The sequence below is a fragment of the Ramlibacter sp. G4-7 genome (assembly GCF_057784995.1).
This window is the reverse complement of record NZ_JBYNTT010000013.1, coordinates 1-109,818: the sequence shown is the minus strand read 5'-3', so window position 1 is coordinate 109,818 and position 109,818 is coordinate 1. Positions and strand designations below refer to the sequence as shown.

The window sequence follows — 109,818 nt, the reverse complement described above, 5'->3', positions numbered from 1 at the left end:
GGCGCTGCGGCTCCTCAAAAAGGATGGCTTCGTGCTGGACGCTCCCGGCCGGGGCCTGCTGGTCGCGCCGCTGGACACGGTGGCCATCCGCAACATCTACCAGGTGCGCGGTGCCCTGGACGCCCTGGCCGCGCGCCTGGCCGCGCAACGCCGCTACCGCATCGCCCCCGAGGTGCTGCAGGCCGGCCGTGACGCCGCGCGTGGCAGCAACGTGGCCGAGATGATCGACGCCGACCTGGCCTTCCACCGCGCCATCTACGAGGCGGCGGGCAATCCCCTCATCGGCGAAAGCGCCCAGCTGCACTGGCGACACCTCAAACGCGTGATGGGCGCCGTGCTGCAGGAGACGGGCCAGCGCGAGTCGGTCTGGGACGAGCACCAGGCGATCGCCGATGCGATCGCGGCCGGCGACGGCGAGCGCGCCGCCCGCCTGATCGAAACCCACAGCCTGCAGGCCAGCCGCGCCCTCGCGGAGCGGCTGGAGCAGGTCCTGCACGCCGCCACCCCCACACCCGACCCCAGGAGACAGACGTGAGACTCACTCCCCAGCAGCTCGAACAGTTCGACCGCGACGGCTACCTGTTCTTCCCCAGCCTGTTCACGCCGCAAGAGACGAAGACGCTGAACGACGCGGTGCCGGCGCTCTACGCCCGCCGCGAAGCGTTCAACGTGCGCGAGAAGGACAGCGACGCGGTGCGCACCAATTTCGCGGCGCACATGGTCAGCGAGCCGTTCGCCAGGCTGGCGCGCCACCCGCGCATGGTCGACCCGGTGGTGGACCTCTTCGGCGAAGAGGTCTACATGCACCAGTTCAAGATCAACGGCAAGATGGCCTTCGAGGGCGACGTCTGGCAGTGGCACCAGGACTACGGCACCTGGCTGAACGACGACATGATGCCGACCGAGCGCGCCATGAACGTGGCGATCTTCCTGGACGACGTCAACGAGTTCAACGGCCCGCTGATGTTCATCCCGGGCAGCCACAAGAAAGGCGTGGTCGAGGCGAAGCACGACCTCACGACCACGAGCTATCCCCTGTGGACCGTCGACCACGAGCTGATCGCCAAGCTGGTGGACCGCGCCGGTGGCAAGAACGGCGGCATCGTCAGCCCCAAGGGACCCGCCGGCTCCATGATCCTGTTCCACAGCTGCCTGGTGCACGCATCCAGCAGCAACCTGTCGCCGTGGAACCGCGTGAGCGTGTACCTGAGCCTGTGCGCCGTCTCGAACCACATCCGCCGCTTCAAGCGGCCGGAATACATCGCGCACCGCGACTTCACGCCCATCTCCACGCTGCCGGACGACTGCCTGCTCAAGCCCTACCCCGTGGAGACGCCGTGGAGGAACGGCATGCCGGCCAGCGCGCTGGCCACCTCCTCCGAACCGTTCGAGCAACTGAAGAAGGCAGCCTGACGATGTCCCTGTACGCAAAACTGCAGCAGCGCGCAGCCGAAAACAAGCCGATCCGCGTGGCGCTGATCGGCGCCGGCAAGTTCGGCTCCATGTACCTGGCCCAGGTGCCCCGCACGCCCGGCGTGCACCTGGCGGGCATCGCGGATCTCTCCCCCGACAACGCGAAGGCCAACCTCGCGCGCGTGGGCTGGAAGGCGGAGCGCGCGCAGGCGGCATCGCTGGACGAGGCGCTCAGGACCGGCGCCACGTACGTGGGAACCGACTGGCAGGCGCTCGTCCGACACCCGGCCATCGACGTCGTCGTCGAATGCACCGGCCACCCGATCGCGGCGGTCGACCACTGCCTGGAGGCCTTCGCCCACGGCAAGCACGTGGTGAACGTGACGGTGGAAGCCGACGCCTTCTGCGGCCCGCTGCTCGCGCAGAAGGCGGCCGAAGCCGGCGTCGTCTACTCGCTTGCCTTCGGCGACCAGCCGGCGCTGATCTGCGACCTGGTCGACTGGGCGCGGACCTGCGGCTTCCCGGTGGTGGCTGCGGGCCGCGGCCACAAGTGGCTGCCGCACTTCTGCGAATCCACGCCCGAGACCGTGTGGGGAAACTATGGCCTCACGCCCGAGCAGGCCAGCCGCGGCGGCCTGAACCCGAAGATGTTCAACAGCTTCCTGGACGGCTCCAAGCCGTCGATCGAGAGCACCGCGGTGGCCAACGCCACGGGACTCACCGTTCCGAGCAACGGCCTGCTCTACCCGCCCGCGAGCGTCGAGGACATCCCCTTCGTCACGCGTCCGAAGAGCGAAGGGGGCGTGCTGGAACGCAAGGGCATGGTCGAAGTGATCTCCTCGCTCGAAGCCGACGGGCGCAAGATCCCCTACGACATCCGCATGGGCGTGTGGGTGACGGTGGAAGCGGAGACGGAGTACGTGAAGAACTGCTTCGAGGAATACAACGCCCACACGGACCCGAGCGGCCGCTACTTCACCCTGTACAAGCGCTGGCACCTGATCGGACTGGAGGTGGGCATGTCGGTGGCCAGCGTCGCGCTGCGCGGCGAAGCCACGGGCGTGGCGACCTGCTGGAACGCCGACGTCGTCGCCACCGCCAAGCGCGACCTGCAGCCCGGCGAGGTCCTGGACGGCGAAGGCGGCTATACGGTGTGGGGCAAGCTGATGCCGGCCGACGCGTCGGTGCGCATGGGCGGGCTGCCGCTGGGCCTGGCCCACGACGTGAAGCTGGTGCGGCCGGTGAAGAAAGGCCAGAGCCTCAGCTGGGCCGACGTCGCCATGGACACCACCACGCATGCCTACAAGATCCGCCGCGAGCTGGAATCGCGCTTCGCCGCGCCGCAGTTGAGAGTCGCCTGACCAGTGCGACCGCGCCGGGTCGCCGTGATCGGCGATTTCGCGCGCCGGCGAAATCCCGTGCCCGGCTTTTGCTACAATCACAGCGTTGTGGGGGGGTAGCTCAGCTGGGAGAGCGTCGCGTTCGCAATGCGAAGGTCGGGAGTTCGATCCTCCTCCTCTCCACCACAACCCAACCTGGTTTTCGAAGTGGGCTCTTAGCTCAGTTGGTAGAGCAGCGGACTCTTAATCCGTAGGTCGAGTGTTCGAGTCACTCAGGGCCCACCACTTCACCCCCGTCATGGTTCGTGCGGCTGCTAGGAAAAATGCAGCGCCGCTGCCGCGATTGCGGGTCAGTGACAGTCTGGTGACAATCTCTCGACATCCACGAACCACCTAAGGCACGTCCCGTTGTCCGGGCTCCCTTGCGGCTACGGAATCAGAAGCAGTGAGCCCAGCGCCCGCCCCTGCTCCATGTCGGCATGCGCCAGCGCGGCATCTTCGAGCGGGTAGGTCCCGCTGACCTCCACTTTCAGTGCGCCGCTGCGCACCAGCGCAAAGAGTTCGTTGCAGGCCGCGGTGCGCGTTTCCGGCGTGTTGGCGTAGAAGCCGAATCCTGGGCGATGCAGCGCCAGGCAACCCTTTTGCGCCAGCAACATCAGGTTGAACGGGGGCACGTTGCCGGACGCATTGCCGTAGTTCACCACGGCGCCGAAAGACCGCACCAGGTCGAACGAGGGCAGGAAGGTATCCTTGCCGACGCCGTCGAATACGGCCGCCACGCCCTCGGGCGCAAGCTTTTTCGTTGCCGCGACGAAGTCTTCCTGCCGGTACAGGATGGTGTGTTCGCAGCCGTGCGCGCGTGCGAACGCCGCCTTGGCTTCCGAGCCGACCGTGCCGATGACGGTGGCTCCGAGATGCCGGCACCACTGCGCGAGCAGGCTGCCCACTCCACTGGCCGCGGCATGCACCAGCACCTTGTCGCTACGCCGGGGCGTATAGCAGCGGCGGATGACCACTGCCGCGGTCAGGCCCTTCAGCAGCATGGCGGCGGCCTGCTGGTCGGAGATGTCGTCGGGCAGCTTGACCAGGCAAGATGCGGGCAGGTTGCGCTGCTGCGCATATGCTCCCGTGTCGACGAAGAACAGTCCGCCGGTGCCGGCGTAGCCAACGCGATCCCCGGGCGCAAAGTCATTGACTTTCGCCCCGACACTTTCCACCACCCCGGCGGCCTCGTTGCCCAGGATCACGGGGAACTGCGGCCCGTTGCCCAGGTAGAACCCGCCATTGCGGACGTTGATATCGGAGAAGTTCAGGCCGATCGCCGTGTGACGCACCCGCACCTGCAGCGGGCCGGGCGGCGGGAGCTCGAAGTGGATCAGCTCCAGCACTTCGGGGCCGCCGTTGCGGTGGATGGCGATCGCTTTCATGTCAGACGGGCTCCACGCGCAGTGGCAGGGTGTCCAGGGTGCGCAAGGTGTTCACCGGTCGCCAGGTCGGCTCGCCATCGAGCGTGATGCTGCGCGCGCGGCGCGCCAGCGCGCCCAGCAGGCACTCCGCTTCCAGGCGGGCAATCATCTGGCCGATGCAGGCGTGCGCGCCGTGGCCGAAAGCTATGTGCTGGCCTGCGGCCTGGCGCCGAAGGTCGAAGCGGTCGGCGTCCGACCACTTGCGGTTGTCGCGGTTGGCAGCCCCCATGAACGCCGCCACCTTGGTGTCCGGCCGCAGCGCGATCCCGCCCAGCTCGGCGCCGTCCCGCGTGGTGCGGAACATCACCTGCACCGGCGATTCGTAGCGGATCGCCTCCTCGAAGGCGTTGCGCGCCAATGCCGGATCGGCCCGCAGCAGCTCCCATTGCGCGGGGTCGCGCGCCAGTGCCAGCAGTGCGCTACCGATGCCGCTGATGGTTGTGTCCATGCCGCCACGCAGGAAAGACCGTGTGAGGTTGGCCGCATAGCCAGCGGGCAGCGCACCCGAATCCTCGGCCTGGTGGATCAGCTCGCCGAACCCGCCCGGCAGCATCGCTTTGCGCTGCATGCTGTCTTCGTACCACTGCATGTAGGGCTGCGCGCGCTGCACGGCCGCTTGCGTCAATGCGTTGTTCGGACCGATCGCGTTGAAGTTCATGTCGCCGATCGCCTGCGCGTTCTCGCGCGGAATCACGATTCCCACCGCCGGTGGGAAGACCGACAACACGAAGGCCTCGGAGGCATCCCGCATGCCGTCGAATCTGCCTCGGGCCACCAGCGCCTCCACCATCACCTCGGCGCGCTGCTGGAACTTCTCGCGCCACTGCCGCACGATCAGCGGCGAGAGGATTTTCTGCAAGGCCGCGCGCACCGCCGTGTGCTCGGGAGGGTCGCTCTCCAGGATCACGCTGGCTGGCCGCCAGTTGCCCGGCTGGCGGATGTCCGCCAGCCCCGCGCCGCCCGTGTTGGTGAAGCTTTGCCACTGCGACAGCACTGCGCTGGTCTCCGCGTGACCGCCGGTCGCGTAGATGCCATAGCGTTCCAGCCAGGCGACCGGACCCGCATCGCGCAGCTTGCGGAAGAAGGGATACGGATCGCGCAGCGTCTGCACCGAGAACGGGTCGTCGTCGAGCACGGGCGCATGCGGCTGCGGGCGGGGGTCCGTCATGTTTTTCCTGGGATGGGAGGCGTATGCCGAGTGTGCGCGGGAGCGTCGCGGGTGAAGGTCCCCTGTGGGGGGGACAGTCACGGCCGCATCCGTCCCCCGCAGCGGGACATACTCCTCGCGTTTCGCCGACGATCATGGCTCACTCTCTACGAGGAGGTGCTCTCGATGCAATGCCTGGTCCCGCACGAACCCGTTGCTATGCAATGCAAAACGTCGTGATCCTCGGCGCCGGACATGCCGGCTTCCAGTGTGCGGCCGCACTGCGCCAGCAGGGCTTCACCGGCGACGTCTGCCTCGTGTCGGACGAGCCGCGGCTGCCGTACCAGCGTCCACCCCTGTCCAAGGGCTACCTGCTCGGCAAGACGCTGGCGACGGACCTTGCTTTCCGGCCCGAGGCCTTCTTTGGCGAGCACCGACTGCGGATCGTCAACGGCACTGCCGAAAGCATCGACCGCAGCGCCCAGCGTCTCGTGCTGCGCAGCGGCGAGTCCCTGCCGTACGACCACCTCGTGATCGCCACCGGGTCCCGCCCACGCACGCTACCGGTGCCGGGTGCCGAGCTGGCGGGGGTGCTCCCGTTGCAAACGCTGGCTGACGCGGACCGGCTGCGATCCGCGCTTGCCGGCTGCACGAACATCGTTGTCGTTGGCGCGGGCTTCATCGGCCTCGAATTCGCTGCATCTGCCCGCTCCATGGGACACGCGGTCACCGTCGTGGACATTGCCGACCGCCCGATGGCGCGGGTGATCTCTCCCGAGTGCGCGCAGGTGTTTGCCGAAGCGCACCGCGCACAGGGCACGCGCCTGCTGCTGCAAACCGGCGTCGAGCGCCTGGAGGGCAGCGGCAAGGTGTCCGCGGTGGTCACCAGCAGCGGGGAACGCATCCCCGCGGATCTCCTGCTGGTGGGCATCGGTGCCGCACCGCGCATGGAACTGGCCGCGCGGGCCGGGCTGGCGGTCGACAACGGGATCGTCGTCGACACGACCCTGGCAACGGCCGATGCGCACGTGTCTGCGATCGGAGACGTCGCATCGTTTCCGGCCCGCGACGGGAGCCAGCGGATCCGCCTGGAATCGGTACAGAACGCCACGGACCAGGCGCGATCGCTCGCCGCCCGCCTTTGCGGCAAGGACCTGCAGCCTTACCAGGCCGTGCCCTGGTTCTGGAGCGACCAGGGCGACCTCAAGCTGCAGATCGCCGGCCTGCGCGGCAGCGACGACCAGCGCGCGGTGATCGGTGACCTGGTCGCCAGGAGCTTCTCGGTCCTTTGCATCTCCGCTGGCGTGCTGCGTGCGGTCGAGTCGGTCAATCGCCCCGCAGACCACATGCTGGCGCGCAGGCTCCTCGCCAAGGGGACGAGCGTCACGCCGGAGCAGGCGAGTCAGCCCGGCTTCACGCTCAAGATGCTCTGAACGCGGGCAGTGGAAAGGTCTTGATCACGGCGCTGTCGTCCTCGCTGCCGAGGCCTGCGGCCGATGCGGCGGCGAACATCTGATAGGCCGTGGAGGCAAGCGGCGTCGGGAACACGGCGTCGCGCGCCGTGTCGAGCACCAGCGCCAGGTCCTTGACGAAGATGTCGAGCGCCGTTTCCCTGGCGAAGCGGCGGTTCACCATCCGATCGCCCCGGTCCGCGAACGCCCAGGAGTTTCCCGCGCCACTGCAGATGGCCTCGTGCAGCAACTCGGGGTCCACGCCCTGGCGCATTCCCAGCGCTACCGCTTCGGCGGCCGCGGCGATGTGCACGCCCACCAGCAACTGGTTGATGACCTTCACCTTCGAGCCTAGTCCGTGCAGCGGGCCGAAGCGAAAGACGCGCGACGAGATCGCGGTGAGGATGTCCTCGCAAGCCTCATAGGCCATCGGCGGTCCGGAAGTCAGCAGGGTCAAAGTGCCTTCGGACGCGCCCTTCACGCCGCCGGTGACTGGCGCGTCCAGCAGCAGCAGGCCGGTCGCGGCCAAGCGCTCACCCAGCTTTTCGACAAAGCCGGGTGCCGCCGTGGCCGAGGCAATCACCAGGCCGCCAGGACGCATCGCGGCCGCGCAACCATCCGGCCCGAACAGGACCTCCTCCACCTGCTGCGCGTTCACCACCAGCAGGAGGACGACGTTGCAGGCTTCTCCAACCCCCCTGGCTGTCCCACAGGCGCGTCCACCCTCGTCCGCGAACGCGGAGCGGGCTTCCGCACGAACGTCGCTGCCGTACACCTCGAAGCTGGCGCGCTGGAGGCTGCGCGCCACCCCCAGGCCCATGGCGCCGAGCCCGATGACACCGACGCGGCGCGGCGCTGTCACGCCTGCAACTCTCCGCGCTCGAGCAGTTGCTGCCGGATGTCCTTCTTGGTGATCTTGCCGTAGCCCGATCGCGGGAGTGCGTCCCAGAAGAACACATGGTGCGGCCAGCGGTAGCGTGCGCAGCGACCTTCCAGGTGGGCCAGCAGGGTGTCGCAATCCAGTTGCGCGCCTTCGCGCCGGACCACGACGGCAACACCGACCTCGCCCCACTTGCGGTCGGGGACGCCCAGCACCGCAACCTCGGCCACCGCCGGATGCGTCAGCAGGACTTCCTCCACCTCACGGGGATACACGTTCGAGCCGCCCGAGATGTACATGTCGGACTCGCGGCCCGTGATGTACAGCAGGCCGCGTTCGTCCAGCTTCCCGAGGTCGCCGGTATGGAACCAGCCGCCGCGCAGCGCCTTGTCGGTGGCATCCGCGTTGGCGTGGTAGCCGGAAAAAACGGCGGGGCCGCGGCAGCAGATCTCGCCGACCTCGCCCGTGGTGACCGGCTGGAGATCCGGGTCCAGGATGGCCACTTCCATGCCGGTGCGCGGCCGCCCGCAGGACCCGATGTTCGCGTCCGGGTCTGCGTCGTCCGCCGAATGCATGTGGGTGGGCAGTACCGTGATGCTGCCGGTGACTTCGCCCAGGCCGAAGTACTGCACCAGCACCTTGCCGAGCTTCTGCAGCGCCAGCTTCTGGTCCGCGCGGTACATGGGTGCACCGGCATAGATCATGAAGCGCAGGCTGGAATGGTCGTGGCGATCGACCGCGGGGTGCTCGACCAGCATCTTGACGATGGTCGGCACGGTGAACAGGTTGCTGACGCGATGCTTCTCCACCAGTTGCCAGAACACCTCCGGGTCGAGCTTCTCGGACGGCAGCAGCACCGTGGGGGCACCGCGCGCCACGTTCAGCAGCGCGTGGATGCCGGCGCCATGCGACAGCGGCGCCACTGCGATCGAGCAGTCGCGCTCCGTCGTGCCGGGGATCAGGTCAGCGAGGTGGTTTGCTACGACGAACGACATCTGCCCGTGCGTCAGCACGCCGGCCTTCGGGCGCCCGGTGGTGCCGGAGGTATAGAAGAACCACAGCGGGTCGTCGTACCCCACCGTCTCGTACTCGCCCTCGGCGCCGCGATGCTCCTGCACCAGGTCTTCATAGGAATGCTCGCCGGGCCGCGGCTGCCCGATGGCGATGACGTGCTTCAAGGCCGGCGAGGCGGCACGCACCGCATCGGTATGACCGGCAAACGTGTCCTCCACGATCATGGCCGCAGCGCCGCTGGACGCGGCGAGGTAGGCGACCTCTGGCGGCGTCAGGCGGAAATTGGTGGGAACCCAGACGCACCCAAGGCGGAACGCGATCCAGCAGCTCTCGAACATCGGCAGGTTGTTGCGCGACTGGACCAGGATGCGGTCTCCCTTGCGCAGGCCGAGTTTTCGAAGGGCCGCCGTCATCGCGGAGACGCGCCGCTCCATCTCCCCCCAGGTCCAGGCCTGGTCGCCGCGGATCAGCGCGGGCCGGTCCGGGAACAGGCGCGCTGTCTGCGTGAGCAGCGCGCCCAGGTTCATTACCTGCGCAGCATTCATTCGGCCTCCAGGATGCTCAGGTAGCTGGCGACCGCGGAGCCACCCATGTTGAAGACGGCACCGAGTTTCGCGCCGTCCACCTGCATGCCGCCGGCCGTGCCCGACAGCTGCATGGCGGCCATCACGTGCTGCGACACGCCCGTGGCACCGATCGGGTGGCCCTTGGACTTCAGCCCGCCGGAGGGGTTGACCGGCAGCTTGCCGTCCTTGCGCGTGATGCCGTCCAGGATCACGCGCGCGCCCTGGCCATGCGGCGCGAGCCCCATCGCTTCGTATTCCAGCATCTCGGCGATAGTGAAGCAGTCGTGGGTTTCCACGAAGGACAGGTCCGCGAGCTGCGTGTCCGCCGCGGCCAGGCCCCGTTGCCACGCCAGCGCCGCACCTTCAAACCGGGTGGGATCGCGGCGGGACATCGGGAGGAAGTCGTTGACCTGCGTGCGCGAGCGCCAGCGCACGGGCGCTACTTTCGCCCCGGGCAGCGGTTCCGTCGAAAGCACCAGCGCGGCGGCACCGTCGGAGACGAGCGAGCAGTCGGAGCGCTTCAGCGGGCCGGACACGAAGGGGTTCTTCTCCGACGGCGTCCGGCAGAAATCGAAACCGAAATCCCGACGCATGTGCGCATACGGGTTGTGCATGCCGTTGCTGTGGTTCTTCGCGGAGATCGCAGCCAGCGCATCGGACTGGTCGCCGAAGCGCTCGAAGTAGCGGGTGGCGATGCCCCCGAAGATGCCGGCGAAGCCTGCCGGGTCCGTGCCCTCCTCCTTCACGTACGAGCACTTGATCAACGTGGCGGCAACTTGCGGGGTGGTGAGTTCGTTCATCTTCTCCATGCCGATCACCAGCGTGCGCTTCATGCGCCCGGCCGCCATCGCGTCCAGGGCGGCCCAGATCGCAGCGGAGCCGGTGGCGCAGGCATTCTCGGTGCGCACGGCTGGCGTATGGCGGAACTCCGGCATCGCGACCGCCGGCAACGAGGCGGTGAAGTCCTGGCCGACGAAGCCGGCATTGAAGTGACCGAGGAAGATGCCGTCGATGTCCTTCGGCTCGAGCCCGGCGCTGTCCAGCGCCGGCTGCACCGCATCGCGGATCATCTGTTCCAGGTCCAGCTTGTCCAGTTTGCCGAAGGGCGTGTGGCCCCAGCCGACGATGTATGCGTTACTCATGGGATTTCCTTGTAGGATGGAGTGGAAAGTGTCAGGGGGCGAGAGGCTGCGTCATCAGCGGCCGGCCATGCCGCTGCACCAGCGTGAGTGCGATCAAACCGGTGGCGCCGACCAGCGCACCGGTGGTGAGGGATAGCACGGCGGCACTGCCGCTGCGGAACATGATCCCCATCCAGGTGCCGCACAGGAAGGCGGCCGCTGCGAAGATGAATCCGCCCAGGGCCGAGGCGGCTCCTGCCTGGAGGGGGAACGGCGTGGCCATGCCGACGTGCCCGCAGGGCTGGTGGATCCCATAGGCCAGCAGCGACAGCCACAGGCCCGCCGTCAGCGTGACCGCGGTATGCGCGTTGGCGAACTGGGGGAAGACGAACAGCGCGGAGGCGGCCAGCGACAGGTAGCCGGCGCGCCGTACGGAAGTGACGATGCCGTGGCTTGCGATCCAGCGCCGGCACAGGATGGTGCCCAGCAGGTAGGTTACCGATGCGCCGCCGATGATGGCGCCGAAGGCAACGCGCGACAGCCCATAGGTTTCGATGAACAGGTAGGCCGAGCTCGAGAAGAAGCCGAAATTGGCTGCGTACCCGCAGGAGTTCAGCAGGGTCCAAGACCGGAAGGCCGGGTTCCGTGCGATACGGGCGTAACCCGCGAAGAGTGGCCCGAGCTCCAGTGCATCGGGCTTGAGTGCGCGCGCCGTTTCGGGGATGCGCAGCAGCACCAGCAGCAGACCGGCCAGCCCGAACAGGCCCATGGCGAACAGCGTCGAGCGCCAGCCGAACACCTGCGCCAGCAGCGCGCCGGCCATCGGGACCAGCATGGTCATGCACGCCAGCATGGACATGGCGACCGTCATCACGTGGGTGCCATGCTGTTGTTCGAACAGGTCGCGCACGATCGCGCGGCCGCAGACCATGCAAGCGGCGATTCCCAGGCCTTGCGCCGCCCTCGCCGCGACCAGCACCTCGATGCTGGGTGCGAGCGCCCCGAGCAGCGCGCCGCCCGCATACAGCGTGAAGCCGGTGAGCAGGACACGCCGGCGGCCGAAGCGGTCCGACGCCGGCCCCCAGAGCAACTGGCTGACGCCGAAGCTGAACACCACCACGGCCAGCGTCAGCTGCACCAGGCTCACCGGTGCGTGGTACTCGTTGCGGATCGCGGGCAGCGCGGCCAAGTACAGGTCGGTGGCCAATGGCTGCACCGCCGTGGCCAGGGTCACGGTCAGGACGACGAGTGCCGGCCCCATGGCCGCCCGGGGGTTCAAGGCTCGAGCAGCTTGCGCTGGGTGAGCCAGCCGCGGATCATGGCCGTGGCCTCCTTCAGCAATTCGGGCTGGCCCGCGTAGTAGTGGGTGGCCCCCTTGATCACGCGGAAGGTCTTGTCGGGCGAGGCGGCGGCATCGAACAGCATCTGCGGATGCTTCTGCGGCACCGCATCGTCGGCGCTGTTCTCGATCACCAGCAGCGGTGCGCGCATGCGCCTGGCGCTTTCGAGGCCGTTGCCGCAGGAGTCGTCCAGGGACCATTGCGAGAGCCAGGAACGGAGCGTCGTGAAACGGGCCAGCCCCACGGGACCGGTGTTCACGGTTTCGGGGTTGCCCATGTAGCACCAGCGCGGCTTGCGGTCATTGGGATCGAGCGCGGGATCGAGAAAGCGCGGGTCCGCCAGCGTGCGATGCACGATGAAGGGCCGCTCCATCTCGCCCGTGTTGCGCTCCTTAAGCTCCGCGAGCTTCGCCTTCGCCCAGGCGGTGATGCGCCGCATGCGAGCCAGCTGGGCCGCCCGGTAGCGCGCCACGTACTGCGGTGAATACGGCGGCTGATTGGGGTTGCGCGGATCGTAGATGTCGAGTTCTACATCGCGGTCGTCGGGATTGGCTTCATCGCGCACCGACGGGTCGATCGCATCGGCGAGCAGGTGGGCACGCGACAGGTGGGCCGCCTGGTAGATCACCGCGTCGGCGGGAATCAGGCGGGCGCCCTTTACGTTCACCGGGTCGCCCGCCGGCGCGTGGGTGATGCTCGGATTCTCGGCTTCCGCCTGGTAGCTCACGGCCAGTGCGCCGCCACCGCTCCAGCCGACCAGCACCACGTACTTGTAGCCCCAGACTTCCTTGGCATGCCGGATGTACGCACCCAGGTCCAGCAGCACCTTCTCCATGATCAGCGCGGTGTCGTTGCGCTGGTAGCGGCTGCCGGCGCACAGCACGTGCGCGCCTGTGGCCGCCATCGCACGCGGCACGGGCAACAGCTGCAGTGTCGATGCCGGATGCATGAACACCATCAGCGTATCGGAAGCATGGCCTTGCGGGCGGAAGCGGATGCCTTCCAGGTTCACTGCGCCCTGGTTGCCGGAGAAACCGTAGGTCTCGGTGAAGGCGCCACGCTCCTCGTACTGGAGGTGCACCCATTCGGTCTGGACTTCGAAGGCTTGCGTCATGCGCCGACTCTACGAGGGCAGGCCTGCGCAGGCAGTCCCCCGGGAGGGGACAGACACCCCCGGAGCCGTGGCGGACAGTCACGGCTGCAAGGACGAAGCCAACTCCCGAACCACCATGACCCACGCCACCTACATCTGCACCGACGGCTCGCGCCGTGACGTCGACGTCGCCGTCGGCACCAACCTCATGCGCGCCGCCTGTGACGGCGGCATCGAGGGGATCGTCGGCGATTGCGGCGGCTCCATGAGCTGCGCCACCTGCCATGTGTTCGTCGAAGACGGATTTGCCGAGCTGCTGGGCGCCATGGAGTCGAACGAAGACCAGATCCTCGACTACACGGCCGCGGGACGCCAGCCGAACAGCCGCCTGGCTTGCCAGATCGTCATGAGCCAGGCGCTCTCTGGGATCGTGGTCCGCGTCGCCGACCCGCAGGTGTGAGCACCATGGCTGCCCCCTCCTCCTGGCTCCAGCTGGAAGACAAGGTCTGCGTCGTCACCGGCGCGGCCGGCGGCATCGGCGCCGAGATCGCCCGGGAACTGGCGGTAGTCGGCGCGAAGGTCGCCGTACTCGATCGCCACGAGCAGGGCGCGCAGGCCACGGCAGCGGCCATCGCCGAAAGCGGCGGCCGCACCATCGCGGTCCGCTGCGACATCACGGACAAGGCAGACGTGGACGCTGCCGCCGAGCGCGTGCAGCGCGAACTCGGCCGTTGCGACGTGCTGGTGAACAACGCAGCCACGATCTACGCCGAAGCGCTGATGAAGATCGAGCTGACGAAGTGGAACCAGCTCATGGCGGTGAACCTCAACGGCTTCCTGCTGTGCGCACAGGCCTTCGGCCGTCAGATGATCGTTGCCCGCGGCGGCAGCATGGTCCACGTGGCGTCGATCTCCGGCCGCGTGCCGCAGCCGTACAGCGGCCCGTACAGCGTGAGCAAGGCGGGCGTGAAGATGCTGTCGCAACTGCTGGCGGTGGAACTCGGCGAGCACAACATCCGCAGCAACGTGGTGAGCCCCGCCATGGTCCGCACGCCCCTGACAGAGGGCATCTACAAGGACCCCGCTGTGCTGAAAAAGCGCGAATCCATCGTGCCGGCCCACCGCATCAGCGGGCCCAAGGACATCGCAGAAGTCGTGGCATACCTCGCCAGCCCACGCTCCGGCTACGTCAACGGCCAGGACATCCTGGTCGACGGCGGCCTCAGCACGGCTTGGCTGACGCTGATCCCGCGGCCCGGCTTCGAGAAGCAGGACGCGGATCGCGCATGACCGCGTTCCGGCGCAGTGGCTTGGTTGCGCTCGCGACAGTCCACTTCGGCAGCAGCGCCATGATGCGCGTGTGCGACCCGATGCTGCCTGCCCTGGCCAAGAGCTTCGGCGTCACTACCGGGCGTGCCGCACTCACCGTCTCCGCCTATGCGGTGGCCTACGGCTTGCTGCAACTCCTCTTCGGCCCGCTGGGCGACCGCTACGGCAAGCGCCGGGTGATCGGTTTCGCGGCGCTGGGCTGCGTGGTGGGCAACCTGCTCGCTCTGTTTGCCGTGGGACTGGAGATGCTGGTGGTCGCACGCTTCCTGGCCGGCGCGGCGGCGGCCGGCATCATCGCGCTGGTCCTCGCCTGGGTGGGAGACACCGTTGCCTACGAAGACCGGCAAGCGGTGCTCGCACGTTTCCTCACGCTGTCGCTGGCCGGCATGATCGCCGGACAATGGTTCTCGGGCTTCCTCACCGAGGTGGCCGGCTGGCGCACCGTGTTCGCGCTGCTGGCCGTGCTGTTCCTCGCCGGCGGACTGGGCATCGTGCTGAATCGCGATGTGCGCTCCGAGCCGGTTCGGCCGCCCTCGCGGCACGGCCATTGGCGCGACCTGCGCAGCGTGGTCGCCGTGCCCTGGGCGCGCTGGATGCTCGCAATCGTCATGGTCGAAGGGGCCTTCGCGTTCAGCGGCCTGGCCTTCCTGCCGGCCTTCCTCGTCAAGGAGTTTGGGTTGGGATTGTCGGCGGCGGCCGCCGTCGTCGCGCTGTACGGAGTGGGCGGCTTTTTCTATGCATTCGCGGCACGCCACCTGCTCGCGCGCCTGGGTGAAAGCGGGATCGTTCTGGCCGGCGGCCTCGCGCTCGGGCTGGGCTGGCTGGCCCTGTGCGTGGCGCAGCATTGGACCGTGGCGGTTCCGGCCTGCCTGGTCGCGGGGCTCGGCTTCTATATGCTGCACGGCACCCTGCAGACCCACGCCACGCAAATGGTCCCGACGCTGCGGGGCACCTCGGTCAGCCTGTTTGCCTCGGCCATGTTCCTAGGGATCTCCGCCGGCGTCGCCGTGGCTTCAGGCGTGGTCGACCGCTTCGGCACACGTCCGGTGTTCGGCACGTGCGCCTTTGTCCTGCTCGCGCTGGGTGGCGTGCTGTCCTTCAGCCTGCGCCAGCGCGCGGCCGCTGCGCAGGCTCCTGGACCGCTTACGCGTCCGGCAGCCACTCCTCGAGCGTGACTTCGAAGGTCATGCAGATCGGATTGCTGCCGGCCACGAACGGGCCGCCGTGGACGTTCCCCTCCGTGTCGGCGACCACGCCCGTCAGCGCGGCTCGCATGGATCCGTCGGCGACGGAACGCACCTCGCCTGCCAAGCTGACGATCTCCACCGCGGGGCCCGTCACCCTCAGATAGCGCCCGTCGGGCGTGCGAAGACAGGCGTCGACGAGGCTTCCGAGTGCTCCCCGAACGAAAGCGTTGCGGAAGCCCTGGGCGAGGCACAGCTTCTCCACGCCCAGCACCAGGTCCTCGTTTGGCGCTATGCGCGCGTAGGCGACGCGCCCCATGCTGCCGGTTTCCGTGATGCGGCTTTCAGACATGGTGGACCTTCGCATGCGGCTGCAACAAGGGAATGTTGGTTTCGGGGTCGAAGGCGACGCGGAGTTCGAAGCCCTCTAGGGAAGTGACCAGCACCGGGATGGTCTCCGGTCCGACGAAGGACTGGTGCGGCACGATGTGCCCCCCCTTCACTTGCCCGGACTCGGTGCGCAAGGCTGCGTGGCAATGCACCAGTGGCTCGCCGCGGGCGTCCTTCCCCACCGTCGCATTGCCGAAGATCAGGGTGCACCGCCCGGCCTTGATCGGGTGGGTGTAGGCGATCACCGCCTGGCCCGAAGGATCCGGCGGCGCGACGCAGAACTGGAGTTCGCTGAAGACACCCCCGAGAATGGTGGTGGAGGCGCTGCGCACGCCGATGGCGGCCAGTGGCCGCACGAGCGCTTCGAACAGGCTGAGGCCCGGCTGCAGGGCCAGCCGGATGTGGCGCGCCCGCGGGGCCTGGCGGCTGTGGATGCGAACAGGGGCGGACGTGCCCGGGTGAATCAACATCCGCGGTCGCGGAAACTCGGTCGATACGCTGGAGGCCATGATGGCGGTCTCTTTCCTTGCAGTGAGGTCCGGGTGGGACCGGTCGAGGGCCAGGTCGGCGGGTAAGCCGGCGCGGCCCGGTAAAAGGGAAAAGGCGCGAGGGTGAGACGGGGTACTAGGCGGCAGCTTGCTCCTGCAAGCGGCCCAGGTTCGCGCGGACGGCGCCCTGTTCGGGCTCCAGCAGGTTGACCTCACTGCGTTGGAACAGGGTCGTTCCGAGGCTCTTGCGCTGGGCCACGAACTGCTCGTGCAGCCCGCAGTGCGAAGCGATCATCTTCTGCCCCGCATGCCAGGTCTCGGCATCCGGCCACGCATGCAGCAGCACCGTCTTGAGCATACCGGCGCCCGCTGCCATGTCGAACACGCCGAGCGTGCGGGCCCCGGCTTCACGCAGCAGCGGGAGCCAGGTGCCCTTGAGGAATTCCACGTTTGCGGCTACCTGCCCCGGCGCAATCTCCTGCTGCACCAGTTCGTGCAGGCCACCGACATGCGTGTCCGCATCCTGCGCCCCGACCGGCCACGCCGCGTTCGGCTTCAGGAAGAACAGGTCGTGCCGCTGCACCATCTCGTGCCCGGCATTCGTTTCGCTGCGGATGCGCCACCAGTCCGCATCCTGGTAGAAGCCGGCCCAGGTCGCCTCGCGATGGGCGTAGTCGCGATAAGCCAGCAGGTACACGAAGCGCGGCGCATCAGGGCCGGCCAGCGCGCTCCAGCGCCCCACGCAGTTGACACCGTGCCTGGCGAACAGCGCGGGCAGGTGCTGCCCGAAACGGGAGTGCACGTCGGCCATGCGGCCGGGCGCGACGGAGTACAGGCGCAGTTCGTAGATCATGGCGACATCATCGCGGGAAGCGGCCGATGGTCTTGTCCCTAGCCAGGGGGGCATACGGCCGCCGCCCGGATTCCTAAGCTCCCGTGATGAAAGCCATCGTTTCCACGCCCAACGGCGCCCAGCTCGCCGACATCGCCGCGCCGCGGCCCAAGGCCAACGAGATTCTCGTGCGCGTCAAGGCCGCGAGCCTGAACCGCGCCGACCTCGCCGGCCTTGCCGCGAAGGACGGCACGGTGATCGGGATGGAGTGGGCCGGCGAAGTCGTGGAGGTCGGAAGCGAGGCGGGCGACCATCGACCGGGTGATCGCGTGATGTGCACCGGAACCGGCGCCTACGCGGAGTACGCGGTCACGGACGGGGGCCGCGCCTGCAAGGTCCCCGACGCGTCGCTGCCGTACGAGCAGGCCACCGTCCTCACTCTCGCGCTGCAGGCGATGCACGACGCGGTCGTTACGCACGGGCGGCTGGAGCGAGGCCAGGACGTGCTGATCCACGGTGCGAGCTCCGGCGTCGGCCTCATGGGCCTGCAGATCGCCCGCCTGCTGGGCGCGCGCACCGTGATCGGCACCTCGACCAACGCGGCGCGCCGCGCCCGGCTGGCGGAGTTCGGCGCGGACCTGGCGCTCGACCCGTCGCAGGCCGGCTGGGTCCAGCAGGTGCTGGACACCACCGGCGGCAAGGGAGTGGAGGTGATCGTCGACCAGGTCACCGGCAGGCAGTTCAGCCAGACAATGCAGTGCGCCGCGCTCGCTGGACGCATCGTCAACCTGGGGCGCCTCGGCGGTGCCGGCGGCGAATTCGACTTCCAACTGCATGCGCTGCGCCGCCTCACCTACATCGGGGTCACGTTCCGCACCCGCTCGGTCCAGGAGATCCGGGTGCTGAACGCACGCATGCTCGACGACCTGGGCTCGGCCATCGCCGAGGGGCGCTTGCGACTGCCGATCGACCGGGTGTTCCCGCTCGCCGAGGCGGCGGCCGCACTCGCGCGCATGGGTGCCAACGAGCATTTCGGCAAGATCGTCCTGGCCGTCTGAGAAGGAGCAAGTGATGCCGAAGGTCACCATCGTCTGCTACAGCAGCACCGGCAACACCTGGGCCATCGCGCAAGCGGTGGAGAAAGGCGCGCGCGAAGCGGGTGCACAGACGCGCCTGCGCAGGGTGCGCGAGCTCGCCGGGCCCGAAGCAATCGCGGCCAAGCCGGCCTGGGGCGCGCATCTCGAAGCCATCCGGGACGTGCCCGAGGCGACGCTGGATGACCTGGACTGGGCCGACGGTTTCGTCTTCGGCACGCCGACCCGCTTCGGCCTGCCTTCGGCACAACTGAAGCAGTTCATGGACACAGCGGGCCCGCTGTGGGCGCAGGGCAAGCTGCAGGACAAGGCGGCCGCGGCGTTTACCGGCGCGGGCAACGCGCACGGCGGCCAGGAGTCCACGCTGCTGGCCCTGCACAACGCGTTCTACCACTGGGGTTCGATCATCGTGCCGGTCGGCTACACCGACAAGCTGCTCTACGCCGCGGGCGGCAACCCTTATGGCGTGAGCTACAGCGACCCGCGCGGCCAGCCGATGCCGCCGGAGAAGCTCTCGGCCGCGCGCTACCAGGGCGCGCGCGTGGCAAAGTTTGCGGGGCTGCTGGCAGCGGGGCGCGGCTGAGGACGCGCATGCTAGGCTCGCGACCCTCCACGAAGCAGGCAGCGGGGGAATCCTGAATGACAGGCGAGCGGGTCGAAGAAAACGGCGATGAGGAGAGCGGCGGCGTCCAGGCCGTCGACACGGCGCTCAGGGTGCTGTCCGCGCTGGTCGAGATGGGACCACCGCTGATGCTCAAGACGGTCGCCGAGCGCGCCGACATGCCGCCGCCCAAGGCGCACCGCTACCTCGTGAGTTTCTGCCGGGGCGGCCTCGCCGAACGCGACCCGATTTCCGGCGGCTACCGTCTCGGCCCGCTGGCCGTGCGGCTGGGCCTCGCGGCGTTGCGGCACCTGCACGTTGTCAACGTGGGCGCCCAGGCGCTCGGTGAACTGCGCGACCAGGTCAGCTACACCGTCGGCCTGGCCGTATGGGGCGCGGCCGGGCCGACCTTCGTTCGGTTCGAGGAAACCAACGAGGCACTGATCATCAGCGGCCGCCCGGGGTCCGTGATGCCCGTGCTGTCGTCCTCGACCGGTCGGGTCTTCGGCGCCTACCTGCCCCGCAGCGTCACCGAGCCGCTGCTGCGCCGCGAGCTAGCGGGCAAGCCCCATCCCGGCGCCAGCCCTTCCAGCGCTCCACGCATGTCCAAGCAGGAGATGGAGGCGCTGTTCCAGCGCGTTCGCGATCAAGGCATGGCGCAGGTGAAAGGCGACCTGAATCCGGGCCTGCACGGCCTGTCGGCGCCGGTGTTCGACCACGCGGGCGCCATTGCCGGGGTGATCACCGTGATGGGCCCTGCAGGAGTCATCGACGTATCGCTCGACGGACCGGTCGCGGACGCCTTGCGCGCAAAGGCGCGCGAGGTCTCCCAGCGGATGGGTTCGCCCTGAGGAAAGTCCTGCCCGCCGAGCTTCCTTCCGGGTTTTCCCTATGCGGTCGGGAATTACGAAAAGCGTAATCTGATTACGTTAACAGGAACCGACAGGATGCCTTGAGCGCCTGCGCAGTCCCGCCCCATAAGGGAATCAGGAGACAACGATGACGATGATGACCGTTCGCGAGAACGCGGCCCGCACCACCCCGCAGGACGCCGCCCTCGCCGCCTTGGTGGACTCCATCGGCGAAGACCGTTTCGGCCCCGCCCTTGCGCGCTTCCTCAACGAGCTGTGTGGCGCCGACCACTTCGCCGCATTCCGCATCGGCGGCGAGGAACTGCGCGAAGTGGCAGCCTGCTGCGTGGAGCCCGAGCGCACCGCGCGCGACCGCGTGGAGAGCTACGTGAAGCAAGGCTGGTGGAAGCGCGACCCCGCAATGACAGAGGCGCAGCGCTGCCTGGCGGCGCCGCGCCCGAGCATCATCCATGTCGATTTCAGCGACGACGGCTACACCGCCATGCGGCCCAGTGTGTACCCGCACGTACGCGACCGCCTGCTCCTGTGCGGCCATGGGCCCAATGCGGACTTCGGGCTGAGCATCCTGCGGGCCGACCCGCACGCGCCGTTCGCCGGCGACGCCATCGACAAGGTGGCCCGCTCCGCCGAACTGCTGGTGAGCCTGCTGGGCAAGCACGCCGATGTCCGCCAGTCACGTCCCAACGTGGCGGAGGCCCTGACCGGGCTGGCCGAAATCGAGAGCTGCATCGTCGCCACCAGCGACCTGCCCCGGCGCGAGGCCGAGGTCAGCGCCCGCATCCTGTACGGGCTGTCTTCGGTGGGCATCGCGCTGGACCTCTCGGTCAGCGAGGAGACCGTGAAGACCTATCGCAAGCGCGCCTACCAGCGGCTTGGGATCGGCAGCGAGCGAGAACTCCTCACGTGGTACCTGGCGCGGTGGAGCCGCTGGCGCGGCCATCGCTTCGACCTCGCCTCGTCCGGCGCGGTGCACTGAAAAGCGTCCCCTCGAAGGGGACTGACCGCCGGCCGCCGCGGTGCGCCAATGGAAGCATGCTTACACGGCAGCCATGCAGTACCCCGCCCTCACCCTGATCCACGAGGAGCACGAGGCCCTGGCGTCCGTGCTCCGGGCGCTGCGCCATGCAGTGGACAGCGCCCGCAAGGCCGCCGCGCTGCCGGACTTTGAATTCCTGCGCGCGATGCTGTTCTACATGGACGAAATGCCGGCCCGCCTGCACCACGCGGTCGAGGAGGAGATGCTGTTCCCGCGCATCCGGGAGCGGTGTCCCCCCCTGCGGCCCGTGCTCGACCGGCTGGAAGCCGAGCACGCCCGCGGTGAAAGCACCGTGCGGACGCTGGAGCGCGCGCTCACCGGCTGGGAAATGCTGGGCGAAGGGCGGCGTGAAGCATTCGAACTCCAGCTGGGCGCCTATGTGCAGGGCTACCTCGGCCACATGGAGGTGGAGGAAAACTACGTGCTGCCCGTGGCCCAGGACTACCTCTCGGAGGCGGACTGGGCCGAACTGAATGCCGCCTGCACCCGCCAGCGCGCGGCGCTGAGCGAAACCACGCTGCAGACCCATCGCGCACTCCTGCAACGCATCGTCTCCCACAACCCCACTCCTCCTGCACCATGCAAGACATCGAAGTGCCCGTCCTGATCGTGGGCGGCGGCGGCTGCGGCCTCGCGTCGTCGCTGTTCCTGTCGCGGCAAGGCATCCGCAACCTGCTGATCGAACGCCACCCCGCCCCGGGGCGCCTGCCGAAGGCGCGCTATGTCAGCCAGCGCACCATGGAGCTGCTGCGCCAGTTCGGCGCTGCCGACGACGTGTACCGCCGCTCCATGCCGCTCAAGCACATCTCGCACATCCGCTGGTGCACCTCGCTCGCCGGCGATGGCGATCTGGACCGCCGCACCTTCTACCGCATCGAGTCCTTCGGCGGCGGTTCGCTGACGCACTACGCCCAGCACAGCCCGTGCGAGTCGACGCTGTTTCCGCAGGTCCGCATGGAGCCGCTGCTGCGCGAACTGGCGACGGCGGAAGACAAGGGCCAGGTTCTCTACAACCACCAGCTGATGTCCTTCGAGCAGGACGAGGCCGGTGTCACGGCCGTGGTGCGCGACCGCGCAAGCGAGCAGGACTTTCGCGTCAGGGCGCGCTACGTGATCGGAGCCGACGGCGGCAAGACGGTCGGCCCCGCACTTGGCGCCAAGGTGGAAGGCCAGACCGATCTCGCGCACATGGTGACGGTCTACTTCCGCGCCGACCTGTCGCAGTACTGGGACGACGATTATTCAATGACGACGTGGTTCGTGAATCCCGAAGGGGGCTCCTGGGCGAGCGGCGTCCTCGGGCAGCTCGGTCCGACGAAGTTCGGCCGTGATTCGGAAGAGTGGATGTTTCACTTCAGCTTCCGTCCCGACGATCCTTCGCGCTTCGAGGAGGCCTCGCTGCTGCCGCGCATGCGCGAACTGCTGAAGATCCCGGACCTCACGCCGGACATCATCGGCATCGGCCACTGGACAGTCGAAGGGGTGCTGGTGGACCGCTATCGCTGGGGCCGCGTGCTGCTGGCCGGCGATGCGGCGCACCGCCATCCGCCGACCACGGGGCTGGGCCTCAACTCCGCCATCCAGGACGCGCACAACCTCACCTGGAAGCTCGCTGCGGTCATCAAGGGACAGGCGCACGACAGCGTGCTCGATAGCTACGAGGCCGAGCGGCGCCCGGTGGCAGCCAGCAACATCCAGTGGGCGTTGATGACGTTCCAGAACCACCAGCTCACCGATGCCGGCATTGGCCTGGTCCGCGGCAACGCGGAACTGAGCCAGGCCAACTTTCGCCGCTATTTCGCGGACAATCAGGAAGGCCGCACCCGGCGCGCGCGGCTGGCACAGATCATGGAAGTGCAGCGCATGGAATGGCAGGCGCACGACATCGAACTGGGTTACCACTACGACCTCGGTGCCGTCATGGCGGACGGCACGCCGACCCCCGAACGCGACCCGCTGGGCCAGACCTATGTGCCGACCACGCGGCCGGGGCATCGGCTGCCCCATGCCTGGCTGGAACGTGATGGCAAGCAGCTCTCGACCCTGGACCTCGTCAAGCCAGGCAGCTTCGTGCTCATCACCGGGAAGCGCGGCTCCGGCTGGTCCGAGGCCGCCGCCGCGGTGGCGCGCTCCAGCGGGGTGCCCCTCGAGGTCGTCGAGATCTCCGACGACTCCCCCGTGCGCGACACCGACCGCAACTGGCGGCACCTGCGCGCGGTCTCGGCGGACGGCGCGATCCTGGTGCGGCCGGACCAGCACGTGGGCTGGCGCTCGATCGGCCCGGCCAAGGACCCCCAGGCCGTGCTCGCCGCCGCCTTCGCGAAGATCCTGCAGCGCGAGATCGCCTGACCAGCAACATCCGGAGCCCATGATGCAAAGACGCAGCCTTCTTTCCCTGCTTGCCGGTGCGGCGCTCGCGCCGGCGGCTTTCCCGCAAGCATCCTGGCCCAGCCAGCCGATCCGCCTGGTGGTCCCCTACCCGGCCGGCGGTGGCACCGACTTCTTCGCGCGCGTGGTGGCGCCGGGCATGGGGGAGGCGCTCGGCCAGACGGTGATCGTCGAGAACCGGCCAGGAGCCAGCGGCATCATCGGCGCCACGGCCGTGGCCAGGCAACTGCCGCCGGACGGCCACACCTTCCTGCTCGGCGACATGACGACGTACGCCGTCAATCCGAGCATGTTCGAGAAACTCTCGTACGACCCGCTAAAGGACCTGGCCCCCGTGACGATGACGGCCAAGTTCGACTTCCTGCTGGTGGTGAACCCGCAGGTGCTGCCGGTGAACAACCTCCAGGAACTCGTGGCGATCGCGCAGAAGACACCGGCCGGCCTGAGTTACGCCTCGCCGAGTGTGGGCACCACCCACCACCTTGCGACCGAGCTGCTCGCGCGCCAGACCGGCATGAAGCTGGTGGCCATCACCTATAAGGGCGGCGGCCCCGCGGTGCAGGACTTGCTGGGAGGCCAGATAGGCATGATGTTCCTTGACCGCGCATCGGCACGGCCCCACATCGAGTCCGGCAAGCTGCGGCCCATCGCCGCGGCAGGGTCCAAGCGCATCGCTGCGTACCCGAACGTCGCGACCCTCTCAGAACAGGGGGTGCGAGGATTCGATGTCGAAGGTTGGCAGGGCTTCACCGTCCGCGCCGGCACCCCTGATTCCGTGGTGAGGGCACTCAACGCTGCCTACCTGAAGTCAATCGCGCCGGCCGAGATCCGGCGGCAGCTGAACGAAGCCGGGATCGACCCGGTCGGCAGCACACCCGAACAGTTCACCGCCTACATGGTGAGCGAGACGGCGAAGTGGCGCGCCGTCATCAAGGAACGCGGGATCAAGGCGGAATGAAAAAAGCGGCCGCCGGCCGCTTTTTTGGTTCATCACCGCGCGTTGCATCGGAGTCGCCGACTGCTCACTGGGCCGTCACGAAGGACCCGTTCTTCACCTGCAGGATGGCGGCCCCGTAGCTGGGCTGGCGCACCGTGTCCAGCGTCCACTGGCCGCCACCGATCACCACCGGAACCTTGCTGGATTTCGCCAGCTGCGCGCGGATCTTCTCGCGGTCCGGATTCGGTCCCGCGTTGCGAATCGCCTGGATGCCGATCAGCGCGGTGCTGTAGCCCATCGCAGCCCTGTTGTCTGGGACCACGCCATAACGCGCCTTGTATGCGTTGATGAAGGCCGTGTTCACCGGATTCGGGCTGGTCACCGCATAGTCGGCGACCACGTAGGCGTTTTCGACGGCCTTGCCGCCGGCCTTGATGAAGCCTTGTGACGCCAGCGAGGCGGGGCCCATGAAGCGGGTCTTCGGATCGACGCCGGCCTGCAGCAATTGCATGAAGAAGTTGGCAGACAGTTCCGCGGGCGCCGCGATGAAGACCGCGTCGCCGCCCATCGCCGCGATCTTGGTGGCCAGCGGCAAGAAGTTGGAATCGGACGCCTGGATGCCCTCCTCGCCGACGATCTGCGCACCGGCGGCCTTCATGGCGTCGCGCATGGCATTCTTCTGCGCGATGTAGCCCTCGTTGCCCTGGTCGAAGACGACGATCGCCTTCTTCACGGCGAGCTTGTCCACCGCGTACCGGCCCAGCCGGCCGGTGGTCTGGGTGGCTTGAGCGCCGACCTTGAAGGACCAGGGGCCGGCATCCAGGATTTCCGCGGAGGAGGAGGTGCTGACCATCGGGATCTGCAGCGCGTTGGAAACGGGCGCGCCGGACACTGCCTCCACGCTGGTCGTGGGACCGAGCAGGAGGACCGCCTTGTCCCGCCGCGCGAACTGGTTGATCAGGCTGATCGTCTGCGCCTTGTCACCGGCAGTGTCGCCCTCGACGACGCGGATCTTCGCGCCACCGGGAAGCCCCTGCTTGTTGGCCTCCTCGATCGCAAGGCGCATCGCGTTCTGGATGGGCACGCCGCCGAAGGCATACACCCCGGTGGTGGCGTTGAACACGCCGACCGTGATCTCGTTGCCCTGCGCAAAGGCCGTGCCGGCCCAGCCCATGGCGAAAGATGCGGCGGTAGCCAACAGCCACTGCCTGCGCGAAAGGTTCATCGAATGTCTCCTGGATTAAGGGGTCAGGCAATCAGCCCGGCGCGGCCGAAGTAGTGGTCGGCGATGACGGGGTCTTCAGCCAGCTCGCTGGCCAAGCCGGCGTGGACTACGCGGCCCTGCTCCAGCACCGCGGCGCGGTGCGCGGTCTGCAGCGCCAGGCGCGCGTTCTGTTCGACCAGCAGGATCGTCAGGCCCTCCTGATTCAACCGCTTGAGCGCGCGGAACACGTCCTTGATCACCACGGGTGCGAGTCCGAGACTGGGCTCGTCGAGCAGCAGCACCTTGGGGCGGCCCATCAGTGCGCGGCCGATCGCCAGCATCTGCTGCTGGCCCCCCGACAAGGAACCAGATGCCTGGTTGCGGCGGTCCTTGAGCACGGGGAAAAGCGCATGCACGCGATCGAGATCAGCGGCATCGCTGCCGCGCGTGCCCGCGGCCTGGCGCCCCAGCTCGAGGTTTTCGGCCACGGTCAGCGGGGCGATCACGCGCCGGCCTTCCGGCACCTGGATGATGCCGGCGCGCGAGCGCTTGTGGGCCGGCATGCGCGCCAGCGACTGCCCTTCGAACAGGATCTCGCCGGTCGCCGGAACGATTCCGGACAGCGCGTTCATGAGGCTGGACTTGCCGGCGCCGTTCGGGCCGATGACGGTGAAGATCTCGCCCTTGCGCACCGTCAGGCTCACGCCGCGCAGCGCCTGGATGCCACGGTAGTGGACGTCGACGTTTCGGATATCAAGCACGGCTTCAGGCTCCCAGGTAGGCTTCGACCACGACCGGATCGCGGCCCACCACGTCGGGCTCGCCCTGCGCAATGAGGCGGCCGGAGGCCAGGACGTACAGCCGCGAGCACAGGGACATCACGAAGCGCATGTTGTGTTCGATCAGCAGCACGGCGACACCGCTGGCCGCGACGGCGCGGAAGATGCCGGCCAGGCTCTCCGCTTCGGCGTCGTTCATGCCCGCCACGGGTTCGTCAAGCAACAGGACGCGGGGGTTGGTGGCCAGGGCGCGCATCATCTCGATGCGGCGCTGGTGGCCGTAAGACAGGCCGCCGGCGCGGTGCTCCGCGAATTGCGCCATGTCGAAGCGTTCGATCAGTTCCATCGCCTGCACCTTCAGCCGCGCGGTTTCGGCGCGGGCCGAAGGCAGCCCGAGGAAATTGGCCCAGAACCCGGTGCGCTCGTGCCGGTGGAATCCGGCCAGCACGTTGTCCAGCACGCTGGCGTCCGGCACCAGCCGGATGTTCTGGAAGGTGCGGGCCACGCCGGCGCGGGCCAGCTCAGGCGCTTCGGTGCGCGACACGTCCGCTCCATCGAGCAAGACGCGTCCCGAGGTCAGGTGCAGCATGCCGGTGATCAGGTTGACCACCGTGGTCTTGCCCGCGCCGTTGGGGCCGATCAAGCCGGTGATCTGGCCGGCCGGCACCTGCAGACTGACCCCGTCCACCGCCGGCACGCCGCCGAAGTGGCGGGCCACGTTTTCGAGCACCAGCGCGGTCATGACTGCACTCCTGCGGGGGTGACCGCGATCGAGGCGGCCGGCGCCTCCGGAGAAGAAGGATTGGAAGGCGCCGGGCGCGACCGCCCCGCGCGCCGCAGCCGGCCGTCGCGCCAGCGGGCAATCAGGGTGTCGGCGACCCCCCGCGGCAGGTAGACGATCACGACCATGAGCAGGATGCCCTGGACGACATTGCGGTAGTCGGCGAAGACGCGGAAGACCTCCGGCAGCGAAGTCAGCACCACGGCGCCGACAAGCGCGCCCCACACTGTGGTGCGGCCGCCCAGGACCACCATCGCCAGGGCCATCACCAGCAGGTTGAACCCATAATCCCCCGGAGTGACCGCGTAGCTGCTCAATGCGTGCAGGCCACCGGCCAGGCCGGCCAGCGCCCCGGAAAGCACGAAGGCGACGCGCTGGTAATGCGGCACCGAGATGCCCAGCGACACCGCGACGGTCTCGTCCTCGCGGATCACGTCAAGCGCGCGGCCCAGGCTGAAGCGCCCCATGAGCACCATCAGCCAGGTGACCACCGCGACGATGGCCAGCAGCGAGAGCGTGCCCACCGCGTGCGGGATCCCGTTGATGCCGAGCGCGCCATTGGTCAGGCTGACCCAGTTCTGCGTGGCCGACAGCACGATCTGCACGAAGGCCAGCGTCGCCACGGCCTGGAACACGCCGCGCAGGCGCGACAGCGGCAGCGCCAGCAAGGCGCTCGCCCCGGTGCCGATCAGGGTGCCCGCGACCAGCGCCAGGGCGGGCGGCCAGCCCGCCTTGGTGATCAGCAATGCGGTGCCGTAAGAGCCCAGGGCGCAGAAGCCCGCGCTTCCAAGCGAGAACACGCCGGCGCGCAGCACCACGTACTGGCTCATCGCGAGCAGCGAATACACCAGGATGTGGTCGAACAGGGACTGGTAGGTGTAGAAGAAGTTGATCATGCGCGCTGCACCCGCATTGCCGCGGTGGACTGGCCGAACAGCCCGGTCGGACGAACGATGATGGCGACGAACAGCGCCAGGAAGACGATCGCTTCGGCGACGCCGGAGGAGATGTACGCCACCGCGAGTGTCTGGATGAGGCCGATCGCCAGGCCGGCGACCAGCGCACCCGGGATGCTGCCCAGGCCACCCAGGATGATGATCACGAACGCGCGCAGCAGCAGCGGCTCGCCCATGGCGAAGTGGACGGAATTGAACACCAGGCCGATCAGCACGCCGGCCATTCCGGCCAGCGCGCCGGAGATGAAGAAGACCTGCATGTTCACCGGCCCGGGATTGATTCCCAGCAGGCGGGAGGTCTGCTCCGAATGGGCCACGGCGCGGATGCGCTGGCCGAAGCCGGTGCGGTAAAGCGACCAGACCAGGCCGAACACCATGGCGATCACCAGGCCGATGATCACCAGCTGCAGCAGCTGAATGCGCAGGCCGAACACGTTGTACACCACCACGGGGAAGGCGTCGAAGGGGAAGCGCATCACGGCGGTGTTGGAAACCTTCTGCGCGATGGCCAGCAGGACCAGGTCCGCGCCGATCGACGAGACGATGGCCGAGAACTCCGGCGCCCCCCGCCGCCGCAAGGGCCGGAAGGCGAACAAGTCCAGGAGCACGGAAATGAGGCCTCCCGCGACGATGCCGACCAGCAGCGCGACGTAGATCGGCGCATCGAGGACGGTCACGGCATACAAGCCCGCGAAGGCCCCCCACATGAAGACGGACCCGTGGGCCATGTTCATCACATGGTTCACGCCGAAGAGCAGCGTGAAACCAAGGGCGAAGAGCGCATAGACGCTGCCCACCACGATGCCGTTGAGGATCTGTTGCATCAGCATGCCGGCAGGATAGGAAAAGGGCTCCCGCGGGTATGTCCCCTTCGGGGGGGATGGGGTTTTCACCAGCGATTGCTGCCGTACCGCAGGGGTCCCGCCGAAGGGGGACAGACCTGCGCGCGTGACCGGACTAGTCTGCAGCACCTCCGGCACCATGCCGGGCAGGAGTTGCCTTGCGGCCGCTGTCCACCGAAGCTTCCTCGCACGCGCACGGGCCGGTGACGCCCGCCAGCGGCAGCTTCGACCCGTTCGAGCCCGGCTATGTGCTGGATCCCTATCCGGCGCTGGCCGAACTGCGCGCCGCCGAGCCGGTGTTCTTTTCGCCCGCCATCGGGTCCTGGGTGGTGACACGCTTCGAGACCGTGAAGGCGGTGCTGCGGGACACGCGCCGCTTCTCCGCGAAGATCGCCTCGGATCCCTTGCAGCCCTTGTGCCCGCACGCCCGCGGCATCATCGCGGACGCCGGATTCAACGTGCCGCCGCTTCTGGTCAACAACGACCCGCCCACGCACACGCACTACCGCGCCTTCTTCGGCACCCCGCTGACGCGCGAGCGGCTGCAGGCGCTCAAGCCTTTCGCGCAGCGCACCGTCGACGCCTACCTCGACCGGCTCGTTGCGGGCCCGCGTCCCACCGACCTGGTCGCCGGCCTCACCTGGGACGTGCCGGCGCTGGTGCTGTTCCAGCTGCTCGGCGTGCCGGGCGAGGACGTGGCCCGCGTGAAGGAGTGGGCCGCGAGCCGCGTGGTGCTGACATGGGGCCGGCCCACCGAGGAGGAACAGGTGGCGCTCTCCAAGGGTGCCGTCGCCTACTACCGCTACGCGCACGAGCTCGTGCAAAGCAAGGCGCGGGACTTGCAGGACGACTACCTGAGCGACCTGGTGCGCCAGCGCAATGGCGACGACGCGCAGGCGACGCTGCACGAGATCGGCGCGATTGCCTTCAACCTGCTCTTCGCGGGGCACGAGACCACCTCGAGCGCGGCCGCCAACCTGTTCAAGGCCGTGCTGCAGGACCGCCCGCTGTGGCGCGCCATCTGTGCCGGCGAGCAGCTCCTCGGCCCGGTGGTGGAGGAGTCGCTTCGCGTGGACCCACCGGTGCAGGCTTGGCGCCGGCAGGCGCTGGAAGAAGTCGTGCTCGATGGCGTCACGATTCCGGCCGGCGGCCGGCTGCTGCTGGAATTTGCGGCGGCTAACCACGATCCCCAGCAATTCCCCGAACCCGACGCCTTCGTGCCGGGACGGCGCAATGCACTGCAGCACGTCGCCTTCGGTGCCGGCACGCACTTCTGCCTCGGCGCGCCGCTGGCCCGCATGGAGCTGGAAGTGATGCTGGAGCGCGTGGCCGCCCGCCTGCCCGTGCTGGCACTGGTGCCCCGCCAGGACTATCCCTACACCCCCAATACCTCCTTCCGCGCCCTGCGCCGCCTGATGGTGACGTGGTGATCGCCTCGTCCTGAAAGTTTTCGCATGCACCGCTTTCCGCACCTGCCCGTCGACGACGAACTCGAGATCCGCTCGGTGTTTGCCCGCTACGGCCACCTGGCCGACGCCGGCGACCCCAACTTCGTCCAGCTGTTCACCGAGGACGCAACCTGGACGCGGCTCAATTCGCCGCCCGCAGCACACGGGGGCTCCGGCCTCCCACCGGAGACCATCCAGGGGCACGGCAAGCTGCTCGCGCTGATGGAAGAGGTGATGAAGAAGAAGTTCCACCAGCGCATGCACCACCAGATGACGGACTTCTACGTGGTGCCCGGCGCCGGCGCCGACGACGCCATGGGCCACGCCCGCGCGCTGATCACCGACTGGCGCGACGGCCCGGGCAAGATCGCGATGTTCGGCAAGTACGACGTGCGCTTTCGCCGCACTCCGGTGGGCTGGCGCATCAGCGACGTGAAGGTCCGCGTGCTGCCGAGCGCGGAGTGACCGGCATGAGCACCGTCATGGTCCCCGCCGCCCCGGTCCTCGACGAGGACCCGTTCTCCGACGCGAACATCGCCGACCCGTACCCCTTGTTCGCGCGCATGCGCGACATGGCACCGGCGGTCTACATCGCGCCCCACGACTACTACGCCGTGGTCCGGCATGCCGAGGCCGGCATCGTCGCCAGCGACTCCGCCCGCTTCACCACGACGGGCGGAGTGGGCCTGAGCGACATCCGCAAGCCGGGCGCATGGCGACCGCGCAGCCCGATCACCGAGATTGACCCGCCGGACCATACCAAGGTACGGGCGGCGTTGCAGAAGGTGCTCTCGCCGCTGGTGGTGAAGACGTGGAAGGATAAGTTCGCCGCGCGTGCGGAGGAAGTTGCCGACGAAGCCGTCGCGAAGGGGCGCGTGGACGGCGTGGCCGACATCGCCGAGGCTTTCGTACTGGACGTGTTCCCTTCCGTGCTCGGCGTGGATGTGCCGCCGGAGCGTATCAAGCTTACGGGCGAGCTGAACTTCAACCAGATCGGCCCGAACAACGCGCGCACGGCGGCGGCGCTGGAGCGGGCCGGACCGATCATGGAGTGGTACTCGCAGGTGCTGCAGCGCGAGCACATGCTGCCCGGCGGCTTCGGCGAGAAGATCTACCAGGCGGAGGACGCCGGCGACTTCGAGAAGGGTACTGCGCAGTTCCAGGTGCGCACCTTCTTTCGCGCGGGCGTGGACACCACGATGGCAGCCATCGGCTCGACGCTGAAACTGCTGGCCGAAAACCCGGACCAGTTCGCCTTGGTGAAGGCCAACCCGGCCTTGCTCAAGGGCGCGTTCGAAGAGGCGCTGCGCCTGGAATCGCCGGCGCAGGTGATGTTTCGCACCACGACCGCCGATGTGGAACTGGGCGGCGTGCGGCTGCGCGCCGACACCAAGGTGGGCTACCACATGGGCGCGGCTAACCGCGATCCGCGCCAGTGGACGGATCCTGACCGCTTTGACGTGACCCGCCAGACCACCGGCGTGCACCGGGCCTTCGGTGTCGGCGTGCACGTTTGCATCGGTCAGATGATCGCGCGCCTGGAAGCCGAGAGCATCCTGGGCGCCGTGATCCGCCGTGTCCAGCGCATCGAGCCCGCAGGCCCAGCGCACTGGCGGCCCGTGAATACCCTGCGCACCCTGGACACCCTGCCCCTGAACCTGGCCTCCTAGGCCGCCTGCATCCACCACGAAACCGGAGACCTCCATGACACTGCATCGCCGCACCGCCCTTGCCGGCGCCGTCCTCCTCGCCGCCAGCGGCTTCGCCTTTGGCCAGGCCAGGGAACTGCCGATCGGCGTGTTCAACGCCCTGACGGGAAATTACGCTTTCGGCGGCGTGCCGATCCAGAACGGCATGCGGCTGGCGCTCGAGGAAGCGAACGCCGGGGGCCTGCCGGGCGGCGCAAAATTCAAGATCATCGAAGGCGACGAGGCCGGCGAGAAAGGCCAGGCAATCAGCCTGGTGAACCAGTTCGTCAAGCGCGACAACGTCGTGATGATTCTCGGCCCGACCATCAGCGCGTCCGCGCTCGCGGCGGCGCCGGTGGCCAACGAGCTTCAGGTGCCCATCCTGGCCATCGGCAGCTCGCCTGGCATCCCGGCGACCGGACCCTGGGCCTTCAAGATCCAGGCGACCCCCGTGGACATCATGAACTACCTGGGCAAGCTGTCGGTCGAGAAGCTGGGGATCAAGCGCCTGGTGACGATCATCGACCAGAGCAACGACGGCTACGTGGGGCAGAAGGATGCCCTGGTGACCTACATGAAGGGCGCCGGCACGACCATCGTGGCGGACGAGAAGTTCGTCTCCAGCGACAGCAACTTCCTCGCGCTGGCCACGAAGGTTGCCGCTATGAACACCGACGCAATCTTCATCGCCGCGCCGGCGGAAGTCGCGGCCAACCTGATCATCCAGATCCGCCAGGCCGGCCTGGACCCGAAGGTCAAGATCATCGGGCCGAGCACCTTCGGCTCGCTCGGCTTCATCAAGGCAGGTGGCAAGGCGGTGGAGGGCACGTACGTCGTCTCCGACTACTCACCGAACAGCACCTCGCCGGCCAACATCGCCTTCGTGAATGCCTATCGCGCGAAGTACAAGGCAACGCCGGACAACTGGGCGGCGATGGGGTACGCGCTCGGCACCGTAGCGGTGCAGGCGGTGCGCAATGCGGGCCCGAATCCCGACCGGACCAAGATCCGCGATTCGCTGGCGAAATTGAACAAGGTGCCGATGGTGCTGGGCAACGGCACCTGGAGCATGGACGAAAAACGCAACCCTTCCTACGGCGGCGTTCTGCTGCAGGTAAAGGACGGCAATTTCGTCAGCATCCAGTGAGGAAAGACGGCGCGGGCGGCAGCCCGTGCCAACGCGCATCAGGCGGTCATGCCGCCATCGACGTTGTAGACGCCGCCGGTGATGAAGCTCGCCTGCGGCGACAGCAGCCAGAACACCACGTTGGCCACTTCGTCCGCGGTCGCGGCGCGGCCCAGGGGCTGGTTGGCGAAGTGCTGCTTCAGCGCCGCCTCCACCTGCTCCTCGCTGCGCCCGTCGATGCGGAAGGTGCTGCGCAGGAGCGGCGTGTCGATCGGCCCAGGGCAGATCACGTTGATGCGGATGCCGTGCGGCGCGAACTCCAGCGCCGCCTGCTGCGTCAGGCGGATGACGGCGGCCTTTGACGCGCCGTAGACACCGAGGCCCGCCTCGGCCCGGCTGCTGCGCTGGCCGGACACGGAAGACGTGTTGACCATCGCGCCCGCGCCTTGCTGGCGCATCGCGCGGCCCACATGTTGCATCCCTAGCAGCACGCCGCGAAGATTGACCGCCAGGATGCGGTCGAAGTCCTCCATGCGGAACTCCAGCAGCGGCGACTGCGGCCCGACGATGGCCGCATTGTTGTGGAACAGGTCGATGCGGCCGAACTTCTGCAGCGCCACGCTCGCATAGCGCTGCACGTCCGCCTCGACGGCGACATCGGCCTGCACGGCGATGACCCGCGCCGGGTCGAGCCCTTCCATGGCGCGGTCCAGCGAGAGTGCATCGCGGTCGATGACCACGACGCGGGCGCCAGCGCCAAGCAGTTGCCTGGCGAGGGCGAGGCCGACACCGCTGGCACCGCCCGTGACCACTGCCACCTTGTCTTCGAACATCCGACTCATTGCAGGGTCACGCGCAGCGCGTCCGCAGCCCGGAACACGAACGTGTGCATGTGCTTGGCCGTGTCCGGCTGTACCAGCCGCATCTTCGGAAAGCGCTTGGCAAACTCCTCGAACACGATCTTCATTTCCAGCCGGGCCAAGGGTGCGCCCAGGCAGAAGTGCACGCCGTTGCCGAAGGTCAGCTGCTTGCGCGCATTGGCGCGGCGGATGTCGAAACGGTGCGGGTCGGGGAACACTTCTTCGTCGCGGTTGGCGGAAGCAAACGACAGCATGATGGGCGCCCCCTTGGGAATCGTGACGCCGCGAATCTCCACGTCTTCCAGGGCGATACGGCGCCAGCCGATCACCGCGCCGGCGTAGCGCATGCCCTCCTCCACCGTGTTCGCGGCCAGCGAGGTGTCGGCACACAGCGCCTCCCACTGGTCGCGATTTTCCAGCAGCGAGCGGAAGGTGTTGGTCAGCTGGTTGGTGGTGGTCTCGTGGCCGGCAAAGGCGACGCCAAAGGTATGCGTGGTGATCTCCGGGATGCTGATCACCTTGTCGTCACCGTTGCGGATGGCCAGCATCTTGCTGGTGAAGTCGTCGCGCGGACTCTTCTGCCGGTCGGCCACCAGCGCGGCGCAATACTGCCAGAAGGCCGCCATGTTCCGCGCGCCCTCGATCTGTTGCTCTGGCGTCGCCGGGCTGAAGTCGATCACGCTGCGCGCGCCGGCCCACTTCTTGACGTTCGGGATGTCCTCGTCGGGAATGCCAAGCAGCTTGAACACCACCTGGGCCGGCAACTCGTACGTCACCTCGTGCAGCAGGTCGATCTCGTTCTTGCCGTCGACCCGATCGATGGCGTCAGCGACCAGCTGGCGGATGTGGGCGTCGAGCTTGATGAACTCCCGCAGGTTCAGGGTCTGGCTCGTGATGCCGCGGATGCGCTTGTGCACCGCGCCGAACAGCGTCGAGTGGCTGCCCGTCTGGTTCATGAAGCCGCCTTCGCGCAGGATGGCCTCGCCCTCCGGCGACATCGGCGTCACCGGACGGGTGGTGTTGGCTGAGGTGAAGCGCTCGCCGTCGTGCAGCACCGCCAGGACGTCGCTGTGCTTGGTCAGCACCCAGTAGCCGATCTCCTCGCTGAAGAAGACCGGTTCCTGGCGCCGTTGCACCTCGAAGGCGGCATGCAGCTCCGGGCTGAAGTAAGGCTTGAAATCCTTGTTGGCGGGCTGGAAAGGGCAGCCGGTGATCGCGTTCATTGCAGGTTCTCCTGGATTCAGCGCATCAACATGCCGCCGTTGACGTCGATGGTCGCGCCGGTCACGAAGCCCGCGCCCGGGGAGACAAGGTACGAGACGGCAGCGGCGATTTCCTCGGGCATGCCGATGCGGCCCAGTGGCACGCCGGCCGTGCCCATGTATTTCTGCCCTTCATTGCCGGCCGGCACCGTCTGGTGCAGCATGGGCGTGTCGATCGGGCCGGGCGCCACCGTGTTGACGGTGATGCCGAGCGCGGCCGCCTCGCGAGCGGCCACCTTCGACAGGGCAAGCACGGCGCCCTTGGAGGCGCTGTAGGCCGAGCCGCTTTGCATGCCGCCCATCTGGCCGGCCAGCGAAGCGACTGTCACGATGCGGCCGTCCGGCACGGAGCGGCCCGCACTGCGGCGCAGCATCTCGCGAACGCAGAGGAAGGTGCCGCGGGCATTCACGCGCATCACGCCTTCCCACTCGTCCAGCGTGATGTCCACGGTGGGCAAGCGCCCGGGTGCGGGCTGGGTGCTGAGGATGCCGGCAAAGCACACCAGCACGCCGGGTCGGCCGAGCTTCTGCTCCACGGCATCAAAAGCCACGCGCACGCTGGCCTCGTCGCCCACGTTGCAGGCGACGCCGACATGGCCCTTTCCGGGCAGCGTGGCGGCAGCGCGCTGCGCGGCCTCGCCGTGCAGGTCGGCGACGGCAATGGTGAGGCCGTCCTCCGCGAGGCGGCGCGCACTGGCGAGACCGAGCCCGCCGGCGCCGCCGGTGATCAACGCAATGCGCATGGTCTTGTCTCCTGGAGTCAGTTGGGATCCGGGTGGGCGTCAACCCAGCACTGCACCAGCGCGTCGCTAATGTAGGCGCTGGTGGACTGGCCGCCATCCACTGCCAGCACTTGGCCCGTCACGTAGCCCGCATCGTCGCTGCACAGGAAGGCCGCGGCGCCCGCGATCTCCTCCGGCTTGCCCGGGCGTCCCATCGGCGTGGTGCCGACGATGGTGGCGTAGAAACGCGCGGTGTTCAGGCGCCCCTCGGTCTGCGGTGTCGCGATGATCCCGGGCGCGATGGCGTTGACGCGGATGCCTTGGTCCGCGTAGTCGGCGGCTAGGTTGCGCGTCAGCCCGATCACGCCGGCCTTGGCCATGGAGTACACGGCCTGGCGGCGATAGCCGACCACGCCGAGCGTGGAAGCGATGTTGAGCACGACGCCCTTGGCCTTGACCAGCGCCGGGAAGGCGGCGCGCGTGATCATGAAGGTCGCTTTCTGGTTGATGTCGGCCCACTTCTGGTAGTCGGCATCGCTCGTCTCATGGAAGGGCGGGCAATTGCCCAAGCCGGCGTTGTTCACGAGCACGTGGATGCCGTCGAACTGCTTCAGGCATTCGTCGGCGATCACCTGCGGCGCATCCGCGGCAGTGACGTCGGCGACCAGCGTGCGGAGCCGCTCGTCGCGCGGTAGCGCACCCAAGGCTTGCGCGTTGACGTCCACCGCGAGCACTTGGGCGCCCTCGGCGTGCAGTCGCAGGGCAATGGCGCGGCCTATGCCTGACGCCGCCGCGGTGACGATGACCGCACGGCCGGTGAATCGGTTCATGCCACTTCCCAGATGTCGTACACGGGCCCGTTCGGCTCGCGCGTGCCAGTGCCGACGGCGATCTTGTCGTTCAGCCAGGCGAGTTTTTTCGAGGCGGTCTCGAACTGCACCGCGACACGAAAGTAGTCCGCACCGCGCGGGATCGGCTCCCGGTTGACGATCTTGCGCATGATCTCCGGTGTCGGCCCGTTGCGGCGGCCGGTGTACGTCATGTAGACCAGCTCGCCGGTATCCGTTTCCAGCACCAGGCGCACGTCGAGGTGCAGGCCACCGTCCGGCCGCTCGACGACGACGTCGGCACCTCCTGGCAGCACGCGCCCGCGGAGGCGTTCACCCTCGAAGCGTCCCCCGCTGACGCACATGACCCGGCGTGTGTAGCCGTGCGGCACGGCCCCCACCAACTGCGGCGGCGTGTCGACGTCGGCCTTGATGGTGAACAGCGGCCGCAGTTCGATGGGCGTCATGCCTTCTGCTCGTAGCGCTTGCGCAGGTCCTTGATCATGGCGACCAGCGCCTGGGGCACGTCCTTGCCCTCGGCCCTGGCCTTCGCCTTGCAGTCTTCCCACAGCTTGAGGTCGGCGTAGCCCTTGTCGGTGTGGCGGTTCCATTCCTTGTCCAGCGGCGTGGTGATCTCCAGGCGGATGCCGGCCGGGTCGTGGAAATAGATCGACAGGATCAGGCCCTTGTGGTCGGTCGGGCCGATCACGTCCACCCCCTGCGACTTCAGCCAGTCGTACCAGCGCAGCACTTCGGCGCGGTCCCTGGCCTGCAGCGCGATGTGGTTGAAGATGTCGTAGGCCGGGTGGCTGGCCTTGGCCGGCGGCGGCACGCCGGGCGCTTCGAAGAAGGCCAGCGTGGAACCATCGCCCATGCGGAAGAAGATGTGGAAGTACGGGATGTCGTCGCCGGTGGACGGCACGCTGTCGTCCAGCACGGTGCTGGCCAGTTCCATGCCCATGATGCGGGTGTAGAAGTCCGTCGTCGCCGCGGCGTCGGGCGTCACCCATGCCGCGTGGTTCAGCATCATCGGGGTCAGGCCGGGGTTGGGCGTGAGGGCGGCCTTCGGCTTGACGGCGGTGCCCTGGGGTGCGGTGGCTTGCATTGAGCGGTTCTCCGGTGGGGTCTGGTTTTCAGAGTTGGGGATCGGCGATGCGCACGGCGATGCCGTCCAGCGCATCGGTCATGACGATCTGGCACGCCAGGCGGCTGCCGGCCTCGCGCGGCGCCGCCGTGTAGTCGAGCATCTGGCTTTCGGTGTCCTCCACCGGCGGCAGCAGCGCGGCGAACGGCTCCTGCACCATCACGTGGCAGGTGGCGCAGCTCATCACGCCGCCGCAGTCGCCGACGATGCCTTCGATGTCGTGCCCGGTGGCGGCCATCATGAGGTTCTGGCCGTTGGCGACGTCGACCTCGCTGCGATCGCCGTTGGGGTGGATGTAGATGACGCGGGGCATGGCTTCAATGTCCTCCAGCAGGGTGTTGCCGTCAGTCCCCTCCGCGGGGACGTTGGTGGCGCAGTCGCTGCAGCGCAGAGCGCACCAGGCCGACGAACCCCTGCGGCATGAGGAACATGCACAGGATCAGGAAGCCGGCGAAGATCGCGGACGGCGCCGACTTCGAGATCTGGTCGGCGACATTGGGGATGAACTGGATGAAGGCCGCACCCACCAGCGCACCGGAGATGGTGCCCAGCCCGCCGACCACGGCCCCCACCAGGAAGAAGACCGAGACGAACATGCCGAAGCTGTCCGGGGCGACGAAGGCGGTGGCGATGGCGCCCAGCGAGCCGGCCACCCCGGTGTAGAGCGCGCTGATTCCGAAGGTCATTGCCTTCACGTAAGCGACGTTGACGCCCATCGCGGAGGCCGCAATCGGTTGCTCGCGGATCGCGACCGTCGCCCGGCCCAGCCGGCCGCGCAGGATGTTCCATGCGGCAGCGAACAGGACGGCCGTGATCGACAGCACCACCACGTACAGCCACTGGTCTGCGCTCAGCTTCCAGCCGAAGGGCGCCTCCGGCTTCAGCAGGGCGATGCCTTGCACGCCGCCCGTCCAGCCTTCCAGCGCCTTGTGCTTCAGCAGTTGCGGTGTCGCCAGCGCGAGCGCGAATGTCGCCAGCGCCAGGTAGTGCCCCTTCAGGCGCAGCGCCGGCCAGCCGAACAGGAAGCCGAACACGAAACACACCACCGCGGAGATCGGCAAGGTCGCCCACCAGGTGAAGTGCGCATGTTCCATCAGGATCGCGGTGACATAGGCGCCCAAGGCGTAAAGCGCGCCATGACCGAGCGAAAGCTGCCCGTTGTAGCCCACCAGCATGTTCAGGCCGAGCACAGCGATCGCGGTGATGAGGGTGCTGGTGACCAGGAAGATGCGGTAGTCGCTCAGGACGAAAGGCACGGCCACCGCTGCAGCTGCCAGCACGGCGAAGGCGATGGCGCGCCAGGGCATCCGGGCTTGGCCAGCGGTCTGCACGCGCGCGAGCGTGGCGTCTTCGGACGCGATGTACAAGGTGGACTCGTTCATACGCGCACCACCAGCTTACGGCCGAAGATTCCGGACGGCCGTACCAAGAGCACACCCACGATCACCAGCAGAGCGAGGGTCAGCTTCAGCTCGGTGCCGACGATGTAGGTGCCGGCGAGGTTCTCCAGCACTCCCACGATCAGGCCCCCGGCCACCGCGCCCCAGGGGTTGTCGATGCCACCGAGCAGCGCGGCGGCGAAGGCGTAGATCAGGACGCCGCCCATCATGTTCGGTTCGAGGAACACGACCGGTGCGACCATCAGGCCGGCAACCGCTCCGATCATCGACGACAGGCCCCATCCGAGCCCGAGCATCAGGGACACCGGAATTCCCGCCAGTCGCGAGGACACGGGGTTTTCCGCCGAAGCGCGCATCGCGAGGCCCACCTTGGTGAAGCGAAGGAAGGCATAGAGAATCCCCATGACCACGAGGACCACGCCGATCGTCCCCAGCTCGTGACCGGAGACAAGCGTCGTCCCGAACACCTTGGCGGGGAACGGGCTGGGAAAGGGTTCCAGCTGGTGGCCGAAGATCCAGCCGGCCAGCGAGTTGATGCCGATGAACAGGCCGATGAAGACGACGATCACCGACAGTTCAGGCACGTCGCCCAGCGGCCTGAGGACCAGCCGTTCGATCAGCATGCCTGCCACCAGGCCGAAGGCCAGCGTGGCGAGCGCGGCCAGCCAATAGGGCAGCCCCGCCTTGAGCAGCAGGAAAGCGATGAAGGTGGAGAACATCGCCATCTCGCCCTGGGCGAAATTGATGTGGTGGGTGGACTGGTAGATCATCACCAGCGCCAGCCCGAGACAGGCATAGATGCCGCCCATGGCGATGCCGGAGGCGATCTGTTGCAGCAGGTTGAACATGGGTGGGGTTCCTCAGAAGCCGAGATAGGAGCGGCGGATCTGCTCGTTGTCGCGCAGTTCCCGGGCAGTGCCGGACATGACCGTGCTGCCGGTCTCCAGCAGCCACGCGTGATCGGCCAGGTCCAGCGCCCGCGCGACGTTCTGTTCCACCAGCAGGATGCTCACGCCTTCCTGCTGGTTGATCACGCGCATGATTTCGAAGATCTCGCGGATGATCAGAGGCGCCAGGCCGAAGGAAGGCTCGTCGAGCAGCAGCAGCTTGGGGCGCTGCATCAGCGCGCGGCTGATCGCCAGCATCTGCTGCTCGCCGCCCGAGAGCGTGCCGGCCTGTTGCGCGCGACGCTCGCGCAACCGCGGGAAGTAGCGGAACATGCGGTCCAGGTCGGCTTCCACTTCCCTGCCATTGCGGCGCAGGTAGGCGCCGACGCGCAGGTTCTCCTCCACGCTCATATTCACCAACGTGCCGCGCCCATCGGGCACGTGCGCGATGCCGAGGGCGGCGATCTTCTCCGTTGCCAGGTTGTCGATGCGCTTGCCAGCGAAGTGGATCTCGCCCTTCGTCCGCACCATGCCGCTGAGCGCGCGCAGGGTCGTGGTCTTGCCAGCGCCGTTGGCGCCCAGGATCGTGGTGATGCCGCCGGCGGCGACTTCGAAGTCGATTCCCTTGAGCACCCGGGTGGCGCCGTAGAACGCCTCCACCTTCCTGGCTTCCAGCAGGGCGGCCATCAGGCGGTCTCCGTCCCGAGGTACGCGCGCACTACTTCCGGGTCGACCTGCACCTGTGCCGGCGGGCCGTCCGCGATCTTGCGGCCGAAGTTCATCGCCACCACCTGGTCGGACACCCGCATCACCAGGTTCAGGTGGTGCTCCACCAGCAGCACCGTGACGTGGAAGCGCTCCCGCACGTCCAGGATCAACTCGCGCAGGCCATCCACTTCCTCGTGGTTGAGGCCGGCCGCCGGCTCGTCGAGCAGCAGCAGCTTGGGGTCGGCGACCAGGGCACGCGCCATCTCCACTCGCTTGCGGGTGCCGAAGGATAGCTGCTTCACGGCCACTTCACTGACGCCGTCCAGATTCAGCAGCGCGAGCAGCCGCTCGGTGCGTTCCCGCACCTCCGCCTCCTCCCGGCGCACGGCGGGCAGGCGGAAGGCGTTGGCAAGGTAACCCGTGCCGGTGCGGCAGTGCCGCCCCACCATGACGTTCTCACGCACCGTCATGTTGGGGAACAACGCGACGTTCTGGAAGGTGCGGCCGATGCCCGACTCGGCGATCGCATGCTGCGGGCGGGCCAGCAGGTCGGCCCCATCGAAGGTGATGGCCCCAGCATGCGGCGTGTACAGCCGGCTCAGGCAGTTGAACAGGGTGGTCTTGCCGGCCCCGTTCGGGCCGATCACGCCGCAGACCTGGCCGCGGCGCACGTCGAAGGAGATGCCGTCGAGGGCGACGATGCCGCCGAAGCGTACGGACACATCGCGCACGCGCAGGAGGACTTCAGGAGATTCAGGCATGGCGTGCAGTATTCGGGCGCCCCGCTGGGGCGTCTGTCCCCTGCCGGTGGTACATGCGCCCTTGTCCCTGCGGACGGGGACAGACGCGCCCGCACCCGGTCCCTACATTCGCCCGCAGTCACCAGCGAAAGGCATTCACCATGATCGACACCGATGTCGTGGTCGTCGGCAGCGGCGCTGCCGGCCTGACCGCCGCCATCACCGCACGCAAACTGGGACTCGAAGTCCTGGTCGTGGAGAAGACGGACCTGTTCGGCGGTACCACGGCCTATTCCGGGGGGGCGCCCTGGATTCCCTGCAACCACGTGATGAAGCAGGCAGGGCTGGACGACAGCCGCGCGGCCGCCGAAACCTACCTGCATGCGGTGTTGGGCGCGCGGTATGACAACGACCTGGTGACGAGCTATCTCGACAACGCGCCCGCCATGCTGCAGTTCCTGGAGCGCCACTCGGAAGTGCGGTTCAAGCCCTTCCTGGCACCGGACTACGAGGTGCAGCCAGGTGCCGCGGTCTGCCGCACGCTGCTCACCCAGGAATTCGACGGCCGGCTGCTGGGTGAACGCCTGGCGGAACTTCGCATGCCGCTGCCGCAACTCATGCTGTTCGGCACGATGCAGGTGGAAGGCGCCGACATCCATCCCATGCGGAACGTCTTCAATACCTGGGCCGGCTTCAAGCACACCACCAAGGTCATGAAGCGCTTCGTGCTGGACCGGCTCCGACACGGCCGCGGCACCCGCATCGTCAACGGCAACGCTCTGGCGGCTCGCCTGTTCCATTCGGCAATCCAGGCCGGGGTGACGCTATGGAAGAACACGCCCGCCATCGAACTGGTGACCGAGCAGGGTACCGTGCGCGGCGTGGTCGTGGACCGCGAGGGCCAGCGCATCGAAGTGCGGGCCCGCCAGGGCGTGCTGCTCGCCACCGGCGGCTTCGGCGCGAACGAAAAATGGCGCGCGAAGTACATCCCGTTCGCCGAGCACCACCATTCGCTGCAACCCAAAGGGAACGTGGGAGATGGCATCCGCCTCGGGCTGAACGTCGGTGCCGTGCACGACCCCAGACACGCGGGCGACTGCATCTGGACACCTGTGTCCGTGCTGCACAACCCGGACGGCAGCATCACGAAGTATCCCCACATCTTCATCGACCGCGCCATGCCCGGCTGCATCGCAGTCGGGCCCGACGGTCGCCGCTTCGTCAACGAAGGCGCGTCCTACCAGAACTTCGTGGGTGCCATGCACCGCCGCGGCTTCACCAAGGTGCACCTCATCGCCGGCCGGCAGTTCCTGCGCACCTATGGCATGGGTCTGGCCAAGCCCTTTCCATTCCGGGTGGAACCCTTCATCAAGGCCGGTTACCTGGTCGAGGCACCGACGCTCGGCGAACTGGCCCGCCGCATCGGCGTGGATCCGTCCCAGCTCGAAGCCACCGTGCTTCGTTTCAACAAAGGCGCGCAGCTAGGCGACGACACCGAATTCGCGAAGGGTGGCGACCCGCATTCGCGCGCCCGCGGCGATGCAACGCACCAGCCGAACCCATCCGTGGCGCCTGTCGGTGACGGCCCTTACTACGCACTGGCGCTTCATCCGGGCGATCTGAGCACCGTGGGCGGCCTGGATACCAACGGCCGCGCGCAGGTGGTCGACGCCAGCGGTCAGCCCATTCCCGGGCTGTACGCCGCGGGGCTTGACATGAACTCGATGATGCGCGGCGGCTACCCCGGTGGCGGGTCGTCCATCGGCCCGGCCATGACCTTCGGCTACATCGCGGCGCGCCACATGGCCCGCAGCAGCGCGAAGGTCGACCAACGCCAGTTGGAGGCCGCGTAATGGACTACGGCTTGCACGGGCGGTTGATTTTCATCACCGGCGGCGGCTCCGGCATCGGCCGCGCCATCGCGCTCGAGGCGGCGCACGGAGGCGCCCGGGTCGCCGTGGTCGACGCGGTTGGCGAACGAGCGCAGCAGGTCGCGGCGGAGCTGCGCGATCTCGGAGTCCAGGCTGCCGGCGAAACCCTTGATGTGCGCGACGCCGCGGCTTGCGAGGCGGTGGTGGCCACGGTCGAAGCCAGGCTCGGCCCCATCGAAGGCATGGTGGCGTGCGCCGGCATTTCCCCGCCCTCGGCCGCCGACGTCATGGCCGACGAGATCTGGAGCCGCTGCATCGACGTCAACCTCACCGGCATGTTCCGTTCCGTGCAGGCGGTCGGAAAGCGCATGCTGCAGCGCCAGCGCGGCGCCATCGTCACCATCTCCTCGGTCGACGGCCTCGGCGGCCATGCCGGCCGGGCGCACTACAGCGCGTCGAAACATGGCGTGATCGGCCTCACGCGGGCGCTCGCCATCGAATGGGGCCGCCGCGGCGTGCGTGTGAACAGCATCGCCCCGGGCGTGGTGGACACGCCGCTACTGAAGGCCAATATCCCGCCGGACCACCTCGAGTACGCGATGGTCGACCGCAATCCCCTCGGCCGGCTGGCACGGGCGGACGAACAGGCCGGGCCCACCCTCTTCCTGCTATCCGACGCCGCAAGCTACGTCAACGGCTCGGTGCTGACCGTGGACGGCGGCTCTTCCGCGGGCTTCTTCACGCGCTGGAACGGCGCCGACTTGGGCTCGCGCGCCTTGCTCGAAGCCGGTGCCTACGGCGAATCTCCCTGAACCCTCACCCACTCCTTGCACACCATGAAAAACCTCTTCGACCTGCGCGGCGAGCGCATCCTCGTCACCGGTGCGGGCGGCGCCATCGGCAGCGCCACGGCACGGGTCTGCGCGGCGCTCGGCGCCGAGCTGTTCATCGCCGACCTGAAGGCCCCGGCCGAACTCGCCGGCGAGCTCAAGGCCAAGGCTGCGGCGCTGGACAACACCAAGCGCGACGACGTCAATGCCCTGGTGAAAGACATCGGCCAGCTCGATGCCCTGATCGACACCAGCGGCTACTACGTGAAAGGCGACTGGCTGGACGGCGGCGATGAATGGGAGCAGCTGTTCGAGCGCACCATGGCCATCAACGTCAAGGGCCCGGTGAACCTCGTGCGTGCAGTGCTGCCGGCCATGATGAAGCGCGGCACCGGCCGCATCGTCCTGACTAGTTCGATGGCCGCCCGCAATGCCGGTTCCACGCTGGCCGTGGAGCCCGCATACGCAGCGTCGAAGGGCGGCCTCTCGGCCCTGGTGCGCTACTTCGCGCGCCAGGCCGCGGCCTCGGGCGTGGTGGTGAACGGCATTGCCCCCGGCCCCATCCTAACGCCGCTGCTGGTGTCGGCGAACCAGCCGTTCACCGTGGACCAGTACCCGATGAAACGCCTGGGCCAGCCCGAGGAGATCGGCTGGCCGGCGGCCTTCCTCGCATCGCGCGGCTCCAGCTTCACCACCGGTGCGGTGCTGGACGTCAACGGCGGCATGTGCTTCTCCTGAAGCGGCCTGCCCCATGAACCACCTCGACGCGCTCTGGGACCCGGTTCGCATCGGCCACGTACAGGCGCGCAACCGCGTCTACCTGCCCGCGCACCAGGTAAGCCTGCCGCCGCCTGAATATGGCGCTTACCTGGCCGAGCGGGCGCGCGGCGGCGTCGGCCTCGTCGTGACGCACGGTTTCCACGTGACCGCGAACAGTGCCAGGCCGGGCGTTTCCCCCTGGGAGCCCGCCTGGTCGGATGCCGTCCACAAGTTCGTCACCCCGGCCAAGCAACTGGGCGTCCCCGTGTTCGTGCAGATCACGCACATGGGAGCCAGTGGCACCCGGCGAACGGACGACATCGCGCATTGGGGCTCCACGCTGGCGCCGTCTCAGATCCCGTCGCCCGTGCACCGGGCCATGCCCAAGCCGATGGAAGAGGCGGACATTGCCGAAGTGATCGCCGGATTTGCAGCGACCGCGGCCAACGTAAAGGCCGGTGGCGGCGACGGCGTGGAGATCCACGGCTCGCATGGTTACCTGGTGAGCAACTTCCTCTCGCCGTACTGGAACAGGCGCGACGATGCCTGGGGCGGTGATACCGAGCGGCGGGCGCGCCTGGCCGTGCAGATTGGCAAGGCCGTGCGCAAGCGTTGCGGCAGCGACTTCGTCGTGGGGATGAAGCTGAGCCTGGACGAGTACCTTGGTGACGGCGGCACCACCCCGGACGAAACGATCCGGGTGCTGCGCATCCTCGAGCAGCACAAGCTGTTCGACTACGTCTGCCTCTCTCACACCGACTACCACCAGAACCACAAGCTGGTGCCGCCGCAGTCCAGCGGCGAGACGGCGCCGCTGGCGAACAACGCGGCGCGCGTGCGCGAGGCACTGGCGGGCCGCATCCCCCTCTTGATCCAGGGGTCCGTACGCAACCTCGAAAAGGCGGCGGAGATCGTGCAGCGCGGCCAGTCCGACCTGGTCGGCCTCGTGCGGGCCCACATCGCCGATCCCGAACTCGTGAACAAGGCGCGGGAAGGCCGTGCCTCCGAAACGCGGCGCTGTGTCGGCGCCAACCAGGGTTGCTGGCGGCGCCTGGGCCAGAACGTGAGCTGCACCGTCAATCCCTCGGCCGGCCGGGAGCTGCAATTCGGCGTGGCCTTGGCGAAGGCGGCGCCTTCGGCAAAGAAGGTCCTGGTGATCGGCGGCGGACCCGGTGGCCTGAAGTTCGCCGACACGGCGGCTTCGCGCGGGCACCAGGTGACGTTGTGGGAGCGCAGCACCCAACTAGGGGGCCAGATCCGCAAGGCCGGCCAGTTGCCGGACTACGCTTCCTGGAATTTCCTGGTCGACGACCTGGCCGCTTCAGTAAAGCGCCGCGGCGTCACCGTCGCCCTGGGAAAGGAAGCAACGGCCGACGAAGTTGCGGCGTTCGGGGCCGACGAGGTGATCGTGGCCACGGGCGCCCGCTGGCAGACCACTGGGTTCTCGATGTTTCGTACCGACCGGGATGCGATCCCCGGTGCCGGACTGCCTCACGTGATCGATCCGCTGAACGCGCTGGAGCAGCTGTCCTCGTGTGGCCGCAACGTCCTGGTCGTGGACGACAACGGCGACTACCTGCCGCTCGGACTGGCGCGCCTGCTGGCGCAAGATGGCCGGAAGGTGACGGTCGTCAGCGCAGACGCCATGCTGGGACGCAAGCTGGAAGCCACGGGGGACTGGCCGTGGCTGATGCCTCGTGCCGCGGCCGTGGGCATCGCCATGAAGCCTTCCACCACGGTGGAGCGCATCGAAGCCGGCCTGGCCACTCTGCGCAGCACCCTGGGTGGGCCGACGGAAAGCATTGCCGCCGACACCGTCGTGCTGTGCATGCTGCGCACCAGCGACGATTCTCTGTACCGCCAGCTCAAGGCGCGTGGCCTGCTGGTGCGCCGCATCGGCGATTGCATCGCGCCGCGGGAGGTAGACGACGCAGTGCTGGAGGGATTCCGCGAGGCGCACGCGTTGGGCTGAGCTCCTGCTCAGTCCTCCTGCGCGAAGGCGAGCAGGCGATCGCCGAACAGGGTCGACCACTCCTGCGCAGTGAGCTGGGCGCGCGCCTGGGTGTACTTGGCGCGCTCTTCGCCGTGGATGGCGTCGACAGCCCGTAAGACCGCCGGACGTTCGCCGATGGCCTGCATCCACCGGGTGAGCGACGGAAAGTCGTCCGCAACAATCCCGACGAACGACAGGCTGGCTGCCCACGGGTAGCACGCAATGTCGGCGATGCTGTATTTGTCTGCGAGGAACTCGCTTGCCCGCAGGCGTCGCTCGAGGACTTCGACCAAGCGCCGCGCCTCCCGGCTGTAGCGTTCGATGCCGTACGACTGGCCCTCGGGCGCGTAGCGGATGAAGTGGTTGGCCTGTCCGAGCATCGGGCCAAGCCCCGCCACCTGCCAGAACAGCCATTGAAGCGCCACCTGCCGGCGCCCAGTCCTGCGGCAACAGGCGGCCACCCTTTTCCGCCAGGTACATCAGGATGGCGCCCGACTCGAACACCGGCAGAGCGCCACCGCCATCCATCGGCTCGTGGTCGACGATCGCCGGCAGCTTCGCATTGGGATTGATCCGGCGGAACGCGGGCGTCTGGTGCGTGCCCGCGTACATGTCGTACTTGACCAGGCGGTAGGCGAGTCCGAGTTCTTCCATGGCGATGGCGATCTTGAGGTTGTTGCTGGTCGGGACGTAGTGAAGGTCGATCATGGCTGGCCTGCATTGCTGGGTCGCACAAAAGGAAAGGGCCGCACATGCGGCCCCACGCTCGCTTCGGGTCCGATGTTCCTAGCGCTCGATGGTGATCAGCTCGCTCATCGGCTTCCAGGCCTTGCCGTCGAAGGAGGCCAAGCGCGCCTGCCGGATGGGGTAGTAGTCGTCCTGGCGGAAGTTGATCTTCATGCCGGGCAGCAGCATGCCCAGCTCCACGTCCTTCAGGCCCTGGATCTGCTTGAGAAGGTTCTCGCGCGTGAGGTTGTCGCCGCAGCGCTCCAGCGCCAGCGCGACCAGTTGGGCGCCCATGTAGGTGTAGACCGAGGTGGTATCGCCGGGGTTGTCGTTGGGCAGGTACTTCTTGAAGAAGGCCAGGTAGTCCTGCATCGCCTTGTCGTTCGTCCAGGTCGGATCCGACGGCGTCTTGAACCAGTAGCTGGAGACCAGGCCCACCGAGTTGTCCAAGCCCGCCGGTTCCAGCACGCCCGTGATCGAGCTCGACACGTACGGCACGATGTAGAAGGGTTTCCAGCCGATGGCTGCCACCTTCTTGATCGCCTGCGCCTGCGCCTTGTTGGAGGTGAACACCACCAGGGTGTCGGCGCCGGAAGCCTGCAGCTGCAGGATCTGCGTGTCCACCGTGGGATCCGACATTTCCTGGCTGACTTCCTTCACGATGTTGGAGGCCTTGGGCCCAAGCGCCGCGCGGAAGCCGCGGATGTAGGATTTGCCCACGTCATCGTTCTGGTACAGGACGCCGATCTTCGCGTTTGGCTTGGACTGGGCGAGGTACTTGCCGTAGATCGAGCCTTCGATGTCATATGCGAACGAGAACGGCACGGTCCACGGCGTGGCCTTGGAGTCGTGCAGCGCCGGGCTCGATGCATAAAACAGCAGCTGCGGTACGTGCTTGGCATTCAGGTACTTCTGCACCGAGCTCTGGGCGGCCGTGCCCATGGAGTTGACCATCGCCAGCACCTGGTCGGACTCGACCAGCTTGCGCGTGACTTCCACCGTCTTGGGAGGACTGTAGGCGTCGTCGACGGAGAGCAGGTTGATCTTGCGCCCGTTGATGCCACCCTTGGTTTCGTTGAGCATCTTGAAGTAGGCGACCGACATGCGGCCCACCATCGAATAGGCGGAGCCCGGTCCGCTGTACGCCACCGTCTGACCAAGCTTGATCTCGGTGTCGCTGACGCCCGGGCCGTAGTTTTTCTGGGCCTGTGCGGGAACTGCCACCGCAAGAGCGGTGCCGGCCAGCAAGGCGACGAGGGATGCGCGCATGGAGTCTCCTGGGTTCGAGGGGTCTGGTGATGCGAGTAAATCAAGGCGAACCCGCAGCGTCTGTCCCCATGGGGAGTGACAGGGCCCCCGACAGGGGGACAGACGCCCACGTGGCCACCCCCTAGATTTGCTGTCATCCAAGCGTCCGAGGAGCCTGCCGCATGACCCCTACCGCCGAAGCACCCGCATTGAGCGAAGTGCCCGTGCTCGACATCGATCCCTACGCCATCGACGTCCTGCGCGACCCTTATGCCTTCCACGAGGCACTGCGTGAAGCCGGTCCCATCGCTTTTATCAAGCCGCACGGCGTCTACGCGGTGGGGCGGCATGCAGAAGCGAAGGAAGTGCTGGCCGACCACGCCCGCTTCACCAATGCCGGCGGCATCGGCATCCAGGACATCCGCAAGCCGGGGGACTTTCGAATTCCCAGTCGCCTGCTGGAGTCGGACCCCCCCAACCACACGAAGATCCGCTCGGTCGTCACGCGCCTGTTGTCCCCGTTGGTGATCCGCAAGTGGAAAGATGCGTTCCAGGCAAAGGCAGAACGCCTCGTCGACCAATTGGTGGAACAGCGCGAGTTCGACGGAGTGGAGGATTGCGTGGAGCGCTTCGTCCTCGAGGCCTTTCCCGGCGCGGTGGGCGTGCGCCTTCCACGCACGGAGACCCTTGCGATCGGCGAGATGCGCTTCAACCAGAGCGGGCCGAAGAACGAGCTGTTCGAGCGCGCGATGCTGAACGCCCAGCCCTATCTCGCATGGTTCGAGGAAAGCGTCTCGCGCCAGGGGGTGCTGCCCGACTCGATCGCCTCGATGTTGTTCGAGGCGGAAGACGCCGGGCAACTGGATGAGGGCGTTGCTTCCAACGTGGTGCGCAGCTTCGTCGGCGGCGGCACCGACTCGACCATTGCCGGTATCGGCTTCACGCTGCACCAGCTCGCGCGCAACCCGCATCAGTGGCAGCGGCTGCGCGCCGACCCCGCCAAGGTGAAGGCGGCCTTCGAAGAGGGGATCCGCCACGAGACTCCGTTCCAGGTGACCTACCGCACCACGAAGGGCGAAACCCAACTCTCCGGCATGCGGCTGGAAGCGGACACCAAGGTCGGTGTTTTCCTCGGGGCAGCCAACCGGGATCCGCGCCAGTTCGCGAACGCGGACACCTTTGATGTGGATCGCCCGCAGCTCGCCGGCAACCACGTGGCCTTGGGGACGGGCATCCACGCCTGCATCGGCCAAATGATCGCCCGGGCCGAATCGGAAGCGCTGCTGGGCGCGCTCTGCCGCCGTGTAGAACGGCTGGAATTGACTGCTCCCGCCACGTACCGCCCGATCAACCAGATGCGCATGCTGGACAAGCTGCCCATCCGCATCCACGCTGCCTGACGGCGCCTTGACCCGCCTGAACATGCGCGCGGCCTACTACACGCGTCCGGGTGCGGCGTCCGAGGTCATCCAGGTGGGCGAGCAGCCCCCGCCGGCGCCTCGCCCGGGCGAGGTGCTTGTGCGGGTGCACACCTCGGGAGTGAACCCTTCGGATTGGAAGAACCGCAGGCGCGCCCTCATTGCACCCTTGATCATTCCGCACAGTGACGGCGCCGGAGTGATCGAGGCTGTGGGCCAGGGAATCCCTGCAGGGCGAGTCGGCGAGCGCGTCTGGACCTGGAACGCCCAGTGGAAGCGCGCCTTCGGCACGGCAGCCGAATACGTGGCGCTGCCATCGGAACAAGCTGTGCGCCTGCCAGACCTTGTGGGATTCGCTGAAGCGGCCTGCTTCGGGATTCCGCTGTTTTCCGCAGTTCAGGCGGTGCGCCTGGCCCAGCTCGAGCCGGGGATACGCGTCTTGATTCCCGGCGGCGCCGGGGCAGTGGGCCACTACGCGATCCAGCTTGCCAAATTGCGCGGCGCCGAAGTCATTACCACTGTCAGCTCACCTCGGAAGGCCGAGCACGCAGCGAACGCCGGCGCCGATCACGTGATCGACTACCGCAACGAGGACGTCGCTGCGCGCGTGCAGGCCATCACCGCAGGGGCAGGCGTCGACTGCGTGCTGGAAGTAGATCTCGCCAGGAACGCGGCAAGCTATCCCCAGACGCTGCGGCGCGGCGCGCGCGTGGTGATCTACGGAACCTCCGGAGCGGAAGCCGTGCTGCCTGCAGTGACGCTGATCCAGAAGAGCGCCAGCCTGCACTTTTTCATGATCTATGACATCTCGGCCAGCGACCGGACCGATGGCGTGGCTCACATCGGCCGGCTGCTGGAAGGCAAGCAACTCAAGCACACCATCGGCCACACCCTGCCCCTCGATGAGACCGCACGAGCCCACGAACTGGTGGAGGCGGGCGAGGTGCTCGGAAACGTCGTACTGACGGTGATCTGACCGTGTGGAGCGGAGCGCCGCCATTCGGGACGTCTTTCTCCCATCCTGCCGTCAAGGAGCTTCCATGCTTTTTCTCGTCGATATCACCCCCTCCTTCCCCCATGAGTGGTCGAAGGCGAAGCTCGTCGAGATGCTGGCGCTGGAAACGGCTGCGGCCATCGAATTGATGGAAAAGGGAATCTTGCTTCGCATCGACCGGGTCGTCGGCCGCGGGGGCAACTTCAGCCTCTGGCAGACGGACAGTGTCGAGCAACTCGACTCCGTCATCGCTGCGCTGCCGCTCGCTCCTTACATCAAAATATCAGTCACTCCATTGATGAAGCATCGGGTGCAGATTGCCTACGAAGAGCTCAAGTCGAAGTCCGCGGTCTGAGGGAACGTTGCCGGCGCCGTTCGTAGAGCGACCGTACCCGAGGTCGTCCTCCAGAATGGAAAGCGCGGGAAATGCGGAGTGACGTGACCCTAACGGTCCACCGGTGCACGGCGGGGGCATCGGTGCCCAAAGCGGCCTTGAAGACCGCATCGGCGCTTGCCCATGAGGGCCCTTTACGGCACCGACGTACTCACAAAATGCGGCCGCCCCAACGGGGGCCTGAAGGGTGCGTGAGCAGCGGACTGTGAATCCGTAGGTCGAGTGTTCGCCGCCTGATGAAGAGCGCCGCGACCTGCAGCGGCGCGGCGTCCAGGTCAGCATCGAGGACAGGGCCGCGGAGGAGCCGGCTGGCGCCGAGTCCGCCGCAAGCGTGCCTGGCGGCCGGTCCGGCTCAGACCACCTTCTGCAGGGCCTCGTCCACCCAGCCGCGCGCCCCGGTCCCTTCGGCGATCGCCTTTTCCCACATCTGTTCCATCGCGGCGGCGTCTTCGGCCTTGGCAATGAGGCCGGCGGCATCGGCCCTCGGCACCACCAGCACGCCATCGAGGTCCGCTGCGATCAGGTCGCCGGACGCGACGGTCACGCCGGCGCAGGAGATCGGATAGCCGATCTCGCCCGGGCCGGACTTGAAGGGGCCGTTGGGCGTCGCGCCGCGGGCGACTACGCCGATGTCGAGGGCGGCCAGTTCCTCCACATCGCGGATCGCGCCGTCCACCACGATGGCGAGGATTCCGCGCGACTTCGCATAGCTGCTCATCATGGCGCCGATGATGGCAGTGCGCAGTTCGCCGCCCGCGTCGACGACGACCACGTCGCCCGGCTTGGCCAGGTCGAGCGCCTTGTGCAGCATCAGGTTGTCGCCGGGACGGACCTTGACGGTGAGCGCCGGGCCGACGAATTTCTTCTTGCCGCCGTACTGCGTGAAGCCGGCGCTGAAGCACTGCAGGCGCCGGGACACGTCGCCGATCACGGCCACGGGGATCTTTCGGGCGCGTTCCAGGAGCGCCTGGTCGACGCTCGCGTAGTCCATGTTGATCCGGAAGCCGGGCTGGGTGAGGTTCATGATGTTCCTTGGGATGTCTTGGTTTGTCGGGCGCGTCATTCGAGCTTCAAGCCCGCCTTGCCGATGATGTCGGCCCATTCGGCCGTTTCCCGCGTGATCTGCTTGCCGAGATCGGCGCCGGTGGCGAAGTACGGCGTCATGCCGACGTCCACCAGGCGCTTGCGCACCTGCTCGTTCGCGAGGATCTTGCGCGTGGCGTCCTCGACGCGGTGCAGGATCTCCGGCGGCGTGCCCTTCGGGGCATACAGGCCCAGCCAGAACAGGGCTTCGTAGTTCGGCAACCCCTGCTCCGCCACGGTGGGCACGTCCGGCAGGTCCGGCGAGCGCTTCGCCGCGGTGATGCCCAGGGGCCGGATCTGCCCCGCCTTGATGCGCGGGAATGCCGACGCCGTCGTGTCGAACATGAGGTCGGTGTCACCCGCGAGCAGGCCGGTCACGGCCAGCGACGTACCGCGGTACGGCACGTGCATCAGCTTCGCCCCCGACATGGCCTGGAACATTTCAGCGGCGAGGTGCACGCTCGTCCCGTTGCCGCCCGAGCCGTAGGTGATGGAGCCCGGCTTCGCGCGCGCGGCAGCCAGCAGGTCCTTGACGTCCTTGTACGGCGAGGTCGGCTTCACGACCATGATGTGAGAGCCGGCGGAAACGCGCACCACCGGGTCGAAATGCTTCAGCGGGTCGTAAGGCAGGTTCTTGTACAGGATCTTGTGCGAGGTCATGAGCGTGTTGCCCGTGATCACGAACGTGTAGCCGTCCGCCGGCGCGCGCATCGCGGCCTGCACGCCGATCACGCCGGCCGCGCCTTCGCGGTTGTCGACCACCGCGCTGCCGCCCAGGGCCTTGCCGAGTTCCTCGGCCAGCACGCGCCCTGCAATGTCGGTCGCTCCACCGGCCGTGAAAGGCACGATGATCTTGATGGGGCGATCGGGGTAGTCGGCGGCGTGGCCCGCGAACGAAAGCCAAGCGCTTGCACCGATGGCCAGGGTCCGCGCCATGGCGGCCAGGCGTTTCTTGGGGAAGGTCAACTCTGTCTCCTCGTGACCGCAAACTGCAGCGGCCGGGAGACTGTACTTCAATCCCTCGAGAGGAAAAGGACCGCCACTTTGGTTGTCTACCGGCGCACGTTCGGGCGACTCCGGCGGCCGAAGAGCCGTCGACATCGCGTGCGGGTTCGCCGCCGGCGCGGCGCCAGAATTTCCTTGGCGCGGGTTTGGCCTTGCTCGCGCGGCAGGGCGGCTGGCTGGCATGGAGGCTCGTCACGCGCTGAGCGGCGAGCTGCGCGCAGGCTGGCGGATACTTGCCTACACCGCCCGGTGAGAGCGGAGCAAAGACGCAAAGGGCTTACTCAGCCGCAAGCGCCGCCGGTACGTTGCCTGGTCCCTGGTTCGAGTTGTGGCTCATGATGGCGGCGCGGATGTTCTTCTTCTGTCCCTGCAGCACCGTGAACGTGCAGTAGCCCACCATGCCCGGCAGGGGCACCGCCTGCAGGACCGCGCACTGGCGCCCGCCGAAGTTGATCGCCCCCGGCGGCAGCGTGCACCTCTGGCTGGCGATGACGGTGCCGTCGGTGTCGTGCATCTCGATGTCGAGTGTCGCCTGCTTCGTGCCGACGTTGGCGGCGACGCAGGCGAGCGATGTGCCAAGCGTGAGGGGCGGAGTGGCGAGGGGCGTGCGGTTGTCGCCGTCGTCGCCGTGGACGCTGCCGGCCGCGCAAACGATGCACAAGGCGAACAGCCGAGCCAGCCGTGGCCGATGTGAAGTTGCCCGAAGCATGACGACCTCCTTCAGGAGTTGGAAGGCAAATCTAGGCCGTGGACGCGGCAATGGCAAAGCGCCCGTCACGATGGGGCGCGCTGGCAATGAGCAGGCAGCAAAGTCGGTTGTTGCCGCTTCCAACGCTTTGCACCTGCGCTTTGCTGTCTCGGTCGCTTTCCCAAAAGCAACCCGGCCGAAGCCGGGTCGAAGGTGAACAGCAAGGAGAGAAGAGCGAGAGCAGAGCTAAGCGGTGCACCCACGTGCGTTTGGCTCACCAACGACGCATCTACTGCACAAACGTTGCCACAGGGCGGATTAGTCCAGAGGCATCGGTAAAGGCTCTCAGGCGGTGCCCGAATCCAGCCTGCCATCGATGTCTGCAACTTGGGGTCCCCCGCGAAAGGGAGTGTCCGGGGGCTGCCGTGGCGCGGCCGGGCTACCCAGCTCCTCAGACGCAGGAGACCTCATCAGTCTACTCTCAGGCTGCGAGCGCACATAGCAAAAAAAGACGCCAAACCCAACGCGGCTGTTGGCCCGGGCCGCAGCGGTCACGACGTTGCGGCGCCATCGGGGGACATCCTCCGGAGATGCTGGCGCCCGGCCGCGGCACGTTGTAAGCTCAACTGGGGGCGCCGAAGAATGCGCGCAATGGCATCGTCGATCAGGGGACTGCTGGAAGATCTGCGTTCGGCTCAATCCGAGCTGACCGCGATGCAGCACGCGCTGATCAGCGCGACGGAAAGACTCGACACCGAAGAGATCGCCAGAAGGCAAGCGGCCGTCGATGCCCAAGGCGAGATCGTCATGGCAATTCTGGAGCGCCTGCTGCAGGCGCTGCGCGCCCAAGGCTCTCCACCTGCTCCCCACTAGCGAAGCGCCGATCCAGACCCGCGGCGATCACACGGACAACCGCGCTCGCCGCATCCAGTGCTGCCTCGCCGCCGGCCTCCAGCCCGCCAGGCTTGTAAGGCCTCCTGCCCTCGGCCAGGAAGTACCACGTCCGGCGTCGCCTCTGCCAGCAGCGTCATAGCACACCCGAACTGCTGGCCCGAATCGGTCTACAAAACAGAGCGACTGCCCCCGACCCGCCCGCTGCTTGCGAGCACGCATGATGGCTTCATCAACTTTCGGAGAAGACGTAGATGAACAAGTTCAAACAGGCCGCTGCAATCATGGCCCTGGGGACGGCGTGCGCGATTCCGGTGTTCGCGCAAGACACGTCGTCCACGACGACGTCGCAGCCAGGCAGCAATGCGACCGCCCAGTCAGCCCAGACCGCGCCGAGCACGCAGGCGATGGGTGCCAGCCCGAGCGACACGGAGCGTCACGTTGGCACCGAAAATCACCGGGACATCGGATGGCTTGGTTTGCTGGGCCTTGCCGGGCTCCTGGGACTTCGACGGCGCCACGACGACAGGCGCGACAACTACAACCGCACGACCACCGCACGCTAGCAAGAAGAAGACTCCCCTTCAACTGGCGATCGAGCCCGCCTTAGCGCGGGCTCTTTTTTTTGGCGAGACCGCCTTCACATCGTCCTGCACTGCCGATGCAGGCGCGCTGCCGCTGTCGAAAGGTTTTGTTTTTCCCACGTTGCACTAAGCTGCGCACGTGCGAGCACATCACGATTTCGACGCGCAGGTAACGCAGGGCTGCGAGGCTTTCCGCGAGCGCCAGTGGGAGCGGGCGTTCGAGCTCCTGTCCGCAGCGGATGGCGCGGGCACGCTGGTCCCGGACACGCTGGAGCAGCTCGCATGGGCGGCGCGATGGACAGGACGGTATGCCGAATGGGCACGTGACGCTCAACGCGCGGTAGAGATGTACGTCCAGGTCGGCAAGCTCAGGGGAGCTGCGCGCCTGGCGATCTACCTCGCCCAACACTACTTTGACGCGGGCAAGGAGGCGGTGTCGCAAGGCTATGCTGCCCGCGCAAGCCGACTGCTCGAGCAGGAACCCGAATGCGCCGAACACGGACTGGAAGCCTGGTTCTCCTGCTGGCGTTCGCTCGCGCGCGGCGAAGTCGAGGCGGGTCGGCTATGCGCCGAGCGCGCGGTTGCCATTGGCCGCAAATACGGAGACGGGGCCGTAGAGGGTCTCGGCACCCTCTGGCTCGGACGCGCCCTGGTCGCGGACGGCCGGAGCGCGGAAGGAGTCCAGCTCCAGGACGAGGCGTGCGCGCTGGCCGCCTCCAGCCATCTCGAACCGTTTGCTGCCGGGATGATCTTCTGCTCGATGATCCACGGTTGCGTGAGCCGATCCGACTGGGGCCGCGCCATGGAATGGACGAACGTGCTTGGCGGCTGGATCGAGCGCGAGTTGGTAAGCTGGTTTCCGGGCCTCTGCCGCCTGCATCAGGCCGAGGTCCACCGAGTTCGCGGCGCGCTGCGAGAAGCGGAGGCGGATACCGACATAGCCCTGCAGGCGCTCCTGGTGGCCAACCCGCGCATGACCGGCTGGGCGTACGCAGAACTTGCCGAGATTCGACTGCGGCGCGGCGATCTCGAGGGTGCCGACGAAGCTTGCAAACGCGCGGTCGAGCTTGGCGTGGATCCGCAGCCGGTACTGGCCCGCTTACGCCTTGCCCAAGGCAATGCCGCCAGTGCCCTGCGCATGATCCAGCGCGCGGTGGAAAGCCCCGTCCTCCTCATGCGAGAGCGGCGCGTGAATACGCTTCCGACGCTCGCAAGCTGCGCGCTTGCAGTCGGAAACCTGGAACTCGCGCGTCGAGCCGCGCAAGAACTCGAGCGGCTGGCTCTTGATCTGGGCACACCAGGGCCCCTCGCGGACGCGGCGTTCACCAAAGGCGCGGTGCTGCTCGCGGAAGGTCGTGCCGAGGAAGCGGCCGATGCCCTGCGCCGCGCACGTACCCTGTTTCGGGAGATCGATGCGCCCTACGAGAGCGCTCGTGCGCAGGCAGTGCTAGCCGAGGCGCTCACAAACCTCGGCGATCCCGAATCGGCCGCCATCGAATTGACGGCAGTCCTCTCCACCTTCGAGCAGATCGGCGCCGCACTGGATTCCGCGTCGACCAAGCGCCAGCTCATGCGGCTGCCGGCGAGTACTGTCAGGGTCCCCAGCCGTCAGGCACGCACCTTCATGTTCACCGATATCGTCGAATCCACCCGTTTTCTCGATGCTGTCGGCGACGAGGCCTGGCAACGGTTGCGTGGGTGGCACGACCGCACTTTGCGAGCATGCTTCGAGTGCTTCGAAGGCACCGAAGTCGAACACGCGGGGGACGGCTTTTTTGTCGCGTTTGCGAAATCCGAGCAGGCCCTGCAGTGCGCCATTGCGATCCAGCGCCGCCTCGCGGCGCACGGGGACGAACACGGCTTCGCCCCCCGGGTGCGCATAGGCGTGCACGCGGCAGAGGCTTCCGTTGTCGGTAGCGAGTACGTCGGAAAGGGCGTGCACGAGGCGGCGCGCATCGCCGCTGTAGCCACGGGCGGCGAAATCGTGGCCAGCCGGTCGACGCTGGAGTCTCTTTCGCTCTCCATCCAGCACGGCGAAGAAAGGCAAGTCAGTCTGAAAGGCTTGTCGACGCCGATGACGATCGCCACCGTGCCTTGGCAGCCTCAGAACTCAAGCTAGTCGAGCCCACGAGTCCACGCTACCGGCGGGCCAGACGGAACCGCTCGGCTTCCAGGATGATGGATCCGGACCTGCCCGTCTCCTCACTTGTCGAGGAGATTCAGCGTCCCGAGCAGTTTCGTCATGCGCACCTTGTCCTGCTGGACGAAGGCGGTGGTTTCCGCAGGGCTCAGGTCCATGCGTTCGGCGCCCGACGCGGTGAGCGTTTTCTGGTACGCCGGGTCGTCACCGGCTTCGGCCACGGCCTTGCGGAGCACTTCGATCACGGCGGGCGGCGTGCCCTTCGGCACGGCCAGCGTGTACCAGGTGGAGACTTCGGTTCCGGCGAACCCGGCTTCGGCCAGCGTGGGCACCTGGGGCAGCACGGGAGACCGCTTTGCCCCGCCGTAAGCCAGCGCCTTGAGCTTGCCCTGCTCGATGAAGGGCTGCGCGGCGGCCAGGTTGAGCATGCCCATCATGACCTGCCCGCCCAGCAGGTCCTTCAGCGCCGGCGCCGCGCCGGAATACGGCACGTGCGTGGCACGGATGCCGGCACGCTGCAGGAACGCCTCGGCGCCCAGGTGGGTCGCGCCGCCGGTTCCGGCCGATGCGTAGTTCAGCTTGCCGGGCTCGCGTTTTGCCAGGGCGATGAGGGCCTGCAGGCTGTCGACGCCCAAGGCCGGATTGACGACCAGCACGTTCGGCTGGTTGGCGACCACCGCCACGAAAGCGAAGTCGCCAACGCCGTCGTAGGAGATCTTCTGCATCAGCGGCGTGACCACATGGCCGGCCGAAGTGCCGACCAGCAGGGTGTAGCCGTCCGGCTTGGCGCGCGCCACGAAGCCGGTGCCGATCGTAGCGGCGCCGCCGGCCTTGGCGTCGACGATGACGGGCTGCTTCAGCCGCTGTTCCAGCTGATGCGCGAGGGCGCGCGCCATGGTGTCGGCGGGACCGCCCGCCGCGTAAGGGTGGACCAGGGTGACCGGCCGGGATGGCCAGGCCTGCTCTGCCAGGGCCGGCGGCAGGACGAACAGGGCGGCCGCCAGGCAGAGAAGAATCCGACGGTAATGGGTGGACAAGGGGTGCATGGGGTCCTCGGGATGATCCGTCCGATTCTGGGCACGCGACCGGCCGCGAGCCATCTCCGCGTCGGCAAAGCTGCGATGCGGGCTTGCGCATCCCTCGCCGGGCGCGCACGCGCGACACTCGCCGCATGGACGATTTCATCTTCGTGGACGGCGAGGGCCTGGACACCGCCGAGGCCTACCGGCTGGTGATCGGCTGCGTGGTGCCGCGGCCGGTGGCGTGGATCACCACCGTCGACGCGGCGGGCCGCGTGAACGCGGCGCCCTTCAGCTCCTACAACTACGTGGCGACCAGCCCGCCCATGCTGGCGGTGAACATCGCCCTGCGCGAGGGCGAAACCAAGGACACGGCGCGCAACATCCGCGAAAGCGGGGAGTTCGTCGTCAACGTCGCCACCGAAGCAAACTTCGAGGTGATGCACGCCTGCGGCGAGAACTACGCGCCGCAGCACAGCGAGACCGAGGCGCTGGGCATCGAGCTGCTGCCCAGCCGCAAGGTGCGGCCGCCTCGCATCGCCATGGCGCCGGTGCAGATGGAGTGCCGCCTGGACCAGGTCGTCGTGCTCGGACGCGGCATCAACACGCTGTTCATCGGCGAAGTGGTGGCCTTCCATCTTTCACCGCAGGTGTACGACGGCAAGCGCGTGGACAGCGTCAAGCTGCGGCCGGTGGCGCGCCTGGGCGGACCGTTCTATGCCGGGCTTGGCGAGATCTACCACCGGCCGATGCTGCAGCGTCCGCCCGGCGGCGAAGGCTGGCAGGCGCCGGCCGATAGCGCGCCGGGCTGAAAGCGATCCGCCGCTCGCGCGCGGCGTCAGGACCGCCACATGCCTTGCGCGGCCATCTCGCCGACGATGCCCACGATGTGGCCGGCGACCGCCGTCACGGCGCGCGACGGCCCTTTGGCCCGCGAGAACGCCAGCGCCACGGTGCGCTGGAACGGCGGCTCGACGATGCGCGCCGCCTGCAGCTTGCCCTCCTGCACCTCCTGCCACACGGCATGCAGCGGCAGCACGGTGTACAGGCCTTCCTGCGCGGTCAACTGCTTCTGCAGCGGCAGCGAATCGGCTTCGATCACCGGCGCCAGCGTGATGCGGGCCTGGCGCGCGCCCGCATCGAGCGCCGTGCGCAGTCCGTTGGGTGCGCCCGGCAGGATGAAGGGCAGGTCGTCGAGGCTGGCGAAGGGCACCTGGCCGTCGGCCGTGAGCCGGTCGCCGGACCGGCCGATCAGGTAGCTGTCCACCGTGGCCAGGGTTTCCTCCCCCTCTGGCAGCGTGGCGGTGTAGCGGTAGAGGATGGCGATGTCCACGCGGGCGTCGGCGAGCCATTCCTCGACCTGCCCGCTGGAGCCTTCCAGCACCTTCAGGCTCACGCCGGGCAACTGCGCGCGCACGGCGGCGAACAGGCGGCCGGTGAGGATGGTGCCGATGGAAGGCAGGCTCCCCAGGGTGACGGTGCCGACCGGTTCGCGCAGGTCGGCCCGGATGTCGTGCTCCAGCGCCTGCGCGCGTTCCAGCAGTTCCTTCACCTGGGGGAACAGGCGCTGCCCCGCCTCCGACAGTTCCACGCCGCGGCCGGTGCGGTTGAACAGGCGCGTGCCGCATTCGCGCTCCAGCGCATTCACCTGCCGGCTCAGGAAGGACTGGTTGCTGTCCAGGAACAGCGCGGCGCGCGTGAGGCTGCCGAGTTCGGCGATGGCGACGAACGAGCGCCATTTCTGGAGATCGGCTGCGATGTCCAGTTCGTATTCGGTGGCCCGGGCCTTGTGCATCGGCAGCGATTATCGGACCGACCGCTGCGGCCAGTCAGCCTCGCGCTGCGTGGCGCCCCAGGAAGTCCAGCACGACCCGGTTGAAGGCGTCCGGCTGCTCCCAGTTCGCGCAGTGCCCCGCCTCCTGGATGACGGCCGTCTCCGCGGTGGGCATGTGTTGCGCCTGCATGCGCAGCAAGGCGGGAGGCGTGTAGAGGTCGCCATCACCGGTCATGAGCAGGATGGGATGGCGGATGGTCTCCACGCGCGCCCAGGTCATGGGCCAAGGGCGTTCGGGCACGATGGGCGGGCCCGACCGAGCCTGCCTGGACAGCGCCAGCCACGCCTGCACGCCCGCCGGATTGGCGGCACGGTACGACGGGTGCAGTTCCTTGAAGTCGATCGGCAAAGCGTCGAAGGCCGGCGGCCGCAGCCGGGCATTGGCCTCGGCATACTCCAACTCCGAAGGGTCGATGCCCAGGTACGACGATGCGATGGTCAGGGTGCGCAAGCGCGTGGGATACAGCAGCGCGAAGTCCAGCGCGTAGAAGGCGCCCAGGGCGAGAGCGACGAGATGGGCCTTCCCGATGCCGCGGTCGTCCAGGAGTTTGCACAGGTCGTCCGCCGCCCTGCCGGGACGATCGGGATCGCCCGCCTCGGAGCGCCAGCAGCCGCGCCGCGAATAGCCGATGCACCGGTAACCCGCGCCGGCGAACACCGGCTGCTGGTAACCCCATCCCGCCCCGCTCTGGCTTCCCGCATGCAGGAACACCACGGGCTCGCCGGTGCCACCGGTATCCCAGTACCAGAGCCGGCAGCCCCCGACATCGGCCATGCCTTCGACGGCGGGCGCCTGCGGCGGCAGGCAGGGGCAGTGGCTCATTCCACCTTGGCGCCGGACGCCTTGACGATGCGCGCCCATCGGCGGATCTCGCTGCGGATCAGGGCGGCGAATTCCTCCGGCGTGGAGGCGGCGGGCTCGATGCCGAGGGCCGTGAGTTGCCGGTGCATGCCGGGGTCCGCCATGGCGCGGATCACGGCCGCATGCAAGGCGGTCACCGCCTCCTTGCTGGTGCCGGCCGGCGCCAGCACGCCCAGCCAGTTGGAGACCTCGTAGCCGGGCAGGCCCGCCTCGGCCAGCGTGGGCACTTTCGGCAACGCCGCCATGCGCGTGCGCGAGGTCACCGCCAGCGCATGCACCCGGCCCGACTTGATGTGCTCCTCGTACACCGTGAACGAGTCGAACGTCGCGTCGACCCGGCCCGCCAGCAGGTCGGTGAGCAGCGGCGCGCTTCCCTTGTACGGAACGTGCACCAGGTCGACACCGGCCAGGCTTTCGAACAGCGCGCCGGAGAGATGGCTGGAGCTGCCGTTGCCGGCAGAGCCGTAGGTCAAATGGCCTGGTTTCGCCTTGGCCGCGGCGACCAGTTCGGCGACGGTTCGCGCCTGCACCGAAGGGCCCACCACCAGGACGCGCGGGGTGATGTGCGTCAAGGCCACTGGCGCGAAGTCCTTCAACGGGTCGTAGCGCAACTTGGGATAGAGGGCCGGGTTGATGGCCTGGGTGCCCATGGTGCCGAACAGCAGCGTGTAGCCGTCGGCCGGCGCGCGGGCCACGATCTCGCACGCGACCGTCCCGCCGGCGCCGCCCCGGTTGTCGATCACGACCTGCTGCCCCAGCTGCTCGCCCAGGTGCTGCGCCAGCCCGCGCGCCATCAGGTCGGCCGCGCCACCGGCCGGAAACGGCACCACCAGCCGCAGCGGCTTGTCGGGAAAGGCGGCCCAGGCCGCCAGCGGGGTTGCGGCAAGGGCGGCGGCAGCCGCCAGGAAGCGGCGGCGGATCACGCTCGGCATGTCTTGTCTCCTCGGTTGCGTTCTACTCTAGCCTTCGCAGCGGCCACTGCCCATGCGGCCACAGGCATGGCTGGGTTTCAGCTCGCGTCAGGTCGGGCTTGCATAGCAGCCTTGCGCGGTCGGTGCATGGCTCGAAGGTGCGCCGCTGCCTAGACTGCCGCACCGAACACCAGGAGACATGACATGGCCCACTGCCGCCGCCTTCTTTCCGTGACGACCACCCTGACGCTCGTGGGCAGCCTGTTTGCCGGCAGCGCCGCGCACGCCCAGGAATGGCCTGCCCGGCCGATCAAGCTCATCGTGCCCTATGCGGCAGGCGGCCCGACCGACGCCATTGCGCGGCTGCTGGCGACGAAGGTGGGCGCCGCCCTGCACCAGCCCGTGGTGGTGGACAACCGCGCCGGAGCCGGCGGCACCATCGGCGTGGACGCCACGGTCAAGGCGCCGGCCGACGGCTACACCTTTGCCCTGGTCGCGCCCGGCCCGCTGGCGGGCATGCCCAACCTGATGAAGGCGCCTTATGCGCCGGGCGACCTCCAGTACCTGACGCTGGTGGCGAAGATCCCGAGCGTGCTGGTGGTCAACAGCAAGTCGGGCATCGACTCGCTGGAGGCGCTGGTGAAGAAGGCGAAGGCCGAGCCCGGCAAGCTGAGCTACAGCTCGGCCGGCCCGGGCACCACGCCCCACATCGGCATGGAGATCTTCAAGGACCAGGCGGGCGTCAGCATGCTGCACATCCCGTACAAGGGTGCCGCCCCGGCCATCACGGGGCTGCTGGGCGGCGAGGTGCAGGTCGCCATGGTGGACCTGCTGCCGGTGCTCGCGCACATCAACAATGGTTCGCTCAAGGCCTTGGCGGTGGCCGCCAGCGCCCGCGCCCCCCAATTGCCCAACGTGCCGACCATGGCGGAAAAGGGCCTGCCCGGCGTCACGATGGAAACCACCTACGGCATCGTCGCGCCCAAGGGCGTGCCGCCGGCCATCGCGAACAAGCTGCGCGACGCGTTCATTGCAGCGGTCGAAGCGCCGGAGACCAAGCAGCAATTCCTGCAGCAAGGCGCGCTGCCGGTCACCTCCACCGCCGCCGAATACCAGCGGCTGATGCAGGCGGAATCGGTCAAGTGGAAGGACATCATCGGCAAGGCGAAGATCACGCTGGAGTGACCGGCTGCCATGAACATCGCCACCGCTACCCTGCATCCCTGCACGCAGGCACTGGCCGACCCGCAGTGGAAGTTCGCACGCGCGCAGGTGCCGCAGTTGGAGGGCTGGGTGCTGCGCCTGGCCGACCAGGACGGCAACGAGGGGCTGGGCTACTGCCACGCCATTCCGGCGATCTCCACCCACGGTGCCGGCGCCGAGGCCGGCCTTGCCTTCCTGGCGCAGCGCCTGGTGGGGCGCCCGGTGGACGATCTCGCCGGCACGATGGAGGAGATCGACGCCACGCTGGCCTACCAGCCGACCGTCAAGGCCGCGATCGACATGGCGCTGCACGACCTGCTGGCGCGCCGCCTGGGCGTGCCGGTGCACGTGCTGCTGGGCGGCAAGCTGCGCGACGCGGTGCCGCTGTCGCGCATCCTGCCGATCAAGTCGCCCGATGACATGGCCGCCAACGCGGGCCGGCTGGCGGGCGAAGGCTACAGGCAGCTGAAGCTGAAACTCTCCGGTGATACCGACCTGGACGTCCAGCGCATCGCTGCCGTGCGCGCCGCGGTCGGCGAAGGCGTGGCGCTGACGCTGGACCCCAACCAGTCGTACAACGCCAAGCAGATGATCGCCGCCTTCGGCCGCATGGAGCGCTACGGCATTGCGCTGATCGAGCAGCCGGTGCCGGCCGCGGACTTCGCCGGGCTCGCCCTGCTCACGCGTACCCTGCCGGTGGCGATCGAGGCCGACGAGAGCGCGCAGAGCGTGCGCGACGTGTTCCGGCTGGTGTCGGAGCGCGCGGTCGACGTGATCAACCTGAAGGTCACCAACCTGGGCGGCATCCGCCGCTTCCTGCAGGCGGTGCGCATCTGCGAGGCCGGCGAGGTCGGCTGCCGCATCGGCGCCGCCTTCGGTCCGGCGCTGCTGCAGGCCATGGCGCTGCAGGCCGCCTGCGTGGTCCGGCGCCTGCCCTACGCCTGCGAACTGTCGGAACACCTGCACCTGCGGGACGACCCCTTCACGCCGCTGCCGGTGCAGGATGGCCAGCTGCGGCTGCCGTCCGGACCGGGATGCGGCGTCACCTACAAGAACCAAGGACCCCAGTGAAAAGAAGCATTCGCAAGATCGCCGCCGTGCTGCTGGCTGCATGCGCCATGGGCGCCGCGGCCCAGGACTATCCCAACCGGCCATTGCGGCTGGTGGTGCCCTTCGCTCCGGGCGGTGGCGCCGACATCGTCGCCCGCGCCGTCGCTGCACCGCTGGCCAGGCGGCTCGGGCAACCGGTGGTGGTGGACAACAAGCCTGGCGGTGGCGCCACCCTGGGCGCGGACATCGTCGCCAAGGCGCCGGCCGACGGCTACACCTTGCTGTACACGACGCCGGGCCCGCAGATGGCCAACCCCTGGCTGATGGCGAAGCTGCCCTACGATCCCGAGCGCGACCTGGTGCCGGTGTCCGAAGTGGCGATCGTGCCCAACGTGCTGGTGGTCAACAAGGACCTGCCCGTGCGCACGCTCAAGGAGTTCATCGCCTACGCCAAGGCCCGTCCCGGCAAGATCAACTTCGCCAGCGCCGGCCAGGGCGCCAGCAGCCACCTCGCGGGCGAGCTCTTCAAGCAGTCGGCCGGCGTCTTCGTCGTCCACATTCCCTATCGCGGCACCGGGCCGGCACTGACCGACCTGCTCTCGGGGCAGGTGCAGATGGCCATCGACAGCATCGCCGTGTACAAGCCGCACATCGACAGCGGCGCCTTGCGCGCGCTCGGTGTCGCCACCTCCGCGCGCTCCCCCTTGCTGCCCGGCGTGCCGCCGATCGCCGACGAGCTCAAGGGCTTCGAGGCGGCGCCGGTGAACTACATCTCGGTGCCGGCCAGGACACCGCAGGCCGTGATCGACCGGCTCAATCGCGAGATCAACGCCGTGCTGCGCTCGCCCGAGCTGAAGGAACAGCTCGCCGCCAGTGGCGTCATCCCCCAGGGCAGCACGCAGGCCGAGATGGCCGCCCTGATCCGCAGCGAGGCTGCGAAGTGGAAGAAGGTGATCGAAGTCTCCGGCGCCAAGCTCGACTGAATCCGGACAAGGATAGGACCCACCATGAACGACCTGACCCAGCTCGAAGTCCGCATCGAGGACTTCGTTGCCACCCTCACCCTCAATGTGCCGCCAGTCAACGCGCTGACCCGCACGCTCAACGACGAACTCACCCTCGCGCTGGACCGGATTTCCGAGATGGACGAGGTGCGGGCGGTGGTGCTGACGGGCGCCGGCAAGGTGTTCTGCGCCGGCGCCGACCTCAAGGGGCGCAAGGACGTGATCAAGGGCCCCGGCGACCTCCCGGCGCACTCGCGCCGCACCCGTGAATGCTTCCATGCGATCCGCGAATGCGCCAAGCCGGTGGTGGTCGCCATCAACGGCGCTGCGCTCGGCTCGGGCCTGGCGATGGTGGCCTCCAGTGACATCCTGGTCGCATCCGACAAGGCTTCCCTCGGCATGCCGGAAGTGGACGTCGGGCTGCTCGGTGGCGGTCGCCACGCGATGCGGCTGTTCAGCCATTCGCGGCTGCGCCGCATGGCCCTGACCGGCATGCGCGTGGACGGCGCGGAGCTCTACCGCCTGGGCGTCGTCGAGGCCTGCGTGCCGCCGGAGGAATTGATGCCCAAGGCACTGGAGATCGCTCGCACCATCGCCTCCAAGAGCCCGATCGCCACGCGCATGTTCAAGCACACCCTCAACACGATCGAGGACATGAGCCTGCGCGACGGCTACCGGTACGAGCAGGACATGACCGCCCAGATCGGCAAGACCGAAGACGCCAGGGAGGCGCAGCTCGCCTTCGCCGAGAAGCGGGCCCCGGTCTTCACCGGCCGCTAGGAACCCGGCCCTGCTGTCGCTCGGGTGATCGACGGGGGCGGCTATAACCGGGTCCAATCGCCGCGTCGTCCCAAGGAGAGACCCATGTTCGCCGAACCGTCCCCGAAATCCGCCGAGTTGCTGCAACGCCTGCGCGCCTTTTTCGACCAGCATATCTACCCCAACGAGGAACGCTACCACCGCGAAACGGATGCGTTCCGGCGGGCGGGCAATCCCTGGCAGGTGGTCCCGCTGATCGAGGAGCTCAAGCCCAAGGCGCGCGCAGCCGGCTTGTGGAACATGTTCCTGCCGCACCCCTACCAGGGCCATGGCGGCATCTCCAACCTCGACTACGCGCCGCTGTGCGAGGTGATGGGGCGGGTATCGTGGTCCGGCGAGGTGTTCAACTGCTCCGCCCCCGATACCGGCAACATGGAGACGCTGGAACGCTACGCCACCGACGCGCAGAAGAAGCAATGGCTGCAGCCCCTGCTGGCCGGCGAAATCCGTTCGGCTTTCCTGATGACGGAGCCGGCCGTGGCCTCGTCGGACGCCACCAACATCCAGTGTTCCATCCGGCGCGAGGGCGAGCACTACGTGATCAACGGCCGCAAGTGGTTCTCGTCGGGCGCCGGCAGCCCGCGGTGCCAGATCTTCATCGTGATGGGCAAGACCGACCCCGACGCGCCACGCCATGCGCAGCAGTCGATGGTGCTCGTTCCCCGCGACACTCCCGGCGTCACGATCCTTCGGCACCTGTCCGTGTTCGGCTATGACGACGCGCCGCACGGCCACATGGAGGTGGCGCTGGACAACGTCCGGGTGCCGGTGGACAACATCCTGCTGGGCGAGGGACGCGGCTTCGAGATCGCCCAGGGCCGCCTCGGGCCCGGCCGCATCCACCACTGCATGCGCTCCATCGGCGCCGCCGAACGCGCCCTGGAACTGATGTGCGACCGCCTGCAGAAGCGCGTCGCCTTCGGCAAACCCCTCGCCGAGCAGTCGATCTGGCACGAGCGCATCGCGGAGTCGCGCTGCATGATCGACCAGGCCCGGCTGCTGACGCTGAACGCAGCCTGGAAGATGGACACCGTGGGCAACAAGGTGGCCCGCGCCGAGATCGCGATGATCAAGGTGGTGGCGCCCAACATGTCGTGCAAGGTCGTGGACTGGGCCATCCAGGCCCACGGCGGCGGCGGCGTCAGCCAGGACTTCTGGCTGGCCGAGGCCTACGCGCACCAGCGCACCGTCCGGCTGGTCGACGGACCGGACGAGGTGCACCGCAACGCGATCGCCAAGCTGGAGCTGGCCAAGCACCGGTAGAACTCCGGGTATGCGCGCAGGCGCATCACAGGGTTGACAGCGGGCGGCTAGTCGGGCGGCGGGGCGAATCCGAGAATGCAGCAGCACCAAGGAGATTCGCCAATGAGCACCGCCACCGGCCCGCTGTCGCACGTCAAGGTCCTCGACCTCAGCCGCATCCTGGCCGCACCCTGGGCCGGCCAGATCCTGGCCGACCTCGGCGCCGAAGTCATCAAGGTCGAGCGCCCGGGCGCCGGTGACGACACGCGCACCTGGGGGCCTCCCTTCCTGAAGGACGCGCAGGGCCGCGACACCAAGGAGGCCGGCTACTACCTGGCGGTGAACCGCGGCAAGCGTTCGATCACGGTGAGCCTCGAGAAGCCCGAGGGCCAGAAGATCGTCAGGGAACTGGCGGCGAAGGCGGACATCGTGCTGGAGAACTACAAGGCCGGCACGCTGGCGCGCTATGGCCTGGACGAGGCATCGCTGCGCAGGATCAACCCGCGTCTCATCTATTGCTCGGTCACCGGCTTCGGCCAGACCGGGCCGCGGCGCGACCAGCCCGCGTACGACTTCCTGATCCAGGCCATGGGCGGGCTCATGAGCGTGACGGGCGAGAAGGACGGCAAGCCGGGCGGCGGACCGCAGAAGGTGGGCGTGCCCATCGTGGACCTCATGACCGGCATGTACACGGCCGTATCGGTGCTGGCCGCGCTCGCGCGCCGCAACGAAACCGGCGTCGGCGGCAACATCGACATCGCGATGCTGGACGTGCAGGTGGCCACGCTCGCCAACCAGGCCATGAACTACCTGGTGTCGGGCAAGGTTCCGCGCCGCAACGGCAACGCGCACCCGAACATCCAGCCGCAGGACGTGTATACCTGCGCCGACGGTGACGTGATCCTGGTGGTGGGCAACGACGGCCAGTTCGGCAAGCTGTGCCAGGTGTTCGGCCATGCCGAATGGGTCGCCGACGAGCGCTTCGCCACCAATGCGCAGCGGGTGAGGAACATCGGCGAGCTCTCGGCGCTGCTGCGCGATGCGTTCGCCGAATGGGAGCGCGAGAAGCTGATTGCGGCGCTGGACACCGCGGGCGTTCCCTGCGGCCCCATCAATACCGTGGCCGACGTGTTCAAGGAGCCCCAGGTGCAGGCGCGCGAGATGCTGCGGCGCGTGCCGCATCCGGCCGGCGTGGACGTGCCGCTGGTCGCGAGCCCGATCCGGTTCGACGGGGACACCTTGCCGATCCGGTCGGCCCCACCGCTGCTGGGCCAACACAGTGCCGACATCCTCTCGGAGCTCGGCTATGCGCCCGCGGACATCGCCGCGCTGCGCGAACAGGAGGTGATCTGATGGCCGGCAAGCTGACCTTGCACTGGTCGCCGAAGTCGCCTTACGTGCGCAAGGTGATGGTGTGCGCCCACGAGCTCGGGCTGGTGCCGCGCCTGGAACTGGTGCGTTCGGTGGCCGCCATGCTCAAGCCCAATCCCGCCATCATGGCGGTGAACCCGCTGTCCAAGATTCCCACGCTGGTGCGCGAGGACGGCTCGGTGCTGTTCGACTCGGTGGTGATCTGCGAATACCTGGACGACCTGGCCGACGGCAGGCTGTTTCCGCGCGAAGGCGAACCCCGATGGCAGGCGCTGCGCTGGCACGCCTTTGGGGACGGCCTGCTGGATGCGCTGATCCTGTGGCGCAACGAGCGCGAGCGCGCCGTGCCGCTGCAGCCGCTGCTGGATGCCTTCGAGCTGAAGGTGCGCGCCTCGCTGGCCCTGCTCGATGCGGAAGCCGCTGCCCTCGGCGCGGCGCCCTTCTCCATCGGCACGCTCACCGTGGGGTGTGCCCTGGGCTACATCGACTACCGCTTCGATGCGCTGGGATGGCGTGCCCTTGCGCCGCGCCTCGCGCAATGGCATGCGCAGCTGTGCAAGCGCCCCTCCTTCCAGGCGACCGAGCCCATCGATGGCTGAGCCCTTGCCAGGTGACCACGACTGTCCCGGGCGCCGGGCTTCTTTCAGCGGTACAGGCGGCCGGGATTGGTCGACAGCACCTGCTGCACGACCAGGTCGCTGCCGGCCCAGTCCATGAACATGTCCAGCAACTGCACGGCGTCCGGCGTGGGCGTGACGCGCAGGTGCGGCCAGTCGCTGCCCCAGACCAGGCGTTCGGCGTTCGCGGCCACCATCGCCTGCTGGAAGGGGCGACCGACTTCCCAGTCCGGCTCGTTCAACAGGTTGCGATAGGCGCACAGCTTCACCCAGGCCTTGCCGCTTTCCAGCAGCGCCAGCAGCGCGCGGAAGCCGGCATCGCCGACGCCGGCCCTGGCGTCGAAGCCGCCCATGTGGTCGATCACGACCGGCACCGGCAGCTTGCGCAGTTCGTCCGCGATCTCCGGCAGCACCTTGCAATCGGTCCACAGCTCCGCGTGCAGGCCGGCATCGGCCAGCGCGGGCGCCAGTGCGCGCAGGTCGGCCAGCGAAGCGCTGCCGGCGAAGTTGGCGCCGGCGCCGCTGCGGTGGCTGAAGCGCGCGCCGCGCACGCCCCGCTCGCGCAGGCCGGCCAGCGACAACGGGCTGCCGGGCCGCACGACGACCACGCCACGCAGCGCGGGCTGCGATGCCAGCGCATGCAACAGCAGGGAATGGTCGTCACCATAGGCGCTGGGATGCACCAGCACGCCGTGTTTCAGCCCGAGGCGACGCAGCAAGGCCCCGTATTGCGCCTGGATCGCTTCCGGCGGCGTGTAGCTGCGGTCGGCGGCGAGCGGAAAGCGCTCGTAGGGCCCGAACAGGTGGGCGTGGCAATCCCAGCCGTCGGTGACCGCGTTCTCGTTCACTTCGCCTCCTGGTGCTGGGGCAACGGAAAGGCGGCGGACACCCCTTCCGGCAGCGGGATCTCGTGGCAGTTGAGGGTCATCGCGACCATGGTGTAGTAGCCGATCAGCGCGGTCAGCTCCACCACCGTGCGCGCGCCCAGCCGATCCACCGCCCGGGCATAGGTGGCATCGGACACCGATTTGTCGCGATTGAGTTCGACGGCGTAGCGCCAGACGACGGCGTCCTCCTCCGACAGGGCGGGCGGCTCGACCTGCGCCAGCAGCGCATCCAGGACCGCCGGTTCGATGCCGGCCTTCTCGCCTTCGATGCGATGCGCGTACCACTCGAAGGGCGAGTTGCAGGCGCGCCCGGTCACCAGGATGGCAATTTCCGACAGCCGCGGCGGCAGCGAGGTGCCGTAGCGCAGCAGCGCGCCCAGCGCCTGCCACTTGTCGGCGAGCTCGGGATTGTGCAGGGCCGCGCGCAGGGGCCCCTGGATCTTGCCGCGCGGGCCGGAAACGATCTTGTCGAGGATGGCGCGCTGGGCGGCGTCCATGGACTCATTGGGAAAGAGCGGGATGCGGGGCATGGAAGCATGATAGGCAGCGGGGGCCGGACGCACGCGCGCCGGCCGGCAACGCTGGATTGCGTCAAACGGCAATGCAGGCGCGTGAGCCGCCGGGCTTGCGCGGGCGCGCAAGGCTGTCATGGCCGCCGGCCCCTTGCGCGGCACGGGCGGACCGCCAAGAATAGCCAGCTTGGAATCCAGTCCGCCTGCCACCGACGCCCCCGGGCCCCTGAATGGCTTCGTCGTGCTCGACCTGGGCCGCGTGCTGTCCGGGCCGTGCTGCACGACGATGCTGCGCGATCACCCTCGCGTGAGCGCATGGTTCGCATAGCGATCCTCGACGACTACCAGGGCGAGGCACTGCGCCTGGCACCCTGGCAGTCGCTGCCCGCGGGCACGCAGGTGCAAGCCTTCCGCGACACGGCGGCAAACGAAGACGAATTGGTGCGGCGGCTTGCGGAATTCGAGGTGGTGGTCGCCATGCGCGAGCGCACCGCCTTCCCCGCCTCGGTGATCGAACGGCTGCCGAAACTGCGCCTGTTGGCGAGTACGGGCATGCGCAATGCCGCGATCGACCTTGCGGCCTGCCGCCGGCGCGGCATCGTGGTCGCTGGCGCGCGCGGCTCGCCGAACGGGCGCGGCAGCACGTGCGAGACCGCCTGGGCGCTGATCCTGGCGCTGTCCAAGAAGCTGCTGCCGTCCGACCGGGCCCTGCACGAAGGCCGCTGGCAGCCGGTGATGGCCGGAGGGCTCATGGGCAGCGTGCTCGGACTCGCCGGACTGGGCAACGTCGGCAGCCGCATGGCGCAGGTCGGCCGCGCCTTCGGCATGGAGGTGATCGCCTGGAGCCCACACCTGACGGCGGAGCGCGCCGCGCAGCATGGCGCGAAGGCGGTCAGCTGCGACGAACTCTTCGCCCAGGCCGACATCCTCTCGCTGCACCTGGTGCTGGGCGAGCGCACGGCCGGCCTGGTGTCGGCGGAGCGGCTGGCGCGGATGAAGCCGGATGTAATGCTGGTGAACACGGCGCGCGCCGGCCTGGTCGACGAACAGGCGCTGGTGCAGGCCCTGCAGCAAAGGCGCATTGCCGGCGCCGGGCTCGACGTGTTCTGGCAGGAGCCGCTGCCCGCCGGTCACGCCCTGCTGGCCCTGGACAACGTGGTGCTCACTCCGCACCTCGGCTACGTGACGCGGGACAACCTCTGCGCCTTCTACGGCGGGGTGGTGGACAACATCCTGGCCTGGCTCGAAGGCCGGCCCGTGCTGGCGCTGCAAGAGCCCGCACCCTGATGAGGGTGCCTGATCCCGGAATCGAGCCGCGCCTTCATGGCTCCGCGCCGTGGGGGCACGCAGCCGTTGGCTCCAAGGTGCCATTGAGCGCAACAGTCGGCACAGCTACCGTCCGCTGTGCTCCGCCTCACGCCGTGCCCCTGCCCGCCACCCAGCCGCGACCGGCTGCGCCGGCCGTGGTGGGTCCGCATGCTTTTTCCTCGCCGCGCGATGTATAAGTGCCTGCGCTGTGACGCGATGATGCTGCTCAAGCAGCCAAAGTGATCCGGGCCGAACGAACGAACCTCGGGGCCGACCTACGCTGACGGGCCGGTCTCCTGCACGCACTTCTTGACGTTGCTGTTCTTCGCTGCCCCGGCGAGCTTCTTCTCGGTCGCCGCGACTTCGCACTTGGCCTTCACGTCGGTCTCGCACTTCTTCACGAAGGAGTTTCGAGCGGCTCCGGCGAGCTTCTTCTCCTTGGCTGCAGACATGCACGCGGAATCGGCCGCAGCATGGGCGAACGACGAAGCAACGGCGAGCAGTATCAGGGCGGCGAGTTTGTTCAAGATGGTCTCCAGGTGACGCAGCGCGCGAGATCGGTCAGTAGGTTGCGGCCACGACGGGCCAGCGTTGCGGCAGTCGCTGCAAGACTTCCAGCCAGACCGGGGCCACTCTCTGTGGCACACACAGTTCACGCTCAGAAAAGGTGGCACGACGCGTGCGGCCCTGCGGATCGACCCACGCGCAAAGAAACAGGTCGCCCACCAACGCCTCGACAAGCATCGTCGGCCCACCCGCTTTCTGTCGCACCAGATCGCCCTCGTTGAATGAGCGGTCGCACTTCATTGATCACTCCGAAAGTTTTCGAGCCACTCCACGAGAAGGGTTGCCCTCTGCCTCGTGTCCGATGGGCCTGGCGGCAGGGAGCTCGTCGCGATATTGCTTCAGACCGGTGTCGGGAAGGCGTTGAACACGACCATGGCGTCTGTAGGAGAACATCTCCTTGCGCAGGACCCGGGTGCCGCCGCGCCGTTCATCGGACGACGGATACATTTCGCACCATAACTCATGCAAATCAACTACAAAGTTACCTCTAAATTCTTATGTCTGGAGGGTGACCTTGAGCGCATCCGTATTCGACTGGCGATCCGGCGGGGAGTCGCTTCTGCTGCGGGAGTTGAAGAAGCAGGGCCACAGAGACGGCAGTACCCGAAGGTCGAGGGAGCTTCACGCCCTCGACAAGGCTGAGCAGGAACGTCAGCCGCAGTCGCGGGAAAAACTCACTTCGGAATGCCTCCCCGCGTGGCCACGGCGACGCACCATCGGAACAGGAGACGGTCCGGCCGCTGGTGCGGCCCGCAGCGAACCCTGAATGTGCACGCACACGACCGGGCCAGGCTGCGTCGCCAACCAGGCCCGCACCACGGCGTACCGGTGTGGCCGTTCGGCGTAGACTGAGGTTTCTCCGTCCATGTAGCCGGTCAGCCTTTGTGCCCCTGACCTGCGAGCGCAGCTCCGACGATCTTGCTTTGCACCTGACGAGGTGCAGCCGATGCAGGGTCAATTTCTCCCCACTTCCGAGCCGCGCTGTGACGCGTTCAATCTCATCTCCGCGCTCTACGCCTACGACCTCGCCAGCACGAAGCTGGTGGAGAACTGGCTCGACATGGAGCTGTATGCCGAGTTCAGCAAGCAGATTGACGTGATACGCGAGCACGGCGTTGCTGTTCCCCCGCTCACGGTGCTTTCCCTGCAGCTTGTCATTGCGCATTCAGAGCTTCTCTGCACGATGTGGCAGAACTCCTCCGTTGGCGTGAACCCGGTAAAGCTGCAGGACGTAAAGGCGCGCCACACCGCCTCGGTCCATGCGCTTGCCGCTGCCGCCGCCCGGCTGCTCAGGAACGACTGAGCTCCGTGCAGGTGCGCGGAAGCGCGCAGCGGCACTTCTGCCGGGCGTCAGGGGGCCGAAAGTTCGGGGATGAGGGCCTCGCCGGACGCCATCGGCAATTCGGGCGCGAGATAGCGCAAACCGATGTCCACCGTGGAGCGTTCGCCCAGTTGCGCACCGTGCTCTCGCAGCCAGGCATCGCAGGCGCGGTGGCCGTCCTGCCGCAGCATCTCGAACAGCACGCGTGAGACCGTGCGCTTGATCGACGGCTCGTTCTCGAGCGCTGCCGCCGGCCCCTCGGGCATGCTGAGAACGTGCATGCGGATGCTCGCCCCCGCGACGTTGTTGTTGATGGTGTCCAGCGCGCGCAGTTCCGACAGCAGTCCCGTGATCGATCCGATCTCGTTGATGCGGTTGAGGATGTTCTTGGCCGACCGGGGAGTTTCGGGCCGGTATTGCGGTGTGAGCTCGACCATGAAGATGTCGGAGTCGAGGTTCTTCTCGTACAGCGGCCACAGGGCGGGATTCGACGCATAGCTTCCGTCCCAGTAGGACTCGCCATCGATGTTCACCGCCTGGAAGGACAGCGGCGCGCACGCGGACGCCAACAGGGCGTCCATGCTCATTTCAGCCGGGCCGAACACCCGCGGGCGGCCGCTTCGCACGTGCACCGCGTTGACGAACAACTGCGGCGCCGCACCTGGCCGGCGAAGCAACGCCTCGTCCACGACGGACGCGAGGATGTGGCGCAACGGGGCGTGCCCGAGCGGGTTGACCTGGTAAGGCGACAGCAGCGGCATCGCGTCATCCCAGAGGCCGAAGCCCGGCTTGCGTAGCGGCAACATGAGAAAGGTCATGAGCGATCCCGCTTGCGCCACCTTGTTCCACAACATCGCAAGGTGATCTCTGGCGCCTTGGCGCCCGCCACGTGCCAGCCCGGTAGCAAGCGCGGCGCCGTTGAGCGCGCCAGCGCTGGTTCCGCTGATCCGGTCGATGTGCAGGTGCTCCTCGTCCAGCAGCCGATCCAGGACGCCCCAGGTGAAGGCTCCGTGCGTCCCGCCCCCCTGCAAGGCGAGATTGAGATGCACATCGCGTGCAGGAGGCTTCATGGCCATCGGTCGCTCCAATCCAAAGCTCCATGTTGGGCGTTTCGGCCGGACGCGGCGGTCAGGGGATGACGGCAGTCAGGCGGGGCCTGCGTCTACGGGGAGTTGCGTAGTCATGCCGAGCACGGCACGCGTGAAGTGCCAGCGCCGTGCGGTCTTCGTCTTGACCGGGACTGGCTTGCTTTTGCCAAAACTTGCTGGATCCGGCCTGGTCTTGATCCTGCGGGGATTTGTTATGCCCTCCCCCGTCTCAGATACCCATGAGCGACACAGCACGTTCTCCAGCCACGGGCCGACCCGGCGCGGTTGCGCCAGCTGCTGGCGCTGTGCGACGGTGACCCGTCGCCGCGGATCGCGCAGATCCGCGGCCTTGGCGGCGTCGTAAGCGACTCTCCGTGCGCGGGTTCAGCGGCTGGCGAGATAGCGCGGAGCCGGCGCGTTCCAGCGGACGGCGCCCAACAAGCCCGAGCCGGTGTCCTCGCTCGTGAAGGCACGCACCTGCTCGCGCCGGCGATATTCCGCCCTGAGCGCCTCGCCGACCCGTCGTGCCGTGGAAGTTGCGCAGGGGGTTGTAGCTGATCGACGCGAATGGACCTGGGCCCTGCGCCCTCGGCAATTGCAAATGTCAGAGCGACGGTCGCTCATGGCAGCAGAGAGCACACGTCCCTCCTTCATGGCCCGCGAATAGGCTGCACCAGCCCAAGACTTGCCGTGGAGCCGCGCCTGCGGGAGCGCCGGCTGGCGCGGCACGTGAGGGAAGGCCCTACATCACCGGCGACAGGTTTCCATCGACGTTGACCGAGGTCCCCGTCACATAGCTGGCGAGGTCGGAGGCCAGGAAGCAGGCCACGTTGGCGAACTCCTCCGCCTTGCCCACGCGGCCGAGCGGAATGTTCCTCGCCATCCCGGCCAGGAACGCGTCATAGGAGCCCTCTGCGGTCTGCGCATGCTGGCGCACCCACTGGTCGCTTTCGATCAGGCCGACGTGCAGCGAATTCACCAGCACGTTGTGGGGGGCGCCTTCACCCGCCAGCACCTTGGTCAGCGCCATGCCTGCCGCGCGCGAGACGGTGGTCGGGGCGCTCGCGGCCCTCGGTGCCTTTGCACCGATGTTCAGTACATTGATGACGCGGCCCCAGCGCCGCTCGACCATCTGGGGCCAGGCGAGCCGGGTCAGCCGGATCGCCGCGAACAGCTTGAGGTCGAGGTCTTCCTGCCAGACCTCGTCGGTGATCGACGCGAAGGGGCCCGTGCGCGAGGTGCCCGCATTGTTCACGACGATGTCGACACGGCCCAGCGTCGCCATCACCTGCCCGTAGGCGGAAGCGATGTCCTGCGCCTTCGTCACGTCGCAACGCGCAATCAGCACGCGCGCCCTGGCCGTCTGTTCGACCGCGCGGCGCGCTTCCTCGAGCACCGCCTCGTCCCGGGCGAGCATGGCGACATCCGCACCGCTCGCGGCCATGCGCAGCGCGATGGCGCGGCCGATGCCCTTGCTCCCGCCGGTGACGATGGCCACGCGGCCTTGCAGGTTGAGTTCCATTCTTGCTCCTTCATGGATTGCGATGTTCGGCGGCTGGTGGTGGCGCGACACAGGCGTCACTTTGCACGCCGTGAGCGCTTCGGATCCGTGACTGAAGGATACGGCTCCTTTCCCAGGGCAGCGCCGCTGCAGGCCGCGGCGCGCCTACGGTGCGGCGTTCGCCGAGGTCGCCTGCAGGACCTGCAACAGCGCCTGGGCGCCCGCCGCCGACGAGGCCGGGTTCTGGCCGGTGACCAGCAGGCCGTCGGTGACGACATAGGACTGCCAGTCGCTGGCCTTGCTGTAGAGGCCGCCTGCGGCCTTGAGCATGTCCTCCACCAGGAACGGCACCACCTTGGTCAGGCCGACGGCGGCTTCCTCGCTGTTGGAGAAGCCCGTCACGCGCTTGCCCTTGACCAGCGGTGCGCCGTCGGGCGTCTTGACATCGCGCAGGACGCCGGGCGCATGGCACACCGCCGCCACCGGCTTGCCGGTGGCCAGCGTAGCCTCGATCAAGGCGGCGGAATCGCGGCTTGCGGCCAGGTCCCACAGCGGGCCGTGGCCGCCCGGATAGAACACCGCGTCAAAGTCGTCGGCGCGCATCGACGCCAGCGTGCGGGTGGAGGCCAGGGCCTGCATCGCCGCCTTGTCGGCGCGGAAACGCCGGGTCGCGTCGGTCTGGGCATCGGGTTCGTCGCTCTTGGGGTCCAGCGGAGGCTGGCCGCCCAGCGGCGAGGCGAGCGCGATTTCGGCGCCGGCATCCTGGAACACGTAGTAGGGCGCGGCCAGCTCCTCGAGCCAGAAGCCGGTCTTCTTTCCGGTGTCGCCGAGCCGGTCGTGCGACGTGAGAACCATCAGGATCTTCATAGGGGACCTCGCGATGCCATGGGGGTTGCAGAGCCGGGATGTCCGCACGGCCGCGGCCGCGGGACGTCCCGGATCGACTGCACAGGGTAAGCGATGCGCCGCGGCTGAGCCCGCGCGGATCGGCCCGCCTCAGCATCTGCACGCAACGCCTGCGCATGCAAATGGAAACCGACAGTCCGGCGCGGTCCCGCCGAGCCCGCGCCGGTGCAAGAATGGCTCTCGCCCGCTCACCAGGCAGGCCCGGAGGCGACATGGATCAGGAGCGCTTCGACGTGATCGTGATCGGTGCCGGCCAGGCCGGCCCTTCGCTTGCGGGTCGTTGCGGCGGGGCCGGCATGCGGGTGGCGCTCATCGAGCGGCATCTCCTTGGCGGCACGTGCGTCAACACCGGCTGCTACCCCACCAAGACCCTGGTGGCCAGCGCCCGTGCCGTGCACATCGCGCGCCGCGGCGACGAGTTCGGCTTCGAGACGGGCCCGGTGCGCGTGGACATGCGGCGCGTGAAGGCACGCATGGACGGCATCGTCGGCGCTGCGCGCGCCGGCGTGGAGGACTGGGTGCGTGGCATGAAAGGCGTGGAATGGATCACGGGCCACGCCTACTTCACGGCCCCGCGCACACTACGCGTCGGCGAGCGCGAGCTGAAGGCGGACAGGATCTTCATCAACGTAGGCGCGCGCGCGGCGCGGCCGCCGCTGGAGGGCATAGCGACTGTCACCACGCTGGACAATGCCTCGGTGCTGCAGTTGCAGGAAGTGCCCCGGCATCTCGTCGTCGTGGGCGGCAGCTACATCGGCCTGGAGTTTGCGCAGCTGATGCGACGCTTCGGCGCCGAAGTGAGCGTCGTGGAGCGATCGCCTCGCCTGCTGCCGCGCGAGGACACGGACGTGGCCGAGGAGGTGCAGGCCATCCTGGAGCGCGAAGGCGTCGGCTTCCACCTGGGGTCCGAATGCGTCGCGTTCGCGCCGGGAGAAGGCACGGTCCGCGTGCGAGCGCAATGCAAGCCGCAGGACTTCTGGCTGGAAGGCAGCCACGTGCTGCTCGCCATGGGCCGCACGCCAAATACCGGCGACCTGGGGCTGGAACCGGCCGGAATCCGCGGGGACAAGCGTGGGTTCATCGAGGTGGATGACCAGTGCCGCACCAGCGCCGAAGGCGTCTGGGCGGTCGGCGAATGCAACGGCCGCGGCGCCTTCACGCACACGGCATGGAACGACCACGAGATCGTCGCCGCGAACGTGCTGCACGGCGAGGCGCGCAGCCTGCGCGACCGGATCCCCTGCTACGCGCTCTTCACCGACCCGCCGCTCGGCCGCGCCGGCATGAGCGAGCAGGAAGTGCGGGCCACAGGCCGCCCCGCATTGGTCGGGAAGAGGCCCATGGACCGCGTCGGCCGCGCCAAGGAAGCGGGCGAGACGCAGGGTTTCATGAAGGTACTGGTCGATGCGCAGACGCGGCAGATCCTCGGGGCGTCTCTGCTGGGTCTGGCGGGCGATGAAGTGGTGCACGTCCTGCTCGATGCAATCGCCAACGGCATCACGGCCGACGCGCTTGCGAGGACGATGCACATCCACCCGACGGTGGCGGAGCTTGTTCCGACGCTGTTGCAGGACCTGCGCCCCCTGGCGCGCTCATGTTGAGCGCTGTCGCCGAAGATGACCGCCATTGGCCGAGAGCTCCAGCGCCTCCACGTTCAGCGGCCACCGCCTTGCGGCGACACCGTCGCCCGCCGGCGGCTCACGCTGCCGATGCAAGCTGACCTACAGCGCCCGACCGCGGCCCGCGCCGATACTGCGTCCATCGGCGGCTTCCGCCGGGAGACTTCGATGACCACCGAATCTGTCGAAAATGCGGGCCACCTCCGCTCGCAGCTCACGGCGATCAGCAGGAATGCCGAACGTGCGTTCGAGCGCGCTTTCGACCTCCAGCAGGCTGGGGCCCCGGCGGAGCGGGTCGAAGCGGCCATGGCGGAGATCAGCCAGCTGCAGGAGAGCGCTCGCCGCCTGCGTGAGCGACTGGGCGAGCAGCCCGTGATGCATTGAAGGCCGCGCGGCGAAAGTGCGCGAACTTAGTCGCGGCCGGCTCGACGGCGCCCTCGTTCAGATCAAGACGGTACTTACATCCCAACTGGACGCTGCGAGGCCGAAGCGATCACCTACAACGGCCGCTTCAGGGATAGGGGTAGCGCGAGTCCCTTTCGGGAACGATGAGGCGTCCGCTACCCTGCGCGTTCCTCCAGCCAACCGAGCGCTGCCGCAAAGTCGTTGTAGAAGACCCGGTAGTTCGCCTCTCCTGCGTGTCCGAACGCGATGCGTGCCAGGTACGCGATCCGGGTGTTGGGCACCAGGATGGCGGTGCGCAAGGACGCCGAGCCCAGGTTGTCCTTTTTCTCGGAATCGAGTTGCCTTTGCAGGAGCACCAGCTCCATGTCGGGCGGCTCCAGCTCCAGCGCGTCGTAAAGCACCCGGATCTGCTGCGTGTCGCGAGCGAGCTCGAGAACACGGTTCTCGCACTCCCGCAGCATGTCGGCCGTGGGCTTTCCGCGGATGCGTGCCACGATGACCGAGCCGACGGGCTCCACCCAGATCTGTTCGTTTCTCATCTTCCGATGCTACTGCGGGCACCGGGGGAGTCTCAGGCTGGTCGATCTGATCCGGTCATTCTTGCAGGATCTGCGCTTGGCCAGGAGACCCGTGGCCGGCGCACAGTCCGGCTGAAAGACCATGGCCCCTCACCGCCGCTAGCATCTCACGAGCCGCCGAGCGGCCACCGCTGCGGCCTGTCGCCCAGCGTCGACCGTTCCAGCAACCACGGCAACGCGGCGTCCGCGAATGCGCGCGGATTCTCGATGTTGCTCAAATGCCCGGCGTCGGGCAGCAGCCTCACCGGCGCGCCCCCGAGCTTGGCTGCCATTGCATGGTGCATGGCCGGCGGCGTGAGCGGGTCGTCGGCGCCGACGATGAACTGGGCGGGCGCACGGATCGCGGAGATGTCCCCCAGGGTCACCTGCGCCACCGTCGCTTCCAGCGACTTGATGTACGAGAACTTGTGGAGCGCGGCGATGCTTTCCTTCAGCTGCTGCAGGTGCTCCGGTTTCGCCCTGGGCCCGACCAGCGAGCGCGCCACCGGTTCGGCAATGTCGCTCGGCTCCTTGCCCGCGAGCAGCGGGTCCCGGCGGCTGGCGACGAAGGCCTCGCGCTGCTGGGGGCTGAAGGCTTCGAAGCCCTCGTGCGTGTCCAGCAGCGTCAGCGTCGCGACCCGGTCCGGGTGCAGCAAGGCCGTGCGCATCGCGATGCGGCCCCCCATCGACAGCCCCACGAGGTGGCCGCGCTCCACGCCGAAGTGGTCCAGCACCCGCAGCACGTCCGCGACGAAGTCATCGAACGCGAGAGGACCTTCATAGTCGTCGCTCCCGCCGTAACCGCGCGCATCCCAGGCGACGCAGGACAAGCCTTGCGCAAAGTCCGGCAGGTTGGCGCGCCAGTTCGTGCGGTTGCCGCCGATGCCGTGCATGAACAGGGCCAGCGGCCCGGAGCCCGCCAGGTCGACGGCCAGTGTCGGCGTTCCAGGGATTCGGTAAACGGTCATGTCAGAGACCCAGGTAGGCTTGCTTGATGAGGGGATCTTCCGCGAGGCTGTGGGCACTGCCCTGCGTGGCGACCCGCCCGTTCTCGATCACGTAGCCGAAGTCGGCGACGGACAGCGTGCGGTTGACGTCCTGTTCCGCCAGCAGGAGCGTCAGTCCCGTGGCCACCAGCGAGCGCATCAGCTCGAAGATCTGCGCCGCCACGACCGGTGCCAGGCCCAGCGTCGGCTCGTCCAGCAGCATGAGCCGCGGCCGCGACATCAGTCCGCGGCCGATCGCGAGCATCTGCTGCTCCCCGCCCGAGAGCGTGCCGGCCGCCTGGCGGCGCCGCTGCGGCAGGACCGGAAACAGTGCGTAGACCTGTTCCAGGGTTTCCTTCCAGCTCGCACGCGCGCGCGGGGTGATGCCGCCCAGGCGCAGGTTCTCTTCGACGCTGAGGGCGGGAAACACCCAGCGGCCCTCCGGCACGAGCACCATGCCCGCCTCGACCCGCTCGTGCGTCTCGCGGCGGGCGATGCTGTCCTGCGCGAATCGCACGCTTCCCGAGCCAACGGGAAGCAGGCCCGCGAGCGTGCGCATCAGCGTGGTCTTGCCCGCGCCGTTCGCGCCCAGCAGGGCGGTGATCGTGCCGGCCCGCACCTGCAAGGACAGGCCATGCAACACCTGCGTGCTCCCGTAGCCGGCGATGACGTTGTCGACTTCGAGCAGCAGGGGCGCGTTCACGCGTGGCTCCCGAAGTACACCGACAGCACCCGCTCGTTGGCGCCGATCTCCTGCGGCGTGCCCTGCGCGATCAGTTCCCCGTGATGCAGCACCACGATCCGGCTGCACAGGTCCATCAGGGCGCGCATGACGTGCTCGATGACGACGAGGGTCAGGCCGCGGCGCTGGTGCAGCTCGCGCAGGGTCGCGAGCATGCCCTTGACTTCGGTGGGCGTGAGGCCGGCCATCACCTCGTCGAGCAGCACGAGCCGGGCGCCGCTGGCGATGGCGCGCGCGATCTCCAGCCGCTTCTGGCCCGACAGCGTCAAGGTGGAGGCGGGCTGGTCGGCCACGGCTGCGAGGCCCAGGTCCTGCAGCACCTCGCGCGACGCTGCGTCGGCTTCCTGCGCGCGGCGGACCTGCGCGTGCCCGAACATGGCGGCCGTGCGCAGGTTCTCCAGCACGGTGAGCCCCGGGAAGGGCTTGACGATCTGGAAGGTGCGCGCCACGCCGAGGCGGCAGACCTGGTCCGGCCGCAGGCCGCGCAGCGACCTGCCTTCGAACACGATGTCGCCGGCCGAAGGCCGCGCGTTGCCCGCGATCAGGCTGAACAGCGTCGTCTTGCCCGCGCCATTGGCCCCCATGACGCCGACGATGCATCCCTGCTCCACGTCGAACGAGACGTCGGACAGGGCCGTCAGGCCGCCGAATTTCTTGGACAGCCCGCGCACGGAGAGGTGCGCGCTCATGATGCGGCCTTCTCCACGGCCTGTTCCTGCGGGCGCTGCACGGCCCGGGGCGGACGCGCGGACCTGCGCCCGTCCACCCAGCCCATGAGGCCATTGGGCAGCACCAGCACGAAGACCACGAGGATGGCGCCCAGGATGATCATGTAGGCCAGCGGCGCGCTGGCCCAGAGCATCTCGGAGAGGATGGCCAGGAACAGCACGCCGAGCAGCGGCCCGCGCGCGTCGTCGCCGCCGCCCAGCAAGGCCATCGCGATCACGGTCACCGAGATCATCGGGTCGAACACCTGCCCCACCATGAAATAGGTGGACCGCAGGGCCATCACGCCTCCGACCATGCCGGGAATGGCGGCCGACAGGACGAAGGCGGTGAGCTTGTAGCGGGCGACCGGCACGCCCAGGGTCTCGGCCGCTTCCTCGTTCTCGCGCAGCGAGCGCAAGCCGTGGCCGAAGCGCGAGCGCCCCACCCAGGTCAGCAGCAGCACCGCGGCCACCGCCAGTGCGAACATGGCGTAGTACACGACCACCAGGTCGGGCGCGCCGAACAGGATGCGCGCCGCCATCCCGGAGCCGGATTCGATCGCGAGGATGCTGTACTTCACCAGTTCCGCCAGCCCGAAGGTGAGGATCACGAAGTACGGCCCGCGCACCCGCAGCACGGGCATGCCCACCAGCGCCGCAAAGACCATCCCCGCCAGGCCGCCGGCGAGGATCGCGGTCCACAAGGGCCAGTGTTGCCAGGTGATCACCACCAGGTACGCCCCCAGGCCGTAGAAGACGACGTGCCCCAGGGACACGTAGCCGGTGAGCTGGGACAGCACGCACCAGCTCTGGGTGAGTGCGACCCACATCAGCACGGTCAGGCCGATGCCGACGATGTAGTCATTGCCGCTGAAGGGCAGCGCGCCCAGGGCCGCGATGACGAGCGTGGCGGCGATCCAGCCCAGGGGTGTGCCCGGCACACGACTCATTGGCGCACCCCGGTGCGGGCCAGCAGGCCGTTGGGGAACAGCAGCAGCGTGGCGACGAAGAGGCCATACAGCAGCACGGAGCGCAGGTTGGCCGACGTGAGCGCCACGCCATACGTCTCGACCATGCCGAGCAGCAGCGCCGCGAGCAGGCCGGCCATCAGGTTGCCCAGGCCGCCCAGGATGATCACGATGAAGCCGGCGATCGTGAACTGGAAGCCCGAGAAGGGCGAGAACTGCTCCAGCATCGACACCAGCACGCCGGCCAGCGCCGCGGTGCCGAAACCCAGCGCGAAGCTGATCGCCTGCACGCGGTCCACGTCGACCCCGACGACGCGGGCGGCATCGCGCCGCTCGATCACGGCACGCATCGCGATGCCCAGCACGCTGCGCCCGAGGAACAGCGCGACCCCCATGCAGGCCGTTGCGGCGATCACCAGTGCCGCCAGCCGGTTGACGGTCATCGAGACGGCGCCCAGGTGCACCACGTTCTCCAGGTAGGTGTAGCCGCGGTTGTTCGGGGTGAAGGCGGCCGCGGCCACGTTCTGCACGACGATGGACAGGCCGAAGAACAGCAGCAGCGAGTTGCCTTCCATCCGCGCCGCGTTCGCGCCGAAGCCGCCCAGCAGCCGCCGGAACAGGATGCGATAGAGGCCCCACCCGACGCCGGCGCCGCCCAGCACGATGAAGGGCGCGGCCAGCAGGGGCGAGACGCCCAGCAGCGAGAAGGCCCAGAACGCCGCGTACGCCCCCAGCATCACCAGGTCGCCGTGCGCGACGTTGAGCATCCGCATGGTGCCGTACACGAGGTTCAGGCCCAGGGCGACCAGCGCGTACAGCGACCCCGTGACCAGCGCCGCGAACAGCAGCTGGCCCGAGAGCAGGACGTCGACAACGGGCATGCCTTACCAGCCGGTCTTGGCCTTGAACTGGCTGCTGGCGATGGACTTGGGCCAGACCACCTGCAGCTTGCCGGCCTGGTACTGCACGAAGGCCGTCGGCGTGATGGCGTTCTGCACGCCGTCGAAGCGCACCGGGCCATTGATGGTCTCGAAGGTCTGCTTGCTGATGACGTCGCGGATCTTCGCCTTGTCCAGCCCCGCCTGCGCGACCGCCTTCTCCAGGATTTCGAGCGACATCCAGGCCAGGGCGGAGTTCAGGAAGTCCGGATCCTCGCCGTACTTCTTGACGTAGGCGTCGTAGAACGCCTGCGAGCCCTTCCACTGCGGACGCGGAGACCAGTGCGCGATGGTGACGACGTCTTCGGCGGCAGTGGCGCCCACGGCCTTGGGGAAGAAGGGATCGCTCGGGCCGATGGCCACGAACTGGAACTTGCTGTTCAGGCCCAGCTCCTTGGCCTGCTTTGCATAGAGCACCGAGTCGCCCGGATACGCCAGCGCCAGGATCGCATCGGCATTGGCCTGCTTCGCCTGCGTCAGCATGGACGTCATGTCCTTCACGTCCGGCGGGTACTCGGCGGACATCTTCACCTCGATGCCGCCCTTCTTCAGCTCGGGCTCCAGGAAGTTCTTGATCTCCTTGGTGAAGGGCAGCACGTTGGAGATCACCACCGCGGTCTTCACGTTGTTGGCCTTGAGGAAGGCCGTCAGCTCCGCGCCGATGCGGTCGGGGATGGCGGACGTGGGGAACCAGATGTAGCCAGGCTTCACCTGGCGCAGCGCCACCGAGGCGGCCGTGTTGCCCACCATGGGGAACTTGTACTTTTCCAGCACCGGCGCGACGGCGATGTGGAAGGGCGTGCCCCAGGGCGCCAGCAGCAGGTCCACCTTGTCGTCGGTGATCAGCTTCTCGTAGATCCGCACGGCCTGTTCCGGCTTGGACTGGTCGTCGTAGACCACGAACTCCACCTTGCGCTTGACGCCGCCGACGTCCATGCCGCCGCGGGCGTTGACCTGGTCGCGCCAGAGCTCGTAGGTGTTCATCTGCGAGGGCGTGGCATTGGCCAGCATGCCCGTGCGCGCCATGGAGAAGCCCAGGCGCAGCGGCTTGTCGGCCTGCGCGAGAGCGGAAAGCCCGGACAGGGCCAGCCCGGCCGCCGCGAGGCTGCCGAGGACGAGACGACGCGGGAAGTGCGGACTGTGCATTGCTGTCTCCTTAGGAACGGATATCGGACATCCAGGACACGGCGGGGCCGACCCAGGGGCCGTCGGCTTCGCCGCAGGCGGTGCTGGCGCTGAAGTGGTCGCGTCCGGGCAGCACGATGCGCTGCACCGGAACACCGGCGGCGGCCAGCGCCTCCTGCATCTGCGCGGCCTGCTGCACGAGGTGGGGGAAATCGTTCTCGCCGTGCGCGAGCAGGAAGGGCGGGCAAGCGGCGTGCACCTGCCCCAGGGGCGATGCTGCCGCCTCCGCCTGCGGGTCGCCGCCCAGGAAGCGCGGGCGCACCGCCAGGCCGCTGCCTTCGCCGAAGCGGTACACGCCGGAGACGGGCAGGCAACCCGCCACCTCGCCCCGCGGCAGCCGTGCAGCCATGAGCGCGGCGTAGTGGCCGCCCGCCGAATGCCCGCCGACGAACACCCGCCGCGCATCACCGCCGAAACCGGCGATGCGCTCCCGCACCCAGGCATGCGCACGCGCGGCGTCCTCGTAGCCGGTGGGGAACGGGTGCTGCGGCGCGAGCCGGTAGCCGGCGCTCACGAATGTCACGCCGCGCGCGGTGAGCGCCGGCGCCATGAAGTGCATCCACTCCTTGTACCCGCTGGTCCAGCCGCCGCCATGCAGGAACAGCAGCACGTCGCCGCTGGGCCGCGTGGCGCGGAACACGGTGAGACCCTGGTAGGGATCGTCACCATAGCGATGCTCCTCGCCGGCGATGCCCTGCCCCAGTGCGAGGATCGCGTCCTGGTAGCGCGCTCCCAGCGGCGAGAGCGGCTCCTGCGTCGGATACTGGTCGATCCTCATTCGCCCGTCCTCGCTGCCTGCGCGGCCTGCACCGCATCGAGCACCCGCTCGCCGGTGAGCGGCAGCCGGTGGATGCGCGCGCCGGTGGCGTGCGCCACGCCGTTGGCGATCGCCGCGGCCACGGCATTGATGCCGATCTCGCCGACGCTCTTGGCGCCGAAGGGGCCGCTGGGTTCGTGCGACTCCACCAGGTAGGCGCGCAAGGTCTCGGGCAGTTCCGCGAAGGTCGGGATCTTGTAGTCCATGAGGCTGGGGTTGGCGAGCCGGCCGCCGTCCCAGACCATCTCCTCGGTCAGCGCGTAGCCCATGCCCTGCACGAAGGCGCCCTCCAGCTGGCCCGTGGCCATCAGGGGGTTGATCGCCTTGCCGATGTCGGCGGCGGTCCAGGCCCCGAGCACGCGCGTGCGGCCAGTCTCCGTGTCCACCTCGACTTCCACCACGAGGGCGGCAAAGCTGTAGATGCCGATCTGCGGGAAGGGCAGGCCCACAGCGACCGCGCGCTTGGGGTCGTAGGTCTTCTGGTCGAACACCCAGCTGTGGCTGCCGATGATGGGGCCGCCCGCAGCCCAGTGCGCGCGCCCCGAGATCTCCGCGAAGCTGACGCTGCGCCCCGGCACGCCCTTGATGCCCACCAGGCCACCGGGCCGCAGCTCGAGGTCTTCCACGGAGCACTCCAGCATCTGGCCCGCATGCTCCTTGAGCTTGCGCTCGACCTCCTCGGAAGCGCCCACGACGCTGCGACCGGTGACGTAGGTGACGCGACTCGCGGTGGTGCCCCAGTTGTAGGGGGAGCCATCGGTGTCGGGGCTGGCGACCGCCACCTTGTCGACCGGCAGCTTCAGGGCCTGTGCGCACATCTGCGTGAGCACGGTGTTGGAGCCTTGGCCGATGTCCACCGCGCCGGTGTTCAGCAGCACGGTGCCGTCTTCCAGCATGCGCACGATGGCGCCCGACGCCAGCAGGCCGCTGATGTGCCCGGACAGGGCGACACCGAAGCCGCGCCGCTTGCTGCCGGCCTGCCTGGCCGAGGCGGCGCGGCGCGTTGACCAGCCCGACTCCTGTTCCACCTTGTCCAGGCACTCGGCCAACCCGTTGGACAGCACCGCCTGGCCGCCGAACCACGGATCGCCCTGGCGCTGCATGTTGCGGCGGCGCAGGGCGATCGGGTCCATGTCCAGCCGCGCCGCGATCTCGTCGAACTGCTGCTCCGAGGCAAAGGTCACCTGCGGCACGCCGAAACCGCGGAAGGCGCCGAAGCGCAGCTTGTTGGTGTACGCCACCCGCCCGTGGGCATGCACGTGCGGAATGCGGTACGGCCCGCAGTTCATCAGCAGCGCGTACCCGAGCACCCCGGGGCTGTCGTCGCCGTAGGCGCCGCCATCGAGCAGCAGTTCGGTCTCTCGCGCCAGCAGCGTGCCGTCGCGGCGCGCACCCGTCTTCATGCGGATGGTCATCGGGTGGCGCGCGCGCACCGACTCGAAGTCTTCCTCGCGGCTGAGGATCAGTTTCACCGGCCGCCTCGCCTTGAGCGCCAGCAGCACCACGACCGGCTGCACGTGCGGCTCCATCTTGTTGCCGAAGCCCGCGCCTATGCGCGGCGTGAGGCAGCGCAGCCGGGTCATGGGCAGCCCGAGCGACTCGCACACATTGGCCTGGACGCGGAAGACGGACTGGTTGGCCGACCACAAGGTGATGCGGCCGGCGGCGTCCACCTCCGCCAGGGCGCCGCAGGGCTCGATCGACAGGTGCGCCTGCGCCTGCGTCTGGTAGGTGCCTTCCACGATGACGTCGCACTGCGACCAGGCCGAGGCGACATCGCCTTCCTTCAGGGAGGTGCGCGAGCAGAGATTGCCCTCGGTGCCCGCATCGAACACCTTGACGTACCCGGCGGAGTGCTCGTGCACGAGCGCCGACCCGGGAGCCAGCGCTTCGGCAGGATCCAGCACCGGCGCCAGTTGTTCGTAGTCGACCCGTATCAGCCGCGTGGCCGCGCGGGCGATGGCCTCGGTATCGGCCGCCACGGCGGCGACGATCTCGCCCACGTAGCGCACCTTGCCCTTGGCGAGGGCGGGCTCGTCCTTGATGAACGCGCCCATGTGCTGGTTGTCGGGAACGTCCTCTCCCGTGACGACAGCGCGCACGCCCGGTAGCGCGCGGGCCGCGCTCAGGTCGTAGCCGCGGATGCGCGCGTGGGGATGCGGGCTTTGCAGGATCGCGCCGTGCAGCATGCCCGGCCGGTAGAGGTCCGCGATGTACTGCGCGCTGCCATCCAGCTTTTCGTTGCCGTCGACCTGCGGCACGTCGCTGCCGACGGCGTCGCCGGCCATCGCAAGCGTTGCCGGCGCGTTCATGCGGACGCTCCCGCGCGCAAGGCCGTGGCGGCGGATTGCACCGCCTCGATGATCTTGACGTAGCCCGTGCAGCGGCACAGGTTGCCGGACAGCGCGGTGCGGATGGCTGTCTCGTCGGGCTGCGCATTCGCCTGCAGCAGCGCATGCGCGCTCACCAGCATGCCCGGCGTGCAGAAACCGCACTGGAAGGCGCCGCTGTCGACGAAGGCTCGCTGCAGCGCCTGCAATGTCGGCGTGTCGCGCAGGCCCTCCAGCGTGCGGACTTCCACCTGTTCGCAGTTGTGCGCCAGGCTCAGGCAGGCGCGGGCCGTGCGTCCGTCGATGCTCACCGTGCAGGCGCCGCACACGCCCTGGTTGCAGCCGCGCTTGGCGGCGGTGAGCTGCAGCTGGTCGCGCAGCACGGTCAGCAGGGTGTCGGCCAGGCCGGCGCGGACCTGCGCGGCCTCGCCGTTGATGCGCAGGGTGCAGCTGTCTTGCGGGGAGGTTGCGCTCATGGGCGGCGGCCTTCGAGGTCTCGTTCGGCGGCGCGCACGGCGCGCGCCAGCAGCGGCGCGATCAGGCGGCGGCGGTACTGCGCGGAACCGCGCACGTCGTCCAGGGGATCGGCCTGCTCGGCGAGCCAGGTGGCCGCCCTGGCCAGAGCCGCGTCGCTGCGGTCGGAAGACAGCAGCGCGTCGACCTCGTCATTGGCAAGCGGCGTGGGCCCGCAGGCGCCCACCGCCACACGGCACGCGCCCGCCGCCTCCAGGCTGCAGGCCACCGAGGCCGTGGCGTAGTCGCCCGCGACGCGGGCATGCTTGGCATAGTGCCCCGCGCCAGGTTGCGGACGCGGCACGATCACGGCTGTCACCAGTTCGCCCGGCTCCAGTGCTGTGGTGTACCAGTCGACGAAGAATTCGCGCGCGCCGATGCTGCGCGCGCCGGCCGTGGACGCGATCTCGATCGTGGCGCCGGCGGCGACCAGGGCCGGCGGGTAGTCCAGCCCCGGGTCGGCAAAGGAGATCGAGCCGCCTATCGTTCCCATGTTGCGCACCGTCGCATTGGCGATCTGCGACGCGGCATGCGGCAGCACCGCGGCGCTCCCGGTGAGCACGTCGCAGGCAGCCGTTTCGCGATGCCGGGTGAAAGCGCCAATGCGTACGCGGCCGTCGGCCAACAGGGAGATGCCGCGGATCTCCGCGATCCCTGCCAGGCTCACCAGCGCCTTCGGCTCCGCCACGCGCGCATTCATCATGGCCACCAGCGTGGCGCCGCCGGCCAGGGGGCGCGCCTCGGGGTCGCGCGCCAGCAGCGCCACCGCCTCCCCGATGGTCGCCGGGCGGAACAGCCCTTGCAGTTCTTCCATCGCGGCTCCTAGCTTGCGCCGCCTGAGGAAGGCGGCGTGCCGCTGGCGACGCGCGGCCAGGGCCCAGCCCATGCCTCGGGCGCAGGTGCCGCGTCGGCCACCGGCTCGCCGGCCGCCACGAGCTTGCGCCGCAGGTTCGCCGCGAACTCGTCGCCCAGGCTCTGCGCCTTCTTCTTCATCATGCCGAGGGCGAAGCGGCCCAGGCGCCCGGAGACGTTGACCTCCGTGCGGTAGCTCACGCGCGTGCCGGCATCGACAGCCTGCAGGCTCACCTGGCTGTCGGCCTGGAGGGTGCTGGACTGGCCGCCCTCTTCGCCTCGCGTCACGGCCCACACATTGGCCTCGTCGCGCCGGGTGATTTCCACCACCAGGTTGAAGCGGGCCTTGATGCCGGCCATGGCGATGAGCACCACGACGCGGTAGCGGCTGTCGTCGACGCGCTCCATCTCCTCGCAGCCCGGCAGGCAGGCGGCGGTGAAGCCGGGATCGAGCAGTTGCACCAGCAACTGCTGCGGAGGCGCCGGGACCTCGAATTCGCCTTGGATCTGCATGCGGCTTCCTCAGCGCGGCACGCGCTTGACGATCATGGCAGGGTCCGCGATGCGGCCGTCCTTCACCACCACGTTGCCGTCCAGCGCGATGGAGCAGTCGCGCATGGGCACGTCGTAGTGGCCGCGCGTGGTGCGCTTGCCGCCGCCCTGGGTGTTGGGGCCCGTGGAGAACAGGAAGTTGCCCGGGAAGCTGCGCGCAGCTGCGCGCGCCCGCTCCGGCGCGTCGCCATAGAGCGCGAGGGCGTCCCAGCGGCATTGCGGGTTGAGGCCCCATCCCAGATGCGAGACCGCATAGGGGTCGCGGTCCTCACCCGAGGTCTGCCCTTCGGCCAGCCATTCCCGCATCAACGTCGCGTCGACGCCGCCCTCGATCTTCGTGATGTGGCCCTCGCGGATCTCCAGCTGGATCGGATCCACGACGTAGCGGCAATACGGCAGGATGACGATGTCGCCGGGCGCGATCACCACCTTTCCCTGGGCGCTGCCCTCGTTGGGAAAGGTGTGCAGCAGGCCCACGCCCCAGTGGTCGAAGTGGCCGGGCTCGTCGGCGAAGCCCCACTGGCTCATGACCGGGTATTCGCCGCAGCGGTAGGTGAAGTCCGTGCCGTGCGGGCTGGTGACGCGCACCTCGCGCGTCGCGCGGTACAGCGATTCGGCGTGCTTGATCGCCTCCTTCAGCCCCGGCGGTGACTGCAGCTGGTACAGGTCGTCCGGCGCGTCGATGATCATCTGCACGCGCACGCCCTTGTCCATCACCTGGCGCAGCCACTTGGAAAAAAGCGGCACGTGGAAAATCAGGACCATGTCGCAGGCCATCAGCGCCTCGAGCGTGCCCTTGCACTTGCCGATGGTGGGCACGCCAACGCTGGTCCACCCGGGGATGGCGTTGACGCACATTTCGTAGATGTCCGCGCCGATCTCCTCCGCCGCGGCGAAAGCCGACTGGATGTATTCGCGGCGGGTCCCGAGGTCGCTCACGACGGCGACGGTCTGTCCCGGCCCGACCTTGCAGAGCTCGAACTGCCGCTTGAAAAGCGACGCCAGCTTGGCGGGATTGAGTTCCTGGGTGCGGATCGCTGCTTCCAAGGGAGCTCCTGTCCTGAACACGAAAGTGCGTTGCGCGAAGCGTAAGCCCCTGCATTGATCCAAGTCAATAGTGAATGCCTTTCATTTTGCAAGCGAGCGGAGGGTACTATCCCTAACCCAAGGAGGACGACGTCGATGACGCAAAGGAAGAAGGAAGACGTCCGCCAGGCGATCCTGGACTCGGCCTTCAGGCTGTTCACCGAGCAGGGCTACAGCGAGACGTCGCTGCCCGCCATCGCCCGCGCGGCCGAGATTTCCACGGGCAACGTGTACATCTACTTCTCGTCGAAGCTGGAGATCCTGTTCACGCTGTACGAGCCCTGGCTCATGAACTTCCTGGACAGGCTCGAGCGCTCGCTGCAACGCATCGACTCGCGCACTGGCCGGCTCGAGCGTGTGCTGCAGGGGCTGTGGCGCGACCTGCCGCGCGAGGCGAACGGCTTTGCGAACAACCTCGTGCAGGCACTGTCAACGAGCCGCAGCGAGCAATACAGCCCGAAGCTGCGCCTGACCGTCGAGCGCAGGGTGGCGCACTGGATGGCGGACTGCCTCTCGGTCTCGGCCACGGAGGCGGCGACCCTCACCGGCGTGGTGCTGATGGCGTTCGACGGGTTCGCCATGAACTACCACCTTGCCCACGGCGCGGCGTGCACCGCTCCGACGGTGCGACTCCTTGCCGAGGTCTTGCAGCGTGGTACATCGGGCGCACGGAAAATCGACTGATTGACGGTTCCGGCGATGCATGTCGCGGAGGACGGAAACGGACTTCCGCGCGCAGCGATTGGGAAAGGCCAGCGCCCCAAGTCAGTCAGGAGAATTGGAGATATCGTTCGCTGGCGCAACCCGCGGCGACATGGCACCCGACGTCTCGCCTGCCCGGCATCGGCGTATTGAAATGCCCGTTGGGTTTTCTCAGCGCAAGAGGATCGTCGTGTTCACCGCAGTTGCACCGAATACGTGCGTCGACTGCGGAAGCCGACGAACTGGCCGCCTCCGAGGGACTCCAGTCGTTCGCCCGACCCTATGAGCTTCACGAAGCGTCGCAAGGGCAGGACCTCATGCACTGGCTCCTGGTCCAGGGTGGCAGCAAGGTACTCCACGGCCGGATGGCTGTTTCCTTCGCCATCCAGAACCCTGAAGTACATCCGTTCGCAGTCTGAATCATCCACGTCGCACTCCAAACTTTGCTGCGGTGCAACATTATGCGATGAAAAGGAAAGGAGCCTGCTCAACCGGCGGGTAACGCCCTGCGACGGAAGGACATGCGCGACCGCGGCGGCGCGGCGCGCTGGTGCTCTACCCTGTCTTCGGGGTTCGAGGCCTCGCTTTGCGGACCTCGCGGGAGATCGAGGACACCACGGCAGACCATTCCTCGGAGGTGAGCAATTGCGCGGTGTACGCGCGCAGGGCCGTGTCCTCCCGATCCAGTTGCCGCATCATCGACTCGCCATGCTGCGTCAACAGCGATCCGACCTCGCCACTGTCGGCATCGCCGCCCTCGTCGAGTGCAGCGAGCAGCCGGGCCACCCGCATCAGGAGTTGTTCGCACTCGCGGCTTTCCTGTTCGAGCGCGTCGAGCAGAAGGTCGGCTTCTGCCGACCTGCCGCGAACGGAGTCCAGGAGAACGTGCCCCTTCGGCCGGTGCGTCTGGGTTTCGAAGTGCTGGAATTCCTGGATCCGCCGCCGAAGCAGGCTCAGCTGCGGACCCGGACGCTGCCACGCGCCGTCTTCGACGGTGCGCTTGATCCCGACCAACAGGTGCCGCAACGCGTGTGCTCAGCCGCGAGAATCCTCCACGCAGATCCAGCCGCCAGCATGTTGAGTCCTTCGGGAATGCCGCCGGCCCATCGTGCGCCGCGAAAGGTCGGCAGTCAACGCCCGTCGAACCAGCGGATTACCTGCTGCGCACCGGCCGCTTTTCCAGCAGCGGCTGCGACACGCCGCGCACGCCGACGAGGCCGAGCACGGTGACCAGGGCGTTCTGCGCCCCCTTCCAGGCATCGGTGACGTCGATCCACTCGCTCATGGCGTGGAAGCCGCCGGTCTTGCCGCCGCCGCCGATGATGATGGCCGGAATGCCCAGCGACATCGGCACGTTGGCATCCGTGCTGGCGCCCGTGAGCACCGTCTCGTGGCCGAAGGCTTTATTGGCGCGCACGGCGGCCTGAACGATGGTCGCATCCGCGGGCGTCCTGCCGCCCGGCCGGTCGCCGATGAGGCGCACGGAGGCGGTCAGCGTGTTGACGTTCCAGCGCTTGTTCTCCTCGGCCACGGCCTCGTCGACTGCCGCCAGGATCTTCTTCTCGGTGTCCAGCAGCGGTTGCATGGCATCGGAGCGGATGTCCACTGCCATCTTCGCGTCCGGCGCGATGGTGTTGACCGACGTGCCGCCGCCCACGGTGCCGACCGTGAACGTGGTCTTGGGCGAGGACGGCGTCTGCACCTCGGCGATCTTCGCGATCGCGCGCCCCATGCCATGGATGGCGCTGGGCACGGTGCCGAAGGCGACGTAGCTGTGGCCGCCGGGGCCCTTGAACGTCACCTCGTAGCGATGGCTGCCGGTGCCCAGGACGAGCACGTTGCCATCCGGCGCCGGTTCCAGGCCCACCATGCCGTCGATCTCCAGGTGGTCCTGGAAGAGGCGCTTCATGCCGCGCAGGTTGCCCAGTTCCTCCTCGCCGACGTTGCCGACGAAAAGAAGGTCGCCCACGGTCTGGACATCGTTGTCGTGCAGCACCTTGATCCAGGACAGCAGCACCGACAGGCCGCGCGTATCGTCGGAAATGCGCGGCGCGTAGAGCTTGCCGTCGCGCTCCTTCACCTTCACGTCCGTGCCGGCCGGAAAGACGGTGTCCAGGTGCGCCGACACCAGCAGCGTCGGGCCGTTGCCGACCCCCTTGCGCAGGCCGACGACGTTGCCTTCCGCATCGATCTTGGCGTCGGCGATGCCCAGGGCCTTCACGCGCGCGAGGAAAGCCTCGGCCCGTTTCTGTTCCTTGAAGGGAGGCGCCTCGATCTCCGTCAACGCCTTCAGGTCCTCGACCGACCTCGCGTGGTCGGCCCGCACGGCGTCGAGCAGCTTGCGCACCTGGGGTGCATCCAGCAGCTGTGCGTACGCCTTGTCCACCGCCGTCCCCGGCGTGGGCGTCGGTGCGACAGGGCCTTGGGCTTGCGCCATCCCCGAGCCGCAGGCGGCGGCCACGGCAAGTGCGAGGATGGAAACGAGGCGGGTGGGTGTGGGGCTGGACATCATGCGGGTGACGAGGGAAAGACAAGCTGGAGGCAAGATTGTCAGCGATGCGCGAACCGATCGCTCCCCACGGCGGCCGCGCAGCCGTCTGGCATGATCGGCGCCCGTTCGCGACCGATGCCCACAGCCACCCCTCCAGAACCAGCCGCCGTTGCGGCCGTGCGCGGCTTCAGCCGCGGTGAGCTGCTCGCAGCGCTGACCATCGTCGTCATCTGGGGCACGAACTTCGTCGTCATGAAGACCGCACTGCGCCACTTCACGCCCTTCCAGCTGGGTGCGGCGCGCTACCTGTTCGCCGTGCTGCCCCTGCTGCTGTTCGTGCGCCCTCCTCGCCTGCACTGGCGCTTCGTCGTGCTGTACGGCCTGTTCCAGGGCCTGGGCCAGTTCGGATTCCTGTTCACAGCTCTGAGGGCGGGCATGACGGCATCGCTCGCATCCGTGCTGATGCAGACGCAGGTGTTCTTCACGGCGATCTTCGGCTTCGCGCTGTTGCGGGAGCGGCCGGGACGGCCGCTGCAGGCCGGCCTTGCGCTGGCGGCGGCGGCCCTGGTGTGTTTCGCGCTGCCGTACGTGCTCCCGCATTCCACGGCGGCGGCGGGCACCACCACCGCGCTGGGGTTCGTCCTGAACCTCTGCGCTGCCGCTTCCTGGGGTGCGTCGAATATCGTGGCCCGCCAGGCGCAGGCTTCGAGCACCGGCTTCGATGCCCTCGGCCTCGTGGTGTGGGCCAGCGCCGTGCCCGTGCTGCCCTTCTTCGTTCTCTCGCTGTGCTTCGACGCGCCGGAATCCCGGTGGCGTTGGTTGCAGGCCGATGCCTGGAGCTGGGCCGCCGTCGCCTACCTCGGATGGGTGGCAACGATCGCCGCGTACGGCATGTGGACCGCATTGCTCAAACGCCATCCCGCCAACCGCGTGGCGCCGTTCAGCCTCGGCGTGCCGGCGGTGGGTATTGCCGCGGGCATGGGGCTGCTGGGCGAAGGCGCCTCCGCGTCGCAGTGGGCCGGCATTGCCCTGGTGGCAGCGGCGCTTGCCTGCGTCATGTTCTTGCGCAGGAAGTAAGGCGCGCGCGGGACCTCTCCTCCGAGTTCAGCGAACGACGCATCCCGCTGCCGCCGACGCCTCGCCCCTCAAGGCATTCAGCAGCTTGCCGCCCGACCGCCCGGTCTCCGGCCAGCCCAGGCGGCTTTCCTCTGCGCGGATCGCCGCGCCGGTGCGAGGCCCTTCCGAACCGTCCACGGTCACTTCGCAGTTCCCCCGGTCCCGCAGCAGTTGCTGCAGCTCACGGAATTCCGCGCGCGACAAGCCGGGGTCGTCGCCGGGCCAGGCCACCTGCTGCGCGGCCGATCCGCGCAGGGCGTCCGACAGCAACCCGATCGCCAGCGCATAGGCGTCCGCACGGTTGTAGCGCCAGACCGCCTGGTAGTTGGGCGTGACCAGCCATGCCGGGCCGGTGGGGCCGGCCGGCATCAGCAGGGCTGCGGAGGTCGCGGCCGCGGTATCCGTCCGAAGCAGCGGGCTGCCGTCGACACGGCTGACGCCGGCGCGGCTCCACTCCTGCAGCGTGCGGCAGCGTCCCTTCGGTCGACCAGGCTGCAGGCAACCATGGTCGCCCTCCGGCGCGTGCAAGCGCGCCAGTTCGGCGGGCGCGCGCACCTCGATGCCCCAGGGCAGCCCGTCTTCCCAGCCGAGCCCGCGCAGGTAGCGCGCCGTGGTGGCCAGCGCATCGGGGATGCTGCCGAAGATGTCCGCTGCGGGCGAAGCGGCATCGTCGCGCATGAACCGCCGGAAGGTCGCCGGCATGAACTGCGTCATGCCGAACGCGCCGGCCCAGGAGCCGAGGAAGATCTCCGGCTGCACCACGCGCTCCTGCAGCAGCCAGAGCGCGTCGTAGAAGTGCTGCTTGCGCTCCCGGCTGTCGAGGTTGAGGCAGGCGCGGCTGAGGGTGGCGTCCACGACGGGGTACCGGCCTGCGACGCGGCCGTAGTCCGTCTCGATGCCCAGGACGGCGACGATGGTTGCCGCATCCACCCGCTGGCGTTGCGCGATCACCTGCAAGGCCGCCGCATGCTGCCGCATCAGTTCGCGGCCGTCGGCGATGCGCTGCGCGTCGACCCGGCGCGCCAGGTAGTCCCACAGGGGAATCTCGAATTCGGGCTGGGCCCGGGTCGCGTTCTCGATGACCGGGCGCAGGTCCTGCACGTCGCGGGTGTAGGTGTCGAAAGTCCCCGGCGCCACGTCGGGATGCGCGCGCAGCTCCGCGCGCAATGCGCCGATGCAAGGCGACAGCGAAGCCGGGTCCTGGGCCATCGCGGCGCTCGCCAGGGACGCGAGGGCCGCCGAGAGGCTTGCTGCGAGCCACCGTCGTCTCATGCGGGGGCAGTGTAGGCCGGGCCGGCGATTACCTAAGTCACGAGGTGTGCACGCGCCCCGTGGCTATCCTCGTTTGCACACGACCGGAGACAAGCATCTTGAACCTCTTCGCCCTGAAGCGGGTTGCTGCGGCAGGGGTGCTCCTGACCGTGGCGGCATGTGCCGGCGCGCCCAAGCCGACACAGGTGGCGGGCACCATCGAGGCGTCCGCCAAGGTCAATCCCAGCGCCAGCAAGCGGCCCTCGCCCGTGCTGGTGCGCGTGTACGAGTTGAAGACGGCCGCGGCTTTCAATGCCGCCGATTTCATGTCCCTTTACCAGCGCGACAAGGCCGAGCTGGGTGCAGACCTGCTGGGCAAGGACGAGTTCGTTCTCGCCCCGGGGGAATCCAAGACCTTCGCCAAGACCCTGGCGCCGGAGACGCGCTTCCTCGGCGTGCTGGCTGCTTACCGCGACGTCGAACATGCGCAGTGGCGCAGCGTCGTGGCCGTGCAGCCGGGCCAGATGCACAAGGTGACCATCCACGCCAACGAGCTGGCCGTGGAGACCGCCGTCAGCGGAGGCGGCCGATGAGCCTGTCAGACCGGGTGGTGTGGTCGCAGGGCATGTTCCTGCTGCCGCACCACTTCCAGCAGGAAGCGCGGCACGTGGAGTACGCGGCCGCCATGCGCCTGCGCGCGGCCGGTGTGCACGCCTGGGGCTTCTTCGAGCTGGCCCTGGACGAAGCCCTGCTGGCGATGGGGCGCGTGGGCGTCCTGCGGGCGAGCGGCATCCTGCCGGACGGGACGCCCTTCTCCGTGCCGCAGCAGGACGCCGCCCTCGCACCGCTGGAAGTGCCCGCGGACATGAAGGGCGAGCTGGTCGTGCTGGCGGTGCCGCTGGCACGCGAAGGTGTCACGCAGGTGCGCTTCGACGGAGAAGCCGGCGCTCCGGACCTGTGCCGCTGGCGCGCGGTGAACGCCGAGTTGCGTGACCAGACCAACGCCGTGGACGAGCCCGAAGCCGTGCAGACCAGCGCGCTGGAACTGCGCCTGACGCGCGCCAAGGAAGTGACCGATGCGCATGCGGTCCTCGGCGTGGCGCGTGTCGTGGAGCGCCGCGCCGACCGCCAGGTGGTGCTGGACCGCGGGTACATCGCGCCGCAGACGCGCATCGACGCGAGCCAGCAGCTTTCCGAACACGCCGCGCTGCTGCACGGCCTCGTGCGCCAGCGCGCCCGCGCGCTGGCCGGGCGCATGGGCCAGTTGAGCCACGGCGTCTCCGAGATGGCGGACTTCCTGATGCTGCAGTCCCTCAACCGCGCGGAGCCGGTGTTGCGACAGCACGCGCTCGCGCCCAGCAGCCCGCCGCAAGCGCTGTACCACACGTGCCTGGAGCTGGCCGGCGACCTGGCCACCTTCGCCAGCGAGTCGCGCTGCGCTTCCGAGCACCCGGTGTACCGGCACGACGACCTGCAGGCCACCTTCCAGCCGGTGGTCGCCGAGTTGCGCCGCATGCTGTCCACGGTCCTCGAACGCAACGCCATCCAGATCGACCTGGCCGAACGCGGGCACGGCGTGCGGCTCGCGGTGTTCCCCGACGCGGAGCTCGCCCGCAACGCGAACTTCGTGCTGGCCGCCAACGCGCAGATGCCGGCCGAACAGCTGCGCACCCGCCTTCCCACCCAGGCCAAGCTGGGCCCGCCGGAACGGCTGCGCGACCTCGTGAACCTGGCGCTGCCCGGCATCACCTTGCGTTCCCTGCCCACCGCGCCACGGCAACTGCCGTTCCACGCCGGCTTCCACTATTTCGAGATCGACCGCGGCGGCGACCTGTGGAAGCAGCTGGAGCGCAGCGGCAGCCTGGCGATGCACGTGGCAGGCGACTTCCCCGCGCTCGAACTCGAGCTGTGGGCCATCCGGCATTGATCCCCTGAAAGGCCAGCGATGGACAGCTTCGCGGTCAAGGACCCCTTCGCCGATCTCGACGACACCCAGCACACCTTCGTCAAGCCCAATCCAGGCGGCCGCGTGCTGCCGCTGCGGGAGGAAGCCGCGCCCGCGGCCAGTGGCGGACCGGCGCCGGACCAGGGCCTCAATCCGCTGGTGGCGCTGGCCAACCGGCTGCTGCTGGCGGTCCCGCAGCTGCGCGCCACGCGCCATGTCGAGGACGTCTCCGCGCTGCGCAGCTCGCTGGCCCAGGGCATTCGCGACTTCGCGGCCAGCGCGGCGCAGCAGGGCATCGCGCCCGAGCGCGTGATGGCGGCGCGCTACGTCATCTGCACGATGATCGACGAAGCCGCGGCCGACACGCCCTGGGGCGGCGGCGGGGTGTGGGCCCGGCACAGCCTGCTGTCCATGTTCCACAACGAGACCGAAGGCGGCGAGAAGGTCTTCCAGCTGATGGCGCGGCTGGCCGAAAAGCCGGACGTCAACCGCGACCTGCTGGAGCTGATCTACTGCGCCGCGGCCCTCGGCTTCGAGGGACGCTACCGCGTGGTCGACAACGGCCGCGCGCAGCTGGAGGCCGTGCGCGACAAGCTCGCGCAGATCCTGCGGCAGCAACGCGGCGATCCGTGCCGCGCCCTCGCGCAGCACTGGCAGACGCAGGTCGTCGCCCGCCGCGCCGCGGCCAGCTGGCTGCCGCTGGCCGCCACCGCGGCAGTCGCCGCCCTGCTGATGCTGGCCTGCTACCTCGCCTACACCTTTTCGCTGGGCAACCGCTCCGATCCCGTGTTCGGCCGCATCCAGGGACTTCGCCTCACGCCGCCGGTGGTGGCCGCGCCCCTGCCCGCGCCCAAGCCGCGCCTGGCGCAATTCCTGGAGCCCGACATCAAGGCCGGACTGGTCGCGGTGCGCGACGACGTCGACCGCAGCGTCGTCACGATCCGCGGCGACGGAGCCTTCGCCCCGGGCAGTGCCACCTTGCTGCCCGAGCGGGAGGCGCTGATGGGACGCATCGCCGACGCGCTCGCCCAGGTCAGCGGCAACATCCTGGTCACCGGCCACACCGACAGCCAGCCGATCGCACGCTCGGCCCGCTTTCCGTCCAACTGGCACCTGTCGCAGGAGCGGGCGAAGTCGGTGCGCGACCTGCTGGTCGCCCGCAAGGTCGCCCCGGAACGCATACGCGCCGAGGGTCGCGCCGACGCCGAGCCCCTGGCGAACAACGACACGGCGGCCAACCGCGCCATGAACCGCCGCGTGGAGATCACGCTGGTGGTGGGCCGCGCGGACCCGGCCGCACGTCCGCCCACGAGGTGATCGCCATGTTCAAGAAGCTGCTGTCCCTGGTCTTCAACCGCTGGGTGCTGCTGGCGGTGATCCTGATGGCGGTCGGCGTCGTGATCTGGATCGTCGGGCCCCTGGTCGCCATCGCGGACGCGCGGCCGCTGGAGCGCGAGACAGCGCGCTGGACCACCATCGCGACGCTGCTGGCGCTGGTGCTCGCCACCGTGGCCTGGCAGCGCTGGCAGGCGCGCCGCGGCAACACCGCCGTCGTCAACCAGCTGCTGGCCGCACCGGCCGGCGCACGCGCCGATGCCGAGAGCCCCGACCTCGCCGCCGTGCGCCAGCGTTTCGAGCAGGCCTTGCTCACGCTCAAGCGCGCGCGCTTCGGCAACGGCGGCGTGCTGGCCGGCTGGTCGGCCCGGCTGGGCGGGCGATACCTCTACGAGCTCCCCTGGTACGTGATCATCGGCGCACCCGGCTCCGGCAAGACCACCGCGCTGCGCAACTGCGGGCTGAAGTTCCCCCTGGCCGCGAACGTGGGCGAGCAGGCGCTGCGCGGCGTGGGCGGCACGCGCGACTGCGACTGGTGGTTCACCGACAGCGCGGTGCTGATCGACACCGCCGGCCGCTTCACCACGCAGGACAGCAACCGCGAGAACGACCGTGCCACCTGGTCGGGCTTCCTGGCGATGCTGCGCAAGTCGCGCCCGCGCCAGCCGGTCAACGGCGTGCTGGTGACCGTGTCGGTGAGCGACCTGCTGGCACGCGACGCCGCGGCCCGCGCCGAGTACGCGCGCACGGTGCGGGCGCGGGTGCAGGAGCTGCACGAGGGCCTCGGTGTCCGCTTCCCGGTCTACCTGCTGGTCACCAAGTCCGACCTGATGGCCGGCTTCATGGAGTATTTCGCGACGCTGGACAAGGAACAGCGCGCCACGCCCTGGGGCGCCACCTTCGCGCTGCAACAGGGCGCGGCGCACGGGCTGGCACGGTTCGGCCCGGAGTTCGACGCGCTGCTGCAGCGGCTGGACGACGGCCTCGTGGAACGGCTGCAGGCCGAGCGCGACCCGCAGTCGCGCGCCCGCATCTACGGCTTCCCCGGCCAGTTCGGCGCGCTGCGGGGGCCGCTGCAGGAGTTCCTGGACGCAGCCTTCGCCCCGGTCGCCTTCGAGCCGGAGCCCATGCTGCGCGGCTTCTACTTCGTCAGCGGCACGCAGGAAGGCACCCCCATCGACCGCGTGCTCGGTGCCATCGCGCGCAGCTACCAGCTGGAACGCGCCGTGATCCCGCCGCAGCAGGCCAGCGGGCGCAGCTACTTCCTGTCGCGGCTGATGGGGGAGGTGGTGATCGCGGAGAACGGCCTGGCGGGCACCAACCTCAAATGGGAACGACGCAGCCGCTGGCTGGCCCTGGGCGCCTACGCGGCGCTGGGAACCGTGACCGTCGGTGCGCTGGCGGCGTGGACCCTGAGCTACGTGCAGAACCGCCGCTACGTCGACGAGGTCGCGCTGCGCGTCGAGCGCGTGCGCCAGCTGGTACAGGAAACGCCCAACCGCGCCTCGGCCGACCTGCAGCCGATCATCCCGGCTCTCGATGCAACGCGCAGCCTGGCCAAGAGCGAGGGCTCGGTGCCCTGGAAGCTGGGCTTCGGCCTGTACCAGGGCGGCAAGCTCGATAGCGCGGCGCGCGCCGCCTACGGCCGCATGCTGGTCGATGCGATGCTGCCGCGCGTGGGGCTGCGCGTCGAGGAACAGTTGCGCACCGCGGGCGCGGCTGCCGACAGCCAGTACGAGGCGCTCAAGACCTACCTGATGCTGCGCGACATCCAGCACTTCGACGGCGACGCGCTCAAGGCCTATGTCGAAGCCGACTGGGACGCGCAGTTCGGCCGCTCGCTGGACGCGGAGCAGCGCGCGCAGCTCAGCGAACACCTGGACGCCCTGCTGGCAATGGGGCCCGCCGTGTCGCCGCTGCCGCCGGACCGCCAGCTGGTGGACTTCCATCGCAGCCGACTGGCCACCGTGCCCTTGCCCCAGCGCATCTACAACCGCATGCGCCATCGCGGCTTGGGCAGCGAGTTCCCGGAGTTCACCGTGATCAAGGCTGCCGGCAACAACGCCGCCCTCGTGTTCCAGCGCGCCAGCGGCGCGCCGCTGACGCGCGGCGTGCCCGGCCTCTACACCTACGACGGCTACCACCGCGGCTTCCAGAAGGAAGTCAGCCGCGTGGCGCGGCAGCTCGCCGAGGAGCAGGCCTGGGTGCTGGGCATCGCCGAGACACCGCGCGACGCGGCTGCCACCGTGGTGGCGGACGACCAGCTGCTGGACGACGTGCGGCGGATCTACCTCAACGAGTACGCCACGACCTGGCAGGGATTCATCTCGGACGTGCGCCTGCAGCCCATGTCCAGCCTGCCGGTGTCCATCCAGATGGCCCGCCAGCTGTCCGCACCCGACAGCCCGCTGCCGCCGCTGATGAAGGCCATGTCGCGCGAGACCACCCTGCTCGCCTCCGCAGGCAAGAACGTGATCGAGAAGGGCAGCGACACCGCCAGCGACGCGCTGAAGAAGGGGCGCAAGGCGCTGTCGGACCTGCTGGCGCAGAAGAAGGCCGATCCCAACGCGCCGCGCATCGAAGCCATCGTGGACGACCGCTTCACCGGCCTGCGCGCCTTCGTCACGGCGCCCCCCGGTGGCAAGTCGCCGATGGACGACAGCCTGGCGCTGATCGGCGAGGTGCACGTGCTGCTCAATGCGGTGGACACGGCGATCAAGGGCGGCGCGGCGCCGCCGGTCTCGCCGGTTCCCAACAAGGTGAAGGCCGAGGCGGCGCGCATGCCCGAGCCGGTGCGCGGCATGATGGACAACCTCTCGCAAGGCAGTGCCCAGGTGTCGCAGCTGCTGGTGCGGCAGAACCTGGCGCAGGAGGTGCGCTCGCAGGTCGGCGAGTTCTGCCAGCAGGCGGTCTCCGGCCGCTACCCGCTGGACCGCGGCTCCGCGCGCGACGCGACGCAGGCCGACTTCGCCACGTTGTTCGCGCCGGGCGGCAAGATGGACCAGCTGTTCCAGCAGAAGCTCGCGCCCTACGTCGACACCTCCACGCGGCCCTGGAAGTTCCGCGCCGTGGAGGGGGTTCCGCTGGGCGTGGACAACGGCACCCTGCCCCAGTTCCAGCGCGCGCAGGCGATCCGCGAAACGTTCTTCCCCGCCGGCAACACGCCTTCGCTGCGCCTGCAGTTCAAGCCGCTGGAGATGGACGCGGCGCTCAAGCAGTTCATCCTGGACGTCGACGGCCAGGTGGTGCGCTACGACCACGGCCCGCAGGTGCCCACCACGGTGCAGTGGCCGGGCCCGCGCGGCAGCTCGCAGGTGCGCGTGCAGGTGAGCCCGCCCGGCGCCAGCAACACCTTCGGCGCCGTCTACGAAGGGCCCTGGGCGCTGCTGCGCCTGTTCGACCGCGTCAAGATCGAGCCGGGCGACGCGCCCGAGCGCTTCCGCGCCACCTTCGACGTCGATGGCCGCAAGGCGATCTTCGAGGTCACCGCCACGAGCGTGCGCAACCCGTTCCGCCTGCGCGAGCTCAACGACTTCGCCTGCCCCACGGGGCTGTGAAGGAGCCGCCATGTCCGCTGCCGCGCCCGGCGACGTCCGCGAGGGACCGGGCTGGTACGGCAAGCTCGCGGCCCTGGGCGACTTCGCGCACCGGCGCCTGCCGCCGGAGTGGCTGCGCGCCTGCGACGGCTGGCTGGCGGGCGCGCTGCACGGCGCGCGCGAGCAGCTGGGATCGCGCTGGCTGGACGTCTACCTCACGGCGCCGGTGCTGCGCTTCGCCTGGGCCCCCGGGGTCGTGGACCGGCAATGGTGGTTCGGCCTGCTCATGCCCAGCTGCGACAGCGTGGGTCGCTACTTCCCGCTGCTGATCGCGCAGCCGCGCGCGCAGGCGCCGCAGGACCGCATCGCGCTGGACCACCTGGAGCGCTGGTACGCGCACCTGGCCCAGGCGGCGATGGCGACACTGCAGGCCGGCGAGGGCTCGGTGCAGGCGCTGGAGGCGGCGCTGCAGGAGGCGCCCCCCTGGCCCACTCCGGGCCGCGCGCCGGCGCTCTCCGTGCAGCCATCCGCGCGCGCCGAGCAACTGCGCCTGGGCCGGCCGGCGCCGCTGTCGCACTGGGTCCATGCGCTCGCCGCCCGCGAGCTGCACGCGCGGCTGGCGGGCTGCACGCTGTGGTGGCGCTGCAGCGCGGAAGGCAGCGACGACAGCCTGGCCATCCTGCCCGGCCTGCCGGACGGGACGGCCTTCGCGGCGCTGCTGGCGAACACGCAGGCCTGAGCCGCGGCCGGTCACGCGGCCGGCAGCACCCAGGCGGCGATGGCGCTGAAGTTGTCCTGGCGCGGCTGCCCCTTCGCCTCGATGCCGCGCTGCATCGAGTCCAGCCATTCCTCCGGCGTGTCGGCCCCGGAGAGCGTCGCCAGCACCTCCTCGTCGGCCAGGGGGCCCCACCAGCCGTCGCTGCACAGGAGGAACGCGTCGCCGGCCTGCAGCGGCACGGCCTGCGCCAGCGTGTGCGGCTCCACTTCGTCCTCGATGCCCAGCGCGGAGATCAGCTGGTTGCGGTTGGGGTGCACCAGCGCCTGCTGCGGCGTCAGCACGCCGGCGTCCACCATGCGCTGCACGACGCTGTCGTCGGACGTGAGCTGGCGCAGCACGCCGCGGCGCACCAGGTACAGGCGCGAATCGCCCACGTGCGTCCACAGCGCCCGGCCGCCCGCGGCATCGATCCACAGCACCACCACGGTCGAATGCATGCGGTCCAGGCCGTCGCCGCTGCGCTGGCCTGCCAGCACGTGGTGGTGGGCCGCCACCACCGCGCGCGTGAGCGCGCCCGCGCTGAAGGCCGTCTCCGCGAGCGCCAATGCGCCAGGCAGGTTCTCCACGGCCCGGCGCGAGGCCTCGGCGCCGCCGTGGTGGCCGCCGGCGCCGTCGGCCAGCACGGCCAGCCACAAGGGCCCGTGGTGCGAGGCGTGCACGCGGTCCTCGTTGCGTTCGCGCTGGCCGCGCTCGCTGCGGCTGGCGGCAGCGATCTCGAACATGGACGGGATCGCCTAGTGCCGCTGCCGCTCGCGCCGCAGCTGGTCCAGCTGCTGCTCGTAGGCGTCGAGGAAGGCCTTGCCGAACAGCGCATGGAAGTCCTCCTGCGCCTCGTCGCGGATGGCTTCATGGTGCTGCAGGTACAGCTCCCACAGCTTGGCCTTGTGCGCCATGGGCAGCAGGCTGTCGAGCATCGAGCGCCCCACCAGCTTGGCCTCCAGCGCCTGCGGCGAGAAGCGGGCCAGCACTCCCTCCAGCGCCGAACGCGTGCCGGCCATGGTGCCGATCGCGTGCCCCACCAGGTCGTCCATGGCTTCGGTGACGGCCGCCGCCCCCGGGAGGAAACCGCGCATGGGCGGCTGCAGCAGCTGCTCCAGCGCCGACTGCGCGTCCGGCGAGAACTTCAGGGGATTGTTGTTGCGCGCCTGGATCACGGTCACCTGCGCGTGCAGTTCGTGGCGCGTCGCGGCCCGCACGGCGATCAGCTGCAGCGCGCCGTCGATGCTCGCGCGCAGCAGCGCGCCGGCCAGGCGCAGCAGTTCCGCGTCCACGCCCTGGGCCGGCCTGACCTGCACGCCGGCGCCTTCGCAAAACGCCGCCCACAGGGCCTCGCCCTCGCTGTCAAAGGGGGTGGCTGCGGCGGCGGCTTCGGGCACCGCAGCGGGCGCGGCAGGCGCGGGGGCAGCAACCGGTGCGGCCTCGGCCCGCGGCTGCGGACGCGCGACCGCCGCCACCGGGCGCGGGGGCGTGAAGGCGGTGCGCAGCTCGGGCGTGTGATCCGGCGCGACCTCCGGCGGCGGCGCAGCGGCCGCCGGGCCGCCGAAGAGCACCAGCGGATCCGTCGAAGGCAGGGAGGCGCCGCCGGCGCGTGCCGGCTGCAGGCCGGCGACGAAGCCGGCCAGCGGATCGTCGCCGGCGGAGCCCTTGAGGCCGAACAGGTCGTCGAGCGAGCCGCTCGCGGCTGCCGGGATCAGGTCGTCGAACGCACCCGCAGGCCGGCTGCGCGCCGGGGTGACCGGGGCCGACGCGGGCGGCGCGAAGGGGTCGAAGTCGTCGGGCAGCCGCACCGGCGCGGACGAACTGGCGGCGCCGCCGGCGCGCGCATGGGCCGTCGCGCTCGGCTGGGGCTGTGCCGGCGCGGCGAGCAGGTCCGCGAAGGGATTCACCGGGGACAGCGGCCGCAGCAGGTCCGCGCCGAGGCCGGCCGCGCCGGTGCGCGCCGCAGGCAGGCCGTCCACGGCAGGACGCGTGCGCGTGGCGTCGGCGTCGGCAGGCCCCTCGCCCTCGTCGACCACCTCCAGCAGGTAGCGGCCGATGCGCACCTGCGAGTTGTGCAGCAAGGGCGCCGACTCGCCGTGTGCCAGGGATTGTTCGCGCACGATGATCGGATTGGAGCTGCCGACGTTGCGGATCACGTAGCCGCCGATGCCGCCGATGACCTCCGCCTGCTCGCGCGAAATGTGGCGCTCCGGGTCCGGCAGCGCCATCGTGTTGTGGTCGGCGCGCCCGATGGTGCCGCCGTTGCGGTCGAAGTGCGCCGTGATCGGCTGGGTCAGCGGCTGGTCGTTGAGCGACACAGCGCGCAAGGTCAGGGTCATGGGCCTTCCCCTCGCCATGGGAGACGGCCATGGTCGTGCCGTGGCCGTGCTCCCGCAATGAACGAAAGTCACCCGGCGAGCAGCCGTTCCTGCCGCCAGGTCGGTGCGGCGAGCGGGAACAGCCGCGTGCCGGGCGCCAGCAGGACCAGCCAGCGCGCGGCGACGATGCGCTGCCGCTGGAAGCCGTCGCGCAGCACCTCGGCACAGTGCGCGGCCGCCGGCGGCCGGCCCATGAAGCAGCGGCCGTGGACGGGCAGCGCCGACGCACGTGCCTGCCACCAGCGTGTGATGCGCTCGCGATCCGGCCAGGGCAGGCTTTCATCCGGATCGAGTGCGACGTTGTCGTCTTCCGGATCGTCGGTGGGGCCGCCGGGGACGTGCTCGGGCGGCTTGCGTTCGAGATCGAGCGCGGCCAGGTCGGCGCCCGTGATCAGCGAGAAGGATTCGCCTGCGAGCCGGGCGTACAGGTCATCCTCCATGCATTCCACGAGCCATGGCACGTAGGCCGTGTCGCCGAGCAGGCCGCAGGCGGCGATCACCGCGCGCTTGCGGGCCGCGTCTTCCGCGCCGGCCCGGGCGAGCCTGCGCACCATGGCGCGGGCGCGCTCGAACTCCGCAGCCTGCAGCGCCAGCGCGCGTGCCGCCTGGACGTGGCCGCCAGCGCCGCCGGCCAGGGCTTCCAGCCTGTCCAGAGCCGCCGTGCGCTCCCCCAGCAGGCAGGCCGCCGCCGCTGCGTGGAAGGCGACGTCTTCGTCCGCATCGGCCAGCGCATCGCGCGCGCACGGGAGCAGGTCCGTGCGCCCGAGTTCGCCCGCCGCGCGCCATGCCGCCGCGCGCAGGACCGCAGCGGGGTCGTCCAGCGCCCGGGCCAGCGCAGCGCCCGGGTCCACGCGGTGCAGCCGGCAGGCTGCGAGGGCGAGTGCACGCCGGTGCGCGTCGGGCGAGGCGAGCAGCGGCTGGACGACGCCTTGCAGCTGCGCGGGCGAGACCCAGCCGAACGCGGACAGCAGGCCCCGTTGCGCGTCGGGCAGGGCCCCGGCCAGGGCGACGAGGCGGCCGAGCGCGGCGTCGTCGCGTTCGTCGATGACGCGCACCGCCAGCGCGAACACCTCGCCGGCCCCGGCGCGCTCCAGTGCGGCCGTGCACAGCGCCGTGCCGTAGCGCCCCGCGACCGCGAGGCCATCGAGGTGCGCGGCGATGCGCTCGTCGAGCCGGCCCAGGTGCCGCAGGCGCACGTGGGGCGCGCGGACGAGCACCGAGCGGACGTGCCGCAGCATCGCGCTTTCCTCCGCGTGCTGCTGCACGACGACCGGGATGGGGGGGCGTTCCAGCGTCTGCATGGGTGCGGGGTCGAGTCATGCTCGGCCGGGCGCGCCGCGGCGGCAATGAACGAAAGTCACGTTGCCGCACGCGCCGTCGGAGCGACACTGGCGCGTCCGGCGTGCCAAGGCACGCGGCCGCGGGCCGCCCCACGCACGAGGAGCTCCGTATGACCAAGCTGCGCCTCCACCTCCTGTTCGCATCGGCCGTGGTGCTGGCTGCCTGCCAGCAGAACCCGGCCAAGCCGCCCGCGGCCGAAGCCGCGCCCGTGCCTGCGGCGCCACCGGCGCCCGAAGTGGTCGCTGCCCCCGCGCCGAGCGTGCCTACCGGTCCCGTGTCGGCGGCGGCGCAGCAGCAGGCGCAGCGCAGCGCGATGACGGCGGTGGGCATGCTGGAGACCGGGCACGAGGACGACGCGCGTGCGGAGCTGCAGCGCGCATTGGCCACCGACCCGAACAACAAGCTCGCGCAGAACCTGATGCGGCAGATCACGAGCGACCCGATGGCCACCCTGGGCCGCGAGTCTTTCAGCTACACCGTGCGGCCCAATGAATCGCTGTCGATGATCGCGGGCCGCTACCTGGGCGACATCTACTCCTTCTACATCCTCGCCCGCTACAACGGCATCGCCGTGCCGCGGCAGGTGGCGGGCGGCCAGACGCTGCGCATCCCCGGCAAGGAGAGGGCCCCCACCCCCGTCGTCGCGACCCGCGAGTCGCGCCCGCCGGCGCCCGCGCCCGCCCCGCGGGTGGAGAAGGAGCCGGAGC

At 68.7% G+C, this 109,818-nt stretch carries 110 protein-coding genes, 2 tRNA genes and 1 pseudogene (1 of these 113 only partly in view); 50 read left to right on the top strand and 63 right to left on the bottom strand.

Annotation, left to right across the window (positions count from 1 at the left end; all coding sequences use genetic code 11):
• The 5 genes from AC3EGR_RS18360 to AC3EGR_RS18340 all read left to right on the top strand — a co-directional run.
• Window positions 1–535, top strand: the 3' portion of a protein-coding gene (locus AC3EGR_RS18360; protein ID WP_488547955.1) for a GntR family transcriptional regulator. It extends 164 nt beyond the left edge of the window; only the last 535 of its 699 coding nucleotides appear in the window; its start codon lies beyond the left edge, outside the window; the stop codon is at window positions 533–535.
• Window positions 532–1,413 (top strand): phytanoyl-CoA dioxygenase family protein, encoded by an 882-nt coding sequence (locus tag AC3EGR_RS18355; protein ID WP_488547954.1) that lies wholly within the window; start codon window positions 532–534, stop codon window positions 1,411–1,413. The genes AC3EGR_RS18360 and AC3EGR_RS18355 overlap by 4 nt, the downstream gene beginning before the upstream one ends.
• A gap of 2 nt (window positions 1,414–1,415) precedes the next feature.
• On the top strand, window positions 1,416–2,774 hold the full coding sequence (locus tag AC3EGR_RS18350) for an NAD(P)H-dependent oxidoreductase (RefSeq protein ID WP_488547953.1): 1,359 nt from the start codon (window positions 1,416–1,418) through the stop codon (window positions 2,772–2,774).
• Between the two features lie 89 nt (window positions 2,775–2,863).
• Window positions 2,864–2,939: transfer RNA gene (locus AC3EGR_RS18345), tRNA-Ala, on the top strand.
• 23 nt (window positions 2,940–2,962) lie between these two features.
• Window positions 2,963–3,038: transfer RNA gene (locus tag AC3EGR_RS18340), tRNA-Lys, on the top strand.
• A 143-nt stretch (window positions 3,039–3,181) separates the two neighbouring features.
• On the opposite strand, the gene AC3EGR_RS18335 is transcribed toward AC3EGR_RS18340, so the two are convergent.
• On the bottom strand, window positions 3,182–4,180 hold the full coding sequence (locus AC3EGR_RS18335; protein WP_488547952.1) for a quinone oxidoreductase family protein: 999 nt from the start codon (window positions 4,178–4,180) through the stop codon (window positions 3,182–3,184).
• A gap of 1 nt (window position 4,181) precedes the next feature.
• Window positions 4,182–5,387, bottom strand: coding sequence for a cytochrome P450 (locus AC3EGR_RS18330; protein WP_488547951.1), 1,206 nt, complete (start codon window positions 5,385–5,387; stop codon window positions 4,182–4,184).
• Between the two features lie 215 nt (window positions 5,388–5,602).
• On the opposite strand from AC3EGR_RS18330, the gene AC3EGR_RS18325 reads away from it, so the two are divergent.
• The gene (locus AC3EGR_RS18325) at window positions 5,603–6,799 is read left to right on the top strand and encodes an NAD(P)/FAD-dependent oxidoreductase (RefSeq protein WP_488547950.1); all 1,197 of its coding nucleotides are present in this window, start codon (window positions 5,603–5,605) and stop codon (window positions 6,797–6,799) included.
• Here the strand turns inward: AC3EGR_RS18325 and ltnD are convergent.
• From ltnD to AC3EGR_RS18300, 5 genes are read right to left on the bottom strand one after another with little or no spacing between them, the layout of a single operon-like run.
• Window positions 6,786–7,679, bottom strand: a complete 894-nt coding sequence (gene ltnD, locus AC3EGR_RS18320) for an L-threonate dehydrogenase (RefSeq protein WP_488547949.1) — start codon at window positions 7,677–7,679, stop codon at window positions 6,786–6,788. The two genes, AC3EGR_RS18325 and ltnD, sit on opposite strands and share 14 nt — an antisense overlap.
• Window positions 7,676–9,256, bottom strand: coding sequence for an acyl-CoA synthetase (locus AC3EGR_RS18315; RefSeq protein ID WP_488547948.1), 1,581 nt, complete (start codon window positions 9,254–9,256; stop codon window positions 7,676–7,678). The genes ltnD and AC3EGR_RS18315 overlap by 4 nt, the downstream gene beginning before the upstream one ends.
• Entirely contained in the window at window positions 9,253–10,419 is a 1,167-nt protein-coding gene (locus AC3EGR_RS18310; protein ID WP_488547947.1) for an acetyl-CoA acetyltransferase, read from the bottom strand. The genes AC3EGR_RS18315 and AC3EGR_RS18310 overlap by 4 nt, the downstream gene beginning before the upstream one ends.
• A 31-nt stretch (window positions 10,420–10,450) precedes the next feature.
• Window positions 10,451–11,677, bottom strand: a complete 1,227-nt coding sequence (locus AC3EGR_RS18305) for an MFS transporter (protein WP_488547946.1) — start codon at window positions 11,675–11,677, stop codon at window positions 10,451–10,453.
• Window positions 11,674–12,852, bottom strand: a complete 1,179-nt coding sequence (locus AC3EGR_RS18300) for an alpha/beta hydrolase family protein (RefSeq protein WP_488547945.1) — start codon at window positions 12,850–12,852, stop codon at window positions 11,674–11,676. Before AC3EGR_RS18300 ends, AC3EGR_RS18305 begins: the two co-directional genes overlap by 4 nt.
• Before the next feature lie 115 nt (window positions 12,853–12,967).
• On the opposite strand from AC3EGR_RS18300, the gene AC3EGR_RS18295 reads away from it, so the two are divergent.
• Genes AC3EGR_RS18295 through AC3EGR_RS18285 form a run of 3 tightly spaced genes read left to right on the top strand, consistent with a single transcriptional unit; the run spans window position 12,968 to window position 15,335 of the window.
• The gene (locus AC3EGR_RS18295; protein ID WP_488547944.1) at window positions 12,968–13,291 is read left to right on the top strand and encodes a 2Fe-2S iron-sulfur cluster-binding protein; all 324 of its coding nucleotides are present in this window, start codon (window positions 12,968–12,970) and stop codon (window positions 13,289–13,291) included.
• 5 nt (window positions 13,292–13,296) lie between these two features.
• Window positions 13,297–14,121 (top strand): SDR family NAD(P)-dependent oxidoreductase, encoded by an 825-nt coding sequence (locus AC3EGR_RS18290; protein ID WP_488547943.1) that lies wholly within the window; start codon window positions 13,297–13,299, stop codon window positions 14,119–14,121.
• Window positions 14,118–15,335, top strand: a complete 1,218-nt coding sequence (locus AC3EGR_RS18285) for an MFS transporter (protein WP_488547942.1) — start codon at window positions 14,118–14,120, stop codon at window positions 15,333–15,335. Before AC3EGR_RS18290 ends, AC3EGR_RS18285 begins: the two co-directional genes overlap by 4 nt.
• On the opposite strand, the gene AC3EGR_RS18280 is transcribed toward AC3EGR_RS18285, so the two are convergent.
• The 3 genes from AC3EGR_RS18280 to AC3EGR_RS18270 form a co-directional block, all read right to left on the bottom strand.
• The gene (locus tag AC3EGR_RS18280) at window positions 15,304–15,696 is read right to left on the bottom strand and encodes a PPC domain-containing DNA-binding protein (protein ID WP_488547941.1); all 393 of its coding nucleotides are present in this window, start codon (window positions 15,694–15,696) and stop codon (window positions 15,304–15,306) included. The genes AC3EGR_RS18285 and AC3EGR_RS18280 overlap by 32 nt on opposite strands.
• Window positions 15,689–16,204 carry a PPC domain-containing DNA-binding protein gene (locus tag AC3EGR_RS18275; RefSeq protein WP_488547940.1) on the bottom strand — a complete coding sequence of 172 codons (516 nt, stop codon included), beginning with the start codon at window positions 16,202–16,204 and terminating at the stop codon, window positions 15,689–15,691. The genes AC3EGR_RS18280 and AC3EGR_RS18275 overlap by 8 nt, the downstream gene beginning before the upstream one ends.
• A 154-nt stretch (window positions 16,205–16,358) precedes the next feature.
• Window positions 16,359–17,075: an NIPSNAP family protein gene (locus AC3EGR_RS18270; RefSeq protein ID WP_488547939.1), complete on the bottom strand. Its 717-nt coding sequence runs from the start codon at window positions 17,073–17,075 to the stop codon at window positions 16,359–16,361.
• An 86-nt stretch (window positions 17,076–17,161) separates the two neighbouring features.
• Between AC3EGR_RS18270 and AC3EGR_RS18265 the strand changes: the two genes are divergently transcribed.
• The 7 genes from AC3EGR_RS18265 (at window position 17,162) to AC3EGR_RS18235 (ending at window position 24,003) form a co-directional block, all read left to right on the top strand.
• Window positions 17,162–18,112 (top strand): quinone oxidoreductase family protein, encoded by a 951-nt coding sequence (locus AC3EGR_RS18265; protein WP_488547938.1) that lies wholly within the window; start codon window positions 17,162–17,164, stop codon window positions 18,110–18,112.
• A 13-nt stretch (window positions 18,113–18,125) separates the two neighbouring features.
• A complete protein-coding gene (wrbA, locus tag AC3EGR_RS18260; protein WP_488547937.1) occupies window positions 18,126–18,731 on the top strand; it encodes an NAD(P)H:quinone oxidoreductase in 606 nt (201 codons plus the stop codon).
• 56 nt (window positions 18,732–18,787) lie between these two features.
• The gene (locus AC3EGR_RS18255) at window positions 18,788–19,600 is read left to right on the top strand and encodes an IclR family transcriptional regulator (RefSeq protein ID WP_488547936.1); all 813 of its coding nucleotides are present in this window, start codon (window positions 18,788–18,790) and stop codon (window positions 19,598–19,600) included.
• A gap of 148 nt (window positions 19,601–19,748) precedes the next feature.
• Complete coding sequence (locus tag AC3EGR_RS18250) at window positions 19,749–20,597, top strand: helix-turn-helix transcriptional regulator (protein WP_488547935.1); 849 nt, start codon at window positions 19,749–19,751, stop codon at window positions 20,595–20,597.
• A 73-nt stretch (window positions 20,598–20,670) separates the two neighbouring features.
• On the top strand, window positions 20,671–21,264 hold the full coding sequence (locus tag AC3EGR_RS18245) for a hemerythrin domain-containing protein (RefSeq protein WP_488547934.1): 594 nt from the start codon (window positions 20,671–20,673) through the stop codon (window positions 21,262–21,264).
• Window positions 21,237–23,006: an FAD-dependent monooxygenase gene (locus tag AC3EGR_RS18240; RefSeq protein ID WP_488547933.1), complete on the top strand. Its 1,770-nt coding sequence runs from the start codon at window positions 21,237–21,239 to the stop codon at window positions 23,004–23,006. Before AC3EGR_RS18245 ends, AC3EGR_RS18240 begins: the two co-directional genes overlap by 28 nt.
• Window positions 23,007–23,028: 22 nt before the next feature.
• Window positions 23,029–24,003 carry a Bug family tripartite tricarboxylate transporter substrate binding protein gene (locus AC3EGR_RS18235; RefSeq protein ID WP_488547932.1) on the top strand — a complete coding sequence of 325 codons (975 nt, stop codon included), beginning with the start codon at window positions 23,029–23,031 and terminating at the stop codon, window positions 24,001–24,003.
• 64 nt (window positions 24,004–24,067) lie between these two features.
• On the opposite strand, the gene AC3EGR_RS18230 is transcribed toward AC3EGR_RS18235, so the two are convergent.
• Genes AC3EGR_RS18230 through AC3EGR_RS18210 form a run of 5 tightly spaced genes read right to left on the bottom strand, consistent with a single transcriptional unit; the run spans window position 24,068 to window position 28,532 of the window.
• On the bottom strand, window positions 24,068–25,207 hold the full coding sequence (locus AC3EGR_RS18230; protein WP_488547931.1) for an ABC transporter substrate-binding protein: 1,140 nt from the start codon (window positions 25,205–25,207) through the stop codon (window positions 24,068–24,070).
• A gap of 23 nt (window positions 25,208–25,230) precedes the next feature.
• Window positions 25,231–25,947, bottom strand: a complete 717-nt coding sequence (locus AC3EGR_RS18225) for an ABC transporter ATP-binding protein (protein WP_488547930.1) — start codon at window positions 25,945–25,947, stop codon at window positions 25,231–25,233.
• 4 nt (window positions 25,948–25,951) lie between these two features.
• On the bottom strand, window positions 25,952–26,707 hold the full coding sequence (locus tag AC3EGR_RS18220) for an ABC transporter ATP-binding protein (protein WP_488547929.1): 756 nt from the start codon (window positions 26,705–26,707) through the stop codon (window positions 25,952–25,954).
• Window positions 26,704–27,642 (bottom strand): branched-chain amino acid ABC transporter permease, encoded by a 939-nt coding sequence (locus tag AC3EGR_RS18215; protein ID WP_488547928.1) that lies wholly within the window; start codon window positions 27,640–27,642, stop codon window positions 26,704–26,706. Before AC3EGR_RS18215 ends, AC3EGR_RS18220 begins: the two co-directional genes overlap by 4 nt.
• Window positions 27,639–28,532, bottom strand: coding sequence for a branched-chain amino acid ABC transporter permease (locus AC3EGR_RS18210; RefSeq protein ID WP_488547927.1), 894 nt, complete (start codon window positions 28,530–28,532; stop codon window positions 27,639–27,641). The genes AC3EGR_RS18215 and AC3EGR_RS18210 overlap by 4 nt, the downstream gene beginning before the upstream one ends.
• A gap of 170 nt (window positions 28,533–28,702) precedes the next feature.
• Between AC3EGR_RS18210 and AC3EGR_RS18205 the strand changes: the two genes are divergently transcribed.
• The 4 genes from AC3EGR_RS18205 to AC3EGR_RS18190 are packed head-to-tail and all read left to right on the top strand — an operon-like array spanning window position 28,703 to window position 32,827.
• Window positions 28,703–29,974 (top strand): cytochrome P450, encoded by a 1,272-nt coding sequence (locus tag AC3EGR_RS18205; RefSeq protein ID WP_488547926.1) that lies wholly within the window; start codon window positions 28,703–28,705, stop codon window positions 29,972–29,974.
• Between the two features lie 24 nt (window positions 29,975–29,998).
• Window positions 29,999–30,457 carry a nuclear transport factor 2 family protein gene (locus tag AC3EGR_RS18200; RefSeq protein ID WP_488547925.1) on the top strand — a complete coding sequence of 153 codons (459 nt, stop codon included), beginning with the start codon at window positions 29,999–30,001 and terminating at the stop codon, window positions 30,455–30,457.
• A 5-nt stretch (window positions 30,458–30,462) separates the two neighbouring features.
• Complete coding sequence (locus AC3EGR_RS18195) at window positions 30,463–31,662, top strand: cytochrome P450 (protein ID WP_488547924.1); 1,200 nt, start codon at window positions 30,463–30,465, stop codon at window positions 31,660–31,662.
• A 34-nt stretch (window positions 31,663–31,696) separates the two neighbouring features.
• Window positions 31,697–32,827 (top strand): ABC transporter substrate-binding protein, encoded by a 1,131-nt coding sequence (locus AC3EGR_RS18190; RefSeq protein ID WP_488547923.1) that lies wholly within the window; start codon window positions 31,697–31,699, stop codon window positions 32,825–32,827.
• Between the two features lie 38 nt (window positions 32,828–32,865).
• Here the strand turns inward: AC3EGR_RS18190 and AC3EGR_RS18185 are convergent, their stop codons facing one another.
• The 11 genes from AC3EGR_RS18185 to AC3EGR_RS18135 are packed head-to-tail and all read right to left on the bottom strand — an operon-like array spanning window position 32,866 to window position 41,377.
• Window positions 32,866–33,639, bottom strand: a complete 774-nt coding sequence (locus AC3EGR_RS18185; RefSeq protein ID WP_488547922.1) for an SDR family NAD(P)-dependent oxidoreductase — start codon at window positions 33,637–33,639, stop codon at window positions 32,866–32,868.
• 5 nt (window positions 33,640–33,644) lie between these two features.
• The gene (locus tag AC3EGR_RS18180; RefSeq protein WP_488547921.1) at window positions 33,645–34,889 is read right to left on the bottom strand and encodes a cytochrome P450; all 1,245 of its coding nucleotides are present in this window, start codon (window positions 34,887–34,889) and stop codon (window positions 33,645–33,647) included.
• Window positions 34,890–34,906: 17 nt separating this feature from the next.
• Complete coding sequence (locus AC3EGR_RS18175) at window positions 34,907–35,671, bottom strand: SDR family oxidoreductase (protein ID WP_488547920.1); 765 nt, start codon at window positions 35,669–35,671, stop codon at window positions 34,907–34,909.
• 17 nt (window positions 35,672–35,688) lie between these two features.
• Window positions 35,689–36,480, bottom strand: a complete 792-nt coding sequence (locus AC3EGR_RS18170; RefSeq protein WP_488547919.1) for an SDR family NAD(P)-dependent oxidoreductase — start codon at window positions 36,478–36,480, stop codon at window positions 35,689–35,691.
• Window positions 36,477–36,944 carry a DUF3237 domain-containing protein gene (locus AC3EGR_RS18165; RefSeq protein ID WP_488547918.1) on the bottom strand — a complete coding sequence of 156 codons (468 nt, stop codon included), beginning with the start codon at window positions 36,942–36,944 and terminating at the stop codon, window positions 36,477–36,479. Before AC3EGR_RS18165 ends, AC3EGR_RS18170 begins: the two co-directional genes overlap by 4 nt.
• Window positions 36,941–37,582, bottom strand: a complete 642-nt coding sequence (locus AC3EGR_RS18160) for a VOC family protein (RefSeq protein ID WP_488547917.1) — start codon at window positions 37,580–37,582, stop codon at window positions 36,941–36,943. The genes AC3EGR_RS18165 and AC3EGR_RS18160 overlap by 4 nt, the downstream gene beginning before the upstream one ends.
• A gap of 28 nt (window positions 37,583–37,610) precedes the next feature.
• Complete coding sequence (locus AC3EGR_RS18155; protein ID WP_488547916.1) at window positions 37,611–37,934, bottom strand: 2Fe-2S iron-sulfur cluster-binding protein; 324 nt, start codon at window positions 37,932–37,934, stop codon at window positions 37,611–37,613.
• A gap of 31 nt (window positions 37,935–37,965) precedes the next feature.
• The gene (locus AC3EGR_RS18150; RefSeq protein ID WP_488547915.1) at window positions 37,966–39,003 is read right to left on the bottom strand and encodes a branched-chain amino acid ABC transporter permease; all 1,038 of its coding nucleotides are present in this window, start codon (window positions 39,001–39,003) and stop codon (window positions 37,966–37,968) included.
• The gene (locus AC3EGR_RS18145; protein WP_488547914.1) at window positions 39,000–39,869 is read right to left on the bottom strand and encodes a branched-chain amino acid ABC transporter permease; all 870 of its coding nucleotides are present in this window, start codon (window positions 39,867–39,869) and stop codon (window positions 39,000–39,002) included. Before AC3EGR_RS18145 ends, AC3EGR_RS18150 begins: the two co-directional genes overlap by 4 nt.
• Window positions 39,870–39,881: 12 nt before the next feature.
• Entirely contained in the window at window positions 39,882–40,595 is a 714-nt protein-coding gene (locus AC3EGR_RS18140) for an ABC transporter ATP-binding protein (RefSeq protein WP_488547913.1), read from the bottom strand.
• Window positions 40,595–41,377 carry an ABC transporter ATP-binding protein gene (locus AC3EGR_RS18135; RefSeq protein WP_488547912.1) on the bottom strand — a complete coding sequence of 261 codons (783 nt, stop codon included), beginning with the start codon at window positions 41,375–41,377 and terminating at the stop codon, window positions 40,595–40,597. Before AC3EGR_RS18135 ends, AC3EGR_RS18140 begins: the two co-directional genes overlap by 1 nt.
• Before the next feature lie 53 nt (window positions 41,378–41,430).
• Here AC3EGR_RS18135 and AC3EGR_RS18130 point away from each other — a divergent pair, with 53 nt between their 5' ends.
• From AC3EGR_RS18130 to AC3EGR_RS18115, 4 genes are read left to right on the top strand one after another with little or no spacing between them, the layout of a single operon-like run.
• Window positions 41,431–43,209, top strand: a complete 1,779-nt coding sequence (locus AC3EGR_RS18130) for an FAD-dependent oxidoreductase (RefSeq protein ID WP_488547911.1) — start codon at window positions 41,431–41,433, stop codon at window positions 43,207–43,209.
• Window positions 43,209–44,039: an SDR family NAD(P)-dependent oxidoreductase gene (locus AC3EGR_RS18125; protein WP_488547910.1), complete on the top strand. Its 831-nt coding sequence runs from the start codon at window positions 43,209–43,211 to the stop codon at window positions 44,037–44,039. Before AC3EGR_RS18130 ends, AC3EGR_RS18125 begins: the two co-directional genes overlap by 1 nt.
• A 24-nt stretch (window positions 44,040–44,063) precedes the next feature.
• Window positions 44,064–44,795, top strand: a complete 732-nt coding sequence (locus AC3EGR_RS18120) for an SDR family NAD(P)-dependent oxidoreductase (RefSeq protein WP_488547909.1) — start codon at window positions 44,064–44,066, stop codon at window positions 44,793–44,795.
• A gap of 13 nt (window positions 44,796–44,808) precedes the next feature.
• Window positions 44,809–46,788, top strand: coding sequence for an oxidoreductase (locus AC3EGR_RS18115; RefSeq protein WP_488547908.1), 1,980 nt, complete (start codon window positions 44,809–44,811; stop codon window positions 46,786–46,788).
• An 8-nt stretch (window positions 46,789–46,796) separates the two neighbouring features.
• Here the strand turns inward: AC3EGR_RS18115 and AC3EGR_RS18110 are convergent, their stop codons facing one another.
• From AC3EGR_RS18110 to AC3EGR_RS18100, 3 genes and pseudogenes are all read right to left on the bottom strand, one after another.
• On the bottom strand, window positions 46,797–47,234 hold the full coding sequence (locus AC3EGR_RS18110; protein ID WP_488547907.1) for a glutathione binding-like protein: 438 nt from the start codon (window positions 47,232–47,234) through the stop codon (window positions 46,797–46,799).
• Window positions 47,235–47,331: 97 nt separating this feature from the next.
• Window positions 47,332–47,463, bottom strand: a pseudogene (locus AC3EGR_RS18105) (thioredoxin domain-containing protein); the annotation flags it as partial.
• Window positions 47,464–47,595: 132 nt separating this feature from the next.
• A complete protein-coding gene (locus AC3EGR_RS18100; protein ID WP_488547906.1) occupies window positions 47,596–48,804 on the bottom strand; it encodes an ABC transporter substrate-binding protein in 1,209 nt (402 codons plus the stop codon).
• A 161-nt stretch (window positions 48,805–48,965) separates the two neighbouring features.
• Between AC3EGR_RS18100 and AC3EGR_RS18095 the strand changes: the two genes are divergently transcribed.
• From AC3EGR_RS18095 to AC3EGR_RS18085, 3 genes are all read left to right on the top strand, one after another.
• Window positions 48,966–50,183 carry a cytochrome P450 gene (locus AC3EGR_RS18095; protein ID WP_488547905.1) on the top strand — a complete coding sequence of 406 codons (1,218 nt, stop codon included), beginning with the start codon at window positions 48,966–48,968 and terminating at the stop codon, window positions 50,181–50,183.
• A 7-nt stretch (window positions 50,184–50,190) separates the two neighbouring features.
• On the top strand, window positions 50,191–51,177 hold the full coding sequence (locus tag AC3EGR_RS18090; protein ID WP_488547904.1) for an NADPH:quinone reductase: 987 nt from the start codon (window positions 50,191–50,193) through the stop codon (window positions 51,175–51,177).
• A 64-nt stretch (window positions 51,178–51,241) separates the two neighbouring features.
• A complete protein-coding gene (locus AC3EGR_RS18085; protein WP_488547903.1) occupies window positions 51,242–51,550 on the top strand; it encodes a muconolactone Delta-isomerase in 309 nt (102 codons plus the stop codon).
• A gap of 391 nt (window positions 51,551–51,941) precedes the next feature.
• On the opposite strand, the gene AC3EGR_RS18080 is transcribed toward AC3EGR_RS18085, so the two are convergent.
• From AC3EGR_RS18080 to AC3EGR_RS18070, 3 genes are all read right to left on the bottom strand, one after another.
• Window positions 51,942–52,613, bottom strand: a complete 672-nt coding sequence (locus AC3EGR_RS18080) for an RraA family protein (RefSeq protein WP_488547902.1) — start codon at window positions 52,611–52,613, stop codon at window positions 51,942–51,944.
• A gap of 35 nt (window positions 52,614–52,648) precedes the next feature.
• Window positions 52,649–53,638: a Bug family tripartite tricarboxylate transporter substrate binding protein gene (locus AC3EGR_RS18075; protein WP_488547901.1), complete on the bottom strand. Its 990-nt coding sequence runs from the start codon at window positions 53,636–53,638 to the stop codon at window positions 52,649–52,651.
• Between the two features lie 316 nt (window positions 53,639–53,954).
• Entirely contained in the window at window positions 53,955–54,338 is a 384-nt protein-coding gene (locus AC3EGR_RS18070) for a hypothetical protein (RefSeq protein ID WP_488547900.1), read from the bottom strand.
• Between the two features lie 678 nt (window positions 54,339–55,016).
• Between AC3EGR_RS18070 and AC3EGR_RS18065 the strand changes: the two genes are divergently transcribed.
• The 3 genes from AC3EGR_RS18065 to AC3EGR_RS18055 all read left to right on the top strand — a co-directional run bounded on the left by AC3EGR_RS18065 (window position 55,017) and on the right by AC3EGR_RS18055 (window position 57,959).
• Window positions 55,017–55,238 (top strand): hypothetical protein, encoded by a 222-nt coding sequence (locus AC3EGR_RS18065; protein WP_488547899.1) that lies wholly within the window; start codon window positions 55,017–55,019, stop codon window positions 55,236–55,238.
• Between the two features lie 272 nt (window positions 55,239–55,510).
• Window positions 55,511–55,822 (top strand): WGxxGxxG family protein, encoded by a 312-nt coding sequence (locus AC3EGR_RS18060; RefSeq protein ID WP_488547898.1) that lies wholly within the window; start codon window positions 55,511–55,513, stop codon window positions 55,820–55,822.
• Window positions 55,823–55,979: 157 nt separating this feature from the next.
• The gene (locus AC3EGR_RS18055) at window positions 55,980–57,959 is read left to right on the top strand and encodes an adenylate/guanylate cyclase domain-containing protein (protein ID WP_488547897.1); all 1,980 of its coding nucleotides are present in this window, start codon (window positions 55,980–55,982) and stop codon (window positions 57,957–57,959) included.
• A gap of 83 nt (window positions 57,960–58,042) precedes the next feature.
• On the opposite strand, the gene AC3EGR_RS18050 is transcribed toward AC3EGR_RS18055, so the two are convergent.
• The gene (locus tag AC3EGR_RS18050; protein WP_488547896.1) at window positions 58,043–59,026 is read right to left on the bottom strand and encodes a Bug family tripartite tricarboxylate transporter substrate binding protein; all 984 of its coding nucleotides are present in this window, start codon (window positions 59,024–59,026) and stop codon (window positions 58,043–58,045) included.
• 125 nt (window positions 59,027–59,151) lie between these two features.
• On the opposite strand from AC3EGR_RS18050, the gene AC3EGR_RS18045 reads away from it, so the two are divergent.
• Complete coding sequence (locus AC3EGR_RS18045) at window positions 59,152–59,811, top strand: flavin reductase family protein (RefSeq protein ID WP_488547895.1); 660 nt, start codon at window positions 59,152–59,154, stop codon at window positions 59,809–59,811.
• Between the two features lie 26 nt (window positions 59,812–59,837).
• On the opposite strand, the gene AC3EGR_RS18040 is transcribed toward AC3EGR_RS18045, so the two are convergent.
• Genes AC3EGR_RS18040 through AC3EGR_RS18030 form a run of 3 tightly spaced genes read right to left on the bottom strand, consistent with a single transcriptional unit; the run spans window position 59,838 to window position 62,627 of the window.
• Complete coding sequence (locus AC3EGR_RS18040) at window positions 59,838–60,794, bottom strand: LysR family transcriptional regulator (protein WP_488547894.1); 957 nt, start codon at window positions 60,792–60,794, stop codon at window positions 59,838–59,840.
• 34 nt (window positions 60,795–60,828) lie between these two features.
• Window positions 60,829–61,656, bottom strand: a complete 828-nt coding sequence (locus AC3EGR_RS18035; RefSeq protein WP_488547893.1) for an alpha/beta fold hydrolase — start codon at window positions 61,654–61,656, stop codon at window positions 60,829–60,831.
• Window positions 61,653–62,627, bottom strand: coding sequence for a Bug family tripartite tricarboxylate transporter substrate binding protein (locus tag AC3EGR_RS18030; RefSeq protein ID WP_488547892.1), 975 nt, complete (start codon window positions 62,625–62,627; stop codon window positions 61,653–61,655). Before AC3EGR_RS18030 ends, AC3EGR_RS18035 begins: the two co-directional genes overlap by 4 nt.
• Before the next feature lie 183 nt (window positions 62,628–62,810).
• Here AC3EGR_RS18030 and AC3EGR_RS18025 point away from each other — a divergent pair, with 183 nt between their 5' ends.
• The 7 genes from AC3EGR_RS18025 (at window position 62,811) to AC3EGR_RS17995 (ending at window position 69,894) form a co-directional block, all read left to right on the top strand.
• The gene (locus AC3EGR_RS18025) at window positions 62,811–63,791 is read left to right on the top strand and encodes a Bug family tripartite tricarboxylate transporter substrate binding protein (RefSeq protein WP_488547891.1); all 981 of its coding nucleotides are present in this window, start codon (window positions 62,811–62,813) and stop codon (window positions 63,789–63,791) included.
• 9 nt (window positions 63,792–63,800) lie between these two features.
• A complete protein-coding gene (locus AC3EGR_RS18020; protein ID WP_488547890.1) occupies window positions 63,801–64,880 on the top strand; it encodes a mandelate racemase/muconate lactonizing enzyme family protein in 1,080 nt (359 codons plus the stop codon).
• On the top strand, window positions 64,877–65,842 hold the full coding sequence (locus tag AC3EGR_RS18015; protein ID WP_488547889.1) for a Bug family tripartite tricarboxylate transporter substrate binding protein: 966 nt from the start codon (window positions 64,877–64,879) through the stop codon (window positions 65,840–65,842). Before AC3EGR_RS18020 ends, AC3EGR_RS18015 begins: the two co-directional genes overlap by 4 nt.
• 24 nt (window positions 65,843–65,866) lie before the next feature.
• Entirely contained in the window at window positions 65,867–66,643 is a 777-nt protein-coding gene (locus AC3EGR_RS18010; RefSeq protein WP_488547888.1) for an enoyl-CoA hydratase/isomerase family protein, read from the top strand.
• A gap of 84 nt (window positions 66,644–66,727) precedes the next feature.
• Window positions 66,728–67,945 carry an acyl-CoA dehydrogenase family protein gene (locus tag AC3EGR_RS18005; protein WP_488547887.1) on the top strand — a complete coding sequence of 406 codons (1,218 nt, stop codon included), beginning with the start codon at window positions 66,728–66,730 and terminating at the stop codon, window positions 67,943–67,945.
• Window positions 67,946–68,047: 102 nt separating this feature from the next.
• Window positions 68,048–69,277 carry a CaiB/BaiF CoA transferase family protein gene (locus tag AC3EGR_RS18000; RefSeq protein WP_488547886.1) on the top strand — a complete coding sequence of 410 codons (1,230 nt, stop codon included), beginning with the start codon at window positions 68,048–68,050 and terminating at the stop codon, window positions 69,275–69,277.
• Entirely contained in the window at window positions 69,277–69,894 is a 618-nt protein-coding gene (locus AC3EGR_RS17995) for a glutathione S-transferase family protein (protein ID WP_488547885.1), read from the top strand. Before AC3EGR_RS18000 ends, AC3EGR_RS17995 begins: the two co-directional genes overlap by 1 nt.
• Before the next feature lie 44 nt (window positions 69,895–69,938).
• Here AC3EGR_RS17995 and AC3EGR_RS17990 read toward each other — a convergent pair whose 3' ends face one another.
• Complete coding sequence (locus AC3EGR_RS17990) at window positions 69,939–70,760, bottom strand: amidohydrolase family protein (RefSeq protein ID WP_488547884.1); 822 nt, start codon at window positions 70,758–70,760, stop codon at window positions 69,939–69,941.
• Window positions 70,757–71,329 carry a carboxymuconolactone decarboxylase family protein gene (locus AC3EGR_RS17985; protein WP_488547883.1) on the bottom strand — a complete coding sequence of 191 codons (573 nt, stop codon included), beginning with the start codon at window positions 71,327–71,329 and terminating at the stop codon, window positions 70,757–70,759. Before AC3EGR_RS17985 ends, AC3EGR_RS17990 begins: the two co-directional genes overlap by 4 nt.
• Before the next feature lie 297 nt (window positions 71,330–71,626).
• On the opposite strand from AC3EGR_RS17985, the gene AC3EGR_RS17980 reads away from it, so the two are divergent.
• On the top strand, window positions 71,627–72,598 hold the full coding sequence (locus AC3EGR_RS17980) for a D-2-hydroxyacid dehydrogenase family protein (protein WP_488547882.1): 972 nt from the start codon (window positions 71,627–71,629) through the stop codon (window positions 72,596–72,598).
• 296 nt (window positions 72,599–72,894) lie between these two features.
• Here the strand turns inward: AC3EGR_RS17980 and AC3EGR_RS17975 are convergent, their stop codons facing one another.
• The gene (locus AC3EGR_RS17975) at window positions 72,895–73,146 is read right to left on the bottom strand and encodes a hypothetical protein (RefSeq protein ID WP_488547881.1); all 252 of its coding nucleotides are present in this window, start codon (window positions 73,144–73,146) and stop codon (window positions 72,895–72,897) included.
• Window positions 73,147–73,180: 34 nt separating this feature from the next.
• The gene (locus AC3EGR_RS17970) at window positions 73,181–73,426 is read right to left on the bottom strand and encodes a DUF2158 domain-containing protein (protein WP_488547880.1); all 246 of its coding nucleotides are present in this window, start codon (window positions 73,424–73,426) and stop codon (window positions 73,181–73,183) included.
• Window positions 73,427–74,132: 706 nt separating this feature from the next.
• Here AC3EGR_RS17970 and AC3EGR_RS17965 point away from each other — a divergent pair.
• Complete coding sequence (locus tag AC3EGR_RS17965; RefSeq protein WP_488547879.1) at window positions 74,133–74,489, top strand: hypothetical protein; 357 nt, start codon at window positions 74,133–74,135, stop codon at window positions 74,487–74,489.
• Between the two features lie 47 nt (window positions 74,490–74,536).
• Here the strand turns inward: AC3EGR_RS17965 and AC3EGR_RS17960 are convergent, their stop codons facing one another.
• The 3 genes from AC3EGR_RS17960 to AC3EGR_RS17950 form a co-directional block, all read right to left on the bottom strand.
• The gene (locus AC3EGR_RS17960) at window positions 74,537–75,583 is read right to left on the bottom strand and encodes a patatin-like phospholipase family protein (RefSeq protein ID WP_488547878.1); all 1,047 of its coding nucleotides are present in this window, start codon (window positions 75,581–75,583) and stop codon (window positions 74,537–74,539) included.
• Window positions 75,584–76,337: 754 nt separating this feature from the next.
• A complete protein-coding gene (locus AC3EGR_RS17955; RefSeq protein WP_488547877.1) occupies window positions 76,338–77,117 on the bottom strand; it encodes an SDR family oxidoreductase in 780 nt (259 codons plus the stop codon).
• A gap of 144 nt (window positions 77,118–77,261) precedes the next feature.
• Window positions 77,262–77,963 carry a type 1 glutamine amidotransferase domain-containing protein gene (locus tag AC3EGR_RS17950; protein ID WP_488547876.1) on the bottom strand — a complete coding sequence of 234 codons (702 nt, stop codon included), beginning with the start codon at window positions 77,961–77,963 and terminating at the stop codon, window positions 77,262–77,264.
• Window positions 77,964–78,214: 251 nt separating this feature from the next.
• On the opposite strand from AC3EGR_RS17950, the gene AC3EGR_RS17945 reads away from it, so the two are divergent.
• Together AC3EGR_RS17945 and AC3EGR_RS17940 are read left to right on the top strand one after the other, a co-directional pair.
• Window positions 78,215–79,603 (top strand): FAD-containing oxidoreductase, encoded by a 1,389-nt coding sequence (locus AC3EGR_RS17945; RefSeq protein ID WP_488547875.1) that lies wholly within the window; start codon window positions 78,215–78,217, stop codon window positions 79,601–79,603.
• Window positions 79,604–79,789: 186 nt separating this feature from the next.
• Window positions 79,790–80,005, top strand: coding sequence for a hypothetical protein (locus AC3EGR_RS17940; RefSeq protein WP_488547874.1), 216 nt, complete (start codon window positions 79,790–79,792; stop codon window positions 80,003–80,005).
• A gap of 176 nt (window positions 80,006–80,181) precedes the next feature.
• Here AC3EGR_RS17940 and AC3EGR_RS17935 read toward each other — a convergent pair whose 3' ends face one another.
• The 13 genes from AC3EGR_RS17935 to AC3EGR_RS17875 form a co-directional block, all read right to left on the bottom strand.
• Entirely contained in the window at window positions 80,182–80,565 is a 384-nt protein-coding gene (locus tag AC3EGR_RS17935; protein WP_488547873.1) for an STAS/SEC14 domain-containing protein, read from the bottom strand.
• Window positions 80,566–80,711: 146 nt separating this feature from the next.
• Complete coding sequence (locus tag AC3EGR_RS17930; protein WP_488547872.1) at window positions 80,712–81,551, bottom strand: alpha/beta fold hydrolase; 840 nt, start codon at window positions 81,549–81,551, stop codon at window positions 80,712–80,714.
• A gap of 1 nt (window position 81,552) precedes the next feature.
• Window positions 81,553–82,257, bottom strand: a complete 705-nt coding sequence (locus tag AC3EGR_RS17925) for an ABC transporter ATP-binding protein (RefSeq protein ID WP_488548002.1) — start codon at window positions 82,255–82,257, stop codon at window positions 81,553–81,555.
• An 11-nt stretch (window positions 82,258–82,268) separates the two neighbouring features.
• On the bottom strand, window positions 82,269–83,000 hold the full coding sequence (locus tag AC3EGR_RS17920; protein WP_488547871.1) for an ABC transporter ATP-binding protein: 732 nt from the start codon (window positions 82,998–83,000) through the stop codon (window positions 82,269–82,271).
• Window positions 82,997–83,968 (bottom strand): branched-chain amino acid ABC transporter permease, encoded by a 972-nt coding sequence (locus AC3EGR_RS17915; RefSeq protein ID WP_488547870.1) that lies wholly within the window; start codon window positions 83,966–83,968, stop codon window positions 82,997–82,999. The genes AC3EGR_RS17920 and AC3EGR_RS17915 overlap by 4 nt, the downstream gene beginning before the upstream one ends.
• A complete protein-coding gene (locus AC3EGR_RS17910) occupies window positions 83,965–84,867 on the bottom strand; it encodes a branched-chain amino acid ABC transporter permease (RefSeq protein WP_488547869.1) in 903 nt (300 codons plus the stop codon). The genes AC3EGR_RS17915 and AC3EGR_RS17910 overlap by 4 nt, the downstream gene beginning before the upstream one ends.
• Before the next feature lie 3 nt (window positions 84,868–84,870).
• Window positions 84,871–86,070, bottom strand: a complete 1,200-nt coding sequence (locus tag AC3EGR_RS17905) for an amino acid ABC transporter substrate-binding protein (RefSeq protein ID WP_488547868.1) — start codon at window positions 86,068–86,070, stop codon at window positions 84,871–84,873.
• 10 nt (window positions 86,071–86,080) lie between these two features.
• Entirely contained in the window at window positions 86,081–86,887 is an 807-nt protein-coding gene (locus AC3EGR_RS17900) for an alpha/beta hydrolase (protein ID WP_488547867.1), read from the bottom strand.
• Window positions 86,884–89,238 (bottom strand): xanthine dehydrogenase family protein molybdopterin-binding subunit, encoded by a 2,355-nt coding sequence (locus AC3EGR_RS17895; RefSeq protein ID WP_488547866.1) that lies wholly within the window; start codon window positions 89,236–89,238, stop codon window positions 86,884–86,886. Before AC3EGR_RS17895 ends, AC3EGR_RS17900 begins: the two co-directional genes overlap by 4 nt.
• Window positions 89,235–89,732, bottom strand: a complete 498-nt coding sequence (locus AC3EGR_RS17890; protein WP_488547865.1) for a (2Fe-2S)-binding protein — start codon at window positions 89,730–89,732, stop codon at window positions 89,235–89,237. The genes AC3EGR_RS17895 and AC3EGR_RS17890 overlap by 4 nt, the downstream gene beginning before the upstream one ends.
• The gene (locus AC3EGR_RS17885; protein ID WP_488547864.1) at window positions 89,729–90,583 is read right to left on the bottom strand and encodes an FAD binding domain-containing protein; all 855 of its coding nucleotides are present in this window, start codon (window positions 90,581–90,583) and stop codon (window positions 89,729–89,731) included. The genes AC3EGR_RS17890 and AC3EGR_RS17885 overlap by 4 nt, the downstream gene beginning before the upstream one ends.
• Window positions 90,584–90,591: 8 nt before the next feature.
• A complete protein-coding gene (locus tag AC3EGR_RS17880) occupies window positions 90,592–91,134 on the bottom strand; it encodes an SRPBCC family protein (protein WP_488547863.1) in 543 nt (180 codons plus the stop codon).
• 9 nt (window positions 91,135–91,143) lie between these two features.
• Window positions 91,144–92,220, bottom strand: coding sequence for a 2,5-dihydroxypyridine 5,6-dioxygenase NicX family protein (locus AC3EGR_RS17875; protein ID WP_488547862.1), 1,077 nt, complete (start codon window positions 92,218–92,220; stop codon window positions 91,144–91,146).
• Window positions 92,221–92,355: 135 nt separating this feature from the next.
• Between AC3EGR_RS17875 and AC3EGR_RS17870 the strand changes: the two genes are divergently transcribed.
• The gene (locus AC3EGR_RS17870) at window positions 92,356–92,943 is read left to right on the top strand and encodes a TetR/AcrR family transcriptional regulator (RefSeq protein WP_488547861.1); all 588 of its coding nucleotides are present in this window, start codon (window positions 92,356–92,358) and stop codon (window positions 92,941–92,943) included.
• Between the two features lie 212 nt (window positions 92,944–93,155).
• Here the strand turns inward: AC3EGR_RS17870 and AC3EGR_RS17865 are convergent, their stop codons facing one another.
• From AC3EGR_RS17865 to AC3EGR_RS17855, 3 genes are all read right to left on the bottom strand, one after another.
• A complete protein-coding gene (locus AC3EGR_RS17865) occupies window positions 93,156–93,389 on the bottom strand; it encodes a hypothetical protein (RefSeq protein ID WP_488547860.1) in 234 nt (77 codons plus the stop codon).
• Window positions 93,390–93,516: 127 nt separating this feature from the next.
• Window positions 93,517–93,987 carry a hemerythrin domain-containing protein gene (locus tag AC3EGR_RS17860; protein WP_488547859.1) on the bottom strand — a complete coding sequence of 157 codons (471 nt, stop codon included), beginning with the start codon at window positions 93,985–93,987 and terminating at the stop codon, window positions 93,517–93,519.
• A gap of 127 nt (window positions 93,988–94,114) precedes the next feature.
• Window positions 94,115–95,473, bottom strand: a complete 1,359-nt coding sequence (locus tag AC3EGR_RS17855; RefSeq protein WP_488547858.1) for a M20/M25/M40 family metallo-hydrolase — start codon at window positions 95,471–95,473, stop codon at window positions 94,115–94,117.
• 114 nt (window positions 95,474–95,587) lie between these two features.
• On the opposite strand from AC3EGR_RS17855, the gene AC3EGR_RS17850 reads away from it, so the two are divergent.
• On the top strand, window positions 95,588–96,529 hold the full coding sequence (locus tag AC3EGR_RS17850) for an EamA family transporter (RefSeq protein ID WP_488547857.1): 942 nt from the start codon (window positions 95,588–95,590) through the stop codon (window positions 96,527–96,529).
• 27 nt (window positions 96,530–96,556) lie between these two features.
• On the opposite strand, the gene AC3EGR_RS17845 is transcribed toward AC3EGR_RS17850, so the two are convergent.
• Complete coding sequence (locus tag AC3EGR_RS17845; RefSeq protein ID WP_488547856.1) at window positions 96,557–97,840, bottom strand: lytic murein transglycosylase; 1,284 nt, start codon at window positions 97,838–97,840, stop codon at window positions 96,557–96,559.
• Window positions 97,841–97,938: 98 nt separating this feature from the next.
• On the opposite strand from AC3EGR_RS17845, the gene tssJ reads away from it, so the two are divergent.
• From tssJ to tagF, 5 genes are read left to right on the top strand one after another with little or no spacing between them, the layout of a single operon-like run.
• Window positions 97,939–98,412: a type VI secretion system lipoprotein TssJ gene (gene tssJ, locus AC3EGR_RS17840; protein WP_488547855.1), complete on the top strand. Its 474-nt coding sequence runs from the start codon at window positions 97,939–97,941 to the stop codon at window positions 98,410–98,412.
• On the top strand, window positions 98,409–99,746 hold the full coding sequence (tssK, locus tag AC3EGR_RS17835; RefSeq protein ID WP_488547854.1) for a type VI secretion system baseplate subunit TssK: 1,338 nt from the start codon (window positions 98,409–98,411) through the stop codon (window positions 99,744–99,746). The genes tssJ and tssK overlap by 4 nt, the downstream gene beginning before the upstream one ends.
• Before the next feature lie 18 nt (window positions 99,747–99,764).
• Window positions 99,765–101,081: a DotU family type VI secretion system protein gene (locus tag AC3EGR_RS17830; protein WP_488547853.1), complete on the top strand. Its 1,317-nt coding sequence runs from the start codon at window positions 99,765–99,767 to the stop codon at window positions 101,079–101,081.
• A 5-nt stretch (window positions 101,082–101,086) separates the two neighbouring features.
• The gene (tssM, locus tag AC3EGR_RS17825; protein ID WP_488547852.1) at window positions 101,087–104,656 is read left to right on the top strand and encodes a type VI secretion system membrane subunit TssM; all 3,570 of its coding nucleotides are present in this window, start codon (window positions 101,087–101,089) and stop codon (window positions 104,654–104,656) included.
• A gap of 10 nt (window positions 104,657–104,666) precedes the next feature.
• The gene (gene tagF, locus AC3EGR_RS17820; protein ID WP_488547851.1) at window positions 104,667–105,374 is read left to right on the top strand and encodes a type VI secretion system-associated protein TagF; all 708 of its coding nucleotides are present in this window, start codon (window positions 104,667–104,669) and stop codon (window positions 105,372–105,374) included.
• Between the two features lie 11 nt (window positions 105,375–105,385).
• Here the strand turns inward: tagF and AC3EGR_RS17815 are convergent, their stop codons facing one another.
• The 3 genes from AC3EGR_RS17815 to AC3EGR_RS17805 form a co-directional block, all read right to left on the bottom strand.
• Window positions 105,386–106,135, bottom strand: coding sequence for a PP2C family protein-serine/threonine phosphatase (locus AC3EGR_RS17815; protein ID WP_488547850.1), 750 nt, complete (start codon window positions 106,133–106,135; stop codon window positions 105,386–105,388).
• A gap of 12 nt (window positions 106,136–106,147) precedes the next feature.
• Entirely contained in the window at window positions 106,148–107,731 is a 1,584-nt protein-coding gene (gene tagH / locus AC3EGR_RS17810) for a type VI secretion system-associated FHA domain protein TagH (protein ID WP_488547849.1), read from the bottom strand.
• Window positions 107,732–107,799: 68 nt separating this feature from the next.
• Complete coding sequence (locus tag AC3EGR_RS17805) at window positions 107,800–109,071, bottom strand: TIGR02270 family protein (protein ID WP_488547848.1); 1,272 nt, start codon at window positions 109,069–109,071, stop codon at window positions 107,800–107,802.
• A gap of 149 nt (window positions 109,072–109,220) precedes the next feature.
• Between AC3EGR_RS17805 and AC3EGR_RS17800 the strand changes: the two genes are divergently transcribed.
• The coding region (locus tag AC3EGR_RS17800) for a LysM peptidoglycan-binding domain-containing protein (RefSeq protein WP_488547847.1) at window positions 109,221–109,818 on the top strand (598 nt) is incomplete at its 3' end.

Excerpts from the sequence above, each read along its gene's own strand:
- AC3EGR_RS18350 (WP_488547953.1), top strand. The coding sequence starts at position 1,416 with ATGTCCCTGTACGCAAAACTGCAGCAGCGCGCAGCCGAAAACAAGCCG.
- AC3EGR_RS18335 (WP_488547952.1), bottom strand. The coding sequence starts at position 4,180 with ATGAAAGCGATCGCCATCCACCGCAACGGCGGCCCCGAAGTGCTGGAG.
- AC3EGR_RS18330 (WP_488547951.1), bottom strand. The coding sequence starts at position 5,387 with ATGACGGACCCCCGCCCGCAGCCGCATGCGCCCGTGCTCGACGACGAC.
- AC3EGR_RS18315 (WP_488547948.1), bottom strand. The coding sequence starts at position 9,256 with ATGAATGCTGCGCAGGTAATGAACCTGGGCGCGCTGCTCACGCAGACA.
- AC3EGR_RS18310 (WP_488547947.1), bottom strand. The coding sequence starts at position 10,419 with ATGAGTAACGCATACATCGTCGGCTGGGGCCACACGCCCTTCGGCAAA.
- AC3EGR_RS18300 (WP_488547945.1), bottom strand. The coding sequence starts at position 12,852 with ATGACGCAAGCCTTCGAAGTCCAGACCGAATGGGTGCACCTCCAGTAC.
- AC3EGR_RS18295 (WP_488547944.1), top strand. The coding sequence starts at position 12,968 with ATGACCCACGCCACCTACATCTGCACCGACGGCTCGCGCCGTGACGTC.
- AC3EGR_RS18290 (WP_488547943.1), top strand. The coding sequence starts at position 13,297 with ATGGCTGCCCCCTCCTCCTGGCTCCAGCTGGAAGACAAGGTCTGCGTC.
- AC3EGR_RS18285 (WP_488547942.1), top strand. The coding sequence starts at position 14,118 with ATGACCGCGTTCCGGCGCAGTGGCTTGGTTGCGCTCGCGACAGTCCAC.
- AC3EGR_RS18280 (WP_488547941.1), bottom strand. The coding sequence starts at position 15,696 with ATGTCTGAAAGCCGCATCACGGAAACCGGCAGCATGGGGCGCGTCGCC.
- AC3EGR_RS18275 (WP_488547940.1), bottom strand. The coding sequence starts at position 16,204 with ATGTTGATTCACCCGGGCACGTCCGCCCCTGTTCGCATCCACAGCCGC.
- AC3EGR_RS18270 (WP_488547939.1), bottom strand. The coding sequence starts at position 17,075 with ATGATCTACGAACTGCGCCTGTACTCCGTCGCGCCCGGCCGCATGGCC.
- AC3EGR_RS18265 (WP_488547938.1), top strand. The coding sequence starts at position 17,162 with ATGAAAGCCATCGTTTCCACGCCCAACGGCGCCCAGCTCGCCGACATC.
- wrbA (WP_488547937.1), top strand. The coding sequence starts at position 18,126 with ATGCCGAAGGTCACCATCGTCTGCTACAGCAGCACCGGCAACACCTGG.
- AC3EGR_RS18255 (WP_488547936.1), top strand. The coding sequence starts at position 18,788 with ATGACAGGCGAGCGGGTCGAAGAAAACGGCGATGAGGAGAGCGGCGGC.
- AC3EGR_RS18250 (WP_488547935.1), top strand. The coding sequence starts at position 19,749 with ATGACGATGATGACCGTTCGCGAGAACGCGGCCCGCACCACCCCGCAG.
- AC3EGR_RS18245 (WP_488547934.1), top strand. The coding sequence starts at position 20,671 with ATGCAGTACCCCGCCCTCACCCTGATCCACGAGGAGCACGAGGCCCTG.
- AC3EGR_RS18240 (WP_488547933.1), top strand. The coding sequence starts at position 21,237 with ATGCAAGACATCGAAGTGCCCGTCCTGATCGTGGGCGGCGGCGGCTGC.
- AC3EGR_RS18235 (WP_488547932.1), top strand. The coding sequence starts at position 23,029 with ATGCAAAGACGCAGCCTTCTTTCCCTGCTTGCCGGTGCGGCGCTCGCG.
- AC3EGR_RS18230 (WP_488547931.1), bottom strand. The coding sequence starts at position 25,207 with ATGAACCTTTCGCGCAGGCAGTGGCTGTTGGCTACCGCCGCATCTTTC.
- AC3EGR_RS18220 (WP_488547929.1), bottom strand. The coding sequence starts at position 26,707 with ATGACCGCGCTGGTGCTCGAAAACGTGGCCCGCCACTTCGGCGGCGTG.
- AC3EGR_RS18215 (WP_488547928.1), bottom strand. The coding sequence starts at position 27,642 with ATGATCAACTTCTTCTACACCTACCAGTCCCTGTTCGACCACATCCTG.
- AC3EGR_RS18210 (WP_488547927.1), bottom strand. The coding sequence starts at position 28,532 with ATGCTGATGCAACAGATCCTCAACGGCATCGTGGTGGGCAGCGTCTAT.
- AC3EGR_RS18200 (WP_488547925.1), top strand. The coding sequence starts at position 29,999 with ATGCACCGCTTTCCGCACCTGCCCGTCGACGACGAACTCGAGATCCGC.
- AC3EGR_RS18195 (WP_488547924.1), top strand. The coding sequence starts at position 30,463 with ATGAGCACCGTCATGGTCCCCGCCGCCCCGGTCCTCGACGAGGACCCG.
- AC3EGR_RS18190 (WP_488547923.1), top strand. The coding sequence starts at position 31,697 with ATGACACTGCATCGCCGCACCGCCCTTGCCGGCGCCGTCCTCCTCGCC.
- AC3EGR_RS18185 (WP_488547922.1), bottom strand. The coding sequence starts at position 33,639 with ATGTTCGAAGACAAGGTGGCAGTGGTCACGGGCGGTGCCAGCGGTGTC.
- AC3EGR_RS18180 (WP_488547921.1), bottom strand. The coding sequence starts at position 34,889 with ATGAACGCGATCACCGGCTGCCCTTTCCAGCCCGCCAACAAGGATTTC.
- AC3EGR_RS18175 (WP_488547920.1), bottom strand. The coding sequence starts at position 35,671 with ATGCGCATTGCGTTGATCACCGGCGGCGCCGGCGGGCTCGGTCTCGCC.
- AC3EGR_RS18170 (WP_488547919.1), bottom strand. The coding sequence starts at position 36,480 with ATGAACCGATTCACCGGCCGTGCGGTCATCGTCACCGCGGCGGCGTCA.
- AC3EGR_RS18165 (WP_488547918.1), bottom strand. The coding sequence starts at position 36,944 with ATGACGCCCATCGAACTGCGGCCGCTGTTCACCATCAAGGCCGACGTC.
- AC3EGR_RS18160 (WP_488547917.1), bottom strand. The coding sequence starts at position 37,582 with ATGCAAGCCACCGCACCCCAGGGCACCGCCGTCAAGCCGAAGGCCGCC.
- AC3EGR_RS18155 (WP_488547916.1), bottom strand. The coding sequence starts at position 37,934 with ATGCCCCGCGTCATCTACATCCACCCCAACGGCGATCGCAGCGAGGTC.
- AC3EGR_RS18150 (WP_488547915.1), bottom strand. The coding sequence starts at position 39,003 with ATGAACGAGTCCACCTTGTACATCGCGTCCGAAGACGCCACGCTCGCG.
- AC3EGR_RS18145 (WP_488547914.1), bottom strand. The coding sequence starts at position 39,869 with ATGTTCAACCTGCTGCAACAGATCGCCTCCGGCATCGCCATGGGCGGC.
- AC3EGR_RS18140 (WP_488547913.1), bottom strand. The coding sequence starts at position 40,595 with ATGGCCGCCCTGCTGGAAGCCAGGAAGGTGGAGGCGTTCTACGGCGCC.
- AC3EGR_RS18135 (WP_488547912.1), bottom strand. The coding sequence starts at position 41,377 with ATGCCTGAATCTCCTGAAGTCCTCCTGCGCGTGCGCGATGTGTCCGTA.
- AC3EGR_RS18130 (WP_488547911.1), top strand. The coding sequence starts at position 41,431 with ATGCGCCCTTGTCCCTGCGGACGGGGACAGACGCGCCCGCACCCGGTC.
- AC3EGR_RS18125 (WP_488547910.1), top strand. The coding sequence starts at position 43,209 with ATGGACTACGGCTTGCACGGGCGGTTGATTTTCATCACCGGCGGCGGC.
- AC3EGR_RS18120 (WP_488547909.1), top strand. The coding sequence starts at position 44,064 with ATGAAAAACCTCTTCGACCTGCGCGGCGAGCGCATCCTCGTCACCGGT.
- AC3EGR_RS18115 (WP_488547908.1), top strand. The coding sequence starts at position 44,809 with ATGAACCACCTCGACGCGCTCTGGGACCCGGTTCGCATCGGCCACGTA.
- AC3EGR_RS18100 (WP_488547906.1), bottom strand. The coding sequence starts at position 48,804 with ATGCGCGCATCCCTCGTCGCCTTGCTGGCCGGCACCGCTCTTGCGGTG.
- AC3EGR_RS18095 (WP_488547905.1), top strand. The coding sequence starts at position 48,966 with ATGACCCCTACCGCCGAAGCACCCGCATTGAGCGAAGTGCCCGTGCTC.
- AC3EGR_RS18085 (WP_488547903.1), top strand. The coding sequence starts at position 51,242 with ATGCTTTTTCTCGTCGATATCACCCCCTCCTTCCCCCATGAGTGGTCG.
- AC3EGR_RS18080 (WP_488547902.1), bottom strand. The coding sequence starts at position 52,613 with ATGAACCTCACCCAGCCCGGCTTCCGGATCAACATGGACTACGCGAGC.
- AC3EGR_RS18065 (WP_488547899.1), top strand. The coding sequence starts at position 55,017 with ATGGCATCGTCGATCAGGGGACTGCTGGAAGATCTGCGTTCGGCTCAA.
- AC3EGR_RS18060 (WP_488547898.1), top strand. The coding sequence starts at position 55,511 with ATGAACAAGTTCAAACAGGCCGCTGCAATCATGGCCCTGGGGACGGCG.
- AC3EGR_RS18050 (WP_488547896.1), bottom strand. The coding sequence starts at position 59,026 with ATGCACCCCTTGTCCACCCATTACCGTCGGATTCTTCTCTGCCTGGCG.
- AC3EGR_RS18045 (WP_488547895.1), top strand. The coding sequence starts at position 59,152 with ATGGACGATTTCATCTTCGTGGACGGCGAGGGCCTGGACACCGCCGAG.
- AC3EGR_RS18040 (WP_488547894.1), bottom strand. The coding sequence starts at position 60,794 with ATGCACAAGGCCCGGGCCACCGAATACGAACTGGACATCGCAGCCGAT.
- AC3EGR_RS18035 (WP_488547893.1), bottom strand. The coding sequence starts at position 61,656 with ATGAGCCACTGCCCCTGCCTGCCGCCGCAGGCGCCCGCCGTCGAAGGC.
- AC3EGR_RS18030 (WP_488547892.1), bottom strand. The coding sequence starts at position 62,627 with ATGCCGAGCGTGATCCGCCGCCGCTTCCTGGCGGCTGCCGCCGCCCTT.
- AC3EGR_RS18025 (WP_488547891.1), top strand. The coding sequence starts at position 62,811 with ATGGCCCACTGCCGCCGCCTTCTTTCCGTGACGACCACCCTGACGCTC.
- AC3EGR_RS18020 (WP_488547890.1), top strand. The coding sequence starts at position 63,801 with ATGAACATCGCCACCGCTACCCTGCATCCCTGCACGCAGGCACTGGCC.
- AC3EGR_RS18010 (WP_488547888.1), top strand. The coding sequence starts at position 65,867 with ATGAACGACCTGACCCAGCTCGAAGTCCGCATCGAGGACTTCGTTGCC.
- AC3EGR_RS18005 (WP_488547887.1), top strand. The coding sequence starts at position 66,728 with ATGTTCGCCGAACCGTCCCCGAAATCCGCCGAGTTGCTGCAACGCCTG.
- AC3EGR_RS18000 (WP_488547886.1), top strand. The coding sequence starts at position 68,048 with ATGAGCACCGCCACCGGCCCGCTGTCGCACGTCAAGGTCCTCGACCTC.
- AC3EGR_RS17995 (WP_488547885.1), top strand. The coding sequence starts at position 69,277 with ATGGCCGGCAAGCTGACCTTGCACTGGTCGCCGAAGTCGCCTTACGTG.
- AC3EGR_RS17985 (WP_488547883.1), bottom strand. The coding sequence starts at position 71,329 with ATGCCCCGCATCCCGCTCTTTCCCAATGAGTCCATGGACGCCGCCCAG.
- AC3EGR_RS17980 (WP_488547882.1), top strand. The coding sequence starts at position 71,627 with ATGGTTCGCATAGCGATCCTCGACGACTACCAGGGCGAGGCACTGCGC.
- AC3EGR_RS17970 (WP_488547880.1), bottom strand. The coding sequence starts at position 73,426 with ATGAAGTGCGACCGCTCATTCAACGAGGGCGATCTGGTGCGACAGAAA.
- AC3EGR_RS17965 (WP_488547879.1), top strand. The coding sequence starts at position 74,133 with ATGCAGGGTCAATTTCTCCCCACTTCCGAGCCGCGCTGTGACGCGTTC.
- AC3EGR_RS17960 (WP_488547878.1), bottom strand. The coding sequence starts at position 75,583 with ATGGCCATGAAGCCTCCTGCACGCGATGTGCATCTCAATCTCGCCTTG.
- AC3EGR_RS17955 (WP_488547877.1), bottom strand. The coding sequence starts at position 77,117 with ATGGAACTCAACCTGCAAGGCCGCGTGGCCATCGTCACCGGCGGGAGC.
- AC3EGR_RS17950 (WP_488547876.1), bottom strand. The coding sequence starts at position 77,963 with ATGAAGATCCTGATGGTTCTCACGTCGCACGACCGGCTCGGCGACACC.
- AC3EGR_RS17945 (WP_488547875.1), top strand. The coding sequence starts at position 78,215 with ATGGATCAGGAGCGCTTCGACGTGATCGTGATCGGTGCCGGCCAGGCC.
- AC3EGR_RS17940 (WP_488547874.1), top strand. The coding sequence starts at position 79,790 with ATGACCACCGAATCTGTCGAAAATGCGGGCCACCTCCGCTCGCAGCTC.
- AC3EGR_RS17935 (WP_488547873.1), bottom strand. The coding sequence starts at position 80,565 with ATGAGAAACGAACAGATCTGGGTGGAGCCCGTCGGCTCGGTCATCGTG.
- AC3EGR_RS17930 (WP_488547872.1), bottom strand. The coding sequence starts at position 81,551 with ATGACCGTTTACCGAATCCCTGGAACGCCGACACTGGCCGTCGACCTG.
- AC3EGR_RS17920 (WP_488547871.1), bottom strand. The coding sequence starts at position 83,000 with ATGAGCGCGCACCTCTCCGTGCGCGGGCTGTCCAAGAAATTCGGCGGC.
- AC3EGR_RS17915 (WP_488547870.1), bottom strand. The coding sequence starts at position 83,968 with ATGAGTCGTGTGCCGGGCACACCCCTGGGCTGGATCGCCGCCACGCTC.
- AC3EGR_RS17910 (WP_488547869.1), bottom strand. The coding sequence starts at position 84,867 with ATGCCCGTTGTCGACGTCCTGCTCTCGGGCCAGCTGCTGTTCGCGGCG.
- AC3EGR_RS17905 (WP_488547868.1), bottom strand. The coding sequence starts at position 86,070 with ATGCACAGTCCGCACTTCCCGCGTCGTCTCGTCCTCGGCAGCCTCGCG.
- AC3EGR_RS17900 (WP_488547867.1), bottom strand. The coding sequence starts at position 86,887 with ATGAGGATCGACCAGTATCCGACGCAGGAGCCGCTCTCGCCGCTGGGA.
- AC3EGR_RS17895 (WP_488547866.1), bottom strand. The coding sequence starts at position 89,238 with ATGAACGCGCCGGCAACGCTTGCGATGGCCGGCGACGCCGTCGGCAGC.
- AC3EGR_RS17890 (WP_488547865.1), bottom strand. The coding sequence starts at position 89,732 with ATGAGCGCAACCTCCCCGCAAGACAGCTGCACCCTGCGCATCAACGGC.
- AC3EGR_RS17885 (WP_488547864.1), bottom strand. The coding sequence starts at position 90,583 with ATGGAAGAACTGCAAGGGCTGTTCCGCCCGGCGACCATCGGGGAGGCG.
- AC3EGR_RS17880 (WP_488547863.1), bottom strand. The coding sequence starts at position 91,134 with ATGCAGATCCAAGGCGAATTCGAGGTCCCGGCGCCTCCGCAGCAGTTG.
- AC3EGR_RS17870 (WP_488547861.1), top strand. The coding sequence starts at position 92,356 with ATGACGCAAAGGAAGAAGGAAGACGTCCGCCAGGCGATCCTGGACTCG.
- AC3EGR_RS17855 (WP_488547858.1), bottom strand. The coding sequence starts at position 95,473 with ATGATGTCCAGCCCCACACCCACCCGCCTCGTTTCCATCCTCGCACTT.
- AC3EGR_RS17850 (WP_488547857.1), top strand. The coding sequence starts at position 95,588 with ATGCCCACAGCCACCCCTCCAGAACCAGCCGCCGTTGCGGCCGTGCGC.
- AC3EGR_RS17845 (WP_488547856.1), bottom strand. The coding sequence starts at position 97,840 with ATGAGACGACGGTGGCTCGCAGCAAGCCTCTCGGCGGCCCTCGCGTCC.
- tssK (WP_488547854.1), top strand. The coding sequence starts at position 98,409 with ATGAGCCTGTCAGACCGGGTGGTGTGGTCGCAGGGCATGTTCCTGCTG.
- AC3EGR_RS17830 (WP_488547853.1), top strand. The coding sequence starts at position 99,765 with ATGGACAGCTTCGCGGTCAAGGACCCCTTCGCCGATCTCGACGACACC.
- tssM (WP_488547852.1), top strand. The coding sequence starts at position 101,087 with ATGTTCAAGAAGCTGCTGTCCCTGGTCTTCAACCGCTGGGTGCTGCTG.
- tagF (WP_488547851.1), top strand. The coding sequence starts at position 104,667 with ATGTCCGCTGCCGCGCCCGGCGACGTCCGCGAGGGACCGGGCTGGTAC.
- AC3EGR_RS17815 (WP_488547850.1), bottom strand. The coding sequence starts at position 106,135 with ATGTTCGAGATCGCTGCCGCCAGCCGCAGCGAGCGCGGCCAGCGCGAA.
- tagH (WP_488547849.1), bottom strand. The coding sequence starts at position 107,731 with ATGACCCTGACCTTGCGCGCTGTGTCGCTCAACGACCAGCCGCTGACC.
- AC3EGR_RS17805 (WP_488547848.1), bottom strand. The coding sequence starts at position 109,071 with ATGCAGACGCTGGAACGCCCCCCCATCCCGGTCGTCGTGCAGCAGCAC.